99 protein-coding genes, 3 tRNA genes and 1 pseudogene (2 of these 103 cut by a window edge) are annotated in these 115,343 nt (G+C 70.2%); 62 read left to right on the top strand and 41 right to left on the bottom strand.

From position 1 onward, the window contains the following. On the top strand, nt 1-80 hold the 3' portion of the coding sequence (locus BLW82_RS21625) for a GNAT family N-acetyltransferase (RefSeq protein ID WP_093500884.1). Its footprint begins 373 nt before the window's first position; the window shows 80 of its 453 coding nt (coding positions 374-453); its start codon lies off the left edge, out of view; the stop codon is at nt 78-80. Between the two features lie 76 nt (nt 81-156). On the opposite strand, the gene BLW82_RS21620 is transcribed toward BLW82_RS21625, so the two are convergent. Both BLW82_RS21620 and dnaB read right to left on the bottom strand, forming a co-directional pair. Beyond that, on the bottom strand, nt 157-1,542 hold the full coding sequence (locus BLW82_RS21620) for a serine hydrolase domain-containing protein (RefSeq protein WP_093500882.1): 1,386 nt from the start codon (nt 1,540-1,542) through the stop codon (nt 157-159). Nucleotides 1,543-1,624: 82 nt separating this feature from the next. Continuing rightward, entirely contained in the window at nt 1,625-3,100 is a 1,476-nt protein-coding gene (gene dnaB, locus BLW82_RS21615; RefSeq protein ID WP_093500880.1) for a replicative DNA helicase, read from the bottom strand. Nucleotides 3,101-3,559: 459 nt separating this feature from the next. Here dnaB and BLW82_RS21610 point away from each other — a divergent pair, with 459 nt between their 5' ends. Continuing rightward, a complete protein-coding gene (locus BLW82_RS21610) occupies nt 3,560-4,897 on the top strand; it encodes an MATE family efflux transporter (RefSeq protein ID WP_093500878.1) in 1,338 nt (445 codons plus the stop codon). Nucleotides 4,898-5,067: 170 nt separating this feature from the next. On the opposite strand, the gene rplI is transcribed toward BLW82_RS21610, so the two are convergent. The 4 genes from rplI to rpsF all read right to left on the bottom strand — a co-directional run bounded on the left by rplI (nt 5,068) and on the right by rpsF (nt 6,771). Then, nucleotides 5,068-5,514 (bottom strand): 50S ribosomal protein L9, encoded by a 447-nt coding sequence (rplI, locus tag BLW82_RS21605; RefSeq protein ID WP_093500876.1) that lies wholly within the window; start codon nt 5,512-5,514, stop codon nt 5,068-5,070. Between the two features lie 18 nt (nt 5,515-5,532). After that, nucleotides 5,533-5,769 carry a 30S ribosomal protein S18 gene (rpsR, locus tag BLW82_RS21600; protein ID WP_003949403.1) on the bottom strand — a complete coding sequence of 79 codons (237 nt, stop codon included), beginning with the start codon at nt 5,767-5,769 and terminating at the stop codon, nt 5,533-5,535. Between the two features lie 48 nt (nt 5,770-5,817). Next, nucleotides 5,818-6,405, bottom strand: a complete 588-nt coding sequence (locus tag BLW82_RS21595) for a single-stranded DNA-binding protein (protein WP_093500874.1) — start codon at nt 6,403-6,405, stop codon at nt 5,818-5,820. A gap of 75 nt (nt 6,406-6,480) precedes the next feature. After that, entirely contained in the window at nt 6,481-6,771 is a 291-nt protein-coding gene (rpsF, locus tag BLW82_RS21590; RefSeq protein ID WP_093500872.1) for a 30S ribosomal protein S6, read from the bottom strand. Nucleotides 6,772-7,032: 261 nt separating this feature from the next. Between rpsF and BLW82_RS21585 the strand changes: the two genes are divergently transcribed. The 3 genes from BLW82_RS21585 (at nt 7,033) to BLW82_RS21575 (ending at nt 9,734) form a co-directional block, all read left to right on the top strand. Then, nucleotides 7,033-7,335: a hypothetical protein gene (locus BLW82_RS21585; RefSeq protein WP_093500870.1), complete on the top strand. Its 303-nt coding sequence runs from the start codon at nt 7,033-7,035 to the stop codon at nt 7,333-7,335. A 161-nt stretch (nt 7,336-7,496) separates the two neighbouring features. Continuing rightward, complete coding sequence (gene femX / locus BLW82_RS21580) at nt 7,497-8,618, top strand: peptidoglycan bridge formation glycyltransferase FemX (RefSeq protein WP_093500868.1); 1,122 nt, start codon at nt 7,497-7,499, stop codon at nt 8,616-8,618. 84 nt (nt 8,619-8,702) lie between these two features. Next, complete coding sequence (locus BLW82_RS21575; protein WP_093500866.1) at nt 8,703-9,734, top strand: alanine racemase; 1,032 nt, start codon at nt 8,703-8,705, stop codon at nt 9,732-9,734. Nucleotides 9,735-9,844: 110 nt separating this feature from the next. On the opposite strand, the gene BLW82_RS21570 is transcribed toward BLW82_RS21575, so the two are convergent. Both BLW82_RS21570 and BLW82_RS21565 read right to left on the bottom strand, forming a co-directional pair. Further along, nucleotides 9,845-11,344, bottom strand: a complete 1,500-nt coding sequence (locus BLW82_RS21570) for a glycosyltransferase family 87 protein (RefSeq protein ID WP_177233026.1) — start codon at nt 11,342-11,344, stop codon at nt 9,845-9,847. A 131-nt stretch (nt 11,345-11,475) separates the two neighbouring features. Next, nucleotides 11,476-14,121 (bottom strand): transglycosylase domain-containing protein, encoded by a 2,646-nt coding sequence (locus tag BLW82_RS21565; RefSeq protein ID WP_093500862.1) that lies wholly within the window; start codon nt 14,119-14,121, stop codon nt 11,476-11,478. Nucleotides 14,122-14,483: 362 nt separating this feature from the next. Between BLW82_RS21565 and BLW82_RS21560 the strand changes: the two genes are divergently transcribed. From BLW82_RS21560 to BLW82_RS21550, 3 genes are all read left to right on the top strand, one after another. Further along, nucleotides 14,484-15,167 carry a PadR family transcriptional regulator gene (locus tag BLW82_RS21560; RefSeq protein ID WP_093500860.1) on the top strand — a complete coding sequence of 228 codons (684 nt, stop codon included), beginning with the start codon at nt 14,484-14,486 and terminating at the stop codon, nt 15,165-15,167. A gap of 43 nt (nt 15,168-15,210) precedes the next feature. Continuing rightward, on the top strand, nt 15,211-16,293 hold the full coding sequence (locus BLW82_RS21555; protein ID WP_093500858.1) for an inositol-3-phosphate synthase: 1,083 nt from the start codon (nt 15,211-15,213) through the stop codon (nt 16,291-16,293). A gap of 139 nt (nt 16,294-16,432) precedes the next feature. Beyond that, on the top strand, nt 16,433-17,728 hold the full coding sequence (locus BLW82_RS21550) for an MFS transporter (RefSeq protein WP_093500856.1): 1,296 nt from the start codon (nt 16,433-16,435) through the stop codon (nt 17,726-17,728). A gap of 87 nt (nt 17,729-17,815) precedes the next feature. On the opposite strand, the gene BLW82_RS21545 is transcribed toward BLW82_RS21550, so the two are convergent. Continuing rightward, nucleotides 17,816-19,258 carry a CCA tRNA nucleotidyltransferase gene (locus BLW82_RS21545; RefSeq protein ID WP_093500854.1) on the bottom strand — a complete coding sequence of 481 codons (1,443 nt, stop codon included), beginning with the start codon at nt 19,256-19,258 and terminating at the stop codon, nt 17,816-17,818. Between the two features lie 288 nt (nt 19,259-19,546). Between BLW82_RS21545 and BLW82_RS21540 the strand changes: the two genes are divergently transcribed. From BLW82_RS21540 to trxA, 7 genes are all read left to right on the top strand, one after another. Further along, entirely contained in the window at nt 19,547-21,982 is a 2,436-nt protein-coding gene (locus BLW82_RS21540) for a DUF6049 family protein (protein WP_093500852.1), read from the top strand. Nucleotides 21,983-22,027: 45 nt separating this feature from the next. Next, the gene (gene murJ / locus BLW82_RS21535) at nt 22,028-24,352 is read left to right on the top strand and encodes a murein biosynthesis integral membrane protein MurJ (RefSeq protein WP_093500850.1); all 2,325 of its coding nucleotides are present in this window, start codon (nt 22,028-22,030) and stop codon (nt 24,350-24,352) included. Nucleotides 24,353-24,470: 118 nt separating this feature from the next. Next, complete coding sequence (locus BLW82_RS21530) at nt 24,471-26,192, top strand: protein kinase family protein (protein ID WP_093500849.1); 1,722 nt, start codon at nt 24,471-24,473, stop codon at nt 26,190-26,192. 35 nt (nt 26,193-26,227) lie between these two features. After that, nucleotides 26,228-26,953 carry an RNA polymerase sigma factor SigM gene (sigM, locus tag BLW82_RS21525; protein WP_093500847.1) on the top strand — a complete coding sequence of 242 codons (726 nt, stop codon included), beginning with the start codon at nt 26,228-26,230 and terminating at the stop codon, nt 26,951-26,953. Beyond that, on the top strand, nt 26,950-27,858 hold the full coding sequence (locus tag BLW82_RS21520) for an anti-sigma factor family protein (protein ID WP_093500845.1): 909 nt from the start codon (nt 26,950-26,952) through the stop codon (nt 27,856-27,858). Before sigM ends, BLW82_RS21520 begins: the two co-directional genes overlap by 4 nt. 191 nt (nt 27,859-28,049) lie before the next feature. Then, nucleotides 28,050-29,018, top strand: a complete 969-nt coding sequence (gene trxB, locus BLW82_RS21515) for a thioredoxin-disulfide reductase (protein ID WP_093500843.1) — start codon at nt 28,050-28,052, stop codon at nt 29,016-29,018. Nucleotides 29,019-29,065: 47 nt separating this feature from the next. After that, nucleotides 29,066-29,398: a thioredoxin gene (trxA, locus tag BLW82_RS21510; RefSeq protein WP_093500841.1), complete on the top strand. Its 333-nt coding sequence runs from the start codon at nt 29,066-29,068 to the stop codon at nt 29,396-29,398. 53 nt (nt 29,399-29,451) lie between these two features. Here the strand turns inward: trxA and BLW82_RS21505 are convergent, their stop codons facing one another. The 9 genes from BLW82_RS21505 to rpmH all read right to left on the bottom strand — a co-directional run bounded on the left by BLW82_RS21505 (nt 29,452) and on the right by rpmH (nt 36,485). Beyond that, the gene (locus BLW82_RS21505) at nt 29,452-30,069 is read right to left on the bottom strand and encodes a GNAT family N-acetyltransferase (RefSeq protein ID WP_093500839.1); all 618 of its coding nucleotides are present in this window, start codon (nt 30,067-30,069) and stop codon (nt 29,452-29,454) included. A gap of 334 nt (nt 30,070-30,403) precedes the next feature. Next, nucleotides 30,404-31,525: a ParB/RepB/Spo0J family partition protein gene (locus BLW82_RS21500; RefSeq protein WP_093500837.1), complete on the bottom strand. Its 1,122-nt coding sequence runs from the start codon at nt 31,523-31,525 to the stop codon at nt 30,404-30,406. After that, nucleotides 31,522-32,595, bottom strand: coding sequence for a ParA family protein (locus BLW82_RS21495; RefSeq protein ID WP_093508184.1), 1,074 nt, complete (start codon nt 32,593-32,595; stop codon nt 31,522-31,524). The genes BLW82_RS21500 and BLW82_RS21495 overlap by 4 nt, the downstream gene beginning before the upstream one ends. Nucleotides 32,596-32,893: 298 nt before the next feature. Next, nucleotides 32,894-33,610, bottom strand: coding sequence for a 16S rRNA (guanine(527)-N(7))-methyltransferase RsmG (gene rsmG, locus BLW82_RS21490; protein WP_093500835.1), 717 nt, complete (start codon nt 33,608-33,610; stop codon nt 32,894-32,896). Between the two features lie 116 nt (nt 33,611-33,726). Further along, the gene (locus BLW82_RS21485) at nt 33,727-34,242 is read right to left on the bottom strand and encodes a Jag family protein (RefSeq protein WP_093500832.1); all 516 of its coding nucleotides are present in this window, start codon (nt 34,240-34,242) and stop codon (nt 33,727-33,729) included. 15 nt (nt 34,243-34,257) lie between these two features. After that, on the bottom strand, nt 34,258-35,589 hold the full coding sequence (yidC, locus tag BLW82_RS21480; RefSeq protein ID WP_093500830.1) for a membrane protein insertase YidC: 1,332 nt from the start codon (nt 35,587-35,589) through the stop codon (nt 34,258-34,260). A gap of 3 nt (nt 35,590-35,592) precedes the next feature. Continuing rightward, on the bottom strand, nt 35,593-35,958 hold the full coding sequence (gene yidD, locus BLW82_RS21475) for a membrane protein insertion efficiency factor YidD (RefSeq protein ID WP_093500828.1): 366 nt from the start codon (nt 35,956-35,958) through the stop codon (nt 35,593-35,595). After that, on the bottom strand, nt 35,955-36,326 hold the full coding sequence (gene rnpA / locus BLW82_RS21470) for a ribonuclease P protein component (protein ID WP_093500826.1): 372 nt from the start codon (nt 36,324-36,326) through the stop codon (nt 35,955-35,957). The genes yidD and rnpA overlap by 4 nt, the downstream gene beginning before the upstream one ends. A 21-nt stretch (nt 36,327-36,347) precedes the next feature. Beyond that, the gene (gene rpmH / locus BLW82_RS21465; RefSeq protein ID WP_015659252.1) at nt 36,348-36,485 is read right to left on the bottom strand and encodes a 50S ribosomal protein L34; all 138 of its coding nucleotides are present in this window, start codon (nt 36,483-36,485) and stop codon (nt 36,348-36,350) included. A 373-nt stretch (nt 36,486-36,858) separates the two neighbouring features. Between rpmH and dnaA the strand changes: the two genes are divergently transcribed. The 9 genes from dnaA to BLW82_RS21415 all read left to right on the top strand — a co-directional run bounded on the left by dnaA (nt 36,859) and on the right by BLW82_RS21415 (nt 49,835). Then, entirely contained in the window at nt 36,859-38,859 is a 2,001-nt protein-coding gene (dnaA, locus tag BLW82_RS21460; RefSeq protein WP_093500824.1) for a chromosomal replication initiator protein DnaA, read from the top strand. 973 nt (nt 38,860-39,832) lie between these two features. Next, the gene (dnaN, locus tag BLW82_RS21450; RefSeq protein ID WP_093500822.1) at nt 39,833-40,963 is read left to right on the top strand and encodes a DNA polymerase III subunit beta; all 1,131 of its coding nucleotides are present in this window, start codon (nt 39,833-39,835) and stop codon (nt 40,961-40,963) included. Nucleotides 40,964-41,151: 188 nt separating this feature from the next. Then, nucleotides 41,152-42,027: a phosphogluconate dehydrogenase (NAD(+)-dependent, decarboxylating) gene (gnd, locus tag BLW82_RS21445; protein WP_093500821.1), complete on the top strand. Its 876-nt coding sequence runs from the start codon at nt 41,152-41,154 to the stop codon at nt 42,025-42,027. Nucleotides 42,028-42,118: 91 nt separating this feature from the next. Then, nucleotides 42,119-43,240 (top strand): DNA replication/repair protein RecF, encoded by a 1,122-nt coding sequence (gene recF / locus BLW82_RS21440; protein WP_093500819.1) that lies wholly within the window; start codon nt 42,119-42,121, stop codon nt 43,238-43,240. Continuing rightward, nucleotides 43,237-43,764: a DciA family protein gene (locus BLW82_RS21435; RefSeq protein WP_093500817.1), complete on the top strand. Its 528-nt coding sequence runs from the start codon at nt 43,237-43,239 to the stop codon at nt 43,762-43,764. Before recF ends, BLW82_RS21435 begins: the two co-directional genes overlap by 4 nt. 374 nt (nt 43,765-44,138) lie before the next feature. After that, nucleotides 44,139-46,220 carry a DNA topoisomerase (ATP-hydrolyzing) subunit B gene (gene gyrB / locus BLW82_RS21430; RefSeq protein WP_093500816.1) on the top strand — a complete coding sequence of 694 codons (2,082 nt, stop codon included), beginning with the start codon at nt 44,139-44,141 and terminating at the stop codon, nt 46,218-46,220. Between the two features lie 42 nt (nt 46,221-46,262). Then, the gene (gene gyrA, locus BLW82_RS21425) at nt 46,263-48,857 is read left to right on the top strand and encodes a DNA gyrase subunit A (protein ID WP_093500814.1); all 2,595 of its coding nucleotides are present in this window, start codon (nt 46,263-46,265) and stop codon (nt 48,855-48,857) included. 19 nt (nt 48,858-48,876) lie between these two features. Next, on the top strand, nt 48,877-49,647 hold the full coding sequence (locus BLW82_RS21420; RefSeq protein WP_093500812.1) for a DUF3566 domain-containing protein: 771 nt from the start codon (nt 48,877-48,879) through the stop codon (nt 49,645-49,647). A 111-nt stretch (nt 49,648-49,758) separates the two neighbouring features. Further along, nucleotides 49,759-49,835 (top strand) — tRNA-Ile (locus tag BLW82_RS21415). A gap of 253 nt (nt 49,836-50,088) precedes the next feature. Here BLW82_RS21415 and BLW82_RS21410 read toward each other — a convergent pair. The 3 genes from BLW82_RS21410 to BLW82_RS21400 all read right to left on the bottom strand — a co-directional run bounded on the left by BLW82_RS21410 (nt 50,089) and on the right by BLW82_RS21400 (nt 55,690). Then, entirely contained in the window at nt 50,089-54,297 is a 4,209-nt protein-coding gene (locus BLW82_RS21410; protein ID WP_093500811.1) for an nSTAND1 domain-containing NTPase, read from the bottom strand. Between the two features lie 343 nt (nt 54,298-54,640). Next, nucleotides 54,641-55,120, bottom strand: coding sequence for a hypothetical protein (locus tag BLW82_RS21405; protein WP_093500809.1), 480 nt, complete (start codon nt 55,118-55,120; stop codon nt 54,641-54,643). Nucleotides 55,121-55,240: 120 nt separating this feature from the next. Beyond that, a complete protein-coding gene (locus BLW82_RS21400) occupies nt 55,241-55,690 on the bottom strand; it encodes a DoxX family protein (protein ID WP_093500808.1) in 450 nt (149 codons plus the stop codon). Between the two features lie 261 nt (nt 55,691-55,951). Here BLW82_RS21400 and BLW82_RS21395 point away from each other — a divergent pair, with 261 nt between their 5' ends. From BLW82_RS21395 to BLW82_RS21385, 3 genes are read left to right on the top strand one after another with little or no spacing between them, the layout of a single operon-like run. Beyond that, entirely contained in the window at nt 55,952-57,163 is a 1,212-nt protein-coding gene (locus BLW82_RS21395; protein WP_093500806.1) for an amidohydrolase family protein, read from the top strand. Between the two features lie 49 nt (nt 57,164-57,212). Next, nucleotides 57,213-57,431: a ferredoxin gene (locus tag BLW82_RS21390; protein ID WP_093500804.1), complete on the top strand. Its 219-nt coding sequence runs from the start codon at nt 57,213-57,215 to the stop codon at nt 57,429-57,431. A gap of 3 nt (nt 57,432-57,434) precedes the next feature. Continuing rightward, nucleotides 57,435-58,424, top strand: coding sequence for an FkbM family methyltransferase (locus BLW82_RS21385; protein WP_093500802.1), 990 nt, complete (start codon nt 57,435-57,437; stop codon nt 58,422-58,424). A 40-nt stretch (nt 58,425-58,464) separates the two neighbouring features. Here the strand turns inward: BLW82_RS21385 and BLW82_RS21380 are convergent, their stop codons facing one another. The 3 genes from BLW82_RS21380 to BLW82_RS21370 all read right to left on the bottom strand — a co-directional run bounded on the left by BLW82_RS21380 (nt 58,465) and on the right by BLW82_RS21370 (nt 60,597). Further along, nucleotides 58,465-59,214, bottom strand: a complete 750-nt coding sequence (locus tag BLW82_RS21380) for a glycosyltransferase family 2 protein (protein ID WP_093500800.1) — start codon at nt 59,212-59,214, stop codon at nt 58,465-58,467. Between the two features lie 8 nt (nt 59,215-59,222). Further along, nucleotides 59,223-60,011 carry a GntR family transcriptional regulator gene (locus tag BLW82_RS21375; protein ID WP_093500798.1) on the bottom strand — a complete coding sequence of 263 codons (789 nt, stop codon included), beginning with the start codon at nt 60,009-60,011 and terminating at the stop codon, nt 59,223-59,225. A gap of 244 nt (nt 60,012-60,255) precedes the next feature. Next, entirely contained in the window at nt 60,256-60,597 is a 342-nt protein-coding gene (locus BLW82_RS21370) for a DUF6344 domain-containing protein (protein WP_093500796.1), read from the bottom strand. Nucleotides 60,598-60,947: 350 nt separating this feature from the next. On the opposite strand from BLW82_RS21370, the gene BLW82_RS44870 reads away from it, so the two are divergent. Both BLW82_RS44870 and BLW82_RS21360 read left to right on the top strand, forming a co-directional pair. Then, nucleotides 60,948-61,076 (top strand): DLW-39 family protein, encoded by a 129-nt coding sequence (locus tag BLW82_RS44870; RefSeq protein ID WP_003999697.1) that lies wholly within the window; start codon nt 60,948-60,950, stop codon nt 61,074-61,076. Between the two features lie 318 nt (nt 61,077-61,394). Continuing rightward, nucleotides 61,395-62,672 (top strand): hypothetical protein, encoded by a 1,278-nt coding sequence (locus tag BLW82_RS21360; RefSeq protein ID WP_256215901.1) that lies wholly within the window; start codon nt 61,395-61,397, stop codon nt 62,670-62,672. Here the strand turns inward: BLW82_RS21360 and BLW82_RS21355 are convergent. Beyond that, a complete protein-coding gene (locus BLW82_RS21355; protein WP_093500794.1) occupies nt 62,636-64,240 on the bottom strand; it encodes a serine/threonine-protein kinase in 1,605 nt (534 codons plus the stop codon). The two genes, BLW82_RS21360 and BLW82_RS21355, sit on opposite strands and share 37 nt — an antisense overlap. 163 nt (nt 64,241-64,403) lie before the next feature. Beyond that, nucleotides 64,404-64,952: a helix-turn-helix domain-containing protein gene (locus tag BLW82_RS21350; RefSeq protein WP_093500792.1), complete on the bottom strand. Its 549-nt coding sequence runs from the start codon at nt 64,950-64,952 to the stop codon at nt 64,404-64,406. A gap of 184 nt (nt 64,953-65,136) precedes the next feature. On the opposite strand from BLW82_RS21350, the gene BLW82_RS21345 reads away from it, so the two are divergent. After that, nucleotides 65,137-65,209, top strand: a tRNA-Ala gene (locus tag BLW82_RS21345). On the opposite strand, the pseudogene BLW82_RS46320 reads toward BLW82_RS21345, so the two are convergent. Both BLW82_RS46320 and BLW82_RS21335 read right to left on the bottom strand, forming a co-directional pair. Next, nucleotides 65,183-65,503, bottom strand: a pseudogene (locus tag BLW82_RS46320) (DUF6183 family protein); the annotation flags it as partial. The gene BLW82_RS21345 and the pseudogene BLW82_RS46320 overlap by 27 nt on opposite strands. A 134-nt stretch (nt 65,504-65,637) precedes the next feature. After that, entirely contained in the window at nt 65,638-66,339 is a 702-nt protein-coding gene (locus BLW82_RS21335; RefSeq protein ID WP_093500788.1) for a DUF5324 family protein, read from the bottom strand. 291 nt (nt 66,340-66,630) lie between these two features. Here BLW82_RS21335 and BLW82_RS21330 point away from each other — a divergent pair, with 291 nt between their 5' ends. After that, the gene (locus BLW82_RS21330; protein ID WP_093500786.1) at nt 66,631-67,164 is read left to right on the top strand and encodes a peptidylprolyl isomerase; all 534 of its coding nucleotides are present in this window, start codon (nt 66,631-66,633) and stop codon (nt 67,162-67,164) included. 99 nt (nt 67,165-67,263) lie between these two features. Beyond that, the gene (locus BLW82_RS21325) at nt 67,264-68,163 is read left to right on the top strand and encodes a rhomboid family intramembrane serine protease (RefSeq protein WP_093500784.1); all 900 of its coding nucleotides are present in this window, start codon (nt 67,264-67,266) and stop codon (nt 68,161-68,163) included. A 259-nt stretch (nt 68,164-68,422) separates the two neighbouring features. On the opposite strand, the gene crgA is transcribed toward BLW82_RS21325, so the two are convergent. Then, the gene (crgA, locus tag BLW82_RS21320) at nt 68,423-68,677 is read right to left on the bottom strand and encodes a cell division protein CrgA (protein WP_093500782.1); all 255 of its coding nucleotides are present in this window, start codon (nt 68,675-68,677) and stop codon (nt 68,423-68,425) included. Between the two features lie 152 nt (nt 68,678-68,829). Here crgA and BLW82_RS21315 point away from each other — a divergent pair, with 152 nt between their 5' ends. Genes BLW82_RS21315 through BLW82_RS21290 form a run of 6 tightly spaced genes read left to right on the top strand, consistent with a single transcriptional unit; the run spans nt 68,830 to nt 72,999 of the window. After that, nucleotides 68,830-69,642, top strand: a complete 813-nt coding sequence (locus tag BLW82_RS21315; RefSeq protein ID WP_093500780.1) for a DUF881 domain-containing protein — start codon at nt 68,830-68,832, stop codon at nt 69,640-69,642. Nucleotides 69,643-69,669: 27 nt separating this feature from the next. Next, nucleotides 69,670-70,353: a class E sortase gene (locus BLW82_RS21310; protein WP_093500778.1), complete on the top strand. Its 684-nt coding sequence runs from the start codon at nt 69,670-69,672 to the stop codon at nt 70,351-70,353. A gap of 52 nt (nt 70,354-70,405) precedes the next feature. After that, nucleotides 70,406-70,567: a hypothetical protein gene (locus tag BLW82_RS21305; RefSeq protein ID WP_177233025.1), complete on the top strand. Its 162-nt coding sequence runs from the start codon at nt 70,406-70,408 to the stop codon at nt 70,565-70,567. Continuing rightward, nucleotides 70,564-71,202 (top strand): aminodeoxychorismate/anthranilate synthase component II, encoded by a 639-nt coding sequence (locus BLW82_RS21300; RefSeq protein ID WP_093500774.1) that lies wholly within the window; start codon nt 70,564-70,566, stop codon nt 71,200-71,202. The genes BLW82_RS21305 and BLW82_RS21300 overlap by 4 nt, the downstream gene beginning before the upstream one ends. Further along, entirely contained in the window at nt 71,199-72,230 is a 1,032-nt protein-coding gene (locus BLW82_RS21295) for a class E sortase (RefSeq protein ID WP_093500772.1), read from the top strand. The genes BLW82_RS21300 and BLW82_RS21295 overlap by 4 nt, the downstream gene beginning before the upstream one ends. Nucleotides 72,231-72,249: 19 nt before the next feature. Then, on the top strand, nt 72,250-72,999 hold the full coding sequence (locus BLW82_RS21290; RefSeq protein WP_093500770.1) for a class E sortase: 750 nt from the start codon (nt 72,250-72,252) through the stop codon (nt 72,997-72,999). A gap of 74 nt (nt 73,000-73,073) precedes the next feature. Here the strand turns inward: BLW82_RS21290 and pknB are convergent, their stop codons facing one another. From pknB to BLW82_RS21255, 6 genes are all read right to left on the bottom strand, one after another. Then, complete coding sequence (gene pknB, locus BLW82_RS21285; RefSeq protein WP_093500768.1) at nt 73,074-75,062, bottom strand: Stk1 family PASTA domain-containing Ser/Thr kinase; 1,989 nt, start codon at nt 75,060-75,062, stop codon at nt 73,074-73,076. A gap of 169 nt (nt 75,063-75,231) precedes the next feature. Further along, complete coding sequence (locus BLW82_RS21275; protein WP_093500766.1) at nt 75,232-76,716, bottom strand: peptidoglycan D,D-transpeptidase FtsI family protein; 1,485 nt, start codon at nt 76,714-76,716, stop codon at nt 75,232-75,234. Beyond that, nucleotides 76,713-78,152: an FtsW/RodA/SpoVE family cell cycle protein gene (locus BLW82_RS21270; RefSeq protein WP_093500764.1), complete on the bottom strand. Its 1,440-nt coding sequence runs from the start codon at nt 78,150-78,152 to the stop codon at nt 76,713-76,715. Before BLW82_RS21270 ends, BLW82_RS21275 begins: the two co-directional genes overlap by 4 nt. Nucleotides 78,153-78,179: 27 nt before the next feature. Next, nucleotides 78,180-79,739, bottom strand: coding sequence for a Stp1/IreP family PP2C-type Ser/Thr phosphatase (locus BLW82_RS21265; RefSeq protein WP_177233304.1), 1,560 nt, complete (start codon nt 79,737-79,739; stop codon nt 78,180-78,182). Nucleotides 79,740-79,837: 98 nt separating this feature from the next. Next, nucleotides 79,838-80,362 carry an FHA domain-containing protein FhaB/FipA gene (locus tag BLW82_RS21260; RefSeq protein ID WP_093500760.1) on the bottom strand — a complete coding sequence of 175 codons (525 nt, stop codon included), beginning with the start codon at nt 80,360-80,362 and terminating at the stop codon, nt 79,838-79,840. Between the two features lie 10 nt (nt 80,363-80,372). Then, entirely contained in the window at nt 80,373-81,242 is an 870-nt protein-coding gene (locus BLW82_RS21255; protein WP_093500759.1) for an FhaA domain-containing protein, read from the bottom strand. Between the two features lie 419 nt (nt 81,243-81,661). Here BLW82_RS21255 and BLW82_RS21250 point away from each other — a divergent pair. The 6 genes from BLW82_RS21250 (at nt 81,662) to BLW82_RS21225 (ending at nt 86,631) form a co-directional block, all read left to right on the top strand. Next, nucleotides 81,662-81,745: transfer RNA gene (locus BLW82_RS21250), tRNA-Leu, on the top strand. A 254-nt stretch (nt 81,746-81,999) separates the two neighbouring features. Continuing rightward, entirely contained in the window at nt 82,000-82,929 is a 930-nt protein-coding gene (locus tag BLW82_RS21245; protein WP_093500757.1) for an NAD(P)H-binding protein, read from the top strand. A gap of 436 nt (nt 82,930-83,365) precedes the next feature. After that, nucleotides 83,366-84,829: a DUF2252 domain-containing protein gene (locus tag BLW82_RS21240; protein WP_093500755.1), complete on the top strand. Its 1,464-nt coding sequence runs from the start codon at nt 83,366-83,368 to the stop codon at nt 84,827-84,829. A gap of 121 nt (nt 84,830-84,950) precedes the next feature. Then, nucleotides 84,951-85,430, top strand: a complete 480-nt coding sequence (locus tag BLW82_RS21235; protein ID WP_093500753.1) for a hypothetical protein — start codon at nt 84,951-84,953, stop codon at nt 85,428-85,430. A 9-nt stretch (nt 85,431-85,439) separates the two neighbouring features. Further along, entirely contained in the window at nt 85,440-86,252 is an 813-nt protein-coding gene (locus BLW82_RS21230; protein ID WP_093500751.1) for a hypothetical protein, read from the top strand. Nucleotides 86,253-86,301: 49 nt separating this feature from the next. Then, nucleotides 86,302-86,631 carry a rhodanese-like domain-containing protein gene (locus BLW82_RS21225; protein ID WP_093508182.1) on the top strand — a complete coding sequence of 110 codons (330 nt, stop codon included), beginning with the start codon at nt 86,302-86,304 and terminating at the stop codon, nt 86,629-86,631. A 104-nt stretch (nt 86,632-86,735) separates the two neighbouring features. Here the strand turns inward: BLW82_RS21225 and BLW82_RS21220 are convergent, their stop codons facing one another. After that, a complete protein-coding gene (locus BLW82_RS21220; RefSeq protein WP_093500750.1) occupies nt 86,736-87,914 on the bottom strand; it encodes an acyl-CoA dehydrogenase family protein in 1,179 nt (392 codons plus the stop codon). 161 nt (nt 87,915-88,075) lie between these two features. Between BLW82_RS21220 and pepN the strand changes: the two genes are divergently transcribed. From pepN to BLW82_RS43410, 5 genes are all read left to right on the top strand, one after another. Beyond that, entirely contained in the window at nt 88,076-90,511 is a 2,436-nt protein-coding gene (gene pepN, locus BLW82_RS21215; protein ID WP_093500748.1) for an aminopeptidase N, read from the top strand. Between the two features lie 382 nt (nt 90,512-90,893). Further along, complete coding sequence (locus BLW82_RS21210) at nt 90,894-91,700, top strand: DUF5819 family protein (protein ID WP_093508181.1); 807 nt, start codon at nt 90,894-90,896, stop codon at nt 91,698-91,700. Beyond that, a complete protein-coding gene (locus BLW82_RS21205; RefSeq protein ID WP_093500746.1) occupies nt 91,697-92,908 on the top strand; it encodes an HTTM domain-containing protein in 1,212 nt (403 codons plus the stop codon). Before BLW82_RS21210 ends, BLW82_RS21205 begins: the two co-directional genes overlap by 4 nt. Beyond that, the gene (locus BLW82_RS21200) at nt 92,905-93,639 is read left to right on the top strand and encodes a TrmH family RNA methyltransferase (protein ID WP_093500744.1); all 735 of its coding nucleotides are present in this window, start codon (nt 92,905-92,907) and stop codon (nt 93,637-93,639) included. Before BLW82_RS21205 ends, BLW82_RS21200 begins: the two co-directional genes overlap by 4 nt. 138 nt (nt 93,640-93,777) lie before the next feature. Then, entirely contained in the window at nt 93,778-93,987 is a 210-nt protein-coding gene (locus BLW82_RS43410) for a hypothetical protein (protein WP_143063704.1), read from the top strand. 77 nt (nt 93,988-94,064) lie between these two features. Here the strand turns inward: BLW82_RS43410 and paaN are convergent, their stop codons facing one another. Then, entirely contained in the window at nt 94,065-95,756 is a 1,692-nt protein-coding gene (paaN, locus tag BLW82_RS21195) for a phenylacetic acid degradation protein PaaN (RefSeq protein ID WP_093500742.1), read from the bottom strand. A 149-nt stretch (nt 95,757-95,905) separates the two neighbouring features. On the opposite strand from paaN, the gene BLW82_RS21190 reads away from it, so the two are divergent. Both BLW82_RS21190 and BLW82_RS21185 read left to right on the top strand, forming a co-directional pair. Continuing rightward, nucleotides 95,906-97,420: a 3-hydroxyacyl-CoA dehydrogenase gene (locus BLW82_RS21190; protein WP_093500740.1), complete on the top strand. Its 1,515-nt coding sequence runs from the start codon at nt 95,906-95,908 to the stop codon at nt 97,418-97,420. After that, a complete protein-coding gene (locus BLW82_RS21185; RefSeq protein WP_093500738.1) occupies nt 97,417-98,004 on the top strand; it encodes a TetR/AcrR family transcriptional regulator in 588 nt (195 codons plus the stop codon). The genes BLW82_RS21190 and BLW82_RS21185 overlap by 4 nt, the downstream gene beginning before the upstream one ends. A 12-nt stretch (nt 98,005-98,016) precedes the next feature. On the opposite strand, the gene BLW82_RS21180 is transcribed toward BLW82_RS21185, so the two are convergent. After that, nucleotides 98,017-98,520: an Lrp/AsnC family transcriptional regulator gene (locus BLW82_RS21180; protein WP_371131369.1), complete on the bottom strand. Its 504-nt coding sequence runs from the start codon at nt 98,518-98,520 to the stop codon at nt 98,017-98,019. Between the two features lie 175 nt (nt 98,521-98,695). Between BLW82_RS21180 and pdhA (BLW82_RS21175) the strand changes: the two genes are divergently transcribed. From pdhA (BLW82_RS21175) to BLW82_RS21145, 7 genes are all read left to right on the top strand, one after another. Then, nucleotides 98,696-99,841, top strand: coding sequence for a pyruvate dehydrogenase (acetyl-transferring) E1 component subunit alpha (pdhA, locus tag BLW82_RS21175; RefSeq protein WP_093500734.1), 1,146 nt, complete (start codon nt 98,696-98,698; stop codon nt 99,839-99,841). Further along, the gene (locus tag BLW82_RS21170) at nt 99,838-100,842 is read left to right on the top strand and encodes an alpha-ketoacid dehydrogenase subunit beta (RefSeq protein ID WP_093500732.1); all 1,005 of its coding nucleotides are present in this window, start codon (nt 99,838-99,840) and stop codon (nt 100,840-100,842) included. Before pdhA (BLW82_RS21175) ends, BLW82_RS21170 begins: the two co-directional genes overlap by 4 nt. Continuing rightward, complete coding sequence (locus BLW82_RS21165; RefSeq protein WP_093500730.1) at nt 100,842-102,203, top strand: dihydrolipoamide acetyltransferase family protein; 1,362 nt, start codon at nt 100,842-100,844, stop codon at nt 102,201-102,203. Before BLW82_RS21170 ends, BLW82_RS21165 begins: the two co-directional genes overlap by 1 nt. Before the next feature lie 165 nt (nt 102,204-102,368). After that, nucleotides 102,369-103,268 (top strand): NTP transferase domain-containing protein, encoded by a 900-nt coding sequence (locus BLW82_RS21160; protein ID WP_093500728.1) that lies wholly within the window; start codon nt 102,369-102,371, stop codon nt 103,266-103,268. Continuing rightward, entirely contained in the window at nt 103,265-104,662 is a 1,398-nt protein-coding gene (locus tag BLW82_RS21155) for a molybdopterin molybdotransferase MoeA (protein ID WP_093500726.1), read from the top strand. The genes BLW82_RS21160 and BLW82_RS21155 overlap by 4 nt, the downstream gene beginning before the upstream one ends. After that, nucleotides 104,650-105,756, top strand: a complete 1,107-nt coding sequence (locus tag BLW82_RS21150) for a potassium channel family protein (protein WP_093508180.1) — start codon at nt 104,650-104,652, stop codon at nt 105,754-105,756. The genes BLW82_RS21155 and BLW82_RS21150 overlap by 13 nt, the downstream gene beginning before the upstream one ends. Nucleotides 105,757-105,819: 63 nt before the next feature. Then, on the top strand, nt 105,820-106,800 hold the full coding sequence (locus BLW82_RS21145; RefSeq protein ID WP_093500724.1) for an NAD(P)H-quinone oxidoreductase: 981 nt from the start codon (nt 105,820-105,822) through the stop codon (nt 106,798-106,800). A 28-nt stretch (nt 106,801-106,828) separates the two neighbouring features. Here the strand turns inward: BLW82_RS21145 and BLW82_RS21140 are convergent, their stop codons facing one another. Beyond that, entirely contained in the window at nt 106,829-107,425 is a 597-nt protein-coding gene (locus tag BLW82_RS21140) for a hypothetical protein (protein ID WP_143063703.1), read from the bottom strand. A 188-nt stretch (nt 107,426-107,613) separates the two neighbouring features. Here BLW82_RS21140 and BLW82_RS21135 point away from each other — a divergent pair, with 188 nt between their 5' ends. Continuing rightward, entirely contained in the window at nt 107,614-108,153 is a 540-nt protein-coding gene (locus BLW82_RS21135; protein ID WP_093500720.1) for a bacterial proteasome activator family protein, read from the top strand. Nucleotides 108,154-108,321: 168 nt separating this feature from the next. Here BLW82_RS21135 and BLW82_RS21130 read toward each other — a convergent pair whose 3' ends face one another. Beyond that, a complete protein-coding gene (locus BLW82_RS21130) occupies nt 108,322-109,965 on the bottom strand; it encodes a protein kinase domain-containing protein (RefSeq protein WP_093500718.1) in 1,644 nt (547 codons plus the stop codon). A 318-nt stretch (nt 109,966-110,283) separates the two neighbouring features. Between BLW82_RS21130 and BLW82_RS21125 the strand changes: the two genes are divergently transcribed. Beyond that, nucleotides 110,284-111,867, top strand: a complete 1,584-nt coding sequence (locus BLW82_RS21125) for a protein kinase domain-containing protein (protein ID WP_093500716.1) — start codon at nt 110,284-110,286, stop codon at nt 111,865-111,867. A 51-nt stretch (nt 111,868-111,918) separates the two neighbouring features. Here the strand turns inward: BLW82_RS21125 and BLW82_RS21120 are convergent, their stop codons facing one another. Next, entirely contained in the window at nt 111,919-112,935 is a 1,017-nt protein-coding gene (locus BLW82_RS21120; protein ID WP_177233023.1) for a phosphotransferase, read from the bottom strand. Between the two features lie 556 nt (nt 112,936-113,491). Between BLW82_RS21120 and pdhA (BLW82_RS21115) the strand changes: the two genes are divergently transcribed. Together pdhA (BLW82_RS21115) and BLW82_RS21110 are read left to right on the top strand one after the other, a co-directional pair. After that, nucleotides 113,492-114,694, top strand: coding sequence for a pyruvate dehydrogenase (acetyl-transferring) E1 component subunit alpha (gene pdhA / locus BLW82_RS21115; RefSeq protein ID WP_093500715.1), 1,203 nt, complete (start codon nt 113,492-113,494; stop codon nt 114,692-114,694). 2 nt (nt 114,695-114,696) lie between these two features. Further along, nucleotides 114,697-115,343: the 5' portion of an alpha-ketoacid dehydrogenase subunit beta gene (locus BLW82_RS21110; protein WP_093500713.1), read on the top strand. Its footprint extends 334 nt past the window's final position; only the first 647 of its 981 coding nucleotides appear in the window; it begins with the start codon at nt 114,697-114,699; the stop codon falls past the right edge of the window.

Genomic DNA, 115,343 nt, shown 5'->3' with positions numbered 1-115,343 from the left:
CGTCACGGGTCGACGCCCATCGCTTCTACGAGAGGCTCGGTTTCACCGCCTCCCACACAGGCTTCAAGCTCGAAATCTGAACCCACCGGCTCGCAGCCGAGCGGAAGGGCGGGGGCGGTGTTTCACGTGAAACACCGCCCCCGCCCTCTCGTCCCGCTAACCGATCCCCCGCCACCCCTCGGGGTCGACCCCGCCGGGCACGGGAGCCGTCTCGTCGTACGGCTGACGCGTGAACACGAACGATCCGAGGTCCAGATGGCTCACGGTGCCGTCCGGGCGCCGTACGGGCCGTAGCAGCTCTCCGGCGTAATAGCCCTCCAGGCCGGTCCAGGTTCCGTCGCCGTTGGAGCGGAAACGGGCCCGACGGCCAGCGCCGGTCAGCGGCCCCAGTGAGACGAGCCCGTCAGCCGCCACGCGGAGCACGAAGGCATGTGTGCCCCAATACCACGGCCCGGCCAACTCCAGGACGGACGGCTCCACCTGGGCCACCGGGCGCCAAGGCTCGGGGATGCGTGGCTCGGCCTCCGCGACGATACGGACGAGGTCGGCACCGGTGGCGGACAGGAGTGGGCCGGAGGTGCAGTTCGCCAGCACCACGGCCGCCACGTCGTCGTCCACGCTGATGGTGAGGTTGGCCAGGAAGCCCGGTAGCGAGCCGGAGTGCCCGACGAACAGCCTCCCGTCACGCCGCTGGATCTGCAGCCCGAGGCCGTAGGTGGCGCCGTCCAGCACATCGGCGGGTTCGGCGGGGGCCGCCGGGGTGCGCATCTCCCGCACCGACTCGGCGCTCAGCACCCGGTCGTCCCCGCCCGCCAGGAACGCCGCGAAGCGGGCCAGGTCGCCGGTCGTCGACCAGAGCTGCCCGGCCGGTGCCATCCGCCCGAGGTCCTCCAGCGGCTCCGGGAGCAGGGCGTCGGCCCAGGGATGCACCGCCCAGCCGCCCGCGTGCGGCGCCTGCGGCTGGGCGGTTGTGCGGTCGAGGCCCAGCGGTTCGAGTACCTCGCGCCGCAGTACCTGCTCCCAGGGGGCACCGCGGAGTTCCTCGACCAGCGCGCCGAGCAGGGTGTAGCCGGGGTTGGAGTAGTGGTGCCGGCGGCCGACGGGATGCAGGAGGGGCTGCTCACCGAGCACGTCGCTGAGCTCCGGGCGTAGTGAACCCGGGGTGCGTTCCCACCAAGGTGCCGGGGACTCGGCCGCCAAGCCGCCGGTGTGCGCGAGGAGTTCAGCGATGGTCGCCTCCCCCGCGCCGGTGCCCGGCAGATGTTTCTCGAACGGGTCGCCGAGGTCGAGCAGCCCTTCGTCACGCAGCCTGAGCACCAGAACGGCCGTGAACGTCTTGGTGATCGAGCCGATCCGGTACTGCACGTTCTCGTCCGGTCCATGCCCGTCCACCGAGGTCCGCGCCCCGTGCCAGACGGCCCGCCCACCTCGCACGACCGCCGCCACCAGTGACGGTGCCCTGCCCTCGGACTGGGCCACGGCGATCCGGTGCAGGAGCGCCCGCCGGGTGGCGGGGAGCAGCTCTTCCTGGAATGTCGTCATGCGCTCCAGTCCACCCGGTGGGCGGACCGGCGTCGAGTCCATTTCGCCGGCACGGACCAACTCGGCGCCCTCCCGGCTCGGATCAGGTCTGCGCCATGTCCACGAAGCGGGAGTAGTGGCCCTGGAAAGCCACGGTGATGGTCGCCGTCGGACCGTTTCGGTGCTTGCCGACGATGATGTCCGCCTCACCCGCGCGGGGTGACTCCTTCTCGTAGGCGTCCTCACGGTGGAGCAGGATGACCATGTCGGCGTCCTGCTCGATGGAGCCGGACTCACGCAGGTCGGACACCATCGGCTTCTTGTCCGTGCGCTGCTCGGGACCACGGTTGAGCTGCGAGAGCGCGATCACCGGAACCTCCAGCTCCTTGGCGAGCAGCTTCAGGTTTCGCGACATGTCCGACACCTCCTGCTGGCGGCTCTCGGAGCGCTTGCCGCCGGACTGCATCAGCTGGAGATAGTCGATGATCACGAGCTTGATGTCGTTGCGCTGCTTCAGGCGTCGGCACTTGGCGCGGATCTCCATCATCGACAGGTTCGGGGAGTCGTCGATGTAGAGCGGTGCGGCCGAGACGTCCGGCATCCGGCGGGCCAGCCGGGTCCAGTCCTCGTCGGTCATCGTGCCGGAACGCATGTGGTGCAGGGCGACCCGGGCCTCGGCGGACAGCAGACGCATCGCGATCTCGTTGCGGCCCATTTCGAGGGAGAAGATGACGCTGGGCAGGTTGTGCTTGATCGACGCGGCGCGCGCGAAGTCCAGCGCGAGCGTGGACTTGCCCATGGCGGGACGCGCGGCGATGACGATCATCTGGCCGGGGTGCAGGCCGTTGGTGAGCGAGTCCAGGTCGGTGAAGCCGGTCGGCACGCCGGTCATCTCACCGGTACGGGAGCCGATCGCCTCGATCTCGTCGAGGGCCCCCTCCATGATGTCGCCGAGCGGCAGGTAGTCCTCGCTGGTCCGCTGCTCGGTGACGGCGTAGATCTCGGCCTGGGCGCTGTTGACGATCTCGTCGATGTCGCCGTCGGCCGCGTATCCCATCTGTGTGATGCGGGTGCCCGCCTCGACCAGGCGCCGCAGCACCGCACGTTCGTGGACGATCTCCGCGTAGTACTCGGCGTTCGCCGCCGTCGGCACCGTCTGGACGAGAGTGTGCAGATAGGAGGCGCCGCCCACCTTGTTGATCTCACCGCGTTTGGTGAGTTCGGCGGCGATGGTGATCGGGTCGGCCGGCTCGCCCTTCGCGTAGACGTCGAGGATCGCCTGGTAGATCGTCTCGTGCGCGGGCTTGTAGAAGTCGTGACCCTTGAGAATCTCGACGACGTCGGCGATGGCGTCCTTGGAGAGCAGCATGCCGCCGAGCACGGACTGCTCGGCGTCCAGGTCCTGCGGGGGGACCCGCTCGAAGGTGGTGCCCCCGCCGTCCCACTCCCCGCTGTCCCGACCCCGGTCGTGGCGGTCGTCCCGGCCCCGGCCGCCCTCGTCCCGTCGGCGGGAGGCAGGCAGACGATCACCCGGACCGGCGTCGGCCCACGGATCGTCCAAGGGCTCGGAAATGCTCACCGAGCCACCTCCTCCCGTCCGCACCGCGGACCTCGCCATGCCCTCTTTTCTACGGCACGGCACTGACAACTAGGACGCCCGATTCCGGTTCTGGACGCGTCGGTTTTGTGAGGTTTCCGAGGCCGTGACAAGGAGCGGGTGCCGGACCACGGTAGGCCCGCGGGCACCGTCAGCCAATCTGGTTATCCACAGGCCATGTGGACGACCGCCCGTATGCTGTGGAGAACCCGCCAAAACCTGTGCACGACGCGGTGGACAGCCCTGTGAACAAGCCCTCGATCCCTGTCCACAACATGCTCTGAGCTGCGCTTTTCCCATCCACCGGCTGTGCAGAAGAAAAACTTTCCCAGTCGGACCAAGATCGCTTCGAACAACGCGCGACATCGCGGGCGGCGCAATCAGAGGTAAGGGTCACTCAGCATTTGCATCACTTACCTGTGGACGATTAGATTAGCGCCCATGTCACAGGCTCCCGCGACCTCCGAGGGCACCCGACGGGGGCACGACCGAGAGATCATCGCACTGGCCGTCCCGGCCTTCGGCGCGCTCGTCGCCGAGCCGCTTTTCGTCATGGCCGACAGCGCGATCGTCGGCCATCTCGGCACCGCTCAACTCGCCGGTCTCGGGATCGCCTCGGCCCTCCTCACCACCGCCGTGAGCGTCTTCGTCTTTCTCGCCTACGCCACCACCTCCGCCGTCGCCCGCCGGGTTGGCGCAGGCGATCTCCAGGCGGCCGTCCGTCAGGGCATGGACGGCGTCTGGCTGGCCCTGCTGCTCGGTGCCGCGGTCATCGCCGTCGTCCTGCCTTTCGCTCCCGGCATCGTGGACGTCTTCGGCGCCTCGGCCACCGCCGCCCCCTATGCGACCACCTACCTGAGGATCTCCTCCCTCGGCATCCCGGCCATGCTGGTCGTTCTCGCCGCCACCGGCGTCCTGCGCGGCCTCCAGGACACCCGGACACCGCTGTACGTCGCTGTAGCGGGGTTCATCGCCAACGCCGGGCTCAACGCAGCGCTCGTCTACGGCGCCGGACTGGGCATCGCCGGCTCCGCCTGGGGCACAGTGATCGCCCAGTGCGGGATGGCGGCGGTCTACCTGACCGTCGTCGTCCGTGGCGCACGCAAGCACGGGGCATCGCTACGCCCCGACATCGCCGGAATACGGGCCTCGGCACAGGCGGGCGTACCCCTGCTCGTCCGTACGATCTCACTGCGGGCCGTCCTGATGATCGCCACCGCCGTGGCGGCACGGCTGGGCGATGCCGACATCGCCGCCCACCAGATCGTGCTGTCGCTGTGGAGCCTGCTGGCGTTCGCCCTGGACGCGATAGCGATCGCCGGGCAGGCCGTCATCGGACGCTATCTCGGAGCGGATGACGCCGTCGGCGCCCGCGAGGCCTGTCGGCGGATGGTGCAGTGGGGCGTCGCCACTGGAGTGATCCTGGGCCTGCTCGTGATCGCCGCCCGGCCGCTCTTCCTCCCGTTGTTCACCGGCGACCCCGCCGTGCGAAACACCGCGGTGCCCTCGTTGCTCATCGTGGCTCTCTCCCAGCCGATCTCCGGCGTGGTCTTCGTCCTCGACGGTGTTCTGATGGGTGCCGGAGACGGGCCGTATCTCGCCGGGGCCATGGTTCTCACGCTGGCGGTTTTCACACCGGTGGCCCTGCTCGTCCCCGCCCTGGGCGGTGGGCTGACCGCGCTGTGGGGCGCCATGACGCTGATGATGACCGTACGGATGCTCACCCTCTGGCTGCGCGCCCGCTCGGGCCGGTGGATCGTGACCGGCGCGACGCGCTGACCGATGTGCGATGCCGACGGTTTCACGTGAAACATCGCGGGCTGTCACGTTTCACGTGAAACACCCACGGCTGCATACCATGGCCGCCCCAGAGAGCCGACGTAAAAACAGGGGCCGCACCCTTCACGGGTGCGGCCCCTGTTCAGCTACCGCTCAAGCCGAGCGCAGCGTCAGCCCGCGACGACCTCGATGTTGACCTTGGCGGCAACCTCGGGGTGCAGACGCACGGACGTCTCGTGGGCGCCCAGGGTCTTGATCGCAGAACCGACCTCGATGCGACGCTTGTCGACCTCGGGGCCACCGGCAGCCTTGATCGCCGAAGCGATGTCGGCCTGGGTGACGGAACCGAAGAGGCGACCGGCGTCACCGGCACGGACGGCCAGGCGGACCTTGACGCCCTCGAGCTGGGCCTTCACCTGGTTGGCCTGCTCGATGGTCTGGATCTCGTGGATCTTGCGAGCACGACGGATCTGCTCGACGTCCTTCTCGCCACCCTTGGTCCAGCGGATCGCGAACTTCCGCGGGATCAGGTAGTTGCGTGCGTAGCCGTCCTTGACGTCTACGACGTCGCCGGCGGCGCCGAGGCCAGAGACCTCGTGGGTCAGGATGATCTTCATGAGTCGGTCACCCTTTCCTTAGCGCGCGGTGGACGTGTAGGGCAGCAGCGCCATCTCACGGCTGTTCTTGACGGCCGTGGCGACGTCACGCTGGTGCTGCGTGCAGTTGCCGGTCACGCGGCGGGCACGGATCTTGCCGCGGTCGGAAATGAACTTCCGCAGCATATTCGTGTCCTTGTAGTCCACGTACGTGACCTTGTCCTTGCAGAAAGCGCAGACCTTCTTCTTAGGCTTGCGCACAGGCGGCTTCGCCATGGTGTTTCTCCTGTGTGATCAAGAAGTGGGGATACGAGCCCTGGCCCCTTAGAAGGGGGGCTCGTCCGAGTAGCCGCCACCGCCGCCGGAGCCGGAGCCGCCGCCCCAGCCGCCACCGCTCTGGTTGCCGCCACCAGCGGGAGCGCTGGAAGCCCAGGGGTCGTCGTTGGGGGCACCGCCCTGGCTGCCGCCACCGGAGCCACCGCCCCAGCCGCCGCCACCCTGGCCGCCACCGCCGCTGAAACCGCCCTGGCCACCGCGGCTGCCGCCACCGGCGGTCTTGGTGACCTTGGCCGTGGCGCTCCGCAGGCTGGCGCCGACTTCCTCGACGTCCAGCTCGTAGACCGTGCGCTTGACACCCTCACGGTCCTCGTAGGACCGCTGCTTCAGCCGGCCCTGCACGATGACGCGCATGCCTCGCTGGAGCGACTCCGCGACGTTCTCCGCCGCCTGACGCCAGACCGAGCAGGTCAGGAACAGGCTCTCGCCGTCCTTCCACTCGTTGGTCTGACGGTCGAAGGTGCGGGGGGTGGACGCGACGCGGAACTTCGCGACCGCCGCACCGGAGGGGGTGAAGCGCAGCTCGGGGTCATCGACAAGATTGCCGACGACCGTGATGACGGTCTCGCCTGCCATAGGGGAACCTCTCGGCGGGTTTGCTGCTGGCTGCTTGTGCTGCTACTCGAAATCCCGAGATCGGCTGAGCGGAGCTCAGTGAGTCTCGGGGCGGAGGACCTTGGTCCGGAGGACCGACTCGTTCAGGTTCATCTGGCGGTCGAGCTCCTTGACGACCACAGGCTCGGCCTGCAGGTCGATGACCGAGTAGATGCCCTCGGGCTTCTTCTTGATCTCGTACGAGAGACGACGACGGCCCCAGGTGTCGACCTTCTCGACCTTTCCGTTGCCCTCACGGACGACGGAGAGGAAGTTCTCGATCAGGGGGGCGACAGCGCGCTCCTCCAGATCGGGGTCGAGGATGACCATCACCTCGTAGTGACGCATGTGGAACCCACCTCCTTTGGACTCAGCGGCCACGGTCGTTCCGTGGCAGGAGGGTTGTGATGCGTACGCAACGGTATCGGCAGCCACTGACATCCGGGGGTCCCGTCGGGATCCCGGGCAGGCATGGGCAGACACCGGTGCAGACGCTACAGACTACCCGCACACCCGCTTCCGGTTGAAATCCGGCGGCCTGGGCCCTCAATCTGTACACATCGGGTGTGTACGGCGCTACGATGCGCCGCCTTCCGCAGGAGGTGCCCTATGGCACAGGCATTGCGACCCAACACCGCCGGATCCCTGTTCGCCACCGACGGCAAGACCCATCCGCTCCAGGACTCGCTGATGGCGGTGACGCTGGCGCTCGGACTGATCGCCTTCATCACGTCGTTCTTCCACAGCCTGCACCTGCTCAGCTCGTGGACCGGCCTGCTCGGCCTCTTCACCGGTCTGTACGGGCAGTGGGTCTCGATCACCACGCGGGAGCGTTTCGGCCTGATCCTGGGTCTCGGTGCCTCGGGCATCGGCTTCTTCATCGGTATGGCGCACGGCGGCCTGTTCGGCTGAGTCCGGCACCCCGCACCACCGTCGAACGCCCCGGCCGGACAGCGGCCGGGGCGCAGGTGCCGTACGGCCAGTCGGGCCGCGGGCAAGGCGCAGTAGGCTTCGGCGCGAGAGCCGGAGCCCCTGTACCCATGGGGACACACCAGCCCGAGGAGCGCCCCGACATGAGCCTGACCCTGAGGACCATCAGCCGCGAACAGCATCTGGCGTACATCCAGAGTCTGCCGGCGGCTAGCCACATGCAGGTCCCGGCCTGGGCCGATGTCAAGGCGGAGTGGCGTTCGGAGAACCTCGGCTGGTTCGACGAGCGCACCGGCGAGATGGTCGGCGCCGGCCTGGTGCTGTACCGCCAGCTGCCCAAGATCAAGCGCTACCTCGCCTATCTCCCCGAGGGCCCGGTCATCAACTGGTTCGCGCCGAACCTCGACGAGTGGCTCCAGCCGATGCTGGCGCACCTGAAGCAGCAGGGCGCGTTCTCGGTGAAGATGGGCCCGCCGGTGATCATCCGGCGCTGGGAGTCCAACTCCATCAAGCAGGGCATCCAGAACCCGGACGTGAAGCGGCTGCGCGACATCGAGGCCGACTTCATCGAGCCGCGCGCCTTCGAGGTGGCCGACAAGCTGCGCCGGATGGGCTGGCAACAGGGCGAGGACGGCGGCGCCGGCTTCGGTGACGTGCAGCCGCGCTACGTCTTCCAGGTGCCGCTGGCGAACCGTTCCCTGGAAGAGGTCCACAGGAACTTCAACCAGCTGTGGCGACGCAACATCAAGAAGGCCGAGAAGGCCGGCGTCGAGGTCGTCCAGGGCGGCTACCAGGACCTGGCGGAGTGGCAGCGGCTCTACGAGATCACGGCCGTGCGCGACCACTTCCGCCCGCGCCCGCTGTCGTACTTCCAGCGCATGTGGACGGCGCTCAACAGCGAGGACCCCAACCGGATGCGGCTGTACTTCGCCCGCCACAACGGGGTGAACCTGTCCGCGGCGACCATGCTGATCGTCGGCGGGCACGTCTGGTACTCCTACGGCGCGTCCGACAACATCGGCCGTGAGGTGCGCCCCTCGAACGCCATGCAGTGGCGGATGCTGCGCGACGCCTACGCGCTCGGCGCCACCGTCTACGACCTGCGCGGCATCTCCGACTCGCTGGACGAGACGGACCACCTCTTCGGCCTGATCCAGTTCAAGGTGGGTACCGGTGGCCAGGCCGCCGAGTACCTCGGCGAGTGGGACTTCCCCCTGAACAAGCTGCTCCACAAGGCGCTCGACATCTACATGTCGCGCCGCTGACGTCACGCTCCGTGCTTCTATAACCCTGACACACCGCAGTCCTCTGGCAGTCGCCAGCCACGCAGAAAGGTTCCAGGTCCGGCCATGGCGCTCACGCTCTACGTCGACACCGCGCGCTGGCGGGCGCACCACAAGCACGTGCAGGAGCAGTTCCCGGGTCTGGTCCCGGTCTGCAAGGGCAACGGCTACGGCTTCGGGCACGAGCGGCTGGCGGAAGAGGCCACGCGGCTCGGCTCGGACATCCTCGCCGTCGGCACGACGTACGAGGCCGCGCGCATCAAGGACTGGTTCGGCGGCGACCTGCTGGTACTGACCCCGTACCGGCGGGGCGAGGAACCGGTGCCGCTGCCGGACCGGGTCATCCGCTCGGTGTCGTCCATCGACGGCGTGTACGGCCTGGTCGGTGCCCGCGTGGTCATCGAGGTGATGTCCACGATGAAGCGGCACGGCATCAGCGAGCAGGATCTGCCGCAGCTGCACTCCGCCATCGAGAACGTCCGGCTGGAGGGCTTCGCCATCCACCTGCCGCTGGACCGCACCGACGGCTCGGACGCCGTCGAGGAGGTCATCGGCTGGATGGACCGGCTGCGTGCTGCCCGGCTGCCGCTGCACACGATGTTCGTCAGCCACCTCAAGGCCGACGAACTCGCCCGGCTGCAGCAGCAGTTCCCGCAGACCCGGTTCCGGGCCCGGATCGGCACCCGGCTGTGGCTGGGGGACCACGACGCCACCGAGTACCGCGGGGCGGTCCTGGACGTCACCCGCGTCGCCAAGGGCGACCGGTTCGGCTACCGGCAACAGAAGTCGGCCTCGGACGGCTTCCTGGTGGTCGTGGCGGGCGGTACGTCGCACGGGGTGGGCCTGGAGGCCCCGAAGGCCCTGCACGGCGTCATGCCGCGCGCCAAGGGCGTCGCACGGGCCGGCCTGGCCACGGTGAACCGGAACCTTTCCCCGTTCGTCTGGGGCGGCAAGCAGCGCTGGTTCGCGGAGCCGCCGCACATGCAGGTGTCGATCCTCTTCGTGCCCTCGGACGCCCCGGAGCCCAAGGTCGGCGAGGAGCTGGTGGCCCATCTGCGGCACACCACGACCCAGTTCGACCGGATCGTGGACCGCTGAGCGTGCGCAGCACGGAGAAGCACGCCACCTGACCTTTCGCAGGACAGGCAAATGGGCCGCACACGGAGTCCGTGTGCGGCCCATCTCCGTTCAGGGCACGGAGTGTTCGCTCAGGGCGAACCGTCCTCGGAGGATCGGCTTCCCCATTCCACCTGCGGCCCCTCGAAGTGGGCCGCGTGCCGCGGGGGACGGGCCGCCGCGCCGAGCACGAAGACGTCCTGCGCACCGTCCAGCACCCCGCCGGAGGGATCGTCCTCCCCGTTGCGGCGCACTACGTCCCGCTCGGGCATCAGGATGTCTCGCACGACCATGCCGCACAGATAGAGCGTGCCCAGCAGGTGCACGGCGATGGCCCAGTGGTAGCCGTCGGTCGGCAGGCCCTTGTGGGCGTCTCCGCTGGTCGTGTACGCGAGGTACATCCAGATCCCCAGGAAGTACGCCACCTCGCAGGCCTGCCAGATCAGGAAGTCCCGCCACTTGGGCCGGGCGAGGACCGCCAGCGGCACCAGCCACAGCACGTACTGCGGGGAGTAGACCTTGTTGGTGAGGATGAAGGCCGCCACCACCAGGAAGGCCAGCTGGGCGAAGCGCGGCCGGCGCGGGGCGGTGAGGGCCAGTGCGGCGATGCCCAGGAAACAGAGCAGCACCAGGACCGTGGCCGCGGTGTTCACGAAGTCGGTACTGGGCGGGGTGGTCGTGTTCTGCGCCCAGATCAGCCAGAAGGAACCGAAGTCGACGCCCCGCTCCTGGCTGAACGTGTAGAACTTCGACCAGCCGTCGAACGCGAAGATCATCACCGGCAGGTTCACGACGAGCCAGGCGGCCACCGCACCGCCCGTGGCAACGAAGAACTCCCGCCATTTGCCCGCCCGCCAGCACAGCAGGAACAGCGGTCCCAGCAGAAACACGGGGTACAGCTTGGCGGCCGTGGCAAGCCCCAGGAGAACGCCGAAGGCGAGCGGACGGCTCCGGGACCACATCAGCATCGCCGCGGCCGTCAGAGCGACCGCCAGGAGGTCCCAGTTGATGGTGGCGGTCAGGGCGAAGGCAGGGGCCAGAGCGACCAGCAGCCCGTCCCAGGGACGTCGGCGGTGGGTACGGACCACGCACACCGCGATGATCGCGGCGCACAGCATCAGCATCCCGGCGTTGACGAACCAGTACACCTGCTCCTGGAGCATGATGCTGCCGCTGCCGGGGGTGAGCCATGCGGCCACCTCCATGAACACACCGGTCAGCACCGGGTATTCGAGGTAGTCCATGTCGCCGGGGAGCTTGTCGAAGTACGGCACGAGACCGTCGGCGAAACCGCGCCCCTGGTAGAGGTGCGGAATGTCCGAGTAGCAGGCGTGGGTGTACTGGGAACTCGCGCCGAAGAACCAGCCGCTGTCGTAGCAGGGCACCTTCTGCACCATGCCGAGGGCGAACATCCCGACCGCCACGATGACGACCACCCGTAGCGGCGTCCACCAGGACGTGCCGAGCAGGGCACGTCGCCCGATGGGGCCGCCGATCAGCTCACTTCCGGCCGCGGCGACCTCGTCTTCCCTGGTCGGCCGCACCGGCTCCGGCTCGCGCACGCCCGCGGGCGTCGTCTCTGCACTGGGCATGGGGCCCATCCTGCCGCACCTCTCTAGGAATACGCCGAGGGCCGCCGCACCTCGTCGGGTGCGGCGGCCCATGTTTCACGTGAAACAGACTTCGGCGGGCGAAACGGTCACCAGCCGGTCAGACCGCGCGGCTAGCCGGTTGATCCGCCGAAGAAGTTCCCTCCGCCGTTGGCATTGCCTCCGTTGTTGCCCACGCCGGTCGTATCCGTAGCTGAGGGCGAGGACGTCGTACCCGACGTGCTGCCGCCAGTGTTACCACCGTTGGTCGAGCAGTTCCAGGCGAACCGGCAGGTCTCCGTCACCGTGGGCGACGGGGGGGCGATCGTCTCGCTCGGAGTGGCGCTCGGCGTCTCGGTGGGCGTCTCGCTCGGCGTGATGCTGGGAGACGGCGTCGGGGAAGGAGCCCCGGCCTCGTCGGCGATCTGACCGATCTTGGTCGCCTCGGGGAAGCCCAGGTCGTTCTTGCCCTTCAGCGCGGCCTTCATGTACTCGGTCCACACCGAGGTCGGGATGTCACCACCGTGGATGGACGCCACGCCGGCGGTGCCGTTCATGGAGAGCAGCTCGGCGTCCTTCGGGTTCTCACGGAACATCGCCACCGAGGTCGACAGCTGCTGGGTGTAGCCGACGAACCAGGCCGACTTGTTGCTGTCAGTGGTACCGGTCTTGCCCGCCGCCGTGCGGCCCAGGGCCTTGGCGTTGGTGCCCGTACCGTTCTGGATGACGTTCTGCAGGACGTCCGTGACGTTGTTCGCCACGTTCTCGTCCAGGGCCCTGGTCACCTTGGGCTTGTCGAAGCCGGTCAGCGGCTGCCCGTCCTGCTTGACCGCGGTCACGGAGTACGGGTCCACGTGTTGGCCGGACGCCGCGAAGGTCGCGTAGGCGTCGGCCATGCGGATCGCGCTCGGGGTGGACGTACCGATGGCGAACGACGGGTTCAGGTCCTGCGACATGCTGTTGGGCAGGATTCCGGAGGCCTGAGCCACGTCCCGCACCTTCGTCATACCGACGTCCACGCCGAGTTGCACGAACGGCGTGTTGATCGACTGCTCCATCGCCTTGCGGAGGGTGATGTAGCCCCAGGGGTACCCGCTCTCGTTCCGCTGCCGGAAGATCGAGTTGTCCTTGTTCAGGTAGAACGTACCGTCGGGCCTGCGCACCTTGAGGTTGTCGTCGCCGTTGTACTTGCTCAGCGGCGACACCCCGACTCCGTCGGTCTTGTACGTCCCGTACTTCATCGCCGCCGCCAGTACGAACGGCTTCCACGTCGAACCGACCGGGACACCGGAGGTGTCGGCGTTGTTGGTGAAGTGGTTGTTCTCGTAGCCGGCACCGCCGTACAGCGCGACGATCGCGCCGTCGTTGGGCACCACCGACGCGGCACCGAACTGGACGTACTTGTCCTTCTCACGGTTCTTCGGGTCCAGACGGGCCTTCTGGACCTTCTGCACGGCCGCGCTCAGCGCGTTGACCTTGTCTTTCTGGAAGGTCGTGTAGATCTGGAAGCCGCCCTGGTCGAACTGCGTCTCCGTGATGTTGGAGTGCGCGAGGACGTACTTCTTGGCCGTGTCGGCGAGATAGCTGATCTGGCCGGTCATGCCCTTGATGGCCTTGCGGCCCTGGGGCGTCGGGTACTGCTTGATGGCCGTCTGGTACTCGGCATCGGTGAGGTGCTGGTCCTTGTGCATCTCTTCGAGGATCCAGGCCCAGCGGTCGTGCGAACGCTTGTAGTTGGCTTCCTTGGTGGCCGCCGGATCGATGTCCGGGTTGCCCGCGGGATCGTAGTACGTCGCACCCTTCAGCAGGGCCGCGAGGACCGCGCACTGGCTCGGCTGGAGGTCCTTCGCGTCCACACCGTAGTAGGTCTGCGCGGCGGCCTGGATGCCGTAGGCACCACGGCCGAAGTACGACGTGTTCAGGTAGCCCTGGAGGATCTGCTGCTTGGTGAGCTTGGTGCCCACCTTGATGGAGATGAACATCTCCTTGAACTTCCGGGAGACCGTCTGGTCCTGGCTCAGGTAGGTGTTCTTGACGAACTGCTGGGTGATCGTCGAACCACCCTGCGTCTGACCGCCCCGGGCCATGTTGACCAGGGCGCGGGCGATACCCATGGGGTCGACGCCCGAGTCCGAGTAGAAGCTCTTGTTCTCCGCCGAGATCACCGCGTTCTGCATGGCCTCGGGGATCTGGTCGATCGTCACGTTCTGCCGGTTCGCACCGGTGCCCGTGGCCACCATCTGATCGCCGTTGGACCAGTAGTAGACGTTGTTCTGGGACCTGGCCGCGTCGTTCTCGCTGGGGATGGACACCATGGCGTAGCTCACGCCGACCAGCGCGACCAGGCTGCCGAAGAAGGTGACGCACACCCCGGAGACGAGCTTCCAGGAGGGGACCCAACGGCGCCAGCCGAATCTGTTCGCCCTGGGGTAGTCGATCAGACGCTTCTTGCCGGGCGCCGTCGACGCCCGGCCTCTGCCACGCCCCGGCCCGGCGGGACCGCCAGGACCGCGGCCTCCGCTGTCGGGCGCTCTACGGCGACTGTTTCCCGTGCTTCTCTGCGCCGCCCGGCGTGCCTCGGCACGGCCGCCGTACTGGCGCTCCTCACCTCCCGAGCCCGCGTCCGACCCATAGGAACTGGACCCATAGGAGTCGGAAGGAGACCCGGTGGCGCCTCGCGGTGTCGCACGGCGGCCGGAGGACGGTCCGGACTGGCCGCGTCGGGCCGCGGCACGTCCGCCTCCCTGCGGCGGCGGCGGTTTGCGACGGTGCTCGCTCATCGAACGATTACTCCTCGGGCAGGCGCACCCGTGGGCGCCTGGAACGGCGGCTGATTTCCGGTCCCCCCGACATACGGATGTGGTCGGTCCTGCATTCACCCGTACGGCACCGAGGACGTCGACGCCCCCCAGGCGTCTCTTGGTTCCCGGTGGTGTGCATGCCGCACAGACTACGCACCACCAAAACCCGCCGGGGCCCGAAGTTCACCCCAAATCAGGCAAGTTGCCTCCAACGAATCGGTGATGTGATCCCGTTCACCGCCGTTCCTCTTGTCGCACGGGGAAAGCCGATCTATCGTCGGGATGTATCGAGTCGATACATCAGAGCGAGATAAGCAAGCCGCGGACGAGAGGAGGCGATCATGAGCCGGCGCTCCGGCATCCTTGAGTTCGCCGTCCTCGGCCTGCTCCGCGAGTCCCCGATGCACGGTTATGAGCTGCGGAAACGGCTCAACACATCACTCGGCGTGTTCCGTGCCTTCAGCTACGGAACGCTCTACCCCTGCCTCAAGACGCTGGTCGCCAGCGGCTGGTTGATCGAGGAACCGGGGAGTACGGCCGAGGATGCTCTCGCCGCGCCGCTCGCCGGCCGCCGCGCGAAGATCGTCTACCGGTTGACGGCCGAAGGTAAGGAGCACTTCGAGGAGCTCCTGTCCCAGACAGGCCCCGACGCGTACGAGGACGAGCACTTCGCGGCACGGTTCGCCTTCTTCGGGCAGACCTCGCGAGATGTGCGGATGCGCGTGCTGGAGGGCCGCCGCAGCCGGCTGGAGGAGCGCCTGGAGAAGATGCGCGCCTCGCTGGCGCGGACCCGGGAGCGCCTCGACGACTACACGCTTGAGCTCCAGCGCCACGGGATGGAGTCCGTGGAGCGCGAAGTGCGCTGGCTGAACGAGCTCATCGAGAGCGAGCGGGCCGGGCGGGACCTGAAGGGGTCCGCCTCCGAGGGGTCCGCTCAGCAGAACACCAACAATGGAGCGCCGGGCGCCCTGCCCCGGTCCGGAGATTCCCTCCGGCCGGATGCGTCCGACGACACCGCCACGTGAGACCCGGTCAGGGCCTCACTCGTACACACAGGGAGCAACCGGAATGGGTTCGGTTCGCGTAGCCGTCGTCGGCGTGGGCAACTGCGCCGCATCGCTGGTGCAGGGCGTCGAGTACTACAAGGACGCCGACCCGGCGTCCAAGGTCCCCGGCCTGATGCATGTGCAGTTCGGCGAGTACCACGTCAAGGACGTGGAGTTCGTCGCCGCGTTCGACGTGGACGCCAAGAAGGTCGGCCTCGACCTGGCGGACGCCATCGGCGCCTCCGAGAACAACACCATCAAGATCTGCGACGTGCCCAGCACCGGTGTCACCGTCCAGCGCGGCCACACCCTCGACGGTCTCGGCAAGTACTACCGCCAGACCATCGAGGAGTCCGAGGCCGAGCCGGTCGACGTCGTCCAGATCCTCAAGGACAAGCAGGTCGACGTCCTCGTCTGCTACCTGCCCGTCGGTTCCGAGGACGCGGCGAAGTTCTACGCCCAGTGCGCCATCGACGCCAAGGTCGCCTTCGTCAACGCGCTCCCGGTCTTCATCGCCGGCACCAAGGAGTGGGCGGACAAGTTCACCGAGGCCGGTGTGCCGATCGTCGGTGACGACATCAAGTCGCAGGTCGGCGCGACCATCACGCACCGCGTCATGGCGAAGCTGTTCGAGGACCGGGGCGTCATCCTGGACCGCACGATGCAGCTGAACGTCGGCGGCAACATGGACTTCAAGAACATGCTCGAGCGTGAGCGCCTGGAGTCCAAGAAGATCTCCAAGACGCAGGCCGTCACCTCCCAGATCCCCGACCGGGACCTCGGCGAGAAGAACGTCCACATCGGCCCGTCCGACTACGTCGCCTGGCTCGACGACCGCAAGTGGGCGTACGTCCGCCTCGAGGGTCGCGCCTTCGGTGACGTCCCGCTGAACCTGGAGTACAAGCTCGAGGTCTGGGACTCCCCGAACTCGGCCGGTGTCATCATCGACGCTCTCCGCGCCGCGAAGATCGCCAAGGACCGCGGCATCGGCGGTCCGATCCTCTCCGCGTCCAGCTACTTCATGAAGTCCCCGCCGGTCCAGTACTTCGACGACGAGGCCCGGGAGAACGTCGAGAAGTTCATCCGCGGCGACGTCGAGCGCTGACCCGGCACACCGCCGGGCACTGAAGCTCCACAGCTCAAGCTCGCAAAAAACGCTCCTGCCAGGGCTCGGAAGGGTCCCCGGGTCATCCGATCCGGGGACCCTTCTCCTGTGCACGGCCCCATATGTGAGGCTGTGCCCCATGCCCGTCGTCCGCGACCTGCGTGTCCTGCTGCGCCTGCGGAACTTCCGCCGTCTCCTCCTCATACGCCTGCTCTCCCAGGGGGCCGACGGCGTCTACCAGGTCGCCCTCGCCGCCTACGTCGTCTTCTCCCCGGAGAAGCAGACCTCACCGGCCGCGATCGCCTCGGCCATGGCCGTCCTGCTCCTCCCGTACTCCCTCGTGGGCCCCTTCGCCGGCGTCCTGCTGGACCGCTGGCGCCGCCGCCAGATCTTCCTCTACGGCAATCTGCTGCGCGCCCTGCTGGCCGCGGCCACCGCCGTCCTCATGGTCAGCCAAGTCCCCGACTGGCTCTTCTACGCCTCCGCCCTGTGTGTCACGGCCGTCAACCGCTTCGTCCTCTCCGGCCTGTCCGCCGCGCTGCCACGGGTGGTCGACACCGACCGGCTGGTGCTCGCCAACGCCCTCTCCCCGACCGCCGGCACCCTGGCAGCGACCGCCGGCGGCGGCCTCGCCTTCGCCGTACGTCTGGTGGCCTCCGATTCCGATGCCGTGGTGATCCTGCTGGGCGCCACGCTGTACCTGGGCGCGGCGCTCGCCTCCTTGGCCATGGCTCCCGACCTCCTCGGTCCGGGCCGGCATCCGACCCGGCCGAGCCTGGGCGCGGCCGTGATCACCACGGCACGCGACCTTCGGGAGGCGATCCGGCATCTCGCCGCACCGCGCCGCCGTGAGGCGGCCTGGGCTCTGATCAGCATGACGGCGATGCGCTTCTGCTACGGCGCGTTGCTCGTCCTGGTGCTGATGCTCTGCCGGTACGCCCTCTCCTCCGACCCGGACGACGGACTCGGGTTGCTGGGACTGGCTCTGGGCATCTCCGGCGCGGGCTTCTTCGCCGCCGCAGTGGTGACACCATGGACCGCGGGGCGGCTCGGCCCCGGCCGCTGGATCGTCGTGTGCGCCGCCTCCGCCGCCGTGCTGGAGCCCGCGCTGGGCCTCCCGTTCACGACCGTCCCCATGCTCGTCGCCGCCTTCGTCCTGGGGCTCATTACCCAAGGCGCGAAGATCGCCACGGACACCCTCGTCCAGTCGTCCGTCGACGACGGCTTCCGCGGCCGGATCTTCTCCGTCTACGACGTGCTCTTCAACGTCGCCTTTGTCGGGGCAGCCGCGGTAGCCGCACTGATGCTTCCGCCGGACGGCCGCTCCGCGACCCTCGTCATCATGGTCACCCTCGTCTACGCAGCGGTTGCCGCGGTCATGACCCGCTTCGAGGGTGACCGCCGGCCGCAGCAGGAACACACGGCTCCACAGTGAAGAGGGGCGATGTTTCACGTGAAACATCGCCCCTCGGCGTCACAGCGGGGTCATGTTTCACGTGAAACATGACCCCGCTGTGACCCTTCAGCCTTGCGCGGCCCACCACTCCTTGAGCGCGGTCACCGCTGCGTCGTGCCCCATCGGCCCGTTCTCCAGCCGAAGCTCCAGCATGTGCTTGTACGCCTTGCCGACCTCGGGGCCGGGGCGGATACCCAGGATCTCCATGATCTGGTTGCCGTCGAGGTCCGGGCGGATCGCGTCGAGCTCCTCTTTCTCCTGGAGTTCGGCGATCCGCTGTTCCAGGCCGTCATACGCGCGGGAGAGTGCCGCGGCCCTCCGCTTGTTTCGGGTGGTGCAGTCGGACCGGGTGAGCTTGTGCAGGCGGTCCAGCAGCGGGCCCGCGTCACGGACGTAGCGGCGGACCGCCGAGTCCGTCCACTCCCCGGTGCCGTAGCCGTGGAAGCGCAGATGGAGCTCGACCAGCTGCGAGACGTCCTTCACCAGTTCGTTGGAGTACTTCAGGGCCGTCATGCGCTTCTTGGCCATCTTCGCTCCGACCACCTCGTGGTGGTGGAACGAGACCCTGCCGTCGCTCTCGAAGCGACGCGTGCGCGGCTTGCCGATGTCGTGCATCAGGGCAGCGAGCCGGAGGGTGAGGTCGGGGCCGTTCTCCTCCAGCGCCATGGCCTGTTCCAGGACGATCAGCGTGTGGTCGTAGACGTCCTTGTGCCGGTGGTGCTCGTCGCTCTCCAGGCGCAGGGCGGGCAGCTCGGGCAGGACGTGGTCGGCGAGACCAGTGTCGACGAGCAGGGTCAGCCCCTTGCGGGGGTGGGCCGAGAGGATCAGCTTGTTCAGCTCGTCCCGGACCCGCTCGGCCGAGACGATCTCCAGACGGCCGGCCATGTCCTTCATCGCCGCGACGACCTCGGGGGCCACCTCGAAGTCGAGCTGCGCGGCGAAGCGGGCAGCTCGCATCATCCGCAGCGGGTCGTCCGAGAAGGACTCCTCGGGCGTCCCCGGGGTACGCAGCACGCGCAGTGCGAGATCCTCCAGACCGCCATGGGGGTCGATGAAGTCCTTCTGCGGCAGCGCCACCGCCATCGCGTTGACCGTGAAGTCACGGCGGACGAGGTCCTCCTCGATGGAGTCCCCGTACGACACCTCGGGCTTGCGCGAGGTGCGGTCGTAGGCCTCGGAGCGGTAGGTGGTGACCTCGATCTGGTAACCCTGCTTCTGCGCGCCAACCGTGCCGAAGGCGATCCCGACCTCCCAGACGGCGTCGGCCCAGGGCCGGACGATCTTCAGTACGTCCTCGGGACGAGCGTCGGTCGTGAAGTCCAGGTCGTTGCCGAGCCTGCCCAGCAACGCGTCCCGAACCGAGCCACCGACCAGGGCGAGGGAGAACCCGGCCTCCTCGAATCGGCGGGCGAGGTCGTCGGCGACCGGCGCCACCCGCAGCAGTTCGCTCACCGCGCGCTGCTGCGCCTGGCTCAGGACAGTGGGAGTGTCTTCATTGGCGTTCGGCACAACAGAACAGGGTACGTGCCCCGGACGGTCCGAAGCGCCGCCATATTCCGGCAGCGCCCCGCGTAAAGCCTCCCCGTGCGGAGAGTGGGACACCTCACTTCGTACCCGCACAAGCCCAGCTTTCGCCGCTTAAACGAGTCTCCCGACGATACTGGATATAGGGGACGGTCCGCTCTGCTCTTCTGATCTTGTGAGGCGGACCGCGGCACTTCCGTTCAGCGCACCTCGTTACCATGCGTGGACGCACATTCCGACGACCACTGACGACGACGAGGGACGGACGAGCGCGTGGCCGAGGCGGCAGACTTCCAGGGGACGCCCTCACCTGCCCGCCGCTGGCTGCGGCGCACCGGGGCACTGCTCGCGGGTGCGCCCCTGCTGGCCGGACTGATGCAGTTGTCCGCGGCGGTACCGGCGCACGCGGCCGGCTCGGACACCGTGTCCGTCGCACTGGACTCACTGAGCCCCAGCGCCCCCACCGACGGGGACACGCTGACGGTCTCCGGCACTGTGACCAACAACGGCAAGCAGGCCGTCACGGACGCCCATGTGGACTTGCGGACGGGCGCCCTGCTCAGCGCGCGCTCGGAGATCGACACGGCCGCCCGGCACTCCGACGACCTCCAGGCGCCCCTGGGCACCGAGGTCGGCGGCAAATACACCGAGGACTTCACCTCGCTCCCCCCGGGGGTGGCCGAGCACTTCAGCATCTCCGTGCCGGTCGACAAGCTGGACCTCGGCCAGGACGGCGTGTACCAGTTCGGCGTGTCGCTGTCCGGCAAGACCTCCGCGCAGCAGTGGGACCAGGTCCTCGGTATCCAGCGGACGTTCCTGCCGTGGCAGTCCTCCGAGGCCGACACGAAGACCAAGACGACGTATCTCTGGCCGCTGATCTCCACCGTCCACGTGACGGCGAAGACGGGCGCCGGCGAACTGCAGACCCCCGTCTTCCAGAACGACGACCTCGCCAAGGAGATCGCGCCCGGCGGCCGGCTGGCCCAGATGCTGGCGCTCGGCAAGGATCTCGAGGTCACCTGGGTGATCGACCCGGATTTGCTGGCCTCTGTGGACGCGATGACGCGCAACTACCGGATCCAGGGCGCAGGCGACACCACCGCGGCCGGCACCCATCAGGCGGTGGCCAAGCAGTTCCTGTCCGACCTGCAGGACGCGGTGGCGGACAAGGAGGTGGTGGCCCTCCCCTTCGCCGACCCGGACCTGGCCTCGCTCGCCCACAACGGCACCAGCGTGACCGGCTCGCTGAGCCATCTCAAGGACGCCACCGACGTCGCCGCCACCACCGTGAAGACCGTGCTCCATGTCACACCGAGCACCGACTTCGCGTGGCCCGTGGGCGGCGCGGTCGACCCCTCGATCATCAAGGTCGCCACCTCAGCGGGAGCCGACAAGGTGATCGCCCGCAGCGACAGCCTCCAGGAGACCGGCGGGCTGACCTACACGCCCTCGGCGGCGCGTCCGATCGGCGGCGGCACGACTGCCGTGGTCGCCGACGCGCGGCTGTCCACGGCGTTCCAGGGCGATCTGACGGACGCCGACTCGTCGACGCTGGCCGTTCAGCAGTTCCTCGCCCAGAGCCTGGCGCTGAACACCCAGACCGGAAAGCAGCGCAGTATCGTCGTCGCTCCACAGCGGATGCCGTCGATCAGCCAGGCCGGGGCAATGGCGACGGCGATCACGGCGCTGCAGGACAGTAACTGGTCGCAGTCCCAGGACCTGGAGGCGGCCGCCAAGGCCAAGCCCGATCCCGCCGCGACCACGAAGATCCCCTCGTCGTCCGCGTACCCCTCCGCACTGCGCAAGCGGGAGCTGCCCCGGACGGCCTTCGAGCAGATCGCCCGCACCCAGGACAAGCTCGACAACTTCCAGGTGATCCTCACCGACGAGTCCCGAGTGGTGACCCCTTTCGGGCGGGCCATAAACCGCGAGATGTCCACGTCGTGGCGGGGCCGCGGCAGTGAGGCGGACAGCTTCCGTACGAGCGTGGAGTCCTGGCTCGACGACCTCACCGGCCAGGTCAAGCTGATCGACAAGTCCGAGACCAAGCTCTCCGGCCGCAGCGCCACCATCCCGGTGACCGTCCAGAACAACCTGGTCCAGGGCGTCGACCACCTCGTCCTGCGCCTCACCTCGACCATGCCGACCCGACTGGAGATCGGCGGCAAGCCCTACTACGAGCAGCCGGTCGAGGTCTCCGGCGGCCACAGCCAGTCCGTGAAGTTCTCCACCTCGGCCAACGCCAACGGCCGGGTCGAGGTCACCGCCCAGCTCTACACCGAGGACGGGCAGGAGTACGGCGCTCCCGTCCGCTTCGACGTGAAGGTCACCGAGGTCACCCCGACCGTGATGCTGGTCATCGGCGGAGGCGTGCTGCTGCTGGTGCTCGCCGGCTTCCGGATGTACACCCAGCGCAAGCGGGCGGCCGCCCGGCGGGCCGAAGAGGACGGCGGCCCCGACACGGAGGGCGAGGGCACTCCCGGCGCTCCCGGCGCCCCGGAGGCTCCCGGCACGGCGGAGGCCGAGAACCCGGGGGACACCGAGGACGCCGACGGGCCGGGGAACCCCGCCGCCCGTGAGGATCGTCTCCGGGAGGAATCCGTCGCCGGGGCCCGGGAAGACGACCCGGAGCAGCCGAGTGACCCGACACCGGACACCGCACCGGAAAGCGCCGACCCGTCCGAGACGGGTGAGAGAGTGGACCGTTGAGCGATGTCGTGGCCGGTGGGCCCGGGACGATGAGGTGGGGTAACCATGAGCGCGCCGTACAACGGTGAAAGCGGCCAGGGCGCGGCCGGTTCGGGCTACCCCGAGCCGCCGCCGGAGCCCGGCCAGGTTCCGCCGCAGCACGCGGCTGACATGTACCTCCAGGACGCCTACGACCAGGACCCCTACCGGGCACGCGACCTCTCCGCCCAGGACCCGGTCGCGGAGGCGCTCTACGACCGTGCCGCGCACCCCCCGCCGGCTCCGGGCAGCTACCCGCAGCAGCCCCTGTACGGTCAGCCCGCCCAGTCGCCGTACGCCCCCGACCCTCAGGTGTGGGCCCAGACCCCGGCGCCGGAGCCGGACGGTGCGAGCCAGTACCTGCCGTACGGCGACAACCCGCGCACGACCCAGTTCGTGGGCGTGGACGACCTGGTCTCGCACTCCGGTGAGGAACGTCACGAGCCGGACGCCTTCGCGCACCTCTTCCGCGACCAGCAGCAGAGCGGCTACCGGAACCAGCAGCAGAACGGCTACCGGGACCCGCAGCAGGGCGGCGGTCAGCGCCCGCCGGAGTCCCCGGCGGTGCCGGGGCCGACGGCCGCCCCGGGCGGGCCCGCCCAGGTGCCGCCGTACCAGGCAGCGCCGACGCCACCGGCTGCCCCGACGGCCGCGATCGACCAGACCCTGAACCTCGGTGCCGTACCCGCCGCGGCCCCGCCGCCCGCCCCCGCGAAGAAGGGCGGAAAGGCCGCGGGCCTGCTCAAGTCGAGCGCCGTGATGGCGGCGGGCACGATGGTCTCCCGCCTCACCGGCTTCGTCCGCTCCGCGCTGATCGTCTCCGCACTGGGCGTCGGCCTGCTCGGCGACACCTTCCAGGTCGCCTACCAGCTGCCGACGATGATCTACATCCTGACCGTCGGCGGCGGCCTCAACTCCGTCTTCGTGCCGCAGCTGGTGCGGGCCATGAAGGAGGACGACGACGGCGGTGAGGCCTTCGCCAACCGCCTGCTGACCCTCGTCATGGTGGCGCTGGGCCTGCTCACCGCGGCCACCATCGCGGCCGCGCCCTTCCTCATCCGCCTGCTGTCCGACTCGGTCGCCAGCGACCCGGCGGCCAACCAGGTCGGCATCACCTTCGTCCGCTACTTCCTGCCCTCGATCTTCTTCATGGGCATCCACGTGGTGATGGGTCAGATCCTCAACGCGCGCGGCAAGTTCGGCGCGATGATGTGGACTCCCGTCCTCAACAACATCGTCATCATCGTCACCCTCGGCCTGTTCATCTGGGTCTACGGCACCGCCGCGCACTCCGGGATGAAGGTCACGAACATTCCGCCGGAGGGCCAGCGGCTGCTCGGCCTCGGCGTGCTGCTCGGCCTGGTGGTCCAGGCCCTGGCGATGATCCCCTACCTGCGCGAGACCGGGTTCCGGCTGCGGCTGCGCTTCGACTGGCGGGGCCACGGCCTCGGCAAGGCCGCGACCCTCGCCAAGTGGACCGTGCTGTTCGTCCTCGCCAACCAGGCGGGTGCGCTCGTCGTCTCCCAGCTGTCGACCTCGGCCGGCAAACATTCCCCGGTCGACGGCACCGGCTTCGCCGCCTACGCCAACGCACAGCTGATCTGGGGCCTGCCGCAGGCCATCATCACCGTCTCCCTGATGGCCGCCCTGCTGCCGCGGATCTCCCGCTCGGCCGCCGAGAACGACACGGGCGCCGTCCGCGACGACATCTCCCAGGGCCTCAGGACGACCGCCGTCGCGATCGTCCCCATCTCCTTCGGCTTCCTGGCCCTCGGCGTGCCGATGTGCACCCTGATCTTCGGCTCCTCGGGCATCAGCGAGGCCACCAACATGGGATTCATGCTGATGGCCTTCGCCCTCGGCCTGATCCCCTACTCGGTGCAGTACGTCGTCCTGCGCGCCTTCTACGCCTACGAAGACACCCGCACCCCCTTCTACAACACGGTCATCGTCGCGGCGGTCAACGCGGGTGCCTCGGTCGCCTGTTACGTGCTGCTCCCGGCCCGCTGGGCGGTGGCCGGCATGGCGGCCTCCTACGGCCTGGCCTACGCGATCGGCGTCGGAGTGGCCTGGCGGCGGCTGCGCAAGCGGCTCGGCGGCGACCTGGACGGCTCCCGCGTCACCCGCACCTATGCCAGGCTCTGCATCGCGTCCGTACCGGCCGCGCTGCTCAGTGGTGCGGCCTGCTACGGCATCGGCCACACTCTGGGGCAGGGCGTCATCGGTTCCTTCGCCTCGCTGCTGGCCGGCGGGGCGGTCCTGCTCGGCGTCTTCTACGTCGCCGCGCGCCGCATGCGCATCGAGGAGCTCAACTCCCTCGTGGGTATGGTGCGCGGGCGTCTGGGTCGCTGAGACGGGGGTAAGCGCACAACCATCGTTCGCCGCCGCGTGTCGTGCATAGCGGGGGACTGTGGGCACAATTGGTTTCGGCGTCGGACAGCGTGCAACGGATGGGGAGGCAGGAACGACGGTGGCGGAACGGAGCACGGCTGCCGTCGACGTGGCAGACAACAGCGGTGACAAGCCGCTGACCGCCAAGGCGGACCAGTCCACGGCCGACGGGGTGGCCAAGAACCCGGAGCGGGACACGGACAGCGACGAAGCACAGGGAAACGGCATGGCCGCGGGTGCTGAGAAGCAGGCCGCACCCCCTGAACTGCACAGCGGGCACAAGCTCGCCAGACGCTACCGTCTTGAGGAGTGCGTCACCCGTCTGGACGGATTCAGCAGTTGGCGTGCGGTCGACGAGAAACTTCGTCGCGCCGTCGGCGTCCACATCCTGCCCTCCGACCATCTGCGGACCCGTGCGGTGCTGGCCGCCGCCCGGTCCGCCGCGCTACTCGGGGATCCGCGTTTCGTACAGGTCCTGGACGCCGTCGAGGAGAACGACCTCGTCTACGTCGTCCACGAGTGGCTGCCGGACGCCACGGAGCTGACCGCGCTGCTCGCGGTCGGACCGCTGGAACCGCACGACGCCTACCAGATGGTCAGTCAGATCGCCTCCGCCATGGCGGCCGCGCACCGCGAGGGGCTGGCCCATCTCCGCCTGAACCCGAACGCCGTGCTGCGCACCTCCACCGGCCAGTGGCGCATCCGCGGCCTCGCGGTGAACGCGGCGCTGCGCGGGATCAGTTCCGACACCCCACAGCGCACCGACACCGAGGCGATCGGCGCCCTGCTGTACGCGACGCTGACCCAGCGCTGGCCGTACGAGAACGACGCCTACGGCCTGGCCGGGCTCCCCAAGGACGTCGGTCTGATCGCACCCGACCAGGTGCGTGCCGGCGTCCACCGCGGCCTGTCCGAGCTCGCCATGCGGGCCCTCGTCAACGACGGCGCCACCGCCTCCCGCCACGAGTCCGCCTGCACCACGCCGGAGGAGCTGGTGAAGGCGATCGGCGAGATGCCCCGCATCCGCCCGCCGGAGCCCGCGTTCACCGCGCCGCCCGAGTACCAGCGCACCACGTACCAGCAGGGCACCTACGGCCGCCCCACGCCGCCCGGCGTGACGCAGCCCATGCAGGCCCCGCCACCTCCGCTCCAGAGCCGCACCGGCAAGGCGCTGAAATGGGGCGTCTCGGCCCTCCTCATCGCCGCCCTGGGCCTGGGCAGCTGGCAGCTGGCGGACGCCCTGATGCACCAGGGCGACAAGTCCGACGACACCACCCACACCCAGACGACGGACGGCGGCGACAAGAACGGCGCCAGCTCGGCGCCGGCCGCAGCGATAAAGATCCAGAACGCACAGGAGTACGTCGCCACGGGCGAGGCCCAGCATCCGAACGACGTCAACAAGACGTACGACGGCAGCACCTCGACCTACTGGAGGACGAATACCTTCCTGAGCGGGCCGGAGCTGGCTCCGTACAAGCCGGGCGTGGGCATCGTCTACGACCTGGGCTCCGCCAGGGAACTCGCCACGGGAACCATCTCCCTTCGCTACTCTGGCGATCACACAACGGTCGCGCTGTACGCCGCCGACTCGCTGACCCCGGGCTCGATCAGCTCGATGACGAAGATCGGCAGCGTCACCACCACCGGGAACACCGCCACGGTGAAGGTCAGCAAGAAGGTGAAGAGCCAGTTCGTGCTCATGTGGATCACCGCCGTGCCGAATTCCGGAGCGGATCCCGACGCGTACGCACAGGCCGGCTACAAGCAGGCCGTCACCGAGGTGAAGTTCACCGGCTGACGTCTCACCGGCGGCACCGAAGGCGGAGGGGGCAGATGACGGAAGGCGCCGGAAACGGCGGAGTGAGCGATCAGGATCTGCTCGCCCGCCATGTGGAAGGCGACCCCGATGCCTTCGGTGAGATCGTGCGGCGACACCGGGACCGGCTCTGGGCGGTCGCCCTACGGACCCTGGGGGACCGTGAGGAGGCCGCTGACGCCGTCCAGGACGCCCTCGTATCCGCCTACCGGGCCGCCCACACCTTCCGCGGCCAGTCGGCCGTCACAACGTGGCTGCACCGGATCACGGTCAACGCCTGCCTCGACCGCGCCCGCAAGGCTGCCTCCCGCAAGACCGCCCCCGTCGACGACACCGAGCGGCTGGAGCAACTGCTGGAGCCGCATGAATCGGCCTCCGCTCCGGCCGAGCGGAACGATCTGCATCGTCAGCTCCTGGAAGCCCTCGGCACCCTGCCCCACGATCAGCGCGCCGCCCTTGTCCTGGTCGACATGCAGGGCTATCCGGTCGCCGAGGCGGCCCGGATCCTCGATGTCCCCACCGGGACGGTGAAGAGCCGCTGCGCTCGCGGCAGAGCCAGACTCCTGCCGCTGCTCACCCATCTACGGCCGGAAAACACCGCCGACGAGAACGACCCGGCGCCGGCACGGAACCGGACGGAGGGGACATCCGTCCCACCCGCAGCGGGGCCTCAGAACGAGGACCCCCAGGACACCGGGCCGAGTGATTCAGCCGCAGTGAAGGGCGGAGGTGGGCGACCGTGACGTCGACGACAGACACGGCCGGGCACCCGGACGTCGCCGAGATCTCCGACCTCGCCGAAGGTCTGCTACCACCCGCCCGGACGGAGGAAGTACGACAGCACCTGGACGGGTGCGAGCTCTGCACCGACGTCCAGACCTCGCTGGAGGAGATCCGGGGTCTGCTGGGCGCACTGCCGGATCCCCCGCAGATGCCGGTCGACGTCGCGGGCAGGATCGACGCCGCCCTCGCGGCCGAGGCTCTGCTCGACCTAACGGCATCCGTGGCACATGTTTCACGTGAAACATCGCCCCCAGAAACATCGCCTCGCGAGATGTCGCCCCCCGGAGTCCGTCCCGCTGGGCGCCCGAACGCCTCCGCCGGCCCCGGCCGCAAGGACCGCGGACGCGACCGTGGCCGACGCCGCCGCACCATCGCCCTCGGCACTGTGCTGACCGCAGCCGTCCTGGGCGCCGGTTCGTTCTTCCTCCATTCGCTCGGAGACAACGGAACGACGACCGCGCAGGGCAAGCCGACCAGCTCCGCCGGGAGCTTCTCCAAGGGCACCCTCCAGAGCCAGGTGCAGGATCTCCTCGGCACGAAGGCGAACACCCGGCGCGGCTCTCAGAAGCCCTTCGGTATCGAGTCTCAGCCCTCGGGAGCCGGCTCCACGGAAACCCCGTACACCACCCGGATCCAGCCCTCGGTACCTGTTCCGACGTGTGTCCGGTCAGGTATCAGCCAGACCGGCGATGTCATCGGCGCGAAGCAGGGGACGTACGAAGGGAAGGACGCCTTCCTCGTCGTTCTCCCCGATGCCTCCGACACCTCCCGGGTGACGGCCTTCATCGTCGACGCAACCTGTGACGGCAAGGCCTCCGCGTCTCCCGGCAAGGTCCTGCTGACGGAGTCCCTGGCGCGTCCCTGAGCCTCCGCCGGCAAGGCTCTCAGGCAGAGAACGCATCTCTTGGTCCGGCGCGGAAATCCGTACGGTAGGGGATCCCCGTGTGCCCGGGCACACCGGGAATGCGCGCCCCTTAGGATCCGTTGGGTGGGGTGAGAGCTTCTGAGGAGTTCCCACCGGTCGAATGACGTAGACCAGAGACGAGGAATCAAGCCGTGAGCGACGTCCGAAACGTGATCATCATCGGCTCCGGGCCCGCCGGCTACACGGCGGCGCTCTACACCGCGCGCGCGTCGCTGAAGCCCCTGGTGTTCGAGGGGGCCGTCACCGCAGGCGGTGCCCTCATGAACACCACCGACGTGGAGAACTTCCCGGGCTTCCGCGACGGCATCATGGGCCCCGAGCTCATGGACAACATGCGGGCGCAGGCCGAGCGCTTCGGTGCCGAACTGATTCCGGACGATGTCGTCTCTGTCGACCTGACCGGTGAGATCAAGACCGTCACCGACACTGCCGGCACGGTCCACAAGGCGAAGGCCGTCATCGTCGCTACCGGCTCCCAGCACCGCAAGCTCGGTCTGCCGAACGAGGACGCCCTCTCCGGACGCGGCGTCTCGTGGTGCGCCACGTGTGACGGGTTCTTCTTCAAGGACCAGGAGATCGCCGTGATCGGCGGTGGTGACACCGCGATGGAGGAGGCCACCTTCCTCTCCCGGTTCGCCAAGTCCGTGACGATCGTCCACCGCCGGGACACCCTGCGCGCCTCCAAGGCGATGCAGGAGCGTGCCTTCGGCGACCCGAAGATCAAGTTCGCCTGGGACAGCGAGATCGCCGAGGTGCAGGGCGACCAGAAGCTGGCCGGTCTGAAGCTGCGCAACGTCAAGACCGGCGAGCTCTCCGACCTGCCCGTGACCGGTCTGTTCATCGCGATCGGCCACGACCCGCGCACCGAGCTCTTCAAGGGCCAGCTGGACCTCGACGAGGAGGGCTACCTCAAGGTCGCCTCCCCGTCGACGCACACCAACGTGACGGGTGTCTTCGCCGCGGGTGACGTAGTGGACCACACCTACCGACAGGCGATCACCGCGGCCGGTACCGGATGTTCTGCCGCACTCGACGCTGAGCGTTACCTCGCCGCCCTCGCGGACGAGGAGAAGGCCGAGCCCGAGAAGACCTCCGTCTGATCTTTCCCCCTTCCGCCCCACCGCACGATCAAGTAAAGGAGCCCGCCGTGGCCGGCACCCTGAAGGCAGTAACCGACGCGACGTTCGACGAGGACGTCCTCAAGAGTGACAAGCCCGTCCTGGTGGACTTCTGGGCCGAGTGGTGCGGCCCGTGCCGCCAGATCGCCCCGTCGCTTGAGGCGATCGCCGCCGAGCACGGCGAGAAGATCGAGATCGTCAAGCTGAACATCGACGAGAACCCGGACACGGCGGCCAAGTACGGTGTCATGTCGATCCCGACCCTGAACGTCTACCAGGGTGGCGAGGTCGCCAAGACCATCGTCGGTGCCAAGCCGAAGGCAGCGCTTCTGCGCGACCTTGAGGACTTCATCGCTGAGTGATGTTTCACGTGAAACACGAATGGGCCAACCCCCCCGGGGTTGGCCCATTCGCTTTAGAGCGGTCGCAGCGCCGGTTCCTTCTGTACGGCCCCCAGAAGCCTGTCGAGCGCCAGCTCCACGTCTTCTTTCCAGGACAGCGTCGTCCGCAGCTCCAGCCGCAGCCGAGGATGCGAGGGGTGCTGCCGAACCGTCTTGAAGCCCACCGCCAGCAGATGATCGGCGGGGAGTAGGCAGGCCGGCTCCTTGTAGCGAGCGTCGCCGAATGCCTCGATCGCCTTGAAGCTCCGCCGCAGCAGATCCTTGGCGACCGTCTGCACCATCACGCGTCCGAGCCCCTGCCCCTGATAGCCGGGCATGATGAAGCCGGTCATGAGCTGCACGGCATCCGATGACACCGGGCTCGTCGGGAACGCTGTGGAGCGCGGGACGTAGGCGGGCGGAGCATAGAGCACAAAGCCCACCGGCACGTCGTCGACGTAGGCCACTCGGCCGCACGACCCCCAGTCGAGCAGAACGGCGGAGATCCAGGATTCCTTCTCCAGCGCGGCTGTACCCGATCTCACCGCTGCTTCGCTGCTGACGGGGTCCAGTTCCCAGAAGACACACGAGCGACAGCGCTGGGGAAGGTCCTGAAGGTTGTCCAGCGTGAGCGGTACGAGCCGACGCCCCATGAAGGCTGTTCCTCGCTTCCTTCGCCCGCAGCGTCGCGAGCGGCTGTCAGAGCGCTGCGTTCCCTGAGCAGACTGCCGAAGAAACCGACGGTCGCGCCCAGTCCCAGACCCGCGCTCACCAGTCCGGTGCGGCTCATCGATCGCATGGCCCCCGCCTCTCTCAGAGGTGCTGCCAGCTGCCAGGTGGATGCGCCATACCGAACGCATCGTATCCACACAGCGTTTCCATCGATACCGCCAGAAAGCAAAGAGCGGGCCGTGTTCCGGTACACATCGGACACGATCCGCTCTCTGGGCGCCGGGACGCCGACCGGGTGGGAGACACCCGGGGCGACTAGTCCTCGGGCTCCTCGGAGGCCGAGGAGTCGCCGTCATGGAGGCCTTGGTGCAGAGCCGGTCCCTCACCCGGGGCGAGGGTGCCGAGGATCCGCTCAAGGTCTTCCATGGAAGCGAACTCGACGGTGATCTTGCCCTTCTTCTGGCCCAGATCGACCTTCACCCGCGTCTCGAAGCGGTCCGAGAGCCGCGTGGCGAGGTCGGTCAGGGCCGGGGAGACCCGGGCACCGGCCCGCGGTCCCTTGGCACGTGTCGCCGTCTGGGGTCGCGAGCCCATGAGGGTCACGATCTCCTCGACGGCCCGCACCGAGAGGCCCTCGGCGACGATCCGGTGGGCCAGCCGGTCCTGCTCCTCCGAGTCGTCGACGGACAGCAGCGCCCGCGCGTGCCCGGCCGAGAGGACTCCGGCGGCCACCCGGCGCTGAACCGCCGGGGAGAGCTTCAGCAAGCGCAGGGTGTTGGAGACCTGCGGGCGAGAGCGGCCGATACGGTCGGCCAGCTGGTCATGCGTGCAGTTGAAGTCCTTCAGCAGCTGGTCGTAGGCGGCGGCCTCTTCCAGCGGGTTGAGCTGAGCGCGGTGCAGGTTCTCCAGCAACGCGTCCAGAAGGAGCTTCTCGTCGTCCGTCGCCCGGACGATCGCGGGGATCGCCTCCAGGCCGGCCTCACGGCAGGCCCGCCAGCGCCGCTCGCCCATGATGAGTTCGTAGCGGGAGGGACCCAGCTGCCGTACGACGACGGGCTGGAGAAGACCGACCTCCTGGATAGAGGTGACCAGCTCCTGCAGCGCGTCCTCGTCGAAGACCTCACGCGGCTGACGTGGGTTCGGCGTGATGTCGTCGAGAGGGATCTCCGCGAAGTGGGCGCCCATCGGAGGAGCAGGCGTCTCCGCATTTCCTCCCCCGACGCCGAACACCGAGGGTTCCTCGGTCTCATGTGAAACAGCCGGCAGCGTCGTCACCTTGGCCGCGGCAACGCCACGGTCGGTCGTCAGCACCGGAGCCGCGGCGGGGGACGGAACTGCCGCTCCCCCTACGGCCGTCTGGGCCGGGGTCATCTCGGTCGGGGCAGCTGGGATCAGTGCACCCAGACCACGACCCAGCCCCCTCCGTCGCTCACTCACTGGATCCCTTCCACCATGCTCGGGTTGGTCTGAGCGCCGATATGGGCCTGTGTCGGGTCGTAGCTGACCCCGACGCCCTTCAGCGCGATTTCTCGGGCCGCCTCAAGGTACGAGAGGGCACCGCTCGATCCAGGATCGTAGGTCAGTACCGTCTGCCCGTAGCTCGGCGCCTCGGAGATACGGACCGAGCGGGGAATGCTCGTCCGCAGCACCTCGTCGCCGAAGTGGCTGCGCACCTCGTCCGCGACCTGGGAGGCGAGACGCGTCCGGCCGTCGTACATGGTGAGCAGGATGGTCGACACGTGCAGGTTGGGGTTGAGGTGCCCCCGTACCAGGTCGACGTTGCGCAGCAGCTGGCCCAGGCCCTCCAGCGCGTAGTACTCGCACTGGATCGGGATGAGCACCTCTGCGCCCGCGACGAGCGCATTGACCGTCAGCAGGCCGAGCGAGGGCGGGCAGTCGATGAGGATGTAGTCCAGCGGCTGCTCGTACGCCTGGATCGCCCGCTGCAGCCGGCTCTCCCGCGCCACCAGGGACACCAGCTCGATCTCCGCACCGGCGAGATCGATCGTGGCGGGGGCACAGAAGAGACCCTCGACGTCCACCACCGGCTGGACGACCTCGGCCAGCGGCTTGCTCTCGACCAACACGTCATAGATGGACGGGACTTCGGCGTGATGGTCGATCCCCAGCGCAGTGGACGCATTGCCCTGTGGGTCGAGGTCGATCACCAGCACGCGGCCGCCGTGCAGAGCCAGGGACGCGGCAAGGTTGACGGTGGTCGTCGTCTTACCCACGCCACCCTTCTGGTTGGCGACCACGATGACTCTGGTCTGCTCCGGACGCGGCAGGCCTTCGCCGGCGCGGCCCAGAGCCTCCACCGCGAGTTGGGCAGCACGACCGATGGGAGTGTCGTCCATCGGAGGCGGTGTTTCACGTGAAACATCCGCCCCCATCGACTCGGTACGGGGACCGGGGACCGGATCGGTCATCGGTCCCGCGATGTTGGCGTCGGACCGCAAGGATTCACTCTCCTCGACTTCAGGCTCGCAATGAACAGAGCCTCCCATGTCTTCGGGGTCGTGAACCAGTGAGGCCTGGTGTTCTGTGGAGAAATCCACCTCTGTGGACAACTCCGTGCCCCGCAGGGAGGACGGAGCGTCACCAGAGGCCCCCTCTCTGAGGGATCCGAGGGGCTTTCGGTCGCGCGGTTCGGCCGCGGCGCGGCCCCGGCCGATGATGCCGTGTAGCAGTGAGCGACGTTTCACGTGAAACACGATGCACAGCGAGCGCTTCCGAAAAGCCGCGACACTCCGTCATGCGTAGGTTTGGCAGCTTGTGTGGAGTACGTCTGGTCGTCAGGACGGATCAGCGGCGCCTACGCGCCCTCCCCGTCCGGGCTGCCTTAGCCCGCTTGGCCGCGAAGCGCACACCGCCGGGGCTCTCCCCGACTTCCACACGGACGACCGTGGACAGCGGATCCACCACGCCCTCACCCACATGCAGGATGGACGTGGACACCGCACCGAGCTTGCTGAGCGCGGTGGCCGCGGCCTTCAGCTCCTCCTCCGCCGTGTCCCCCTTCAGGGCGAGCATCTCGCCGTAGGGACGCAGCAGCGGGACACCCCAGGTGGCCAGCCGGTCCAGCGGGGCCACGGCACGGGCCGTCACCACGTGGACCGGGGGCAGCTTGCCCATGACTTCCTCGGCGCGACCCCGCACCACGGTCACATGGTCCAGGCCGAGCAGCTCGACGACCTCGGTCAGGAAGTTGGTCCGTCGCAGCAGCGGTTCCAACAGGGTGATGTTGAGGTCCTCCCGGACCAGCGCGAGCGGAATGCCCGGCAGACCGGCTCCGGACCCCACGTCGCACACCGTCACCCCCTCGGGGACGGCCTCCGAGAGCACCGCGCAGTTCAGCAAGTGCCGCTCCCACAGACGGGGCACTTCCCGTGGGCCGATCAGACCACGCTGCACGCCTGCCTCGGCGAGCAGCTCCGCGTAGCGGACCGCATCGCCGAAGCGCTCGCCGAACACTTCCCGCGCCTGTTCGGGCGCCGGGGGGAGCTCCGCAGCCTCCGTCACGGGGACCGTCCTTCCGTACCGCGCCGGCGCTCCGCGCACCGGCCATCAGAACTACCAGGCTGACAAAGTTCGGCCCCGCCTGCTCAACAGACGGGGCCGGTCATGCGGGGGACCGCTCAGGCGGGCAGCACGACGACGAACCGCTGTGGCTCCTCGCCTTCCGACTCGCTGCGCAGCCCTGCGGACTTGACCGCGTCGTGCACGACCTTGCGCTCGAACGGGGTCATCGGCTTGAGCTTCACGGGCTCGCCGGTGCTCTTCACCTCGGCGGCGGCCTTGGCACCCAGCTCGGAGAGCTCGGCGCGCTTCTTGGCGCGGTAGCCCGCGATGTCGAGCATCAGCCGGCTGCGGTCACCGGTCTCCCGGTGCACGGCCAGGCGGGTCAGCTCCTGGAGCGCCTCCAGCACCTCGCCGTCGCGGCCGACCAGCTTCTGCAGGTCGCGGCCGCCCAAGTCGCTGATGATCGACACGGACGCGCGGTCTGCCTCGACATCCATGTCGATGTCGCCGTCCAGGTCGGCGATGTCCAGCAGGCCTTCGAGGTAGTCCGCCGCGATCTCGCCCTCCTGCTCCAGGCGGGTCAGGGTGTCTGCACCCTCGGCAGCGGCGGAGGTGGTGGTGCCTTCCGTCACGGGATGGACTCCTTCTTACTTCTTGGACGGGGACTTGGGGCGCTGCGGACCGCCCTTGCGCTGACCGGACTGGGCCCTGCTGCGGCCGTTGGAACCGCCCTTCGGGGCCTGCTTCGCGGTCGGCTTGGCGTCCTGAGGCTCGTCGGACTTCTCCAGCGAGGTCGTCTTGCTCTCCGAAGCCGACTGGTCCGAGGAGGCCGATGCGTCCGAGGCAGCCGACGGATCCGAGGTGGAGTCGCCGCCCGCCTTCGCTGCGCCGGACTGCCGCTGGGCCTTGGTCTGGCGCTTGGGCTGCTGGCGCCGTGCGGCACCGGAGGTCGTGGTGACGCCGTCCTCGGTCTGCCCGACGGCCTGGGCCTCGCCCTTCGCCACGGTGCCGTCGGCCTGGGCCACGAGGCCGGCCTTGGTCAGCGCGTTGATGAACGAGCGCTCGAACTCATTGCGGTCCCGGCCCTTGGCGACGATCGCCTTGACGATGGTCTTCTCGCTGCGCCGACGGGTCTTTCCGTGGTGCGTGACGTGCTTGGTGAGGCGCTCCAGGTAGGCGGCCTGGGCCTTGGAACCGGGGGTCGGGTTGTTGCGGATGACGTACATCTGCTGGCCCATGGTCCACACGTTGGTGGTCAGCCAGTAGACGAGGACGCCGACCGGGAAGTTGATACCGAAGACGGCGAACATGACCGGGAAGACGTACATCAGCATCTTCTGCTGCTGCATGAACGGCGTCTTCACCGTGGTGTCGACGTTCTTCGTCATCAGCTGGCGCTGCGTGTAGAACTGCGACGCCGACATCAGGACGATCATGACCGCGGTGACGACCCGGACGTCCGTGAGGGAGGCGCCGAGCGCCTCCACCTTCGAGGATCCGTCCGTGAACTTCGCGGCGAGCGGTGCCCCGAAGATGTGGGCCTTACGAGCGCTGGCCAGCAGCGACTCGTTGATGACGCCGATCGTTGAGCCCGTGGCGATGCCGTTGAGCACGTGGTACAGGGCGAAGAAGAACGGCGACTGCGCCAGGATGGGAAGGCACGAGGAGAGCGGGTTGGTACCCGACTCCTTGTACAGCTTCATCATCTCTTCGGACTGGCGCTGCTTGTCGTTCTTGTAGCGCTCCTGGATCTTCTTCATCTCGGGCTGGAGCGTCTGCATGGCCCGGGTCGCCTTGATCTGCTTCACGAAGAGCGGGATCAGGCAGATGCGGATCAGGATCACCAGGGACACGATGGACAGGCCCCAGGCCCAGCCCGTGTCAGGACCGAAGATCTTCCCGTACACCGAGTGGAACTGGACGATGACCCATGAGACGGGTGTCGTGATGAAGCTGAACAGGCTGGCAATCGTGTCCACTAATCATGCTCCTTGGGCATGGGACGAAGTCTCTGCGGCCGGGCTCGAAGGAAGCTCGGAGGGAGGCTTCTCCTCGGTGGCCGGTTCGGCGGCGGAGGGCCCGCCCCTGCGTGCACGCCAGGCGTCACGCAGCATTTCGTGCCACCGCGGGCGCTTGCGCGGCGGAACATGGTCCACACCGCCGAGCGACCACGGATTGCACCGCAGGATGCGCCAGGCCGTGAGTGCCGTGCCCTTGATCGCACCGTGCCGGTCGATGGCCGTGTAGCCGTAGTGGGAGCACGACGGGTAGTACTTGCACACCGGCCCCAGCAGCGGACTGATCGTCCACTGGTACAGCTTGATCAGAGCCAGCAGCGGGTACTTCATCGCGCGCCCCCTCCCAGCAGCCGCTCGATGGCGGCATCCAGGTCTCGGGCCAGCTGTGCATGGTCGGCGTCGCCCGCTCCGGGCAGCGCTCGTACGACTACCAGGCTACCGGGGGGGAACAGGGCGACTCGCTCACGCATCAGATGGCGCAGTCTGCGCTTCACTGTGTTGCGCACAACGGCACCACCCACGGTCTTGCTCACGACGAAACCCGCACGCGTCGGGGGAGCGCTCTCCCCAGGCGCGTGCGGGTCCGTGGCACCGCTACGAAGGTGGACGACGAGGGACGGGCGGCCTGCCCGGCGACCCCGTCGTACCGCGGTCGCGAAGTCCTCGCGCCGCCTCAGCCGATGCTCGGTAGGCAGCACGACGTCATGACCTGATCGGGATCAGGCGGACAGGCTGGCGCGACCCTTGGCACGACGGTTCGCGAGAATCGCGCGGCCGGCACGGGTGCGCATCCGCAGGCGGAAGCCGTGGGTCTTCGCGCGACGACGGTTGTTCGGCTGGAAGGTGCGCTTGCTCACTCGGGGGCTCCAGAAATCAATCGGTGGTGGCGGGTGCCGTCCTGGCTGTCACCGTGCGCCCACGAGTAGCTCGCATCACGCCCGAGTGCACCGCTTCCCGATCACCTTCAGCGATCTGTGCCCATCGGAGGCAGGCGGCAGCAGCCATCGACAACTCGACCTGGTTACGGTACGCGGGGCTACGCCATTCGGTCAAACCAGCAGTGACCGAGAGACACTATCCACAGGCTGGGGACAACAACTTGAACCGCACCCGCCACGCTGACTACCGTGGCTGAACTCCGATTCGTTCCTTTATCCCCGCCCGACCCGATATTCATCCCGACCCGTCCTCGAACCACACGTTCGTGGGACCTGTGAGAGAGCGTGCCCTGTGGCTGACGTACCTGCCGATCTTGCCGCAGTGTGGCCACGAGTACTGGAGCAGCTCCTGGGCGAGGGCCGCGGTCAGGGTGTGGAGGCGAAGGACGAGCACTGGATCAGGCGCTGTCAGCCGCTCGCGCTGGTGGCGGACACCGCCCTCCTCGCCGTACCGAACGAATTCGCGAAGAACGTACTGGAGGGCCGTCTCGCACCGATCGTCAGCGAGACCCTGAGCCGCGAGTGCGGGCGCCCGATCCGGATCGCGATCACCGTGGACGAGTCCGCGGGCGAGCCCCCGGCCCCGCCGGCGCCCCCTGTGCAGAAACAGCGCTACGACGAGCCGGAGTCCCCGTCTTCGCAGTACGACGGCGGCGGGTACGGCCGCCACCGCGCCGAGCAGCTGCCGGACCGGGACGGCCGCGACCAGCTCCCCACCGCCCGCCCCGCCTACCCCTCCGAGTACCAGCGCCCCGAGCCCGGCGCCTGGCCGCGCCCCGGCCAGGACGAGTACAGCTGGCAGCAGCCGCGGCTGGGCTTCCCGGAGCGCGACCCGTATGCCTCGCCGTCCCAGGACACGTACCGCTCGGACGGCTACGGCGGCCAGGACTCGTACGCCCAGGAGTACCGCCCGCAGCAGCCGCTGGACCGGCCCCCGTACGAGCAGCAGCGCGCGGAGTACGAACCGCCGCGCCCTGATTACGAGCGGCCCGACTACGAGCGCTCCGAGTACGAGCGGCCTGTCCACGACCGCTCCGAGTACGAGCGGCCTGCCCACGACCGCTCCGAGTACGAGCGGCCCGCCCACGACCGCTCCGACTACGACCGGGACTCCGGGCGCCGTGAGCTGGGCGACCCCTCGGGTGGCCCGGGCCAGGGCCAGGGCCACCGCGGCGGTACCGGACGGCCGGACCTGCCGAGTGCCGGCGGCCCCGGGCCGCTGGGCGCGAAGCCCGCGCCGGCCGGCGGCCCCGGTGAGCCGACCGCCCGCCTGAACCCGAAGTACCTCTTCGACACGTTCGTCATCGGCGCGTCCAACCGCTTCGCGCACGCCGCCGCGGTCGCCGTCGCCGAGGCGCCCGCGAAGGCGTACAACCCCCTCTTCATCTACGGGGAGTCGGGACTCGGCAAGACGCACCTGCTGCACGCGATCGGGCACTACGCGCGGAGCCTCTACCCCGGCACGCGCGTGCGGTACGTGAGCTCGGAGGAGTTCACCAACGAGTTCATCAACTCCATCCGCGACGGCAAGGGCGACAGCTTCCGCAAGCGCTACCGCGAGATGGACATCCTGCTCGTCGACGACATCCAGTTCCTCGCGGACAAGGAGTCGACGCAGGAGGAGTTCTTCCACACCTTCAACACGCTCCACAACGCGAACAAGCAGATCGTGCTCTCCAGCGACCGGCCGCCCAAGCAGCTGGTCACGCTGGAGGACCGGCTGCGGAACCGGTTCGAGTGGGGCCTGATCACCGACGTCCAGCCGCCTGAACTGGAGACGCGGATCGCGATCCTCCGCAAGAAGGCGGTGCAGGAGCAGCTGAACGCCCCGCCGGAGGTGCTGGAGTTCATCGCCTCCCGCATCTCGCGCAACATCCGTGAGCTGGAGGGCGCGCTGATCCGGGTGACGGCGTTCGCGTCGCTCAACCGGCAGCCGGTCGATCTCGGGCTGACCGAGATCGTGCTGAAGGACCTGATCCCCGGCGGGCAGGACTCCACTCCGGAGATCAGCGCGACGGCGATCATGGCGGCGACCGCGGACTACTTCGGGCTCACGGTCGAGGACCTGTGCGGGAGCTCGCGCGGGCGGCAGCTGGTCACGGCGCGGCAGATCGCCATGTACCTGTGCCGGGAGCTGACGGATCTGTCGCTGCCGAAGATCGGGGCGCAGTTCGGGAACCGGGACCACACGACCGTGATGCACGCCGACCGGAAGATCCGGGCGCTGATGGCGGAGCGGCGGTCGATCTACAACCAGGTCACCGAGCTGACCAACCGCATCAAGAACGGGTAGCGGCGGCGGCACGTCCGACGCTTCCACGGCGTGCAGGGCGCCCTTGGGAGAGATCCCGGGGCGCCTTTTCGCGTTCTGGGGTGGCCCAGGATGTGGCCTGCCGCGGGCCCGGCGGGGGCTTGGCACGCAGTTCCCCGCACCCCTGACGGGGGCGCGTGCCCTGAACGAGGTCGCGAGCGGACGCCCCCGCTGTTCGATTACCAGGCTGGTTACGGCCGTCCTCCACAGATTTGCCGGCTTTCTTGCGTCCACACCCTGGGGACTGTGAAGTTGTCCCGAACGCCGTCCACAGGCTGGGGGCTCAAACCGCATCAGGGCAGCTCAGGTGGCTGTGGAATCGTGGACAACGGATCTCCACAGACTGTGGACGAAGAAAAGATCCACAGGCTGTGCACGAAGTTGTCCACCGGTCGCCCACAGGGTGAGGGTCGGTTGTCCCCAACGATCCCCGGCTTCTCCACACCGCTGTCCACTGTTCGGCAACGTGACGCGCCCGCTCACCGGGTCGAGTGAAAGGCGTCACACAAAGGTGCCGGGTTGGCCTGTGGGAAAGGTGGGTAAAGCTGGGGACGGCCTTGGGGAGAAGTCCCCCCGGGCTGTGCATGGCGTGTGCAGAACTTTCTGTTCTCCACAGCGGCACCCAGTTGTCCACCGGGTCCACCCACAGGGGCAGTGGACAAAATCTCGGCCCTGAGCTGGGCAAACGAGGTTATCCACGGTATCCACAGCCCCTACTACTACTGACAACTAGAGAGAGCTGGGAATCCGTTTCGAAGAGGGCCCTGTGCACAACTCGCTCTCCGGCCTCCGACCGCGCCTCGTCACGACTTGACCCCGAGAGGCACCAGCTGTCAGTGCGGTGCGTCAGACTGGTCCCCGGTGTTCTTCCCCTCCCGGGGCCGACGACACCGGGACAGACGACGAAGACGCAGCAGGGCGAGAAGCCCCGGCGACAGCAGGAGGCGGGCTTACGGTGAAGATCCGGGTGGAACGCGACGTACTCGCGGAGGCAGTGGCGTGGGCGGCACGCAGCCTCCCGGCCCGTCCGCCGGCGCCGGTCCTCGCCGGCCTGCTGCTGAAGGCCGAGGACGGCCAGCTGAGCCTGTCCAGCTTCGACTACGAGGTCTCCGCACGGGTCAGCGTCGAGACCGAGGTCGAGGAGGAGGGCACGGTCCTCGTCTCCGGCCGCCTGCTCGCCGACATCTGCCGCGCGCTCCCCAACCGGCCGGTGGAGATTTCCACAGACGGTGTACGGGCCACGGTGGTCTGTGGATCGTCCCGGTTCACGCTGCACACCCTGCCGGTGGAGGAGTACCCGTCCCTGCCGCAGATGCCGAACGCGACGGGCACGGTCCCCGGCGAGGTCTTCGCCTCCGCGGTCTCCCAGGTGGCCATCGCCGCCGGACGTGACGACACGCTGCCGGTGCTCACCGGTGTGCGCATCGAGATCGAGGGCGACACGGTCACCCTGGCCTCCACCGACCGCTACCGCTTCGCGGTCCGCGAGTTCCTGTGGAAGCCGGAGAACCCGGAGGCCTCCGCGGTCGCCCTGGTGCCCGCCAAGACCCTCCTGGACACCGCCAAGGCCCTCACGAGCGGCGACAGCGTCATCCTGGCGCTCTCCGGCTCGGGCGCGGGCGAGGGGCTCATCGGTTTCGAGGGCGCCGGCCGCCGCACGACCACGCGGCTGCTCGAGGGCGACCTGCCGAAGTACCGCACGCTGTTCCCGACCGAGTTCAACTCCGTCGCCGTGATCGAGACCGCCCCCTTCGTGGAGGCCGTCAAGCGCGTCGCCCTGGTCGCCGAGCGGAACACCCCGGTGCGGCTCAGCTTCGAGCAGGGTGTGCTGATCCTGGAGGCCGGTTCCAGCGACGACGCACAGGCTGTGGAAAGGGTCGACGCCCAGCTGGACGGCGACGACATCTCGATCGCCTTCAACCCGACGTTCCTGCTGGACGGCCTGAGCGCGATCGACTCCCCGGTGGCCCAGCTGTCGTTCACGACGTCCACGAAGCCGGCGCTGCTCAGCGGCAAGCCCGCGGTGGACGCCGAGGCGGACGAGGCGTACAAGTACCTGATCATGCCGGTGCGGCTCAGCGGCTGATCATCGGCCGAGTTGTCCACAGCTGTGCACGGTGCCGGGTGTCCCTTGTGGGTATCCGGCATCGACGTCCGGTGGGTTTCCCCAGGTGAGCGGCTATGCCCACAACTGTGCGCAAAGGGCCGGGATTAGGCTCGGACGCGGGCACGAACGTGCCTCCCCTGCCACACCGCAACCTAAGGAACCAACTGATGGAGCTCGGTCTCGTCGGCCTCGGCAAGATGGGCGGCAACATGCGCGAGCGGATCCGCCGCGCGGGCCACACCGTCGTCGGATACGACCGCAACCCGGACCTCGCCGATGTCCACAGCCTGGAAGAGCTTGTGGGCAAGCTCAGCGGGCCGCGCGTGGTGTGGGTGATGGTCCCGGCCGGGGCACCGACGCAGTCCACGATCGACGAGCTGGCCGAGCTCCTGGAGCCCGGTGACGTGGTCGTCGACGGCGGCAACTCCCGCTGGACGGACGACGAGAGGCACGCCGAGGAGCTGGCGGCCAAGGGCATCGGGTTCGTCGACTGCGGCGTCTCCGGCGGTGTCTGGGGCCTGGAGAACGGCTACGCCCTGATGTACGGCGGCGACGCCGAGCACGTCGAGAAGGTCCGGCCGGTCTTCGACGCGCTCAAGCCCGAGGGCGACTTCGGTTCGGTGCACGCCGGCAAGGTCGGTGCGGGCCACTTCGCGAAGATGGTCCACAACGGCATCGAGTACGCGATGATGCAGGCCTACGCCGAGGGCTGGGAGCTCCTGGAGAAGGTCGACTCCGTCACGGACGTGCGCGAGGTCTTCCGCTCCTGGCAGGAGGGGACGGTCATCCGTTCCTGGCTGCTCGACCTCGCGGTGAACGCCCTCGACGAGGACGAGCACCTGGACAGGCTGAAGGGTTTTGCACAGGACTCCGGCGAGGGCCGGTGGACTGTGGAAGCCGCGATAGACAACGCGGTGCCGCTGCCCGCGATCACCGCCTCGCTGTTCGCGCGGTTCGCCTCCCGGCAGGACGACTCGCCGCAGATGAAGATGATCGCCGCGCTGCGCAACCAGTTCGGCGGCCACGCCGTAGAGGCGAAGTAGCACCGAAGCAGAACCGGAAGAACCAGCAGTACCGAGAAGCAGTACCAGGCAGAGACGAAGCAGCAGGTCACGGGGAGGTCGGCGAGAACCCATGCACGTCACGCATCTGTCGCTGGCCGACTTCCGCTCCTACGCCCGGGTCGAGGTCCCGCTCGACCCGGGCGTCACCGCCTTCGTCGGCCCCAACGGCCAGGGCAAGACCAACCTCGTCGAGGCCGTCGGCTACCTCGCCACCCTCGGCAGCCACCGGGTCGCCTCCGACGCGCCGCTGGTCCGCATGGGCGCCGACCGGGCGATCATCCGGGCGCAGATCCGGCAGGGCGACCGGCAGCAGCTGGTCGAGCTGGAGCTGAACCCCGGCAAGTCCAACCGCGCCCGCATCAACAGGTCCTCGCAGGTCAGGCCGCGTGACGTGCTGGGGATCGTACGGACCGTGCTGTTCGCGCCCGAGGACCTCGCGCTGGTGAAGGGTGATCCCGGGGAGCGGCGCCGCTTCCTGGACGAGCTGGTCACGGCGCGCTCTCCGCGGATGGCGGGCGTGCGGTCCGACTACGAGCGGGTGCTCAAGCAGCGGAACACGCTGTTGAAATCGGCCGCCCTCGCCCGGCGGCACGGCGGCCGTTCCATGGACCTGTCCACGCTCGACGTGTGGGACCAGCACCTCGCGCGGGCCGGCGCCGAGCTGCTCGCCCAGCGGCTCGACCTGGTCGCCGCCATCCAGCCCCTGGCGGACAAGGCTTACGAGCAGCTGGCGCCGGGCGGTGGTCCCGTCGCGCTGGAGTACCGGCCGTCGGCGCCCGGCGAGGCGCACACGCGCGAGGATCTGTACGGCCAGCTGACGGCGGCGCTGGCGGACGTCCGCAAGCAGGAGATCGAGCGGGGCGTGACCCTGGTCGGCCCGCACCGCGACGACCTGGTCCTCAAGCTGGGGCAGCTGCCCGCCAAGGGCTACGCCTCGCACGGCGAGTCCTGGTCGTACGCGCTGGCGCTGCGCCTCGCCTCGTACGACCTGCTGCGTGCCGAGGGGAACGAGCCGGTGCTGGTGCTCGACGACGTGTTCGCCGAACTGGACGCCCGGCGCCGGGAGCGGCTGGCGGAGCTGGTCGCGCCCGGCGAGCAGGTGCTGGTCACCGCCGCCGTGGACGACGACGTACCGCACATCCTCGCCGGTACGCGGTACGCGGTGGCCGACGGGACGGTGGAGCGGGCATGAGCACCGAAGGACCCGCGCCCCGGGAGGAGCCCTCCGGTGTCGACCTCGCGCGCGTGGCGCTCAGGGCGGCCAAGGAGGCGGCACGCGCGCGTGGCGACGCAGCGCAGCAGAAGAAGCAGGCGCGACGCGGTGGCCTGCGCTCCGGCGCGCGCGCCGACGGCCGCGACCCGATGGCGCTGGGTTCCGCGATCAACCGGCTGATCACCGAGCGCGGCTGGGAGACTCCGGCCGCGGTGGGCGGGGTGATGGGCCGCTGGCCGGAGATCGTCGGCGAGGATCTGGCCAAGCACTGTGTGCCGCAGCGCTACGACGAGGACGAGCGGGTGCTGGTCGTCCAGTGCGACTCCACGGCCTGGGCGACCCAGCTGCGCCACCTCGCGCCCGCGCTGGTCGCCCGTCTGAACGAGGACCTGGGGCACGGCACCGTACGGCTGATCAAGGTGCTCAATCCGGGCGGTCCGGCCCGGCGCTACGGCCCGCTGCGGGCCCCTGGGAGCACGGGTCCCGGGGATACCTACGGGTGACTTACGTCACGATCCCGGCCGGGTGCGGTGCCGTTCCACGGCCGCCCCGGCTGATCGTCGTACGACCGCACGCGGTTGCGAATCGCGACCTGACGCCGGAGTAGCCAAGGGTTGACAGCCGGAAGCGCTGAGTGCCTCCGTGAGCCTCTTGGAGCCCCCATCCGTATATCGGGAGTCGGCACAGGCCGGTTCAGGGCGGCACATGCGGACTCAGGTACCGGCAAACCCCCATCACTGTCGGCGCTACCGGTAGACTGGAAGACAATCCCGCCCCGAACGTGGGGACCGTCCGGGAAAAGCTGAGCAACGCTGATCAAGGCTTACCAACGCAACATGCCGCAGCCGCTCCGGCAACCCGCCGACGAGCCTGGCTCGTGCTGTGCCAGAAAGGGCGCTTCGTGGCCGATTCCGGCAACCCCAACGAGAACATCCCGTCCACCGACGCCGGCGCGCACGGTGACGCCGCTGGTTCTGGCGCCGTCGCCGGTTCGTACGACGCCAGTGCCATCACCGTGCTCGAAGGGCTGGACGCGGTCCGCAAGCGGCCCGGTATGTACATCGGCTCGACCGGCGAGCGCGGCCTGCACCACCTGGTGTACGAGGTTGTGGACAACTCCGTCGACGAGGCCCTCGCCGGCTACGCGGACACCATCGACGTGACGGTCCTGGCCGACGGCGGCGTGCGCGTCGTGGACAACGGCCGTGGCATCCCGGTCGGCATCGTGGCGTCCGAGGGCAAGCCGGCCGTCGAGGTCGTGCTGACCGTGCTGCACGCGGGTGGCAAGTTCGGCGGTGGCGGTTACGCCGTCTCCGGCGGTCTGCACGGTGTGGGTGTGTCCGTCGTGAACGCGCTGTCGAGCCGGGTGTCCGTCGAGATCAAGACCGACGGTTACCGCTGGACGCAGGACTACAAGCTGGGCGTCCCCACGGCGCCGCTGGCCAGGCACGAGGAGACCGACGAGACCGGCACCTCGGTCACGTTCTGGGCCGACCCGGACATCTTCGAGACGACCGAGTACTCCTTCGAGACGCTGTCGCGGCGCTTCCAGGAGATGGCGTTCCTCAACAAGGGCCTGACGATCCGGCTCACCGACGAGCGTGAGTCGGCGAAGGCCGTGGCCGGCGCGGACGAGGCGGGTGCGGACGAGAAGGCCGAGGTCAAGACCGTCACGTACCACTACGAGGGCGGCATCGTCGACTTCGTGAAGTACCTCAACTCCCGCAAGGGAGACGTGGTCCACCCCACGATCATCGACCTGGAGGCCGAGGACAGGGACAAGAGCCTGTCCCTCGAGGTCGCCATGCAGTGGAACAGCGGCTACAGCGAGGGCGTGTACTCGTTCGCCAACATCATCCACACCCACGAGGGCGGCACCCACGAGGAGGGCTTCCGCGCGGCGCTCACCTCGCTGATCAACAAGTACGCGCGCGACAAGAAGCTGCTCCGGGAGAAGGACGACAACCTCACCGGTGACGACATCCGCGAGGGCCTGACGGCGATCATCTCGGTCAAGCTCAGCGAGCCGCAGTTCGAGGGTCAGACGAAGACCAAGCTGGGCAACACGGAGGCCAAGACCTTCGTGCAGAAGGCGGTCTACGAGCACCTGAACGACTGGCTGGACCGCAACCCGGTGGAGGCCGCGGACATCATCCGCAAGGGCATCCAGGCGGCCACCGCGCGCGTGGCGGCCCGCAAGGCCCGCGACCTCACCCGCCGCAAGGGCCTGCTGGAGAGCGCCTCGCTGCCGGGCAAGCTCTCGGACTGCCAGTCCAACGACCCCACCAAGTGCGAGATCTTCATCGTCGAGGGTGACTCCGCCGGCGGTTCGGCCAAGTCCGGCCGCAACCCGCAGTACCAGGCGATCCTCCCGATCCGCGGCAAGATCCTCAACGTCGAGAAGGCTCGGATCGACAAGATCCTGCAGAACCAGGAGATCCAGGCGCTGATCTCGGCCTTCGGCACGGGCGTGCACGAGGACTTCGACATCGAGAAGCTCCGCTATCACAAGATCATCCTGATGGCGGACGCCGACGTCGACGGCCAGCACATCAACACCCTGCTGCTGACCTTCCTGTTCCGCTTCATGCGGGACCTGGTGGAGCAGGGGCACGTGTACCTGTCCCGTCCCCCGCTCTACAAGATCAAGTGGGGCCGGGACGAGGTCGAGTACGCCTACTCCGACCGCGAGCGCGACGCCCTCCTGGAGCTGGGGCGGCAGCGTGGCAAGCGGGTCAAGGAGGACTCGATCCAGCGCTTCAAGGGCCTCGGCGAGATGAACGCCGAGGAACTGCGCGTGACCACCATGGACGTCGACCACCGCGTCCTCGGCCAGGTCACCCTCGACGACGCGGCCCAGGCCGACGACCTGTTCTCGGTCCTGATGGGCGAAGACGTAGAGGCCCGCCGCCAGTTCATCCAGCGCAACGCCAAGGACGTCCGCTTCCTCGACATCTGAGTCGGTCTCAGCTGACCGCACCAGGAAGGATCCTCACCAGCTATGGCCGACGAGAACACCCCCGTCACCCCTGAAGAGGGCGGCGACGTCGTGATGCGCATCGAGCCCGTCGGGCTCGAGACGGAGATGCAGCGCTCGTACCTCGACTACGCGATGTCCGTCATCGTGTCCCGTGCGCTGCCCGACGTCCGGGACGGTCTCAAGCCCGTCCACCGGCGCGTGCTGTACGCGATGTACGACGGCGGCTACCGCCCGGAGCGCGGCTTCTACAAGTGCGCCCGTGTCGTCGGCGACGTCATGGGCAACTACCACCCGCACGGCGACTCCTCGATCTACGACGCGCTCGTCCGCCTCGCCCAGCCCTGGTCGATGCGCATGCCGCTCGTCGACTCCAACGGCAACTTCGGCTCCCCGGGCAACGACCCGGCGGCCGCCATGCGGTACACCGAGTGCAAGATGGCGCCGCTGTCGATGGAGATGGTCCGCGACATCGACGAGGAGACCGTCGACTTCACGGACAACTACGACGGCCGCTCCCAGGAGCCGACCGTCCTGCCGGCCCGCTTCCCGAACCTGCTGATCAACGGCTCCGCCGGTATCGCGGTCGGCATGGCGACCAACATCCCGCCGCACAACCTGCGCGAGGTCGCCGCCGGTGCCCAGTGGTGCCTGGAGAACCCGGAGGCCTCGCACGAGGAGCTCCTGGACGCGCTGATCGAGCGCATCAAGGGCCCCGACTTCCCGACCGGCGCTCTGGTCGTCGGCCGCAAGGGCATCGAGGAGGCCTACCGCACGGGCCGCGGCTCGATCACCATGCGCGCGGTCGTCGAGGTCGAGGAGATCCAGAACCGCCAGTGCCTGGTGGTGACGGAGCTGCCGTACCAGGTGAACCCCGACAACCTCGCGCAGAAGATCGCCGACCTGGTGAAGGACGGCAAGGTCGGCGGCATCGCGGACGTCCGGGACGAGACCTCCTCGCGCACCGGTCAGCGCCTGGTCATCGTGCTGAAGCGGGACGCGGTCGCCAAGGTCGTCCTGAACAACCTGTACAAGCACACCGACCTGCAGACCAACTTCGGCGCCAACATGCTGGCCCTGGTGGACGGCGTGCCGCGCACTCTCTCGCTGGACGCGTTCATCCGGCACTGGGTGACGCACCAGATCGAGGTCATCGTCCGCCGGACCCGCTTCCGGCTGCGCAAGGCCGAGGAGCGGGCGCACATCCTGCGCGGTCTGCTCAAGGCGCTGGACGCGATCGACGAGGTCATCGCGCTGATCCGGGCCAGTGACACGGTCGAGATCGCGCGCACGGGCCTGATGGAGCTCCTGGAGATCGACGAGATCCAGGCCAACGCCATCCTCGAGATGCAGCTGCGGCGGCTGGCCGCCCTGGAGCGCCAGAAGATCATCCAGGAGCACGACGAACTCCAGACGAAGATCACCGAGTACAACGAGATCCTCGCCTCGCCGGTCCGCCAGCGCGGCATCGTCAGCGAGGAGCTGGCCGCGATCGTCGAGAAGTACGGCGACGACCGCAAGACCATGCTGGTGCCCTACGACGGTGACATGTCCATCGAGGACCTGATCGCCGAGGAGGACATCGTGGTCACCGTCTCGCGCGGTGGCTATGTGAAGCGGACCAAGACGGACGACTACCGGGCGCAGAAGCGCGGCGGCAAGGGCGTGCGCGGTACGAAGCTGAAGGAAGACGACATCGTCGACCACTTCTTCGTGTCCACCACGCACCACTGGCTGCTGTTCTTCACGAACAAGGGCCGGGTGTACCGGGCGAAGGCGTACGAGCTGCCGGACGCCGGCCGGGACGCGCGCGGTCAGCACGTGGCGAACCTGCTGGCCTTCCAGCCGGACGAGGCGATCGCCGAGATCCTCGCGATCCGGGACTACGACGCGGCGGACTACCTGGTGCTGGCCACCAAGGCCGGTCTGGTCAAGAAGACGCCTCTGAAGGATTACGATTCGCCCCGCTCCGGCGGTGTCATCGCGATCAACCTGCGGGAGCGCGAGGACGGTTCCGACGACGAACTGATCGGTGCCGAGCTGGTTTCGGCGGACGACGATCTGCTTCTGATCAGCAAGAAGGCGCAGTCGATCAGGTTCACCGCCTCCGACGAGACTCTGCGACCCATGGGCCGGGCCACCTCCGGTGTCAAGGGCATGAGTTTCCGTGAGGGGGATGAACTTCTGTCGATGAATGTTGTTCGACCCGGTACGTTCGTGTTCACTGCCACCGACGGGGGGTACGCGAAGCGGACCCGTGTCGACGAGTACCGCGTCCAGGGCCGCGGCGGCCTCGGTATCAAGGCCGCCAAGATCGTGGAGGACCGCGGTTCGCTGGTCGGCGCGCTGATCGTCGAGGAGAACGACGAGATCCTCGCCATCACCCTGTCCGGCGGTGTGATTCGTACGCGAGTCAGCGGAGTCAGGGAGACGGGCCGTGACACCATGGGCGTCCAACTGATCAACCTGGGCAAGCGCGATGCCGTCGTGGGTATCGCACGTAACGCCGAGGCCGGCAGCGAGGCGGAGGAAGTCGACGGCGAGGACGCCGTGGACGAGTCCGCCGAGGATGTCGCGACCAGCGGCACGGACGAGGGTGAGGCGCCCTCGGCCGAGTAGGCACGAGGAGTGAGTCATCGTGAGCGGAGCCACGGGCGCCGGATCGGCCGGTACCTCTACGGGTACGGATGCGGACGGCGGCGGCCGTGGCTCCGCCGCGTCCGACGGGAGCGGTGCGCCGCAGCAGGCGGACACGCACACGACCCAGCTGAAGGCGATCAAGGCGCCCGCGTCCGACGCACCGGGAGCGCAGGGGGGAACCGTGACCGACACCCGAGGACCGGCCGCGCCGGGCGACCGGCCGGCGCCCGCGCAGCCGTCGCAGCAGGGGGCTTCCCCGCTGCCCGGGGAACGGCATGCCGAGCAGCCCGCGGGGCCTTACCACCCCCCGCAGGCCTACCCGGGGGCCCAGGCCGCCCAGGCGCCCGCGGCGGGCGTACGACGGCCGCGTACGGGCGCCCCGGCCCGCACCGCCCCGCGCACCCGCAAGGCCCGGCTGCGGGTCGCCAAGGCCGATCCCTGGTCGGTGATGAAGGTCAGCTTCCTGCTCTCCATCGCGCTGGGCATCTGCTCGATCGTGGCGGCGGCGGTGCTGTGGATGGTCCTGGACGCGATGGGCGTGTTCTCGACGGTCGGCGGCACGATCTCGGAGGCGACCGGTTCGAACGAGTCGAACGGTTTCGACCTCCAGGCGTTCCTCTCCCTCCCGCACGTCCTGACGTTCACGGCGATCATCGCGGTCATCGACGTCGTCCTCGCGACGGCGCTGGCGACCCTCGGCGCGTTCATCTACAACCTCTCCGCGGGCTTCGTCGGCGGCGTCGAGCTGACCTTGGCCGAGGACGAGTGACGCCGGTCCAAACCTCTCCTGACGATCCCCCGACAACCGATTTTGGGACTGCCCCGGTCGTGCGCTAATCTTCAGGAGTCAGCGCGCGGGACATACACCGCAGAGCGCGGCGGGGCTATAGCTCAGTTGGTTAGAGCGCATCCCTGATAAGGATGAGGCCACAGGTTCAAATCCTGTTAGCCCCACCAGCACGAAGACCCCCGGTCCGGATGGATCGGGGGTCTTTTGCTTTGGTGTTCATCGTGCTCGTCGTGGTCATCGGTGTTCGAGGGGGAGGCGGACCCGGGCATGAAAAGGCCCGGTCGCTGGCGACGGGGGATGCACCAGCGACCGGGTTGTGGTCAGCCTAACAAGGTGGCCTGTGCGGCGGGAGTCAACTTCTCGGCCGTCATGAGCAGTTGTGATCGGGATCACTCAAGTGCGGTCAGGGGTGGGGGCGGATCAGGCGTCGCATGGCGGGTCGTAGGCGAGACGGGGGAGGTACTCGCGCCATTTGGCGGGTGTCAGGACATTGCGGGTGACCGCGCAGATGCGGTTGACCGCCTGGTCCACGTCGAGGCTCCACAGCCGGACCGTGTCGGAGCCGCTGGAGACGCCCAGCATGTTGCTCCGCGGGCTGAAGGAGAGGAAGTTGCCCGTCTTGGCGTTGGGGCTCATGGACTGGCCTATGGGGTGGGCCGAGGACGGGGACGACACGTTCCACAGGCGGACCGTGTTGTCGTTGCCGCCGCTGGCCAGGGTCTTGCCGTCGCGACTGAAGGTCAGGGAGACCACCGCCTCGGTGTGACCGGTGAGGGCGGAGCCGAGCAGAGCCGCGTGGGCCGGGTCGGAGACGTTCCACAGGCGGACCGTGTCGTCGTCGCTGCCGCTGGCCAGGGTGCGGCCGTCGGGGCTGTAGGCGAGGGTGTTGACGGGGCCCAGGTGGCCCTTCAGGGGGTTGCCCAGGGGCCTGGCGCGGGTCCGGTCCGAGACGTTCCAGAGGCGTACGGTGCCGTCCGCGCTGCCGCTGGCCAGGGACCTGCCGTCCGGGCTGAAGACGAGCGCGTTGACGTAGCCGGTGTGGCCCTTGAGGGGCTCCCCGAGCCGGGCGGGGTGGGCGGGGTCGCTGATGTCCAGGAGCTGGACCGTCCGGTCGTCGTAGTCGGCGGCCACCGTCCGGCCGTCGGGGCTCAGCGCCAGCGCCTCGGCCCCCGCGTACCGCGTGTCCAGCCGGACCGGCGCACCGTACTGGGCGGGGTGCGCGGGGTCGGAGATGTTCCACAGCTGCACCCAGCTGAGGTTGTCCTCGCTGGTCAGGATGATCAGCGTGCGGCCGTCCCGGGTGAACACCATCGACCGCAGGTCCCGCGACCCGGTCGTGAACGGCTTGCCGAGCATGGTGGGCCGGCCCGGATCCGTGATGTTCCACAGCCGCATCCTGCTGTCGCCGCCGCCGGTGGCCAGGACCCGGCCGTCCGGGCTGAACGCCCCCGCCGCGCCGGTCATGTCCGAACCCGGGACCGACCACAGCCGCACCTTGCCGTCGCCGCTGCCGGTCGCGAGGGTGTGACCGTCGGGGCTCCAGCCGACGGCGTACATCTCGCCGCTGCTGCCCGCGAGCGGCTCACCCACCTGGGAGGGGAAGGCCGGGTTGCCGACGTTCCACAGGCTGGCCGTGGAGTCCGCGCTGCCCGCGGCGAGCATGGAGCCGTCGGGGCTGAAGGCCACCGACCAGACGGGCCCGGTGTGCCCGGTGAGCGGCGCGCCGAGGGCCTTGGCGTGTGTCCGGTCGGCGACGTCCCACAGCCGTACGGTGTCGTCCTTGCTGCCGCTGGCGAGGGTCCGGCCGTCCGGGCTGAAGGCCACCGAGTGCACGGTCGCCGTGTGTCCGGTGAGCGGAGCGCCGACGCGCTCCGGGCGGCGGGGGTCGGAGACGTCGTACAGGAGGATCGAGTTGTCGTCGCTGCCGGCCGCGAGGGTGCGGCCGTCGGGGCTGAACGCGATGGAGCGCACGGCCTCGGTGTGGCCGGTCAGGGTACCCAGCGAGGCGGGATGGCGCGGGTCGTGCACGTCCCACAACCGGACGGTGTGGTCCTCGTCGGCGGCGGCCAGGGTCTTGCCGTCCGGGCTGAAGGCGACGAGGTAGACGGTGCCGTCGTGCCCGGCCGACGGTGCCCCCAGGGAGGCGGGGTGGCGCGGGTCGGAGACGTTCCAGAGGCGTACGGTGCCGTCGTCGCCGGCGCTGGCCAGGGTCCGGCCGTCCGGGCTGAAGACCGCGCTGGAGACCCAGCTCGTGTGGCCGAGCAGGGGCTTGCCCAGGGGCTTCGGCCGGGTCGGCTCGCTCACGTCCCAGAGCCGGACCGTACGGTCGTAGGCGGCGGTGGCCAGGACCTTGCCGTCGGGGCTGAAGGTGGTGAGGTAGACGGCGCCGGTGTGGCCGAGCAGCGGGGTGGCCAGCGGGGCGTTGACGATGGATATCAGGCGGTTGTTGGCGCCCTCGTCGTCCTGGCGCAGGTCGTGGGCCACCAGGTCGAGTTGGGCGGAGAGCGACGGGTCCGAGTACTGGAAGCGGTCGGCCTCCGCGACCACCCGCTCGAACACCGCGTCGTCCCGCTGTTGCCGGGCGATCACGGCCGAACCGGCCGCCAGTACCGCGAGCACCACCAGCGCGGACACGGCGGCCCGGCTGATCCACACCGTGCGCCGGCGCAGCCGTACCGAGGCGGCCAGGAACTCCACCGCGCTGCGGGTCAGGAAGGTGTCACCCGCCGACTTCGCCCAGGTGTGGGCCTGTTCCAGACGGGAGCCCCGGTAGAGCAGCGCGGAGTCCTGCGACGACTCGTCCCAGGCCCGGCCGTCCTCCTCCAGGCGCTGGCGCAGCAGATTGCCGTTGCGGTCCTCGTCGAGCCAGTCGCGCAGCCGGGGCCAGGCGTGCAGCAGCGCCTCGTGGGTGATCTCCACGGTGTCGGCGTCGAGGGTCACCAACCGGGCCCGGACCAGGGCTTCGAGCGACTCCTCCGTCTTGTCCGGGTCGGTGGATTCCGCGGCCAGTTGGCGTCGGGTGCCGCGCCTGCGGGTCGCCTGGGTGTCCTCGCCGAGCCGCACCAGGCGGAGCAGGAGGACCCGGGCGGCGCTGCGGGCGGCCGGGTCCAGGCTCGACCAGGCGCGTTCCGCGGTCGCCGCGACGGCGCCTTGGATACCGCCGGCCGCCCGGTAGCCGGCCAGTGTCAGCCGGCCCGCCTTGCGGCGCTGCCAGGTGGCCAGCAGGGCGTGGGAGAGGAGAGGGAGGACACCGGCGTCATGGGCCCCGCGTGGGCCGTCCGCGCTCACCTCGCGGACGATCAGTTCGGCGAGACCGGGTTCCAGTTCCAGGCCCACGGCCTTGGCCGGCGCGGTCACGGCCTCGCGCAGTTCGGCCGTGGTCAGCGGGCCGAGCACCATGTGCCGGTGCTGGAGCGCGTCGGCCAGCTCCGGGTAGCCGAGGCACTGCTCGTAGAAGTCCGCGCGGATACCCAGGACGACGAGGGCGGGCGCCGGTTCGCCGGGGGCGGCGGGGGTGCTGGCCGCGTGCAGGAGCTGTACGAAGGCGCGTCGGTCCGCCTCGTCGGCGCAGAGGGTGAAGGTCTCCTCGAACTGATCGACGATCAGGACCGGACGGGCTGGAAGGGTTGGGGCTGGAGGAGCTGGAGGGGTTGGGGTTGGAGGGGTCTGCGCGGGCGGTCGTGTTTCACGTGAAACGTCGATGGGTGATGCGGCCGTGGCTCGTGCGGTCGCCGTCTGCTCGGCTGAGGTTCGTCCGGTCGCCGACTGCTCGGCCGTGACCCGTCCGGTCGCCGTCCCCTCGGCAGCCGTAGGGCCGGCCGCTGTTTCCCGGCGGGCCCAGGCCGTGACGGCCTCGCGCACGGCGTCCGGATCGTGCAGGTCGACCGGTTCGGCCAGCTCGGGTATGCGGCGGGTCAGTTCCTTCACGGGGTCCGCACCCGGGACGAACTGAAGTATGCGGCGCGGGTGGGCGAGGTCCCCGTCGGCGGTCAGGGCGCCACCCTGGACCGCGGTGACCAGACCGGCGTTCAGCAGCGAGGACTTGCCCGCGCCCGAGGCGCCGACCAGCATCACCAGGCCGCCACCGCCTGCCTCCGCGGAACGCAGCTGGGCGACCAGCGCGTCGGTGCTGCGCTCTCGCCCGAAGAACCAGCGGGCGTCCTCACGGCGGTAGGAGGCCAGACCCCGGTACGGGCAGACGCTGTCGACCGGCGGGGGCTGTCCCGTCTCCTCGGCCGCTTCCGGTGCGGGCAGTTCGCCGACCGGGTCGGCCACGGCCCGCTCCCACAGCTTCTGCCACTGGAGCATGTCGTACAGTCCGCCGGAGACCGGTGTCGGCTGGGCACGACGGGCCTGTGGGATCAGGACCTGCAGGACGGCGGAGAGGGCCACGAACTGCGCGGGCACGTTCTTCGCCCGCCGCCAGTCGCTGATCCGCTGGGCGGAGACCCGCACGGGGCGGCCCCGCTCGTCGACGCGATGCAGTCGGTCGACCGCCTCGGCGACGCGCTTGAGCGGAGGATTACCGGCCTCCCTGTACAGCAACGCGAGGCGTTCCGCGAAGGCTGTGCGTGCCCCTGCGTCGGGACCCAAGGCTCTCCACTCCCTACTTCCTCCGTTGCGCGCCATCCGGACCGGAAAACCCACTTTATATGGCTGACCTGCGGCGAAGCCCTGGACCGGAGGTCATGCCCTCCTCATACGGGCCCCTCGGCTGGCAGGATTTCGCCGCAGCAACGCGGTGGTCGGGGGTCGCCCCGACCGGCCGACCAGCTCAGCATCCGCAGAGACAGCTCACGGCACCGCACGTTCTCGGTCACCTTCGGCCGGAGGCCTTCCGCCGGAGCGGCCGTAGGACGCGAGTTGCTCCCGTCCCTGAGTCGGCCTCCGGCCGCAGGGGCGGTCCCGCACCTCCCGCGCCGTTCGGCACCGGTCCCCACGTGGGGAGGGACCGGTGCCGAACGGCACGGGATCACATCCAGCCCGCGGTGCGTGCCGCCGCGACCGCCCCTTCCTCCGCGTCGTCGGCCTTCGCGTTCAGAGCCGGGTCCTGTCCGGCCGCGGTGCCGCCTGCCGCCGTCGCGGCCGCCTGGGACGCGGTGAGGGCCGCGCGCAGGGCCGCGGCCGTCTGCGGGCGGTCGTCCTGGGCGGCGGCCACCTGTGCGGCCAGCGCCGCGGTGGCGGCGGCGTTGCGGGCGCAGCGGGCGTCCGCCGCCGGGTCGGGTGCGGTGCCGGCCAGGGCGCTGAGCGACTGGGCCGACAGCCGGAGGGCGTTCGCGGCTCGGCCGACGGGACTGGTCGGTACGGTCTGGGCGGCGTCGGGAGCGATTTTCGCGTGGCGGCAGGCGGCCACCGCACGCTCGTAGGCGCTGTGGGCGCGGGCCACGTGCATCGTTCTCAGGGTTTCCGCCGAGGGGGTGCCGGAGGGGAACGTCGAGGGGTCGGTCGTCATCTGTGCCTCCTCGGTGGGCGTGCCGTGATGAGGGCGGTGGGTCGCTGCGGGTGAGTGGGGGTTGGGCGCGCAGTTCTCCGTGCCCTTTCCGAGGGCGCCCGCAGCGGAGGCTCCCGTCGGTCAGCCGAACAGTCCCAGTGCCGAGTCCACGGACCAGGTCTGCCAGTTCATCGCGAACAGGCCGGCCAGGGAGATCAGGGCCATCATCAGGTTCTGCCCCTGTTCCGCCCAGTCGTGGATCATGAGGACCAGGTAGATCAGGTTGAGCAGGAACCCGGCCACCAGCGCGATCGGGGTGAGGAAGCCGGCCGTCAGTCCGAGGCCGAGGGCGAGCTCCGCGTAGGCCACGACGTAGGCCATCAGCCGCGGGCGTGGCGCGACGACGGTGTCGAAGCCCCGCCGGACCACAGGCCAGCGGTGCTTCTCGGCGACACCGGCCGCCCACCGGATGCCTCCGCCGCCGAACCACTGCTTCTTGTCCTTGTGCCGCCAGCTCTCCAGCCACCACAGACCGAGCCCGATGCGGAGCACCGCGAACCATTCGGCACCGTTCAGCAAGGCTGATCGCATCCCGCACCCTCCCCGGAACCCCCTGGAACAACTATCTGACGGTTCGTCAGTTCAGCGGAAGGTGGCGTGCGTCGCAAGAGGGAGGGCGGAGCGAACTCCGGGCGAGGTGTGGGAGGCGAGGCGCGGCGGCCCTTGCTGGTGCGGGGAGCGGGGTGCGGCGGGCCTTGCTGGTGCGGGCTCCTGGGCCTAGCCTGAATGCCGACGGCTGATCTGATGGACCGTCAGATAATTTCGGAACTCCGCAGGCAGCAGGGGGTAGGCATGGCAGAGAACGCGACCGGCACCCAGGATCTGCCCAGGGTGATCAGCGTGGACGACCACGTGATCGAGCCCGCCCACCTCTTCGAGCGGTGGCTGCCGGGCAAGTACCGCGACAAGGGGCCCAAGCCCTTCACCGCTGGCATCGGTGAACTCGCCTACGTCGGCGGCAAGTACCGCTTCACCACCGACCCCGCGGGCCAGACCACCGACTGGTGGGAGTACGAGGGCCTGCTCTTCCCGTACAAGCGGATCATCGCGGCCGTCGGCTTCTCGCGGGACGAGATGACGCTCGACGGCATCACCCGGGAGCAGATGCGGCCCGGCTGCTGGGACCCGAAGGAACGCCTCAAGGACATGGACATGAACCATGTCGAGGCCTCCCTCTGCTTCCCCACCTTCCCCCGCTTCTGCGGGCAGACCTTCGCCGAGGCCGACGACAAGGAGGTCGCGCTGGCCTGTGTCCGCGCCTACAACGACTGGATGGTCGAGGAGTGGTGCGGGGACAGCGGCGGCCGGCTGATCCCGCTCTGCCTGATCCCGCTCTGGGACATCGACCTGGCCGTCGCCGAGATCCGGCGGAACGCCGAGCGGGGCGTCCGGGCGGTCACCTTCAGCGAGATCCCCACCTACCTGGGCCTGCCGTCCATCCACACCGGCTACTGGGACCCGTTCTTCGCGGCCTGCGAGGAGACCGGGACGGTCGTCAACATGCACATCGGCAGCAGTTCGCAGATGCCGGCCGCCTCGCCCGACGCGCCGCCCGCCGTCCAGGCCTCGCTCAGCTTCAACAACGCCATGGCGTCGATGATGGACTTCCTCTTCTCCGGGGTCCTGGTGAAGTTCCCCCGGCTGAAGCTCGCGTACAGCGAGGGTCAGATGGGCTGGATCCCGTACGCCCTGGAGCGCGCCGACGACGTCTGGGAGGAGCACCGGGCCTGGGGCGGGGTGAAGGACCTGATCCCCGAACCGCCCTCGACGTACTACTACCGGCAGATCTTCTGCTGCTTCTTCCGGGACCGGCACGGCATCGAGGCGATCGAGACGGTCGGCGTGGACAACGCGACCTTCGAGACGGATTACCCGCACGTCGACTCGACCTGGCCGGAGACCAAGCGGGTGGCCCAGGAGCACGTGGGCGGCCTGGACCCCGAGATCGCCTACAAGCTGCTGCGCGGCAACGCGATCCGGATGCTGGAGCTGCCGTTCACCTAGCAGGGGCGGCCCCGGTTCAGCGGGTCCCCGGCTGGGCAGGGGACCTCCCATGAAGGTCTCCGTCGACGCCGACGTCTGTTATGGGTCGGGTGAGTGTGCCTTCCGGGCACCCGCCGTGTTCGGTTTCCAGGACGGGTACGGTTTCGTCCTGCCCGGACGCGAGGAGTACGGGGAGGAACCCGGGGACGGCGACGAGCTGATCCGGGACATCGCCGAACGCTGCCCGTCGCAGGCGATCCGGATCAACGGCCGAAGGGTCACCGACTAGCGGATGAGCACCGCCCCCATCGAACCGAACCGACTCACCGAACCGAACCGATTCGCCGAACCGGGCCGATTCGCCGAAGCCGGCCCACTCACCGAACTCCTGGCGACCCTCGGCCGCCGCTACGTCCGCGACTTCCCGGGCCCCTGGGGCAAGACCCTCGCGACCCGCGCGCTCAACCCCTACCTGCGCGACCACCCCCGGCGGCGCGTCGTGGAGACGCTCGCCGGCGACCGGTTCGCGGTCGACACCCAGGACCTCATCCAGCGCTACCTGTACCTCTTCGGGGTGTGGGAACCGCACATGACCCGCTGGCTGCGCGGCCGGCTGGCGCCGGGGGACTGCTTCGTCGACGTCGGCGCCAACATCGGCGTCTTCAGCGTCCTCGCCTCCCGGCTGGTCGGGGAGCGGGGCCGGGTCGTGGCCGTCGAGGCCTCCCCCGCCTTCCACCGCCGCCTCGAACAGCAGAGCGCGCTCAACGGCTGCCGGAACATCCGCGCGGTCAACGCCGCCGTCTCCGACGCCCACCGCACCCTGACCTTCGTGCTCGCCAGCTCCCGCAACATGGGCGCCAACAGCATCGTCCCGTGGGACGGCCCGGCCGAGTCCAGCTTCGACATCGAGGCCGTGCCGCTGCCGGACCTCCTCCGGCCGGAGGAGGTCGAGACCGCACGGGTCGTCAAGATCGACGTGGAGGGCGCCGAGGGAGCGGTGGTGCGCGGGCTCGCCCCGCTGCTGGGGAAGCTCCGCCCGGACGCCGAGATCACCGTCGAGGTCACCCCCGAGCGGATGGCCCAGCTGGGCGACTCCGCGGACGACCTGCTGCGCACCATGACCGACGCCGGCTACCACGTCTACCGGCTCGCCAACAGCTACGCGGCCGACAGCTACCCGCGCGCCCTGTACGGCGAACCGGTGGTCCCGGTCCGCTGGGACCGCCCGGTGACCGAGGAGAGCGACCTGGTGTTCTCGCGGGTGGACGCGGCGACCCTGTGAGCGACCCGGCAGCACGGTCGTACCGCCGTACAGCCGTAGGTCACCCGTACCGCCACCCGAGCTCCGCCAGCGCCCGGGCCCGGGCCGCCACGACCGTCATGCGGGTCTCCCGCTCCACCGGGTCGGTGTGGGCGGGGCGGCCGGTGACCTGGCCCTCCCACTTGCGGTAGAGCAGCCCGACCTCCGCCGAGAACCAGCCCCGGCTGACGGCGTCGAGGGCGAGCAGCAGCCCGGTGTCCTCGGAGGCGGGCAGCGCCATCCAGCCGCCGAGGGCCAGCAGCAGCTCGCGGCGGACGAAGAGGGTGGCCGGGTGGACCTGGGCGCGGAAGCCGTTCGCCGTCCAGTGGCCGAGCACGGTCCCGCGCTCGATCGGTCCCTCCTCCGGGTCGCCCGGGAAACCGGTCGTGGAGCCGTCCGGCAGCAGGTCCAGAGCCCGTGAGGTGGCCCAGCCGAGGTCCGGGCGGGCCTCCAGTGCGGCCAGGTCACGGGCCAGCGCACCCGGAGGCAGCTGGTCGTCGGCGTCGAGGACCTTGACGTACGGCCCCTGCGCCCGGGCCAGCGCCATGGTGCGCGCGACCCCGGGACCGCCGGCGCGGCCCTGCCGGAACGACACCCGCGCGTCGTCGGGGACGTAGCCGTGTACCTCTTCGCCGTGTCCGTCCTCCTGGATCAGCCACTCCCACTCCCAGCCGTCCGGCAGCCGCTGCGCGCACAGCGAGGTGTGGGCCTCGGGCAGAAAGCGGGCCGACGGCGCGTGGACCGCGGTGACGACGGTGATGCGCCGGGTCACGGCAGCACTCACCACCTTTCCAGACGTGTGGTGAAGAGCAGTTCGGTGCGATCGCCGGGGAGCGTGACGGCGGTGATGTCGACGATGCGGTCGTGGGTGTCGTACGACGTCTTGCGCAGCAGGATCACCGAGGTGCCGGCCGGCAGGTCCAGCTCCCGGGCCTCCTCCGGCGTCGGCGGCCGGGCGGTGAAGCGTTCCTCGACGCGGTCGACCTCGATGCCGACGGTGTGCAGCTGGTTCTGGGTGCCGCCGGGCCAGGGTTCGTTGGCCTCGTCCAGGAGGTCCGGGTTGGCCGCGACCATCTCGCGGACGAGGTAGGAGGTCACCAGGCTGAAGGGGGCGGTCTCGGCGGCGTGCCTGGTCCGGTAGGTGCGCTCCAGGAGCACGGTGCCCTCCGGCACGCCGAACGCGCCGGCGAGGTCGCCGGGCGCGGCCAGCTCGCGGTAGCGGGCGTAGAAGACCAGGTCGTCGATGACCAGGCCGGTCTCGCGCTCGGTCGCACCCGTCTCGGCCCGGGTGGCCTCCGGCATCAGGGCGCGGTCCTTCTCCCACTGGTGCCGTTCGTTGTCGCGGACCGCGCGGGTGCGTGGCCGGCGTACGAACGTGCCGCGGCCGTGCCGCTTGTCGATCAGTCCCTCCGCGCTGAGCAGCCGCAGCGCGTTCTGGATCGTCGGGACGCTGCGCCGGTAGTACCGGGCCAGCTCCGCTTCGGAGGGCAGCTGGGCGCCGGGCTCGCGCTCGCCCTGCCTGATGGAGCGGCGGAGGTCGTCGGCGATCTCCTCGTACGCCTTGGGCACATGATCAGGCTACGACTCCTCAAGAGATGTTGATGAGTCGAGTCCCGGGCGTGCGGAGACCCGCGGCCGGGTCGATCCCGTCGCGGGTCTGTGTCGCAGTAGGCGCTGGTACGTACGCAAGTCGCCCTGCGCCGTTGCGTCCGAGCCGTCTGTTACTTCTGCTGCTTCTGTTACTTACATTGCTTCTGTTACGCCTGCTATGTCAGTTACGTCTGTTACTTCCGTGACTTCTGTTCCTGTGGGATCAGCAGTCGAGCGGTGCGGCGGGGGGTTCTGCCGTGGTCTCCGACTCGGTGGTGTCCAGGGGGCGGTGCCGGCAGCTGGGGGTCTTGCCGTGGGCCTCGGCCCGGATCCGCTGCTTCATCGTGGGCGGGAGGGACCTTGCCTGGGACCAGAGCCAGTGTGTCTGTGCCGGGATCGTCACCCGGTCCGTGTCGTGGTCTTCGCCGGTGCTGTTGCGCGGGGTCTCGGTCTGCGGTACCGCGGCGGCGGTGGTGGCGGAGACGAATCCGAGCGCCGTGCACAGCGCGAGGAAGGCGGTGACGATGGCGGTCCACAGCTTCATGACCTTGGAGTTCCTGGCCATGGCCCCTCACTTTCGGGTTGGGCGATTTGCGTACTTTCCTCATGATGTGTATGGGGCTCGCGAAGTGGGGGACGTCGGCCTGTGGCGCGTCGATGTTCCGATGAACACCACACGGATGGGTGCATGGCGTGGGAAAAATCCCAAGAAAGGCCCTGAAGGCGGGCGAGACGGAGCAAAGTAACCGTCCGTGGAGGTGTGATCACCCTCCGATCGGAGCGGTCCGACCTTGGGCAACGCCTTGCGGCGGACCGGAGTTGAGGGTCGGATGCCAGGTCACCGATCGATATCGGTCGGTGTGTATAGTCGGGCGCCAGAGGTCCCCTACGTCAAGGAAGAGACGAGGTCGCGCGGTGAAGAAGCTTCTCCTGGTCGCACTGGCCGCCATCGGCGGGCTCCTCGTGTACCGCCAGATCCAGGCGGATCGCGCCGAGCAGGATCTGTGGACGGAGGCGACTGACTCCGTGCCCACGGGTTCGTGAGTACCGACTACAGACGACACTGAGACCCCGGCCGCCGGTGCGGTCGGGGTTTTGCGTTTTCCGGCCAGCCTGCCGTTCGGGCGTTCGGTCGTTCGGCCGACGCGGTGCGGGGGGCCGCGGGGTTGCGGGAGTTGCGGGAGGGCCCTTCGGGCGGGGTGTTTCGGACGGTCGTGCGGATCGCCGGGTGGCGCGGCGGCGCGCGGGGCAGTATGGGGCCCGGCCGGGCCGTGACTTGTGCGGTCGGCGGACTCGGCGGACGACGACTGGGGGGCGCGTGTGATACGGCGGTGGCGTACGGCGGCACGGCGGGGCATCTGCGTGACGGCCGTCCTCGCACTGACGGCGCTGCTCCCGGCCCTTTCCGCCGGAGCCGACGACGGCAGCGGCGGCGGCAGCGCCGGCGGGTACGCCTTCGCCCCGGGCGCCCGCACCGTCACCGGAGCGGCGAGCACCACGGACGCCGTACCGCTGGAGCCCGGCACGACCTACCGCAGCACCCTCCCCGACAAGGGCGAGCTGTACTTCCGCCTCGAGCTCACCGCCGGCACCTCGGCCTACGTCCCCGTCACCGCGGTGCCGCCCTCCTCCGCCACCGTCTCCGCCAGCGACGGCATCGAGGTCTCGATCGAGGACGCCAACGGCTCCGCCTGCGACTACGACAGCGCCCGCTTCGGCGCCGGGCTCAGTCCGCGGCCGGTCACCGCGGTGGGGCGGCGGGACGCGGGCAAGGCGCTGTGCCGGGACGCCGGCACCTACTACGTGGTCGTCGAGCGGGCCGTGTCCGGCTCGACGACCACCACCCCGGGCAGCTGGGACCTGGAGATCGCCCCCGTCACCGAACCGGCCCTGGCCAAGGCCGGCGCCACCACCGCCCCCGGGACCTGGAACTCCGCGTCACCCGAGCCGCTCACCTCGGACCCCCGCGCCCGCACCGGGGGGGCCGGCTTCACCACGGCCCGCGCCCTGGACCAGGGCGTCTGGCGGACCGGCATCACGCCCGGCCAGACCCTCTACTACGCCGTTCCGGTCGACTGGGGCCAGCAGCTCCACGCCACCGTCGACCTCGGCAGCACCGGCGGCGACCCCCACGGCTACGTCAGCGCCGCGCTCAACCTCTCCCTGTACAACCCGGTCCGCGGCTACGTCGACGACGTCTCCCTCGGCTACGACGGCACCCAGAAGTCGTCCTCCCTCGCCCCCCTGCCGCCCGTCGCCTACGCCAACCGGTACGCCGTCTCCGGCACGGAGAACGCCGTCCGGTTCGCCGGTGCCTACTACCTCGTCGTCCACCTCACCGGACAGACCGCGGCCACCTTCGGGAAGGGGCCGTACGGCGTCACCCTCCGGGTCCGTGTCGACGGCACTCCGAACTCCGGTCCCGCGTACGCCGGTTCGCCGGTCCCGAAGGGCATCTTCGGCGTGTCCTGGGACCGAGGGGGTCTCCTGACCCCGGCCGGCGGCGACGACACGGCGCTGCGGGCGCTCGCGGCCGGCGGCATCGGCACGGGCACGGCCCTGCTGCTCGTCCTCGGCCTGTGGACCCTGACCGCCCGGCGCGCTCAGAGCCGGGCCAGCGCCCAGAAACCGACGGCGTAACAGACCAGCGCGAGGAGCAGGATGGGCACGGCCGCCCTGGCCGGCGGACCGGGCCGGGGCGCCCGCCGCCGACGCCGGCCATGGGTACGGACCGACGGCGGTGAGGTCTGCGGATCCCGCGCGGTGTACGTGGCCGTGGGGGTGCGGGTGTCGGCGTGCGGCTGCGCCGTGGGAAGTGGCTGGGCGGGGGACCAGGGCGTGTGGGACCGCCCGGCCGGGGTGGCCGGTGGCCCGGCGTACGGCGGGTACGGCGGTGTCGGCTCGGGCCGCACCGCGGCGGAGGCCGGGACGCCCGGTGTCCGGGGCGGGGGGAGCCGGAAGCTGCCGGTGTCGGACATGGAGGCGGGGGGCGAAGCGGCCTCGCCGCCGAGGGTGCCGTCGGCGCCGCCCGCCGGGGACCTTCCTCCGACAGTCCCGGTCCCGGTCTCGGTCCCGGTCTCGATACGGGGACCGTCCCCGGTTCCGGGCGTCGCGGGAGCCGGCCGCGCAGTCGCCGGGTCCGGGCCCGGCGGCGTCCCCGTCCCCGCCGCACCGGCCGGTTCCCCGGCCTTCTCCCGGCCCGGGGTTGTCCCGGTCGCCCAATGCCCCGTCGCGGTCGCCGCGTCGGGATGCGGCGCGGCCGCTCCCGGCGCCCGTGGCCCCGGCGAAGTCCCGGCAACCTGGGCCGTGTCCACCGCTGAGGCCGGCCGCACCGGCCCCACCGGTCCGAACCCAGGTGGCAGCGGCCCCAGTTGGTCGAAGATCTCGATCGACTCGTCGTCGGCGTCCGTCTCCGGGAGGAGTTCACGGGCCTCGGCGAGGGCCCTGCGGGCTCCGGTGGCCGTGCGGAAGCGGGCACGTGGGTCCGGCTGGAGAAGACTGGCGACGACCTGCCAGAGCGGGTCCGGGATGCCCTTGGGCGCTCCCGGGGTGCCGTGTTCGGCGAAGTACTGGACGAGCGCCTTGGCGTCGGGTTTGGCGCCCTCCAGGAGGTACAGGGCGACCAGGCCGACGGCGAACAGGTCGGCTGTGAAGTCGGGGTCGGCGCCCAGGAGTTGCTCGGGGGCGATGTAACCCGGCGTACCGACCACGAGGTTGGTCTCGGTCAGCCGGGCCTCGCCGAACCGCATGGCGATGCCGAAGTCGGACAGGCGCAGCCGGGGACGGGCGGTGCCGGTCGCCTCCAGCAGGATGTTCGCGGGCTTGACGTCCCGGTGGACCACACCCTCGGCGTGCACCGCGGCGAGGCCGGCGAGGAGCTGGTCGAGGAGGGTGCAGACGAACAGCGGGGGCAGGGGACCGTAGTCCCCGACGAGGTGGACCAGCGAGCCGCCGGCGACCAGGTCCATCGTGAACAGGACCTTGTCGTCGTCGGCGGCCCAGCTGGCGGGAGCCAGGACATGGGGATGGTCGATGCGCAGCGCCTGCTCCCGCACGAAGCGCAGGAGCGCGTGGGCGTCGCTCTGCTGGAGCACCTTGGCCGCCACGTAGCGCTTGCGCCGGTGGTCCCAGGCGCGCCAGACGGCGCCCACTCCGCCACGACCGATCGGGTCGGCCAGTTCGTACCGGCCCGCGAAGACCTCACCCATGACTGCCCGTACCCCTCCCCCTCGGGTTCCCCTGCCACCCCCCTTGCGTGTTACCCCCCTTGCTTCCCCCGGATGAGCGATACGACCCCTCTCGCGTGCCCCCGACGTCAGGGCCTGGCCCCGCCCGGTTCACCGGACCCCCTCCGGTGTGCCGGGCCGAGGCTCAGCTCTGGTGCGACTGGTAGTGCGTGACCGCGTCCGACGTGCGGCCGGCCCCGTACACCCGGAGGAACTCCGCGAGCTCCGGGTGGGACGGAGCGAGGGTGTCGGCCGCGTCGATGATGTCACCGGCGGCGGCGACCGAGCGCAGCAGCGACTGGATCTCGCGCACCACTCGCTTGACCGTCGGCGCCCCCGAACCGCTGGTCGTCTGCGTGGTGTTGCTGAGCACCGAACCCCCCTGGGACTTCTTGATCTCGTCCATGCGCTCGGTCGCCTCGGCCGCGCTCACGCTGCCGTCCGCGACCTGGGCCGAGAGGTCCTGGAGCAGCTGCACCCGCTGGACCACGGCCGGGTTGCCGATCTTCGCCCGCTGCCCGCTCATCAGCTGCGACAGCATGGGCGCGGACAGTCCGAGGACCGCCGCGAGACGTGCCTGGTTGAGCCCCAGGTCGTCGATGAGCTTACGGAAGAGCGCCCCCAGCGGCTCTCCGTACCAGTTCCGCTGCAGCTCCCGCGCTCTGGCGGTGGCTTCCTGCTGTGCGGCGTCCATTGCGTCTCCCCATCGCTTCCCCAAAAAAACCACGGTTCGCTACAGCGAACCCCGCCGAGCATCTTACGGAGAGTGGTCATCTGCGGGGACCCCCAATCTTTTTGCGAGGTACGGGGGGTGACCCGGTACTCTGGTCTGCGGCACCGACCTCGCGGACCTTCCGCCGGCCGGTCGCTTCCCGTACGGGGCCTTAGCTCAGTTGGTAGAGCGCCGTCTTTGCATGGCGGATGTCAGGGGTTCGACTCCCCTAGGCTCCACAGCAGACCCCTCTGAACTGCGGAAACGCAGGCAGGGGGGTCTTTTCGTGCCAGCCTGGCCGTGGGCCCGATCCGCGCGTCCGGAGCGGCGCCGCAGTACCCGCCGCACAGACGGAGGTGGCCGGACGCGGCAGGGCCCTCCTCTTCTCCCGCGGGCCACGCGGTGAGCGGCGGCCGCTCGAAGACGGCTGCGAGGTCGTCCGGTGAGACAGGGGGCGCGGACCAGAACTCCTGCGCGGCCACCATGCCGTTGGACTCCTCCATCCAGTGCCGCACCGCGGCGCTCATGGCCCCGGTCGACTGCTGGGCTCCACAGCAAACCCCCTGACCTGCGTAAACGCGGTCAGGGGGTTGCGGGTTCCGTCCGCGCGGTTCAGCCGTCCGGTTTCACGTGAAACGGCGTGCTGCCCGAGCGCGGCCGGCCGGGCTCAGCGGTTCTTGTCGTCACGGGACCGGGACCCATGCTCCTCGGCCTCCTTCGCCTGGACCTCGGGGTCGAGCGGGGAAGTGCCGTCCACCGAGCTGAGACGGCCCGTCTCCGGGACCTCTGTGGCGGCCGGGGGCTCGACCAGCCAGTCCGGGTTGGCTTGCTTGTCCCACCACTTCCAGGCGGCGAAGGCCGCACCGGCCAGCACGCCGAACACCGCGAACGCCTTGAAGGCACGGCCGCACGACGAGCGCCTCTGGTTCCGGCGGGCCAGCTTCTCGATCTCCTCGGCCGATACGTTGCCGCGCAGCGCGGCCAACGCGGCGGCACCGCGCGCGGTCGCCTCCTCACGGACCGGACCGGCCGCCGCCACGGCCTGCTCGATCCTCGGGCGCGAGTAGTCGGCGGCCTGCCGGGCCGCCTTTCGTGTCAGGTCGGCGGCGTCGTGTGCCGCCTGGTCCATCTTCGGCGGCACATGAGTGCGGGCCTGCTCCAGGCGCGGCACGAGACGGGCGTCGTACTGGACGCGGGCCTGCTCGGCGGCCTGCGACACCACGGGCGCGAGCCGTACGCGTGCCTCCTGTGCGTAGTACGCGGCACGCTCCTTTGCCGTGTCGGCGTAGGGCGCCACCGCTTCCGCGGCGTGCCGCACGCTGTCCTTCGCCGAACTGGTCGCGGCGCGCACGCTGTCTTTGCGGGTCACGGGTTTCCTCCTCCTCGGTGGCGTACGGTATTTCGACTTTCCACCCTTTTACGGATCATGCCTGTCCGCGGGCCGGGCGGCGCGCGAGGACGGGCATACGGGTGCAACCAGAGCTAAGAGGGGCTTGCCGACGACAATGCCACGGATCGACGCCGTGCGCCCCCGCATGACAGAAGGGGTTCCGCAAGTGATTCGTGAGGATCCGCGCCCGGAAGCTCCGGGCGGGCGTCGGACCCGCCGTACCGTGCGAGGATCGTGAGCACTGAATCCGAGCACAACGGAAGGCGGACCGTGGCAGAGCAGCTCTACGCCACCCTGAAGACCAGCCTCGGCGACATCGAGGTCCGGCTCTTCCCGAACCACGCGCCCAAGACGGTCAGGAACTTCGTCGAACTGGCGCAGGGTGAGCGTGAGTGGACCCACCCGGCCACCGGCGCCCTCTCCACCGACCCGCTCTACGACGGCACCGTCTTCCACCGGGTCATCAGCGGCTTCATGATCCAGGGCGGCGACCCCCTCGGCACCGGCATCGGGGGCCCCGGCTACAAGTTCGAGGACGAGTTCCACCCCGACCTGCGCTTCGACCGCCCCTACCTGCTCGCCATGGCCAACGCCGGCCCCCGCACCAACGGCTCCCAGTTCTTCATCACGGTCAACCCGGCGCCTCACCTCAACCGCAAGCACACCATCTTCGGCGAGGTCGTCGACCCGGCGGGCCAGAAGGTCGTGGACAGCATCGCCGCCGTTCCCGTCAGCGGACCCAACAAGCGGCCGGTGAACGACGTCGTCATCGAGTCGGTGGTCGTCGCGAAGCGCGCCGGCTGACCCGGTCCGAAAGGGAAGCACCCGAAGGGAACCAAACGCCCCGCTCGTCCGTAAGGATGGGCGGGGCGGAACACTGCCCACGACGAGCGAGGGGACCCCATGGAGGACCAGGCGGCAGGCAGCGCGCGCGACGCCCACAGCCTGCCCAAGTGCTACCGGCACCCGGACCGGGAGACCGGCGTGCGCTGCACCCGTTGCGAGCGCCCCATCTGCCCCGAGTGCATGGTCAGCGCCTCCGTGGGCTTCCAGTGCCCCGACTGCGTCCGCGGCACCACCGCCGGCCAGAGCGGCCCGCCCCCGGCCGCCTCCCAGCCCCGCACCCTCGCCGGCGGCACGATGACCGCCGACCCACGGCTGCTCACCAAGATCCTTATCGGCCTCAACATCGCCGTCTTCCTGGTGCAGAAGTCCGTCGGGGACAGTTTCACCAACCACTTCGAGATGATCGGCCAGGCTCAGTACTCCCAGTTCAGCCCGCTGGAGGGAGTGGCGCAGGGCCAGTACTACCGCATGCTGACCGCGATGTTCCTGCATGACCCGACGAACCCCATGCACATCGTGTTCAACATGCTCAGCCTCTGGTGGATCGGCGGCCCCCTGGAAGCCGCCCTCGGCCGCGCCCGCTACATCACGCTCTACATCGTCTCCGGCCTGGCCGGCAGCGCCCTCACCTATCTGCTCGCCGCCCAGAACCAGCCCTCGCTCGGCGCCTCCGGCGCGATCTTCGGCCTCTTCGGCGCCACCGCGGTGCTCATCCGCCGGCTCAACTACGACATGCGGCCGATCATCGCCCTGCTGGTGATCAACCTCATCTTCACGTTCAGCGGCGGCATCGCCTGGCAGGCCCACATCGGCGGCCTGGTCGCCGGTGTCGTCACCGGCTACGCGATGGTGCACGCCCCGCGCGAGCGGCGGAACCTGATCCAGTACGGCACCTGCGCCCTCGTGCTGGTGGTGGCGGTCGTCCTGACCCTCGTCAGAACCGCTCAGCTGACCTGATCACGGCGGCTCACCGCACCGATACCGAACCGTTGTCCACAGTCGGTCGCGGATCTTGTGCACAACGTGCACGCACAACTGTGCCCCCTGCCCATCGCTTGCGTTTCCGCAGGTCAGGATAGGGGGCGAACAGTCAGGCGAAGGGTGTTGTGGTAGTCGTACCGGTGTCAACACCCAACGGGTTATCCACAGATCGTCTTCTTTTCCCCAGGTCCATACACAGGCCTGTGGATAACTCAGCGGATAACCCTGGGCAGAGCTACTTCCACTGTGTGGAGACGCCGAAGCCGGCCGCGATGAAGCCGAAGCCCACGACGATGTTCCAGTTGTCGAGGCTGTCGATCGGCAGTGAACCGTCGGTCACGTAGAAGACGACGATCCAGGCCAGCCCGATGATGAACATGGCCAGCATCACCGGCGCGACCCAGGCGCGATTGTTGAGCTTGATGGCGGTCGCCTGCTTCGCCGGGGGCGGCGTGTAGTCGGCCTTCTTGCGGATACGTGACTTCGGCACGAGGGTCTCTCCTGTCGATGCGCTGCGTGGCCGCGCAGGTAACTGGGTCGGGCTCGGGGCAGCGTACAAGGGGACAGTAAGGGCAGACTGAGCGCTCCCCCGGGCGTCCGTTAGCGTAGTGCTTCCGTGGCGCTGAAGGAGATAAGGGTACGTTGAGCAATTCTGCCGACTCCAACGCGACCGGATCAACGGCTTCCGGCCCTGCAGACAAGGACGGTTTCCGGACCGGCCCCCGCTCCCGCCTCCGTCCGGTGCGGATCCTCACCGTGGGCGTCTTCGCCCTGGCCGGTCTGCTCTTCTTCACCAGCTTCAACACGGCCAAGGGCACCGACATCCGCTCGGACGACAATCTGCTCAAGCTCTCCGACCTGATCCAGGAGCACAGCCGCAAGAACAAGGAGCTGGACGAGTCCAACGCGAGCACCCGCGACCAGAACGAGAAGCTCGCCAAGCGCGACGACGGCTCCACCAAGGCCCAGGACGACCAGCTCGCCGGTCTGGAGAAGGACGCGGGCACCGAGAAGCTGACCGGCAAGGCGATCACCGTCACGCTCAACGACGCCCCGCCGAACGCCACCGCCAAGCTCCCGGGCTACCCCGAGCCGCAGCCCGACTACCTGGTCATCCACCAGCAGGACCTGCAGGCCGTGGTGAACGCCCTGTGGCAGGGCGGCGCCCAGGGCATCAAGGTCATGGACCAGCGGCTGATCTCCACCAGCGCCGTGCGCTGCGTCGGCAACACGCTGATCCTCCAGGGCCGGGTCTACTCACCGCCGTACAAGATCCAGGCGATCGGTGACCCGGCGAAGATGCAGAAGTCGCTCGCGGACTCCGAGGCGATCCAGAACTACATGGTGTACGTGAACGTGTACGGCCTCGGCTGGAAAGTGACCGAGGACGGGACGGTGACTCTTCCGGGCTACTCGGGCACAGTGGATCTGCACTACGCGAAACCCGTGGAGTAAGCAGCTCGTCACTTTCTGGAGCCGCCGGTGCGCGTGATCGTCAGGACCGTCAGCGAGCTCTGCATCACTGTCGGCACGCTCATCCTGCTCTTCGTCGCGTACGTGCTGTTCTGGACGGGTGTGAAGGCCGACAGCGAGATGCACGACCAGATCGACCAGTTACAGCGGCGGTGGTCGGCGACGGCCACGGTGCACCCCACGGCGAAGGCGAGCACCGCACCCGCGACCTCCGCCGCGTACCACTACGGCTCGCCCTTCGCGATCATGTACATCCCCCGGTTCGGTTTCACGTGGAACAAGCCGGTCCTGGAGGGCACCGGCACCGACGTGCTGAAGAAGGGCCTCGCCCACTACGCCCGGACCGCCCGGCTCGGCCAGGTGGGCAACTTCGCGGTCGCCGGCCATCGGCGCACGTACGGCGACCCGTTCCTCGACTTCCCCAAGCTGCGCGAGGGCGACGCGATCGTCCTGACGGACGGGACGACCTGGTTCACGTATCGGATCGACAAAGGCCCTTACAAAACAGTTCCGACGGACGTTGAAGTGATCGACCCTGTGCCACGTAAGTCGGGGTATACGCGTCCGGGGCGCTATCTCACGCTGACCACGTGCGATCCGGAGTGGGGGCACAGCCATCGGCTGATCGTCTGGGCGCACTTGGACTCCACACGGCCTGTGGAGTCAGGCAGACCGGGGGCGCTGCGCCGTTAGTCTGGTGCAGTACGGCGGGATTCTGGTGCCGTGGTGGAACGGAAGGGACGGCATGTACGGCTGGATCTGGCGGCATCTGCCGGGCAACGCGTGGGTGAAGGCGCTGATCTCACTCCTGCTCGCCCTGGCCGTGGTCTACGTCCTTTTCCAGTACGTCTTCCCCTGGGCCGAACCACTGCTGCCCTTCAACGATGTGACGGTGGACAACCAGTGAGCGCGCGGATTCTCGTCGTCGACAACTACGACAGCTTCGTCTTCAACCTGGTCCAGTACCTGTACCAGCTGGGTGCCGAGTGCGAGGTGCTGCGCAACGACGAGGTGTCGACGGCGCACGCCCAGGACGGGTTCGACGGGGTGCTGCTCTCGCCCGGTCCCGGGACGCCGGAGGAGGCGGGCGTCTGCGTGGACATGGTCCGGCACTGCGCCGCGACCGGAGTCCCGGTCTTCGGCGTCTGCCTGGGCATGCAGTCGATGCAGGTGGCGTACGGCGGTGTGGTGGACCGGGCGCCGGAGCTGCTGCACGGCAAGACCTCGCTGGTCGAGCACGGCGGCAAGGGCGTCTTCGCGGGCCTGCCCTCGCCCTTCACCGCGACCCGCTACCACTCGCTGGCCGCGGAGCCGGCGACGGTGCCGGCCGAACTGGAGGTGACCGCCCGCACCCACGACGGGATCATCATGGGCCTCAGACACCGTGAACTCCCGGTGGAGGGCGTGCAGTTCCACCCCGAGTCAGTGCTGACCGAACACGGGCACCGGATGCTGGCCAACTGGCTGGTGGAGTGCGGTGACCAGGGGGCCGTGGCCAGGTCGGCGGGGCTCGCCCCGGTGGTGGGCAGGGCCACGGCGTGACCGCGCTGCGCCCCGAGCGCGAGACCGGTGCCTCGTACGGGGATCAGCCGTACGAGGAGTCAGGCGCGCTTGGGGAGACGGCGTTTCTGCCGCCTCTTCCGCAGATCGACGAGGAGACGGTCGCGCTGCGGATCCCCGATCCGCCGCCCATATCGGCCTCTGCGGGCACAGCGGCCCTCGCCCGCACCGAAACCCCAGGGGGTGGCCGAGCGGCCCGCAGAAAGGCCGCCAAGCGGCGCGGCGGGCGCCGTGGCGGCGCACCTGAGACCGCGCCGCCGGAGAACGCCGCGCCGGGCGGCGCACCGGGGCGGCCGCTCTCCCGGGTCGAGGCCCGTCGGCAGCAGCGGCTGCGCAAGCCCAGCCCGGCCGTCGTGGCGAGCCGGGCGATAGGCGAGGTGTTCATCACCACCGGCGTGCTGATGCTGCTGTTCGTCACGTACCAGCTGTGGTGGACGAACGTCCGCGCCCACGCCCAGGCCGGCAGCGAGACCAGCAGCCTCCAGAAGGACTGGGCGAGCGGCAAGCGCGCCCCCGGTGTCTTCGCGCCCGGGCAGGGCTTCGCCATCCTGCACATCCCCAAGCTGGACGTGGTGGCGCCGATCGCCGAGGGCGTCAGCAACAAGAAGGTCCTCGACAAGGGCATGGTCGGGCACTACGGCGAGGGTGCGCTGAAGACCGCGATGCCGCAGGACAAGACCGGCAACTTCGGTCTGGCCGCGCACCGCAACACGCACGGTGAGCCGTTCCGGTACATCAACAAGCTGGCGGCCGGTGACGCGGTCGTCGTCGAGACGCAGGACGAGTACTACGTGTACAAGGTGACGTCGATGCTGCCGGTGACGTCCCCGAGCAACGTGAGCGTGCTCGACCCGGTGCCGAAGGGTTCGGGCTTCACCCAGCCGGGCCGGTACATCACACTCACCACCTGCACACCGGAGTTCACCAGCAAGTACCGGTTGATCGTGTGGGGCAAGATGATCGAGGAACGCCCGCGCAGCAAGGGCAAGCCGGACGCGCTCGTCGAGTAAGGGCAGAGGCAGAGGAACTGTGGCAGCGACCACCGACGACACCGAAGAGCAGACCGACGCGCCGGACGCGGCAGCCGCCGCGCGCCGCCGGCCGACCGGCCGGATCGCCATGGCGGTCAGCGTCTTCGGTGAACTCCTCATCACGGCGGGCCTGGTGCTCGGCCTGTTCGTCGTCTACTCGTTGTGGTGGACGAACGTGATAGCGGACCGCAAGGCCGACCGGGCGGCCGACAAGGTCCGGGAGACCTGGGCCCAGCAGGACACCGGTCCCGGCGCGCTGGACACGAAGAACGGCATCGGCTTCCTGCACGTGCCGTCGATGAGGAACGGCGAGGTCCTCGTCGAGAAGGGCACGTCGACGGACGTCCTGAACAACGGCGTGGCCGGCTACTACACGGACCCGGCCAAGGCCGTGCTCCCCTCCACCGGCAAGACCGGCAACTTCACCCTCGCCGCCCACCGCGACGGCCACGGCGCCAAGTTCCACAACATCGACAAGGTGAAGGTCGGCGACCCGGTCGTCTTCGAGACCCGCGACGACTGGTACGTCTACAAGGTCTACGACATCCTCCCCGAGACCTCGAAGTACAACGTCAAGGTCCTCTCCCAGATCCCGAAGGAATCCGGCAGGACCAAGCCGGGCCACTACATCACGCTGACGACCTGCACGCCGGTGTACACGAGCCGCTACCGGTACGTCGTGTGGGGCGAGCTCGTCCGCGTGCAGAAGGTCGACAGCAAGCGGACGCCGCCGAAGGAACTGCGCTGACGGACGAGAACCGAACATGAAACGTCCCGGCGTCCTCCACGAGGACGCCGGGACGTTTCTCATGCGCTGCCGTGTCAGCCGAAGGTACCGCCGAAGAAGTTGGTACCGCCGTTGTTGCCACCGTTGTTGCCGGTGCCCTGCGTGGTCAGGGTGACTGTCGTGCTGCCGGGGTCGCCTTCGGGGGTGTTGGCCTGCGGGTCCTGGCTGATGACGATCGCGTTGTCGCTGGAGTCGCCGTTGATCTGGACCTGGGTGAAGCCGGCCCCCTGCAGGGTCTGCCTGGCCTGCTTCACGGTCTGGCCGAACACGCTCGGCACGGCCGTCTGCTGCTGGGTCTTGCCGACGTTGATCGTCACCGGAGTGTTCTTCTGGACCTGCTGGCCGACCGCCGGGTTGGTCGAGACGACCTTGCCGTCCTGGGTGGGGTCGGTGACGGGTGTGTCGGCGCAGGTCGGGACCAGGCCCAGGGACTGCAGCTCGTTCTTCGCGTCGTCGCAGGACTTGCCGGTGATGTCAGAGGGGATGGTGACCTTGTCCGGGGCCTTGGCGACCGTCAGGGTGATGGTGGAGCCCTTCTGCACCTCCGCCCCGAGGCGTGGGTTCTGGTCCAGGACTGTGCCCGGGTCCTCACCGGAAGTCTGCTGCTTCGTCTTGACGACGAACTTGTAGCTGTCGCCCTCAAGCTTCGACTTGGCGTCGTCGATGTTCTGGCCGACGACGCTCGGTACGACCACCTTGGGCGCGCCCGTCGACACCACCAGGTTGATCTTGTCGCCCTTGTTGACGTCCGAACCCGCTGTCGGGTCCTGGGAGCAGACGCTTCCCTTGGGAGCGTTGTTGCAGGTCCTCCGGGTCGGCGTGCCCAGCTTCAGGCCCGAGTTGTCGGCCATCCTCTGCGCGTCCGCGTAGGTGTGGCCGACGAAGTCCGGGGCCGCGAAGGGTTTGTCCGCGCCGCCCCCGCTGACCACCCATTTCCCGATCAGGATCGAACCGACCAGCACCAGGATGCCCGCGACCACGAGCAGGATCGTGGACGTGTTGTTCTTCTTCTTCTGCTGGCGGCGGCGGTCCGGGCGTTCGTCGTAGCCGTAGCCGCCGTCGTCCGGGTTCATCGGGGGGAGCATGGTGGTGGCGCCGGCGTCGGAGCGCATGGCCGTGGTCGGCATGTCGTCCGGGTAGCCGCCGTAGCCGACGGAGCCCATGGCCGCGGTGGCCGCGACCGGCTGGCCGTCCAGGCACGCCTCGATGTCGGCGCGCATCTCGTCGGCCGACTGGTACCGGTAGTTCGGGTCCTTGACCAGGGCCTTCAGGACGATGGCGTCCATCTCGGGCGTGATCTCGGGGTCGAAGACCGACGGGGGCTGCGGCTCCTCGCGGACGTGCTGGTAGGCGACCGCGACGGGGCTGTCGCCCACGAAGGGCGGGCGTACCGTCAGCAGCTCGTAGAGGAGGCAACCCGTCGAGTAGAGGTCCGAGCGGGCGTCGACCTGCTCGCCCTTGGCCTGCTCCGGCGAGAGGTACTGGGCGGTGCCGATGACGGCCGCCGTCTGGGTCATGGTCATGCCGGCGTCGCCCATGGCGCGGGCGATGCCGAAGTCCATGACCTTGACCTGGCCGTTGCGCGTCAGCATGACGTTCGCCGGCTTGATGTCACGGTGGACGATGCCGCTGCGGTGCGCGTACTCCAGGCCCTGGAGGATGCCGATGGTCATCTCCATGGCGCGCTCGGGCAGCAGCTTGCGGCCGGAGTGCAGGAGCTCCCGCAGCGTCGAGCCGTCCACGTACTCCATGACGATGTACGGGATCGAGACCCCGTCGATGTAGTCCTCGCCCGTGTCGTAGACCGCGACGATCGCGGGATGGTTGAGCGAGGCGGCCGACTGGGCCTCCCGGCGGAACCGGGCCTGGAAGGACGGGTCGCGCGCGAGGTCCGCGCGCAGCGTCTTCACCGCCACCGTGCGGCCGAGCCGCGTGTCATGGGCGAGGTAGACCTCCGCCATGCCACCACGGCCGAGCACGTGGCCCAGCTCGTACCGGCCGCCGAGGCGACGCGGCTCTTCCATAGTTCCCTACCAGCCCTCTCCGTCGGTCCCGACCGGCACGGGTGTGCGGTCGGAGGCTGCCATCCGGGCCTACCGTACCCGGCTGTGTTTGTGTGACCTGGCCAAGCCCGTAACCCGATACAGGACCGGTATGTCAACGTGCACCGATGTGAAGGGGACGTGAGCGGGGTCACTTCTTGCTGTTGATGACCGCCTCCATCACGCTCTTCGCGATCGGGGCCGCCAGACCGCCGCCGGAGATGTCGTCACGGTTGGCCTGGTCGTCCTCGATCACCACGGCGACGGCGACGGGCTTGCTGCCGTCGGGGAGCTTTGCATAGGAGATGAACCAGGCGTAGGGGTTCTCGCTGTTCTCCACGCCGTGCTGGGCGGTACCGGTCTTGCCGCCCACGGTGATGCCGTTGATCTGGGCGTTCGTACCGGTGCCCTCCTTGACGACCGTCTCCATCATCGACTGGAGGATCTGGGCGTTGCCGGACGACAGCGGCTGGCTCATCTGCTCGGGCTCGGTCTGGGCGACGGTGTCGAGGTTCGACGACTGCAGCTTGTCGACCATGTACGGCTTCATCAGCTTGCCGTCGTTGGCGACCGCGGAGGCGACCATGGCCATCTGCAGCGGGGTCGCGGCGGTGTTGTACTGGCCGATCGAGGACAGCGCGGTCTGCGACTGGTTCATGCCGTCGGAGAAGACCGAGGCGCTGGAGCGGGTCGGGGTGAACTGCTCGGCGTCGAAGCCGAACTTCTTCGCCTCGGCGAGCATCTTGTCGTTGCCGAGGTCGGCACCGATCTTGCCGAAGACGGTGTTGCAGGAGAACTTGAGCGCGTTCCGCATGGTCGCGTTCTTGCAGGGGATGTTGCCCTCGTTCTTCAGCTCGGTGGTGGTGCCGGGCATGACGTAGGGCAGCGGGGAGTCGGTCTTCTCGTCGGCCGACTTGTAGAGCCCGTTCTCCAGGGCGGCGGCGGCCGTGACGACCTTGAACGTGGAGCCGGGCGGGTAGGTCTCGCGCAGCGCCCGGTTCAGCATGGGGTCGTTCGGGTTGTACTTCTTCTGCAGCTTCTTCCAGGCCTCGGCGTCGGCGTCCGAGGTGCCGGCGAAGCTGGAGGGGTCGTACGACGGGTAGGAGGCGAGGGCCAGGATCTTGCCCGTGGAGGGCTCGATCGCGACCACCGCGCCCTTGCCGCCCTGTGCCTTCAGACCGCTGTACGCGGCCTTCTGCGCGGCCGCGCTGAGGGTGGTGACGACGTTGCCGCCCTGCTTCTGCTTGCCCGTGATCATGTCGAGGGTGTTGCGGAAGAAGAGCCGGTCGTCGTTGCCGGTGAGGATGCCGTCCTCCACGGACTCCATCAGGTTGGCGCCGAAGGCCTGGGAGGCGAACCCGGTGACCGGCGACCACATGGGGCCGTCCTTGTACGTGCGCTTGTACTTCAGGTCGTTGAGACCGGAGGAGTTGGTCGCCGTGGAGCCGGTGATCGGGTTGCCGTCGACGATGATGTCGCCGCGCGGGGTGGAGTAGCGGGCGATGGTGACGCGGCGGTTGAGGGTGTCCTGGCGGAGGGTGTCGGCCTTGACGTACTGGAGCCAGTTGTCGCGCAGCAGCAGGGTGAGGACGAGGAGACCGCAGAAGATCGCGATTCGGCGCAGGGGCTTGTTCATGACGGGCGGACCACCTGGGTCATCTCGGCATCGGGGTTGCTGACGGGGGCGGGCGCCGGGCGCCGTGCGGTGTCGCTGATTCTGATGAGGATGCCGATGAGCGCCCAGTTGGCGATCACGGACGAACCGCCGTACGCCAGGAACGGCATCGTCATACCGGTCAGCGGGATCAGGCCCATCACACCGCCCGCGACGACGAAGACCTGGAGGGCCATCGCGCCGGAGAGGCCGACGGCCAGCAGCTTGCCGAAGGGGTCACGGGCGGCGAGGGCGGTGCGCACGCCGCGCTCCACGATCAGGCCGTAGATCAGCAGGATCGCCATGATGCCGGCCAGGCCCAGCTCCTCGCCGAAGGTGGCGAGCACGAAGTCGGAGTTGGCGGCGAACCGGATCAGGTCCGAGTGGCCCTGGCCCAGACCGGTGCCGAGGGTGCCGCCGGAGCCGAAGGCCCACAGGGCCTGCATCGACTGCTCGGAGTGGCCGGCCACGCCCTGCTGGCTGAGCTTGTACTCCTTCAGCGGGTTGAGCCAGGCCTGGACGCGCTGCTGGACGTGCGGTTCGAAGCTCGCGACACCGACGGCGCCGGCCGCGGACATCAGCAGACCGAAGACGATCCAGCTGGTCCGCTCGGTGGCGACGTACAGCATGATGACGAACATTCCGAAGAACAGCAGCGAGGTGCCGAGGTCGGTCTCGAAGACGAGGATCAGGATCGAGATGAACCAGACGACCAGGATCGGGCCGAGGTCGCGGCCGCGGGGCAGGTAGAGGCCGATGAAGCGGCGGCTCGCAAGGGCGAGCGCGTCGCGCTTCACCATCAGGTAGCCGGCGAAGAAGATCGCCAGGACGATCTTCGCGAACTCACCGGGCTGGATGGAGAACCCGGCGACCGAGATCCAGATCTTCGCGCCGTAGATGTTGGCGCCGAGGCCCGGCACGAGCGGCAGCAGCAGCAGGGTCAGCGCGCCGACCATGGAGATGTACGTGTAGCGCTGCAGGACGCGGTGGTCCTTGAGGAAGACCAGCACCACGATGAACAGGGCGATGCCCATCGCGGTGTACATCAGCTGGCGGGGTGCCGCCGTGCCCGCCTGCTTGATGGACTGCAGCAGCTTGGACTGGTCGAGCCTCCAGATGACGACGAGCCCGAGGCCGTTGAGGAGCGTGGCCAGCGGCAGCAGCAGCGGGTCGGCGTACGGCGCGAACCGGCGTACGGCGAGGTGGCCGACACCGGCCAGCAGCCCGAGGCCGAGACCGTAGCTGAGCAGGCCGGCCGGCACCTTGTCGTTGATGGCCAGGCCCACGTTGGCGTAGGCGAACACCGGGATGACGACGGCGAACACCAGGAGCGCCAGCTCGGTGTTGCGTCGGCTGGGTGCGCCGATGGCACCGATCGTGGACGTGTGATGGGTCGAGCTGTTGGTGGAACTACTCATCGTGTGACAGGGCCTCTCACGGCTTGCCTACTGCTTACCGCACAGCGAGACGACCTTCTGCTCATCCTCCGAGAGGGTGGGGCCGGGGCTGGGGGTCGCTGAGGGGGACGGGGACGGTGACGCCGTGGAGGACGCCGAGTTCGAAGGGCTTGGCGATGCCTTGGACGTGAGAGAGGTCTTGGTGGTTCCCGTGGTGCCGCCGGCCTCGCCCTGGCCGGTCTTGGCGCCGGCCTTGGACTCGGCGGTGGTGCGCTCCGACTCCTTCTTGCAGGCGGAGGCCTGTACGGCCAGCTCCTGGACCTTGGACCGGGCGTCCGTGAGGCCGCCCTCGGCGATGGTCGCCTTGACCTGCTTCTGCTGGTACGGCGGCAGGTACTTGAGTTCGATCTCGGGGTGGTCCGTCTCCACCTTCGACAGCGAGACCCAGGCCAGGTCCTGGCTGATGCCCTGGTAGAGCGCGACGTGCTCGCCGTTGGCGCCGACGTAGTACTGCGTCTGCGTCCAGCGGTAGCCGCCGTACAGCCCCCCGCCGATCACGGCGAGGGCGAGCACGCCGAAGAAGGATCTCTTCAGCCACTTGCGGCCCTTGCGGGGCTTGACGAAGTCGTCGTCGGTGTAGCCGCCGAAGCTGTCGGTGGGGACGTAGCCGGTGGTGTCGCCCGAGCCGGGCGGCCCGAACTCGCCGCCCCCGCCGTGGGCCTGCCGGCCGAGGTTGGCGGCGCGGCCGGCCGGGGTCTGCATGTAGCCGTTGTCGTGCAGGTGGTGCTGGTTCTCGGCGACCGCGCCGACCACGACCGGGGTGTCGGAGAGCTGGCCCGCGAGGGTGTCGCCGGTGTCCAGGTCGAGGACGTCCGCGATGATCACCGTGATGTTGTCGGGGCCGCCGCCGCGCAGCGCGAGCTGGATCAGCTCCTGCACGGTCTCCTGCGGGCCCTGGTAGCTGGCGAGTGTCTCCTCCAGGGTCTGGTGGGAGACGACGCCGGAGAGCCCGTCGGAGCAGATGAGGTAGCGGTCACCCGCGCGCACCTCGCGGATGGAGAGGTCCGGCTCGACGTGGTCGCCGCTGCCGAGCGCGCGCATCAGCAGTGAGCGCTGCGGGTGCGTGGTGGCCTCTTCCTCGGTGATCCGGCCCTCGTCGACGAGGCGCTGCACCCAGGTGTGGTCCTGGGTGATCTGCGTGAGCACGCCGTCACGGAGCAGGTACGCGCGGGAGTCGCCGACGTGCACGAGGCCGAGCCGCTGTCCGGTCCACAGCAGGGCGGTGAGGGTGGTCCCCATGCCCTCCAGCTGCGGGTCCTCCTCGACCATGGCGCGCAGCTGGTCGTTGGCGCGCTGCACGGCGTGGCCGAGGGAGGTGAGGATGTCGGAGCCGGGCACGTCGTCGTCGAGCGTGACCAGGGTGGAGATCACCTCGGAGGAGGCGACCTCGCCGGCGGCCTGGCCGCCCATGCCGTCGGCGATGGCGAGCAGACGGGGACCGGCGTAACCGGAGTCCTCGTTGCCCTCCCGGATCATGCCTTTGTGCGATCCGGCGGCGAAGCGCAGTGACAGACTCATGCGCACCTCGCCCGTCGGCTCCGGGTACATCCGCACGGTGCCCACCCTCCGGTCGGGAGCGCACCGGGGACCGGCGTCCGGTCCGCCGCTGCGTGCTCGCTCCGCTCGCGCCTATCCATGATGTAGCACTACTTCCGCAGCTCGATGACGGTTTTGCCGATGCGGATCGGCGCGCCCAGCGGGATCGGCGTGGGAGTCGTCAGCCGGGACCGGTCCAGGTAGGTGCCGTTGGTCGAGCCGAGGTCCTCGACGATCCACTGGCCGTCGCGGTCCGGGTAGATCCTGGCATGCCGGCTGGAGGCGTAGTCGTCGTCCAGCACGATCGTCGAGTCGTGGGCGCGGCCGAGGGTGATGGTCTGGCCCTGGAGGGCGACCGTCGTACCGGTGAGGGTGCCCTCGGAGACGACCAGCTTGGTGGGGGCGTTGCGGCGCTGCCGGCCGCCGGCCGCGGGCTGCTGGCCGCGCTGCTGAGGGGGAGCGGCCTGCTGCCGGGCGGCGGGCTGCTGCCGGCGCCCTTCTTCCCTACGCGATCCGCGCTGGGTGACGCGCGTACCGAACAGGTCGCTGCGGATGACCTGCACGGCCACGATCACGAACAGCCACAGTACGGCCAGGAAACCCAGCCGCATGACCGTGAGGGTCAGCTCTGACATTGCCCCCGCTTCACCCTTCGGCTTGCCGGTAAATGATGGTGGTGCTGCCCACGACGATCCGCGAGCCGTCGCGGAGCGTAGCGCGGGTGGTGTGCTGCCCGTCCACCACGATGCCGTTGGTGGACCCGAGATCCTGGATCGTCGAGGGCGAACCGGTCCGGATCTCGCAGTGCCGGCGGGAGACGCCGGGGTCGTCGATCCGCACGTCGGCCTCGGTGCTGCGGCCCAGCACGAGCGTCGCGCGGGAGATCTGATGGCGGGTGCCGTTGATCTCGATCCAGTAGCGAGTGCGGGCGCCGGGTGCCGGGGCGCCGACGGGACCCGAGGGCGGCCGCTGGGCGGCCGGCTGGGTCGGCTGCGGGTATCCGTAGCCGCCGGGGCGGGCGCCGGGCGGCGGGGCGCTCGGCATCGGCGGGGCGGCGGCGCTCTGCTGCGGGTAGCCGTAGCCACCGGGGCGCTGCGGGGCACCGCCCGCGGGGGCGCGCTCGGGGGCCTGCTGGTTGCTGGAGGAGGCCAGCGTGCGGCTGCGCACCCGGTACAGGCCGGTGTCGAGGTCGTCGGCCTTCTCCAGGTTGACCTTGATCGGCCCCATGAAGGTGTAGCGCTGCTGCTTGGCGTAGTCGCGGACCATCCCGGCGAGCTCGTCGCCGAGCTGCCCGGAGTAGGGGCTGAGCCGCTCGAAGTCCGGCGCGCTCAGCTCCACGATGAAGTCGTTGGGTACGACGGTCCGGTCCCGGTTCCAGATGGTCGCGTTGTTGTCGCACTCGCGCTGCAGCGCGCCGGCGATCTCCACGGGCTGGACCTCGGACTTGAACACCTTCGCGAAGGTGCCGTTGACCAGACCTTCGAGACGCTGCTCGAACTTCTTCAGGACTCCCACAGGGCACCTCCTCTGTCGCCTTGCCCGTACTGCCTGCCGTTGCCGTTACCGCTCACTGATCGTATCTACGCGCCCGGCAATCAGCCGGTTCCCCCAGCGTCCCCTCTTCGAACTCCTCGGCGTGCTTCCCCGTGCGTCTGGTGCCCGGGATCGGCGCTCGTTCTGCCATGGATCGTAGAGGTGGCCCACGACCAGTGTCCCGCACCTGGCTGTGGACCCGATCCGTCTCCTGGGCAGATGGGCTGGACCGGTACGAGGTTGATACGTGGCCGCAGACCGCCCGGTACGTGATCACCAGGTGAGCGCTGCCCCAAGACAAGGGATGTGAACCCACCCTGCCCCACGTGCTAGTGTTCTCGATGTCGGAAGGGGCCAACCCGAAGGAAACAACGGGGCTGAAGCCGGAAGACACACCCAATGCGCGGGTGGCGGAATAGGCAGACGCGCTGGATTCAGGTTCCAGTGCCCGCAAGGGCGTGGGGGTTCAACTCCCCCCTCGCGCACAGAGAGATACCGATGGAACGGGTCTCCTCCGGTGACGGAAGTCACGGTGGGGGCCCGTTTCTCGTTGTCCTGTGCCCGCCGGTGGCGAACCGTCGGCTGTGAGGCATCGCACGGACCTGTCGCGGCACATGAGGGCCGCACCCGTGAGCTATCTCACGGGTGGGTCGCGAGGTAGACCCGGGGTGGCTCGGGGCCTGGGGGCGGATCTCACCCCCCGGTTGCGACCCGGTCGGGCCGACCGCAGGCTGCCCCCATGGACTACAGCGCGGAAGCAGGCGTGCGCCCCATCCTGGTCACCGGCGCGGCGGGCCGCGTCGGGGCCGTCGGCAGGACGGTCGTCCAGGGGCTGCGGCGCCGGGGCCTCGGGGTCCGTGCTCTGGTGCACCGGGACGACGACCGTGCCCAGGCGCTGCGCGCGACGGGTGCTGACGTCGTGGTCGGGGATCTGACGCGGCCCCGTGACGTCGCCGACGCCCTCGACGGCTGCGGGCGGATGTACTTCGGCATGGCCGTCTCCGCGGAGTACCTGCCGGCCGCGGTGACCACGGCCACGGTCGCGCGCGCCTACGGCGGGCTGGAGGCGTTCGTGAACATGTCGCAGCTGACCGTCTCCGAGATGGACGCCACCAGCGGCTCGGAGTCGCATCAGCATCGTCAGCAGTGGCTGGTCGAGCAGGTTCTCGGCTGGTCGGGACTGCCCGTGGTCGAGGTCAGGCCCACCGTCTTCTTGGAGAACCCGCTCTTCCAGGCCGTGTTTTCGTCGGTCGGCGAGAGCGGCACCCTCCGGTGGCCCTTCGGCAAGGCGAAGACCTCCCCGATCGCCGCCGGTGACGTCGCCGCGGTCGTCGAGGAGATCCTGGCCGATCCGGCCCGGCACATCGGCCGGACCTACGAGCTGACCGGTCCCCGGTCCCAGGACGCCGCCGCGCTGGCCGCGGAGATCTCCGATGCCCTGCACCGCACGGTCGGCTGCACCGAGGTCCCGCTGCAGGAGTGGCTCGACGGCGATCTCAAAGCGCTGGGACTGCCGGACCACGCCTTCCAGCACCTCTCCACCATGGCCCGCCTGCACGCGGCCGGCCGTTACGACCGCCAGGCGGACGGCATGAAGGAGGTCACCGGGCGCCCCGCCGCGGGAGTGGGCGATTTCGTCCGCAGCAACCCCGGGTTGTTCAGCCGCTGAGCCGGTGTACACCGGCGCGATGCCGAGGACCAGGTGGAAGCCGAGCCGGGTGGTCCGGTCGGTCTGCGGAGGGGGGCGGCGACCCACTGGTCCGCGGTGGGCACCCGTCCGCCGCCCGCCCGGCCCGCCTCCCGCAGCCTGGCGGCCGCACCGCCCCACCCCACCCCCGGTCCGCAGTACGGCCGCGACGCGCGTCGTCTTACGGGTGCCGTCGCCCAGTCGCACCCGAACCCGCTGCCCGGCGGTGTGCCGCTCCCACTCCTTGTCCACGATGATCGAGGTTCACGATGATCGAGCCGTCGTCGAGGCCCGTGGTCCGGCCGGAGACGAGCGGGCGGATATACGACGAAGGTGCGCCAACCTCCCTGAATCGCCGCGAAGTTATCCACAGGGTCTGACGGCTTTCGGGCCCCGCCTGTAGCTTCTCCACGAGTTGATGTTCGTGCGTGTGCGTGCGTGGAGTACGGGGGAGGCGGTCGACGTGACCGGAGTGGAAGAGCCGACGGCGGCCGGCGGGCGCAAACTGCCCGCGCCGAAGGGGTTCGCGCAGTGGCCTTCGCAGGGCTCTCCCAAGGAGGAGGGCAAGAAGCTGCGTTGGGCGGTGCCGCGCCGCAGCCACGACGCCCTGGACCTGGACGGCTCCCGCCCCGACGCGGTCCGCGCGGTCGAGGAGTCCAACCGCGACCGCATCCCGGAGCTGGTCCCGATAAGGGTCGGCAGGATGGCGGCGAGCCCGTTCGCCTTCCTGCGCGGCTCGGCCGGCCTGATGGCGCACGACCTGGCCCGCACCCCGACGACCAGGATCGCCACCCAGATCTGCGGCGACGCCCACGCGGCCAACTTCGGCCTGTACGGCGACCCGCGCGGCGACCTCGTCATCGACCTGAACGACTTCGACGAGACGGCGCTCGGTCCCTGGGAGTGGGACCTCAAGCGGCTCGCCGCCTCCCTGGTGCTGGCCGGCCGGGAGGCGGGCGCCGACGAGGACACGTGCCGCAAGGCGGCCGGCGACGCGGCCGGCGCCTACCGCCGCACCATGCGCCTGCTGGCCAAGCTCCCGGTCCTGGACGCGTGGAACGCGATCGCGGACGAGGAACTGGTCTCCCACTCCGACGCCCACGACATGATCGGCACCCTGCGCCGGGTCTCGGAGAAGGCCCGCGCCAACACCAGCGGCCGGTTCGCGGCCCGCTCCACCGAGCCCACCGAGGACGGCGGCCGCCGCTTCGTGGACGCCGTGCCGGTGCTGCGCCGGGTCCCGGACGCGGAGGCGGAGGCGGTCACCGCCGCCCTGGAGCACTACGTGACCACGCTCTCCGAGGACCGCCACCCGCTGCTCGCCCGGCACACCCCGCACGACGTCGCCTTCCGGATCGTCGGCACCGGCAGCGTCGGCACCCGCTCCTACGTCGTCCTCCTCCTCGACCACCGCGGCGAGCCGCTGATCCTCCAGGTCAAGGAGGCCCGCCCGTCCGCGCTCGTCCCCCATCTCGCGACGGCCGGTTTCGAGACGCCGGCCGTCGACCACGAGGGCCGCCGGGTGGTCCTCGGCCAGAAGCGGATGCAGGTGGTCAGCGACATCCTGCTCGGCTGGACCACGGTGGACGGCCGCCCGTTCCAGGTCCGCCAGTTCCGCAACCGCAAGGGCAGCGTCGACCCCGCCGCCCTGTCCGCCGACCAGATCGACGACTACGGCAGGATGACCGGCGCCCTGCTGGCCCGCGCCCACTCGCACAGCGCCGACCCGCGCCTGATCGCCGGCTACTGCGGCAAGAACGAGGAGCTGGACGAGGCGATCGCCGCCTTCGCGGTGACCTACGCCGACCGCACGGAGGCGGACCACGAGGAACTGGTGACCGCGGTGCGGGCGGGCCGGATAGCGGCGGAGCTCGGGGTGTGATCTGCGTGATCCACGGCTCGCGGCCTCCGGTGTTCCGGAGGGTGCGGATGTGCCGAGAGGTGCCGCTTTGCCCAGAGGTACTGATGTGCCGAGAGGCGCCGATGTGCCGAGAGGTGCCGATGTGAAGTACGTCGAAATAAGCGACGGTGCGAAAGGCGAGGGCGCGGCCGCGGTCTCCATCGACCCCGGCCCCTACCTGGCGCGGCTGCCGGAACTCGCCGACGGCCTGCCGCCCGGCGCCCGCGCCTTCGCCACCGACCCGCGCCACTACGAGTTCGACGGGCGCCGCTGCGTGAAGGACCTGCGCCCGGTGGACATGCGCCGCACGGCCCCCGCCGGCATGGAGATCCGCTTCCGTCACGACCGCCACAAGCACGACGAGGACCTGGTCGTCCGCTACACGGGCGTCTCCCGCTTCCAGACGGACATCCTGGGCGCCTGCGACCTCACCTCGCTCGGCGAGGTGATCCTCGACGAGATCCTCCCGCACCCCGGCGGCTGCACCCACGAGCTGGCCTGCCGCCCGGCCACCCTCGTCGTGGCCTGCACTGATCTGGTCGCCGAGTGGGTCCCGGCCACCGACGGCGACGACAGGCCCTAGGCTGGTCGGGTGACGACCCCGGAAGCTGAGCAGTCCCAGGCACCGCGGCCCGAGGAACGGCTGGAGCAGGCCGTACGGGCCGCCGAGCAGGCGTTGATCGAGTACGAGATCGCGGTCGAGACCTTCCGCGTCGAGGTGGAGAACTTCTCCCGCCTGCACGAACAGAAGCTCGGCCCCCTCTACCTCCGCATCGAGGAGCTGGACGCGCGGATCGCCGAGGCCAAGGCCGCCCGTACCGGCGACCCCGAGGACATCCGCGCCGCCGAGGAGGCCCGCGCCCGGGTCCTGCCCATCCCCGGTGTCGAGGAGCTGCTGCACGGCTGGATGGACAGCGACGGCCTGTTCCCGGAGGCCGTCGCGATGCTCACCGAGCAGGAGGTCCGGCCGCCGCAGCGGGTCCGCCCCAGCGAGGAGGCCCGTCGGCTCTACCGCGAGCTGGCTCGCAAGGCCCACCCCGACCTGGTGCAGGACGAGGCCGAGCAGGAGCGGCGCGAGGAGTTCCTCAGCCGGGTCAACGCGGCCTACGCCCGCGGCGACGAGGCCCTGCTGCGCGAGCTGGCCGAGGAGTGGGCGGCCGGCCCGGTCCCGCCGGAGCGCAGGCCGAGCCGGGCCGAGGAGCTGTACGCCCGCCTGGAATGGCTCTCGCAGCGCAAGGAGCTGCTCGGCCTGGTCGCCAAGGAGCTGGAGAACGGCCCCATCGCCGGCCTGCTCCGCCTGGCCCCCGACGACCCCGACGGTCTTCTCGACGAGATCGCCGAGCGGCTCCGCAAGGACGTGACCGAACGCGAGGCGGAACTGGCGGCCCTGCTGACCCAGGAGTAGCCCTTCACTCCGGTCGGGTAGCGTCGGGGACATGAACTTCGCAGCGCGTGTGCCCACGGTCGAGGTCGCGGACCTCAAGGACGGCGACTTCCTGCTGGACGTCCGCGAGGACGACGAGTGGCAGGCGGGCCACGCGGCCGGTGCCCTGCACATCCCGATCAGCGACTTCGTGGCCCGCTACGGCGAGCTCACCGAGGCGGCTCCCCAGGACGCCCGCGTCCACGTCATCTGCCGCTCCGGCGGCCGCTCGGCCCAGGTCACGATGTACCTGGTCCAGCAGGGCGTCGACGCCGTGAACGTCGACGGCGGCATGCAGGTGTGGCAGGCAGCGGGCCGCGAGGTAGTCACGGACAGTGGCGAACCGGGCTTCGTCATCTGAGAGGAACCCGCGGTGCAGCGCCCCGTAAGGGGCGCGGGGCACCGCGCGACCAGCCCTCACCTACCCGCGGATCACACGCGCCCGAACGCCCCCTTCTCCGTCCACTACCCCAGTGGATGCGCGGCGAGCAGATCCCCCAGCGCCTCCTCGTGAACCCCGGCCCCCCCGAGCGCCAGCTCGATCTGCTTCGCCCACGCGTGGTACCGGTGCAGCGCATACTCCGTGTCGGCCCCGAACCCCCCGTGCAGGTGCTGCGCGGTCTGCACCACCCGCCGCACCCCCTCGGCCGCCCAGATCTTCGCCACCGCCACGTCCCCGGCCGCCGGCAGCGCCCCGGCCGCCCCCGAGGCGATCCGCCACGCCGCCTGCCACAGCGTCGCCTCCATCGCCCGCAGGTCGATGTACCGGTCCGCGGCCTGCACGGCCACCGCCTGGAACGTGGCGATGGGATGCCCGAACTGCTCCCGCCTGCCGGCGTACTCGCCGGTCATCCGCAGCACCCGCTCACCCACCCCGAGCGCCAGCGCGCACGTTCCGGTCACCAGCAGCTGCCGCAGCCACTCCCAGGCCCCGTCCGCCATCACCACGTCCCGCGCCGCGACCCGCGCCGACTCCAGCCGCAGCTCCCCGAGCCGTTCCCCACTGGTCGACACCTGCCCGGCGACCGTCACCCCGGCCGAGCCCGAGCCCGCGCCTTCGGCAGCGGAGCCTTCGGCCCCTTCGCCGCCCGGTGCCACCAGCGCCAGCACGCTCCGGTCCGCCTCGGTGCGCGCCGGTACGACGACGAGACCGGAGTCGTACGCCCACGGCACCGCCGTCTGCACGCCGTCCAGCACCCACGTGTCGCCGTCCCGCCGTGCGGTCACCGCCAGCTCGGCCGGGTCGTGCCCGGTGCGTCCGCTCGCGGCGACGCTCAGCACCAGCTCGCCCCGCCCGGCCCGCGCCGCCAGCCGGTCCCGCAACTCCGCCGACCCGTACCTCTGCACGGTCGCCAGGGCCGCGCTGTGCTCCAGCAACGGCACCCTGGCCAGCACCTTCGCCGACTCCCGCAACACCAGGCACAGCGCGATGGCGTCCAGACCGGCGCCGCCGTACTCCTCGCCCAGCAGCAGACTCAGCAGATCGGCGGCCGCCAGCCGGTCCCACAGCTCCCGGTCGAAGTGCTCGGCCACGGCGCCGGTGGTCAGCGCGGGGCTCGGCACCGCGTCCGGCGCCACCCCCGCGAACACCCCACGCGCCGCCTCGGCCGCCGCCAACTGCTCCTCGGTGAAGGTGAAGTCCACGGTCCTGTCCTCCCGGCGGGTCCCCGCTGATCTGACGGTCCGTCAAGATAGAACAGGTTCTAGAAGAAGGGAACCCAAAATCCCTGCGATCACCGGCTCCTCCCGTCGTAGGCTGACGGCCGCTCTCCGCCGACGGGGGACGGACACACGAGGGAGGACACATGGGGATCCGAAGCCTGACCCGCACCGAGGCCGAGCACCGGGCCGCACTGATCACGGTCGAGCGGTACGACATCGACATCGACCTAACCGCTCTGCCCGCCGGGCCGGAGATCCGCTGCGTCTCCACGGTCACCTTCGGCTGTTCCGAGCCGGGTGCGGAGACCTTCGTCGACTGCGCGGCCGAGGTGCGCGCCGCCACCCTGAACGGCAGCCCCCTCACCCCCTCCGGCGACGGACGGATCCCGCTGCCCGGCCTGGCCGCGCACAACGTGCTGCGCGTCGAGAGCGTCCAGTCCGACACCGCCACCGGCGCGGGCGTGCACAAGGCCACCGACCCGGCCGACGGAGAGGTGTACGTGTGGACGAGCTTCGAGCCCGACGAGGCCCGGTTCGTCTGGGCCTGCTTCGACCAGCCCGACCTCAAGGCCCCGCACGCCTTCACCGTCACGGCCCCGGCCGCCTGGACCGTCCTCAGCAACTCCGGTGACCCGCGGATCGAGGAGCAGGGCGCGGCCCGCCGCTGGAGCTTCCCGGACACCCCGCCGCTGTCCGTGTACAACACCGTCGTCAACGCCGGCCCCTTCCACGGGATCCGCCGTGAGGCCGACGGCCACGACCTCGGCATCTACGCGCGCCGTTCGCTCGCCGAGGTCCTGGAACGCGACGCCGACGACATCCTCACCCTCACCCGGCAGGGCCTCGCCTTCTACGCGGAGGCCTTCGCGATGCCGTTCCCGCAGCGCAGGTACGACCAGGTGTTCATGCCCGAGTTCGGCGGCGCGATGGAGAACTACGGCTGCGTGACCTGGTCGGACGCCTTCCTGCGGAGGGCCGAGCCGACCCCCGCCGAGCGCGAGGTGCTCGCGGTGGTGCTGCTGCACGAGATGGCGCACATGTGGTTCGGCAACATCGTCACCATGCGCTGGTGGGACGACCTCTGGCTGAACGAGGCCTTCGCCGAGTTCGCCTGCCACTGGGCCGCCGAGGGCGCCACCCGCCACACCGACGCATGGGCGGGCCACCTGCTCAACGGCAAGGTCAAGGCGTACCTCTCCGACCAGGGCCCGGTCTCGCACCCGATCCACCAGCCCATCCACGACGTCGCCCAGGCCGCGTCGATCTTCGACAACATCACCTACCCCAAGGGCGCCTCCGTCCTCCTTCAGCTGATGACCTACGTCGGCGAGGACCGTTTCCGCACCGGCATGGCCGCCTACTTCGCCCGTCACGCCTGGGGCACCACCACCCTCCAGGACCTGATGGACGCCCTCGCCGAGGCCAGTGGCCGCGATCTGACCGGCTGGCGCAAGGCCTGGCTGGAGACCGCGGGCACCGACCGCTTCACCCTGGAGCGCGACGGCGACACCGTCACCCTGCTCGCGGACGGCAGCCCGCGCCCCCAGGTCCTCGCGGTCGGCGCGTACGACCGCGCCGGCGACGCCCTGGAACGGACCGCACTGGTCCGCGTCGAGGTCACCGAGGCCCGCACCCCGGTCACCGGCCTTCCCGCCACGTCCGACCTCCTCCTCGTCAACGACGACGACCTCACCTTCGCGACCACCCGCCCGGACCCCACCGCCCGGGAGACCCTCTTCCGCGCGGCGGGCCTGCTGCCCACCGCGATCTCGCGGGGCGTGGCCGCCGCCACCGTCTGGGACATGCTCACGGCTGGCGAGGCCACGGCGGCCGAGGCCGGCCGCTGCCTCACCGCGGTCCTCACGGCCGAGACGTCCGACGCCGTGATCGAGCCCTACCTCACGCTCGTCACCAACATCGCCGAACTCTGGGCACCGGCCGCCGAACGTCCCGCGCTGACCGAGGCCGTGGCCGCGGCCTGCCGACGGCTGGCCGCCGACCCGGGCCGCCGCCAGGTCGCCCTGCGCGGCCTCGCCCGCACCGCGACCGGCGCCGAGGACCTGGCCTGGCTCCGCGAGCAGGCCGGCGACGACGTCGACCTGCGCTGGCGCACCCTCGTCCGCGAGGCCGAACTCGGCGGCGACGTCACCGCCGAGTCCGCCGCCCTGCTCGAACGCGACACCGACCCCGACGCCTGGGTTCGCGCCCTCACCGTCCGGGCCGCCCTCCCCGGTCCGGCCGCGAAGGCCGAGGTCTGGCAGCGGCTGGCCGTGGACCGCGAGGTCCCGGTCGCGGCGGTCTCCGCGGTGGCGGCCGCCTTCTGGCGCCCCGGCCAGGACGCCTTGCTCGCCCCCTACGCCGAGCGCTACCTGGCGATGGTCCCGGACCTGCACCAGGGCGGCATGATCCCGGCGATGACCTACACCTCCCAACTCTTCCCGCCGTATGCCGTCGATGCCGAGTACATCGAGAGGGTCCGTCAGGCGGCCGGGGACGCCTCCCCCGTCGTCCGCAACACCCTTCTGGAACGCTCGGACGCGGTCCGGCGCATGCTCCGTGCCCGGGTCGCGAACGCCTGACCGCGGGCGGGGCAGCCCGGCCGGCGTCCCGTCCGATCGTTCGGTTCCCGCCCAACCCATGGTCGCCGGGCCCGTGTCGACGATCAACCCTTGTGGAAAACCTCCGGGGCGGCCTGTGGAAAACTCGCGGAGGCGCGGTCGCCGGACGGGCCCGGACGCCCTATGACCTGGGCTGATCGCGGGTCGGGTACCCCGGTGCCCCGGATCGGAAGGGCCGGCGGCCGTGCCCGGAGTGGTGATGGCCACGCCGTCGGCCTCCGCCCCGGGGCTGCGCCCGGTGGCCGGTGCTGAGTACCGTTCCGTGCGAGTGCCGGGCAGCGGCACACCGCGCGGCCGGATCGGGGCCGCCCGGACGGCCTGGGGAATCGGGGAACGGGGCGGTATGGACGACGCGTACGACGAGGGCGTGGACGCCCGGCACGGGCCGGACGCCCCGAGCGGGACGCGTGCCGAGCCGGAGCCCGCCCCAGCGGACCGTCCCGCCCCTCCGGAGCAGCCGCCCTCGGGTGCAGCCCTTCCGCCGGAGCCCGCCGCCGTCCCCCGTACCGGCGTCGCCGCCCTGTCGCCCCGCTACCAGATCGGCGCGGCTCTCGCCCTCGCCCTGGTCGCGGTCACCGCCTGCGTGCACCTCGGCATGGTGTTCCTGAGCGTGGCACCGGCGAACACGGTGAGCAAGCAGCACGGCACGGCGATCGAGGACTGGGTGTACCCGGAGTTCGAGCAGAACTGGAAGCTCTTCGCGCCGAACCCGCTGCAGCAGAACATCTCCGTGCAGGTGCGCGCCGATGTGCTGATGCCGGACGGCACCACGACCACCACCGGCTGGAACGACCTGTCCGCACAGGACGGCCGGGCCATCGACGGCAGCCTGGTGCCCAGCCACACCGTGCAGAACGAACTGCGCCGGGCCTGGGACTTCTTCACCTCCACGCACGGCACCGACAACCGCCCGATCGGCCTGCGCGGTTCCCTGTCCGAGCAGTACCTGCGCCGGATCGTCGTGATGCGCATGTACAAGGGGGACGCCACGAGCGAGAAGGGCACCATCGAGCGCGTGCAGGTACGGTCGAGCACCACCAACGTGACCCCGCCGCACTGGAGCGGCGAGAAGGTCTCCGACACACCCGTCTACCGGGAGCTGCCCTGGTGGACGGTCACCGCGGACGAAGCGAACGGCGGTGTGCGGTGAACCGTCTCGCCCTGTGCCTGTCCCGCGCCATCGCCCGGGTCACCGAGGCCGCGCTCGGCCCGTACCAGACGGCCGTGGTCCGCATCGGCTTCGCCGCCACCTGGCTGCTCTTCCTGCTGCGCGAGTACCCGCACCGCCAGGAGCTGTACGGCCCCCACGCCACCTGGAGCTTCGACCTCGCCCGGCAGCTGACCGCCGACAACCACGCCTTCACGGCGCTGCTGACCTCCGACAGCAACGCCTTCTTCGAGGTCTTCTACTTCCTCGCCGTCGTCGCCGGTGCGCTGCTGCTGGTGGGCTGGCGGACCCGGGCCACATCCCTGTTCTTCATGGTCGGCGTGCTGTCCCTGCAGAACCGCAGCGTCTTCGTGGGCGACGGCGGCGACAACGTGCTGCACCTGATGTCCTTCTACCTGGTGTTCACGCGCTGCGGCCAGGTGTGGTCCCTGGACGCGCGCCGGGCGGCACGAGCCGGCGCCGCACGCGCGCGTGGCGAGCGCGTGGCCCCCGACCTGGTGGGCCCCGTCCTGTGGGCGGTGTCGGGTCTCGTCCTGCTCGCCGCGGCCGTCACCGGCCGTACCGGAGGCGGCTGGCTGGTCCCGGCCGTGCTGTGGGCGACCTGGGCGGGCACCGCCCTGTGGTGGGCGGCCGACCGCCGGGGGCGCACGTCCGAGCCCCGCGTCCTGCTCGACGTCATCGCCAACATCCTGCACAACGGCGCCGTGTTCGTGATCATGGCCGAGGCCTGCCTGATCTACGCCACCGCCGGCTGGTACAAGATCCAGGGCTCCCGCTGGCAGGACGGCACCGCCGTCTACTACCCGCTCCACCTGGACTACTTCTCGCCCTGGCCGGCCCTCGCCGACCTGCTGTCCGCCAACGGCACGATGGTGATGCTGGTGACCTACGGGACGGTCATCGTGCAGGTCGCCTTCCCGTTCACCCTGTTCAACCGGCGGGTGAAGAACGTGCTGCTGGCCGCGATGATGACCGAGCACGCGGTGATCGCGGTCGTGCTCGGCCTGCCCTTCTTCTCGCTGGCCATGATCGCGGCGGACTCCGTCTTCCTGCCGACGTCCTTCCTGCACCGGGTCGGCGGCTGGGCGGCACGCGCACGTGACCGCGTCCTCCGTCGGACCGCCCCGGAACTGCCCGTCCAGCGCTCACCGGAGCCCGACGAACAGCCCCGCGTAGGCTTCGGGGCATGACCGACCCCCTGGACCACTGGGCGCGGCTGGCCGGCTCGGCCGTTCTCCTCGACGGCTTCCACGCCCTCAAGCACGCGCTGCGCTTCGGCGCGGAGGTGCCGGTGGCGGTCACGGCGGACCGGGGGGCGACGCTGGCCCTGGCGGGCGAGTTGGCGCCGGACGTACGGGAGGCACTGGCCGTGCTGCTGACGGAGGTGCCCGCGCGGACGTACGCGTCCCTCGTCCCGCGCCCGCACCCCACGGCCGTGGCCGCACTGGCGGTACGCCCGTCCCGCGAGGCCAACCTGCGCGAGCTGGCCCGGCTCCCGCGCGCGGCCCCGGTCGTGGTCCTCGACGAGCCGCGCAACCTCGGCAACGCGGGCGCGGTGATCCGCCTCGCGGCGGGCTTCGGGGCGACCGGCGTCATCACGACCGGCACCCTCGACCCCTGGCACCCGACGGTCGTTCGCGGCGGCGCGGGCCTCCACTTCGCCACGGCGGTGGAACGCCTGGCGGTGCCCGAGCTGCCTGAGGGCCCGCTGTACGCACTCGATCCGGAGGGCGAGGACATCAGGGGGCTGAAACTCCCCGACGACGCGATCCTCGCCTTCGGCTCGGAGCGGGCGGGGCTCTCGGCCGACCTCCGGGCGCGAGCCGACCACTTGCTGCGGCTGCCGATGCGCCCTCAGGTGAGCAGCTACAACCTGGCGACGAGCGTGGCGATGACCTTGTACCACTGGAGTGCCCTGTAAGAGGGCTGGCTGGGCGCAGGCGCCCCGTCAGGGGCGCGGGGAACCGCGCGACCAGCCCCGACGGGGCCGCACCGGCCCACAACCGCCCGCCTCAACGGCGGCACCGCCGGGCCCGACACCGCGCCGACCACCACCGTGGTGGCGGAGCACCGTGGTGGCGGCCGAAGAGATGGCGGCGACCGGCGAATCGACGCGGCCAGGACAGCAACCGATGCCCGCCGGAAACGTCGGCCGCTGCCGCTGCCGCTGCCGCTGCCGCTGCCGCTGCCGCTGCCGCTGCCGCTGCCGCTGCCGCTGCCGCGGGTGCGGGTGCTCCTGCGTCCGCTCCTGTCCGGCGCCCGCTGCTGATGTCGGCCGGTCGCGCCCCTGGTGCTCGCCCGCGCCGCTGCTGACGTCGGCCGATCGCGCGCTCCGGGCGGCCTCTCCTACGCCTCCCGGCGCACCTCGATCACCCGGAACCGGTTCGCCACGAACGCCCCGTCGCACAGGGCGGCGTTGGCCGCCGGGTTGCCGCCCGAGCCGTGGAAGTCGGAGAAGGCGGCGGTCTGGTTGACGTACACCCCGCCCACCAGGTTCAGCGACAGCTGGGCCGCCTCCTCCAGGCAGACCTCCTCCACCGCGCGCTCCACGTCGGCGTCGACCGTGTACGCGCCGACGGTCATCGCGCCCTTGTCGCGGACCGTGCGCCGCAGCAGTTCCACCGCGTCGGCGGCGGAGTCGACGGCGACGGCGAAGGAGACCGGGCCGAAGCACTCGCTCATGTAGGCGGCCTCGTCGTCCGGCTTGGCACCGTCCAGCTTCACGATCACCGGCGTGCGCACGACCGCGCCCGGGAACTCGGGGTTGGCGATCTCGCGGGAGGCGAGGGCGACCTCGCCGAGCCCGGCGGCGGCCTCCAGGCGGGCCTTGACGTCGGGGTTGACGATGGCACCGAGCAGCGCGTTGGCCCGGGTGTCGTCGCCGAGCAGACCGTCCACCGCGCGGGCGATGTCGGCGACCACCTCCTCGTAGGTCTTCGGGCCTTCGTCGGTGCGGATGCCGTCGCGGGGGATCAGCAGGTTCTGCGGGGTGGTGCACATCTGGCCGCTGTAGAGGGAGAGCGAGAAGGCCAGGTTGGCGAGCATGCCCTTGTAGTTGCCGGTGGACTCGATCAGGACCGTGTTGACACCGGCCTTTTCGGTGTACACCTGCGCCTGCCGGGCGTTGGCCTCCAGCCAGTCGCCGAAGGCCGTCGAACCGGTGTAGTCGATGATCTTGATCTCGGGGCGGGTCGCGAGCGTCTTGGCGATGCCCTCGCCGGGGTGCTCCGTCGCCAGCGCCACCAGGTTCGGGTCGAAGCCGGCCTCGGCGAGGACCTGGCGGGCGACCTGGACGGTGAGGGCGAGCGGCAGCACGGCGCGCGGGTGCGGCTTCACGAGGACCGCGTTGCCGGTGGCGAGGGAGGCGAACAGGCCCGGGTAGCCGTTCCACGTCGGGAACGTGTTGCAGCCGATGACCAGCGCGACGCCGCGCGGGACCGGCGTGAAGGTCTTCGTGAGCGCGAGCGGGTCGCGCTTGCCCTGCGGCTTGCTCCACTCGGCCGTGTCGGGGGTGCGGACCTGCTCCGCGTAGGAGTAGGCCACCGCCTCCAGGCCGCGGTCCTGGGCGTGCGGACCACCCGCCTGGAACGCCATCATGAACGCCTGGCCGCTGGTGTGCATGACCGCGTGTGCGAACTCGTGCGTCCGGTCGCTGATCCGCTTGAGGATCTCCAGACACACCACCGCGCGCGCCTCCGCGCCCGCGTCGCGCCACGCGCGCTGCCCCGCCCGCATCGCCGGCAGCAGTGTGTCGACGTCGGCATGCGGGTAGGTCACGCCCAGCTCGATGCCGTACGGGGAGACCTCGCCGCCGGTCCAGTCGTCGGTACCGGGCTGGCCGAGGTCGATACGGGTGCCGAGGAGGGCGTCGAAGGCGGCCTTGCCGACCGCCGCGTCCAGGCTGCCGTGCTCGCCGTAGGCCTTGGGGTGCTCGGGGTGGGGGGACCAGTACGCGCGCGTGCGGATCGCCTCCAGCGCCTGGTCAAGCGTGGGCCGGTGCTTGGCGATCAGCTCGTGCACGGTGAGTTCGGCGGTCATGCGGGACCAACTCCTCGTCTGATGAGCTTCCCCTTGAAGCTCATGACCTGGGCGGAAACGGCCGGACAGAGTTAGAGTAACCGAACGATCGGTCGGGACAAGGGGGCCTGCCGCATCTGTGGAGAACCCCGTGCGGGAGGATCGCGCACATGACAGCACTCGACCTCAGCAGCACCGTGGGAGTCGTCGGCACCGGCACCATGGGCCAGGGCATCGCCCAGGTCGCACTCGTCGCGGGCCATCCCGTCCGGCTGTATGACACCGTCCCCGGGCGGGCCGGGGAGGCGGCCGCGGCGATCGTCGCCCGCCTCGACCGACTCGTCGCGAAGGACCGGATGACGGCCGCCGCCCGGGACGCCGCCCGCGCCCGGCTGCTGCCGGCCGGCGAGCTCACCGAGTTCGCCGACTGCACGCTGGTCGTGGAGGCCGTCCTGGAGCGGCTGGAGGCCAAACAGGAGCTGTTCCGGGCCCTGGAGGACATCGTCGGCGAGGACTGTCTGCTCGCCACCAACACCTCCTCCCTCTCGGTGACGGCCATCGGCGGCGCGCTGCGCAACGCCTCCCGCCTGGTCGGCCTGCACTTCTTCAACCCGGCCCCGCTGCTGCCGCTGGTGGAGGTCGTCTCCGGGTTCGCGACCGACGTCACGTCGGCCACGCGCGCGTTCGAGACCGCCCGCTCCTGGGGCAAGACGCCGGTGGCCTGCGCGGACACCCCGGGCTTCATCGTCAACCGCATCGCACGGCCCTTCTACGCCGAGGCCTTCGCGGTCTACGAGGCGCAGGCCGCCGACCCGGCCACCATCGACGCGGTGCTGCGCGAGTGCGGCGGCTTCCGGATGGGCGCCTTCGAACTGACCGACCTGATCGGCCAGGACGTCAACGAATCCGTCACGCACTCCGTGTGGCAGGCGTTCTTCCAGGACGTCCGCTTCGCGCCCTCCCTGGCGCAGCGCCGGCTGGTCGAGTCCGGCAGGCTCGGCCGCAAGACCGGGCACGGCTGGTACGACTACGCGGACGACGCCGAGCCCGCCGAACCGCACACCGCCGAGCCCGCCGACCGGCCCGCCTACGTCGTCGCCGAGGGCGGCCTGGGCCCGGCGGGCGAACTGCTCGCGATGATCCGCGAGGCCGGCATCCAGGTCCGCGAGGAGGACGAGGACCACGGCACCCGCCTGGTCCTGCCCAGCGGCGGCCAGCTGGCCCTCGCCGACGGCCAGACCTCGGTGGAGTTCCGGGACGTCGTCTACTTCGACCTGGCCCTCGACTACCGCCGTGCCACCCGTATCGCCCTGTCCGCCGGCCACGACACCCTGCCCCAGACCCTCGGTGAGGCGATCGGCCTCTTCCAGGCGCTCGGCAAGCAGGTCAGCGTCATCGGCGACGTGCCCGGGATGATCGTCGCCCGCACGGTCGCCCGGATCGTCGACCTCGCGCACGACGCCGTCGCCAAGGGCGTCGCCACCGAGGAGGACATCGACACCGCGATGCGCCTGGGCGTCAACTACCCGCTCGGCCCGTTCGAATGGAGCCGCCGCCTCGGCCGCGACTTCGCCTACGACCTCCTCGACGACCTCCACCTGCGCGATCCGAGCGGCCGCTACGCGCCCTCCCTCGCGCTCTACCGGCACGCCTACGCCACCGAGAAGCGGGAGGGCGCCTCATGACCACCGCGAAGCGCGACACCTACACCCCCGAGACCCTGCTCTCGGTGGCCGTCCAGGTCTTCAACGAGCGCGGCTACGACGGCACCTCCATGGAGCACCTCTCCAAGGCGGCCGGCATCTCCAAGTCGTCGATCTACCACCACGTCGCCGGCAAGGAGGAGCTGCTGCGCCGCGCGGTCAGCCGGGCCCTGGACGGCCTGTTCGCGATCCTCGACGAGGAGCACGCGCGCGTGGGCCCGGCCGCCGACCGCCTGGAGCACGTCGTGCGGCGCATGGTCGAGGTGCTGATCACCGAACTGCCGTACGTGACGCTGCTGCTGCGGGTGCGCGGCAACACCGGCACCGAGCGGTGGGCGCTGGAGCGGCGCCGGGACTTCGACCACCGGGTGGCCGACCTGCTGAAGGCGGCCGCCGCCGAGGGCGACATACGCGGCGACGTCGAGGTGCGCCTGGCGACCCGGCTGGTCTTCGGCATGGTCAACTCGATCGTGGAGTGGTACCGACCGGACAGCCGCGGCGAGAGCGAGCGCGAGGTCTCCGACGCGGTCGTGCGGCTGGTCTTCTCCGGCCTGCGCGCGCACTGACGTCATCCGTCCTCAGCTGTCCTCCGGCTCCAGGTCCTCCTCCTCGAACACCAGCAGGGTGCGGGTGCTGAGCACCTCGGGGATGGCCTGGAGGCGGGTGAGCACGAGCTCGCGCAGAGCGCGGTTGTCGGGCGTGTGCACCAGGAGCAGGACGTCGAAGTCACCGCCCACCAGGGCGATGTGGGAGGCGCCGGGCAGCTGCCGCAGCTGCTCGCGCACGGTCCGCCAGCTGTTCTGGACGATCTTCAGCGTGATGTACGCCGAGGTGCCCTGGCCGGCCCGCTCATGGTCCACCCGGGCGCCGAAACCGCGGATCACCCCGTCCTCGACGAGCCGGTTGATACGCGCGTAGGCGTTGGCGCGCGAGACATGGACGCGTTCGGCGACCGAGCGTATCGACGCCCGGCCGTCCGCCTGCAGGATCTGCAGGATGTCCTGATCGATGGCGTCCAGCGGGCGCGCGGGTGGCAGCGCCGCCTGGTCCTGCGGGCCCTCGGCCATTTGTTCAGATGCCATGTCCCCCCACCTCCCTACCATGGACGTACTGCGTTCATTCCAGGTTGTGGAGAACCGTTTGTCCACAGCCTGAAGGTGCCTGTAGCCAAAATGTGCCGACGACCGAACAATCGGTAGGTGGGACGGGTCACAGGCGATCCGTCTCCCGTAGCCACCCCCACAAGGAGGTGCCGTCATGACGGTCATGGAGCAGCGCGGCGCGTACCGCCCGTCGCCGCCGCCCGCCTGGCAGCCCCGGACGGACCCCGCGCCGCTGCTGCCCGACGAGCGCCCGTACCGCGTTCTCGGAACGGAGGCGGCCGCCAAGGCCGACCCCGAGCTGCTGCGCCGGCTGTACACCCAGCTCGTGCGTGGCCGCAGGTACAACGCCCAGGCGACCGCCCTCACCAAGCAGGGCCGTCTCGCCGTCTACCCCTCCAGCACCGGCCAGGAGGCCTGCGAGGTCGCCGCCGCGCTCGCCCTCGAAGAACGCGACTGGCTCTTCCCCAGCTACCGGGACACCCTCGCGGTGGTCGCCCGCGGCGTGGACCCCGTCGAGGCGCTCACCCTGCTGCGCGGGGACTGGCACACCGGCTACGACCCCTACGCCCACCGCGTGGCCCCCCTCTCCACCCCCCTCGCCACCCAGCTCCCGCACGCCGTCGGCCTCGCCCACGCGGCCCGCCTCAAGGGCGACGACGTGGTCGCGCTCGCCATGGTCGGCGACGGCGGCACCAGCGAGGGCGACTTCCACGAGGCGCTGAACTTCGCCGCCGTCTGGCAGGCCCCGGTCGTCTTCCTGGTCCAGAACAACGGCTTCGCCATCTCCGTCCCGCTCGCCAAGCAGACCGCCGCGCCCTCCCTGGCCCACAAGGCCGTCGGATACGGCATGCCGGGCCGCTTGGTCGACGGCAACGACGCGGCCGCCGTGCACGAGGTCCTCGCCGACGCCGTACGGCACGCGCGCGAGGGCGGCGGCCCGACCCTGGTCGAGGCGATCACCTACCGGATCGACGCCCACACCAACGCCGACGACGCCACCCGCTACCGCGGCGACACCGAGGTCGACGCCTGGCGCGACCACGACCCGATCCTGCTCCTCGAGCGCGAGCTGACCGACCGCGGACTGCTCGACGAGGCCTTCGCGGGCCGCACCCGCGAGGACGCCGAGACCATGGCCGCCGACCTGCGCGAGCGCATGAACCGCGACCCCGTCCTCGACCCCATGCACCTCTTCGACCAGGTGTACGCCGAGACCACCACACAACTGCGCGAACAGCGTGCCCTGCTCCGCGCCGAGCTGGACGCCGAGCAGCAGGACCAGGAAGGCGGGCCGCGATGACGACCGTCGCCGTCAAGCCCGCCACCATGGCGCAGGCGCTCACCCGCGCGCTCCGGGACGCCATGGCCGCCGACCCCGCCGTGCACGTCATGGGCGAGGACGTCGGCACCCTCGGCGGGGTCTTCCGGGTCACCGACGGTCTCGCCAAGGAGTTCGGCGAGACCCGCTGCACCGACACCCCCCTCGCGGAGGCCGGCATCCTCGGCACCGCGGTCGGCATGGCCATGTACGGGCTGCGCCCGGTAGTGGAGATGCAGTTCGACGCCTTCGCCTACCCCGCCTTCGAACAGACCATCAGCCACGTCTCCCGGATGCGCAACCGCACCCGCGGCCGGATGCCCCTCCCGATCACCGTCCGCATCCCCTACGGCGGCGGCATCGGCGGCGTCGAGCACCACAGCGACTCCTCCGAGGCCTACTACATGGCCACCCCCGGCCTGCACGTCGTCACTCCGGCCACCGTCGCCGACGCCTACGGCCTGCTGCGCCGGTCCATCGCCTCCGACGACCCGGTCGTCTTCCTCGAACCCAAGCGCCTGTACTGGTCCAAGGACACCTGGAACCCCGAGCACCCGACGGACGTTGAACCCATCGGCCGCGCGGTGGTGCGCCGAACCGGGCGCAGCGCCACGCTCATCACCTACGGCCCGTCCGTACCGGTCTGCCTCGAAGCCGCCGAGGCCGCCCAGGCGGAGGGCTGGGACCTGGAAGTCGTCGACCTGCGCTCCCTGGTGCCGTTCGACGACGAGACGGTCTGCGCCTCCGTACGGCGCACCGGGCGAGCGGTCGTCGTACACGAGTCGGGCGGGTTCGGCGGACCGGGAGGGGAGATCGCGGCACGCGTGACCGAACGCTGCTTCCACCACCTGGAGGCGCCGGTGCTGCGCGTGGCCGGGTTCGACATTCCCTACCCGCCGCCGATGCTGGAGCGCCACCACCTGCCCGGCGTGGACCGCATCCTGGACGCGGTGGCGCGTCTGCAGTGGGAGGCCGAGGGCTGATGGCACAGGTGCTGGAGTTCAAACTGCCCGACCTCGGGGAGGGGCTCACCGAGGCGGTGATCGTGACCTGGCTGGTCCAGGTCGGTGAGGTCGTCGCGATCGACCAGCCGGTCGTCGAGGTCGAGACGGCCAAGGCGATGGTCGAGGTTCCCTGCCCCTACGGCGGTGTGGTCACCGCCCGTTTCGGTGAGGAGGGCACCGAACTGCCCGTCGGCTCCCCGCTCCTGACGGTCGCCGTCGGCGAGGCGACCACCCTCCCCGAGGCGGAGGGCTCCGGCAACGTCCTGGTGGGATACGGCACGGGGACGCCTCCGGCGCGCCGCCGCAGGGTCCGCAGCACCGCCCCGGAGCGGGCCAACGGCACGGCCGACCGGGGCGGCACCGGGGAACCGGCGCCCCACACCGCCCTCACCGAGGCGGGAACGGCCTCCCACACCCGGGTGCCCGCCCCGCCGGCCCCGTCCACTGCGCTCACCGAGGGCCCCGTCCCGGTGATCTCCCCCCTGGTCCGCCGCCTCGCCCGGGACAACGACCTGGACCTGCGCAGGCTGTCCGGCTCGGGCCCCGACGGCCTGATCCTGCGCGCCGACGTGGAGGACGCCCTGCGGGTCAGCGCGGCCCGGGCCGCCGCTCCCGCCCCCAAGGCCCCGGCCACGACCTCCAACGCCCCCGCGGGCACCCGTGTCCCCCTCAAGGGCATCCGGGGCGCGGTCGCCGACAAGCTCTCCCGCAGCCGCCGGGAGATCCCCGACGCGACCTGCTGGGTGGACGCCGACGCGACCGAGCTGATGCGTGCCCGCACCGCGATGAACGCGGCGGCGAGCCCGAGGATCTCCCTCCTCGCGCTCCTCGCCCGGATCTGCACCGCCGCCCTGGCCCGTCACCCCGAACTGAACTCCTACGTCGACGTCGAGGCCCGCGAGATCGTCCAACTCGACCACGTCCACCTGGGCTTCGCCGCCCAGACCGACCGTGGCCTCGTCGTCCCCGTCGTCCGCGACGCCCACACCCGCGACGCCGAGTCCCTGACCGCGGAGTTCGCCCGCCTGACCGAGTCGGCCCACGCCGGCACGCTCACCCCCACGGACCTCACCGGCGGCACCTTCACCCTCAACAACTACGGCGTCTTCGGCGTGGACGGCTCCACCCCGATCCTCAACCACCCCGAGGCAGCCATGCTGGGTGTGGGTCGCATCACCCCGAAACCCTGGGTCCACGAGGGCGAACTGGCGGTCCGCCAGGTCGTCCAGCTCTCCCTGACCTTCGACCACAGGGTCTGCGACGGCGGCACGGCGGGAGGGTTCCTGCGTTACGTGGCCGACTGCGTAGAACAGCCGACGGTCCTCCTCAGGACACTGTGAGCACCCCTGCCCAAAGGGGCGGAAGGAACTGCGCGACCAGCCACACACAACCCGCACCCGCGCACGGCCGCCGCACCCCGCCCCTCAGGCGCACAGCCTCACACCCTGTAGATCCCACCCCTCCCATCGGTTCCCCGTGATCAGAACGCCCCCCATACTCGAAAGGTGACCGCCACCGACCGACCCCCCTACGACGCGATCGTGCTGGCAGGCGGCGCCGCGAGACGCCTCGGCGGAGCCGACAAGCCCGCCGTCCGGGTGGGCGGCCGCCCCCTTCTCGACCGCGTCCTCGCGGCCTGCGCCGGCGCCCGCCGGACGGTCGTCGTGGCGGCCCCCCGCCCCACCTCCCGCGCGGTCCACTGGACCCGCGAGGAGCCGCCGGGCGGCGGCCCGGTCGCCGCCCTCGACGCCGGTCTGCGGCACATCACCGCCGACCGCGCGGTCGTACTCTCCGCAGACCTCCCGTTCCTCGAAGAGGCGGCCGTCGAGCGCCTGTTGGCGGCCCTGCACACGACCGCCGCGGACGGCGCCCTGCTCACCGACGCCGACGGCCGGGACCAGCCGCTCGTCGCGGCCTACCGCACCACCGCACTCCGCCACGCCCTCTCGGCCCTGGCCGGAGACGGCGGCAACGGCCTCACCGGCCTTCCCCTGCGGCGCCTGACCGCCGCACTGAACCTCACCCGCGTCCCGGACCCCCTCGCGTCCTTCGACTGCGACACCTGGGACGACATCGCCGACGCCAGGGCACGCATCAGGGAGCATGGGCACGTGTTGGATGAATGGATCTCCGCAGTCAAGGACGAACTGGGCATCGACCTGGACGTCGACATCCGCCTTCTGCTCGACCTGGCCAGGGACGCAGCGCACGGCGTGGACCGCCCTGCCGCCCCGCTGACCACCTTCCTCGTCGGCTACGCGGCCGCACAGGGCAAGGGCGGCCCCGAGGCGGTCGCCGAGGCGGCCCACAAGGCCGCCGCGCTGGCCCTGCGCTGGGCGGAAGAGGCCGATGCCGCCACCGACGGGCCGGGCCCCGGCGACCCGGCCCCCGGACCCGGCCGGTGACCGCCCGCGGCACCCGGTCCGGCACCCCCGCCGCCACGGACACCGACGACGATCTCTACGTCGAGGAGGCACTCGCCCTCGTGAGAGAGCCCCGAGACCCCAGGGAGCACGGCCCGGACGCGGCCGCGGCGCCCGGCGCGCACGGCGAGCACGGGCACGGCGGTCACTCGGCCCACCGCCACCGCGCCACCCCCTGGCCCCAGGCACGAGAGACCGCCGCCCGCGCCGCCCGGGCCGTGACCCGGTCCGGAGCCCGCCGCGCCCCCGTCCCGGTACCGCTGGCCGACGCCCTCGGCCTGACCCTCGCCGCCCCACTGGACGCGCTCACCGACCTGCCCTCCTTCGACACCTCCGCGATGGACGGCTGGGCGGTCGCCGGCCCCGGTCCCTGGGACGTACGTGAGGAAGGCGTGCTGGCCGGGCACGCGCAGCCCGAGCCGCTCACCGACGGCGAGGCGGTCCGCATCGCCACCGGCGCCCGGATTCCGGCGGACACCACCGCGGTGCTGCGCAGCGAGCACGGCCGTCTCGACGTTCAGGGCCGACTGCACCCCACCCGCGAGGTGGTGCACGGCCAGGACATCCGCCCACGCGGCCAGGAGTGCCGCAGCGGCGACCAGTTGCTGCCCGTCGGCACCCTGGTCACCCCGCCCGTCCTCGGCCTCGCCGCAGCCGCCGGATACGACACCGTCACCGTCGTCCCGCGCCCCCGCGCCGAAGTCCTGATCCTGGGCGACGAGTTGCTCACCGAAGGACTCCCGCACGACGGACTGATCAGGGACGCGCTCGGCCCGATGCTCCCGCCCTGGCTGCGCGCGCTCGGCGCCGAGGTCACCGCCGTCCGCCGGCTCGGCGACGACGCCAAGGCCCTGCGCAAGGCGATCACCTCGTCGACGGCCGACCTGGTGGTCACCACGGGCGGCACCGCGTCCGGCCCGGTCGACCACATCCACCCCACCCTGGAACGCATCGGCGCCGAACTCCTCGTCGACGGCGTCAGGGTGCGGCCGGGCCACCCCATGCTGCTGGCCCGCACCAAGGAGAACCAGCACCTCGTCGGTCTCCCCGGCAACCCCCTGGCGGCCGTCTCCGGCCTGCTCACCCTCGCCGAACCCCTGCTGCGCACCCTCGCCGCCCACCCGGCACCGGAGCCGTACACCGTGCCCCTGGCGGAGGCGGCGCACGGGCACCCGTACGACACCCGGCTCATCCCGGTCGTCCTGCGGGGCGACACCGCGGTCCCGCTGCACTACAACGGCCCGGCCATGCTCCGCGGCATCGCCGCCGCCGACGCGCTCGCGGTCGTGGCACCGGGCGGAGCACAACAGGGCGCGGAGACGGAACTCCTCGATCTGCCGTGGGCGACCGCGGGCATCGGAGTCTGTTTCACGTGAAACTTCCCGGCCACGACGTCATCGCCCGCCAGGCGGACGAACACCTGGTGACCCATCGGGTGAAACTCCCGACGAGGGTGGTGGAGCGCCCGATCCGCCAGGTCGCCAAGCGAGTCTTCATGGCCCTGCTGGTGCTGGTCGCCACCGCGGTGATCGTCTACGCCGACCGTGACGGCTACACCGACAACTCCGACCGCTCGGTGGACCTTCTCGACGCCTTCTACTACGCCACCGTCACCCTCTCCACCACGGGCTACGGCGACATCACCCCGGTCAGCGACAGTGCGCGGCTCACCAACATCTTCGTCATCACGCCCCTGCGTGTGCTGTTCCTGATCATCCTGGTCGGCACCACGCTCGAAGTCCTCACCGAACGCACCCGGGAGGAATGGCGGCTCAACCGCTGGAGGTCGGCCTTGCGGGACCACACCGTCGTCGTCGGGTTCGGGACGAAGGGGCGGTCGGCGATCCAGACCGTCTGTGCGACCGGGCTGAACAAGGAGCAGGTGGTGGTGGTCGACCCGAGCTCCAAGGTGATCGAGGCGGCCACCGCCGAGGGATACGCGGGGGTCATGGGCGACGCGACCCGCAGCGAGGTGCTGAGGCGGGCCGAGGTGCAGCGCGCACGGCAGATCATCATCGCGACCCAGCGTGACGACACGGCCGTGCTGGTGACCCTGACGGCCCGGCAGCTCAACAAGGCCGCGAAGATCGTGGCCGCGGTCCGCGAGGAGGAGAACGCGCCGCTGCTCAAGCAGTCCGGTGCCGACGCCGTCATCACCAGCGCGAGCGCGGCCGGACGGCTGCTCGGGCTGTCCGTGCTCAGCCCGGCCGCCGGCATGGTCATGGAGGACCTCATCCAGCAGGGCAGCGGCCTGGACCTCGTGGAACGCCCCGCGGTCAAGGCCGAGGTCGGCAGGACGCCACGGGAGACGGCCGACCTGGTGGTGAGCGTCGTACGCGGCCACCGGGTGCTCGGCTACGACGATCCGACCGTCGGCACCATCGAGGCGACGGACCGGCTGATCACGATCGTGCGGGCCTCGCCGGGCGGCCGGGTCGCCCCGGACGTACGGCCGCTGCCCCGCGCCTGACCGGGCGAGCCGTCGGTGACGTCACCGACGGGGGCCGGACGGGCGGGGAGTAGCGTCGGCCGCATGTATGCGATCACGATTCCCGAACCTGGTGGGCCCGAGGCGCTGGTGTGGAACGAGGTCCCCGATCCCGTGCCCGGCGAGGGCGAGGTGCTGGTCGAGGTGGTGGCGAGCGCCGTCAACCGCGCCGACATCATGCAGCGGCAGGGCTACTACGACCCGCCGCCGGGTGCCTCCCCGTACCCCGGTCTCGAGTGCTCCGGGCGGATCACCGCGCTCGGTTCCGGTGTCTCCGGCTGGTCGGTCGGCGACGAGGTGTGCGCGCTGCTCGCGGGCGGCGGCTACGCCCAGAAGGTCGCCGTGCCGGCCGGGCAGCTCATGCCGGTGCCCGAGGGCCTGGACCTGAAGCAGGCCGCGGCGCTGCCCGAGGTGGCCTGCACGGTCTGGTCGAACGTCTTCATGATCGCCCACCTGCGCCCCGGCGAGACCCTGCTCGTGCACGGCGGCTCCAGCGGCATCGGCACCATGGCGATCCAGCTGGGCAAGGCGGTCGGCGCCAAGGTCGCGGTCACCGCGGGCACGAAGGAGAAGCTGGACTTCTGCGCCGAGCTCGGCGCGGACATCCTCGTCAACTACCGCGAGCAGGACTTCGTCGCCGAGGTGAAGCAGGCCACCGACGGCGCGGGGGCCGACGTCATCCTGGACAACATGGGCGCCAAGTACCTGGACCGCAACGTCCAGGCGCTCGCGGTCAACGGGCGGCTCGCGATCATCGGCTTGCAGGGCGGTGTGAAGGGCGAGCTGAACATCGGCGCGCTGCTCGGCAAGCGGGCCGCGATCAGCGCGACCTCGCTGCGCGCCCGCCCGCTTCCCGAGAAGGCGGCCATCGCCGCGGCGGTGCGGGAGCACGTGTGGCCGTTGATCACCCAGGGCCATGTCCGCCCGGTCGTCGACCGGGAACTGCCGATGGCGGAGGCGGCGCAGGCTCATCGGGTGGTCGAGGCCAGCGAACACATCGGCAAGGTCCTGCTGGTAGCCCCGTAGCCCCGTGGCCCCGTAGATCTGTAGCCGCTCAGCCCCGCCGTACCCGGAGGCCGACGAAGGCGAGGCCGAGCCCGAGGCCGATCAGGACCAGGCCGCTGCCGAGCGGAAGGACCTGCAGCACGGGCTCGGTGGCGTCCTCCTGGCCCGGGCGCATCGCCTGGTCCGTCGTCGGGTGCGGCTGGGGCGAGGAGGCGGGCGCCAGGACGGCCTCCCGGGGCGGCTGGGCGGGGGTGGTAGCCGGGCTCCCGGTGCCGCTCCCGGCGGACTCCGTCGCCGTCCCCTCGCCGACACCGCCCTCGTCGTCCGGCCTGCCGGAGTCCTCCGGGTCGTCCAAGTCGCCGGGGTCGTCGGGGTCGTCCGGGTCCTGGTCCTCGACCTTCGTCCCCGGTCCCTGGGGCCGCCCCGGCCGCATCCGGCCCTCGCCCGCCACGGTGCCGGCGAGCGACGGCTCGGGGGTGGCCGAGGCGTGGGCGGAGTCCGAGGGCACCGGCCCTGGGCCGTACCCGACCGCCGTACCGCACGGCAGCAGGACCGCCGCGAGGGCGAGCAGCAGCCGGACGAGCGCGGGCCGTACCTGACCGAGCGGCCGGTCGTCGGCGCGGCGGAATCGCAGCCTTGGAGTCACGTCGGTGACCTCCTGGAGCACAGTCGTCGTCAGGGCCGACGGTCACCACACTCACATGTGATGACGACTCCGGCATTTCTGACGCGGCCGAAGGGAGTACGGGCTGTCCGGGGCTGTTCTGAGGGGTGGATCAGTCCTCATGGGGGGCACCACGGTGGTGAGGCGCACGGGTGCGAGAGAATGGCGGCATGGAGATGCCGAGGAACGAACGGTCGCCCGAGAATCCGCAGATCCTGGTCGTGGGCCAGGACGGGATGGCACTCGGCGGCGGCAACGGGGACGAGGACTCCCGCGAGGTCCCGGTGACGGAGATGGTGGAGCAGCCCGCCAAGGTCATGCGGATCGGCAGCATGATCAAGCAGCTCCTCGAGGAGGTGCGCGCCGCTCCCCTCGACGAGGCCAGCCGGGCCCGGCTCAAGGAGATCCACGCCAGCTCGGTGAAGGAGCTGGAGGACGGCCTGGCGCCGGAGCTGGTGGAGGAGCTGGAGCGCCTCTCGCTGCCGTTCAACGAGAACGCGACGCCTTCGGACGCGGAACTGCGGATCGCGCAGGCCCAGCTGGTGGGCTGGCTGGAGGGGCTGTTCCACGGGATCCAGACCACGTTGTTCGCCCAGCAGATGGCCGCCCGCGCCCAGCTGGAGTCGATGCGGCGCGCGCTGCCCCCGGGCGTCGGCCACGAGGGCGAGGAGCACGGGCCGGCCGGCCGCTCCGGCGGACCGTACCTCTAGAGCCCCGGCCCCCGGACACCCCGATACGGCGAAGGGCCCGGCGGACAGCCGCCGGGCCCTTTCTGTCGCCCCGTGTGTCAGAGCGCTCCGCGTCAGCAGGCACCGCGTCAGCAGGCACCGCGTGAGTGCGCCCCGCGCCAGGTGCGTCCCGCGCCGGTGCGTCCCGGGTCAGCCCGCCGCCGGGTTGCCCGTCGACACCCTGAGCTCGATGGTCGGCATGTCCTCCGGGGCGACGTCGGTGCCGGCGGACGGGAACTGCTCCATGACCGCGCCGTCGCCGTAGGTGTTCTCGTCCACGGAGACGATCTTCATCCGCCAGCCGGCGGCCTGGAAGCACTCCTTGACCGACTTGATGTACTTGAACTTGAAGTCCGGGACCTGGATCTTGTCCGGGTCGTTGTAGGACTCCTGCGGTTCGGTGCACTCGGTCGAGTCGACGGTCTTCGAGGTGTCGGGCCCGCGGTAGCCCGAGGCGTGCGAGGACGCGGCACTCGCGCCGCTGCCCCCGCCGCCACCACTGCCGCCGGTGCCGTCATCGCCGCCGGTGTTCAGCGCCAGTGCGACGACCAGGCCGATCACCGCGACGAGCGACACGGCGATCGACCCGATGACCACCGGCCGGTTGCTCTTCCCGCCGCCGCCACCCCCGCCGGACGGTCCCTGGGGCGTGATGTCGTACGGCGGCGGGGTCGACGGTGCCGGCTGGGCGTACCCGGCCGGGGTCTGGTAGCCCGCCTGCTGCGGATAGCCGTAGGCGGGTGCGGGGGCGCCCGCCCCGTAGGGATGCGGGGCCGGGGCCGGCTGGTACGGCGTCTGCACCGGGCCGGGAGGTGCCGGCGTCGCCTGGCCGACCGGCGGGAACACCGCGGAGCCGACCCCGGAGCCGCTCTGCGTCGGAGGGATGCCCGGGACGATGCTCGGCGCGGCCGGCTGCAGCGAGGCGGCGACCCGCAGGCACTCGTCGCGCATGGACTCGGCGGTCGGGAAGCGCTCGTTCGGGTTCTTCTTGAGCGCGCGCGCCACCAGTGCGTCCACGGCCGGCGGCAGGGCGCGGTTGACCGAGGAGGGAGCGACCGGCTCCTCCTGGACGTGCGCGTAGGCGATCGCCAGCGGGGAGTCGGCATCGAACGGCAGCCGCCCCGTGACCAGCTGGAACAGCATGATGCCGACCGAGTAGAGATCGGAGCGCGCGTCCACGCCCCGGCCGAGCGCCTGCTCCGGGGAGAGGTACTGCGGGGTGCCGACGACCATGCCGGTCTGGGTCATCGAGGTGACCCCGGACTGCATCGCGCGGGCGATGCCGAAGTCCATCACCTTGACGACGCCGCGCTTGGTCATCATCACGTTGCCGGGCTTGATGTCGCGGTGGACCAGCCCCATCTCGTGGCTGATCTCCAGCGCGGCCAGCACGTCGGCGGTGATCTTCAGCGCCTTGTCGGCGGGCATCGCGCCGTACTGCCGAACGTCCTCGTCCAGGACCGAGCCGAGCGGGCGGCCCTCGACGTACTCCATGACGATGTACGGCATCGTCGAGCCGTCGAGCGCGTCCTCGCCGGTGTCGAAGACGGAGACGATGTTGGTGTGCGTGAGCTTGGCCACTGCCTGGGCCTCGCGGCGGAAGCGCTCGCGGAAGGCCTGTTCCCGGCCGAGTTCGGTGTGCAGGGTCTTGATCGCGACCTGCCGGTCGAGGACCGAGTCGTAGGCCAGGTGCACGGAGGCCATGCCGCCCTCGCCGAGCAGGTCGCGCAGCTGGTAGCGGCCACCGGCCAGAGCCCGCCCCGCGTAACGGCCGTATGTGCCGTCCTGGCTCATTTTCCCCGTCCCCCGCCCGGCACTCGGGCACCCTTGTTGATCGAATGTCCCATTCCCGGCCAAGTCTGCCGGAGGGCACCGACACGTCAAGCGCGGTGCCCGTTCCGTGACCGTACGCGAATCAACGGCTGCGTGAGCGTTACAGGTGCCCTACGTCCGGTACACAGAATTTGCACGACGACGAGTGGTACGGGTTTGATGGCCGGTCCGTCCACGGGCCGGATCCCGGACCGACGGGTTGCGTGGAGGCTGTAGCGTGGCCGACGGAGACCGTGACAACACCGCGCGCACCGCGGGCAGAAACGACGGCGAGGACCGATGGCACAGACGCACAGCGCCCAGGGCCCGTCCGACCCCGAGGCGACTGGCGGCGGCATGTCAGACGCGCCGGAGATGTGGGGCAACCAGGGCCTGGTCGGCGACGGCCGGTACCGGCTGACCCACCGGCTCGGGCGGGGCGGCATGGCCGAGGTGTTCGCGGCCGAGGACGTACGGCTCGGCCGTACCGTGGCAGTGAAGCTGCTCCGGGCCGACCTCGCCGAGGACCCGGTCTCCAAGGCCCGCTTCACGCGCGAGGCGCAGTCGGTCGCCGGGCTCAACCACCACGCGATCGTGGCGGTGTACGACTCCGGCGAGGACGCGGTCGGCGGCCAGTCCGTGCCGTACATCGTGATGGAGCTGGTCGAGGGCCGCACCATCCGCGACCTGCTGATCGACGCCGAGGCCCCGGGCCCCGAGCAGGCCCTGATCATCGTCTCCGGTGTCCTCGACGCGCTGGCCTACTCGCACCAGCACGGCATCGTGCACCGCGACATCAAGCCCGCCAACGTGATCATCACGCACAACGGCGCCGTCAAGGTGATGGACTTCGGCATCGCCCGGGCGCTGCACGGCGCCTCCACGACGATGACGCAGACCGGCATGGTCATGGGCACGCCCCAGTACCTCTCCCCGGAGCAGGCGCTCGGCAAGGCCGTCGACCACCGCTCCGACCTGTACGCCACCGGCTGCCTGCTCTACGAACTCCTCGCCCTGCGGCCCCCGTTCATCGGCGAGACGCCGCTGTCGGTGGTGTACCAGCACGTCCAGGACATCCCGATGCCGCCCTCCCAGGCCTCCGAGGGCGCGGCCCCGCCGGAGCTGGACGGGCTGGTCATGCGCTCGCTCGCCAAAGAGCCCGACGACCGCTTCCAGACCGCCGAGGAGATGCGCGGCCTGGTCCAGTACGGCCTGCAGATGCTGTACGACCAGGGTGCCCACACCGGCACCTGGAACACCGGCCCGGTCACGGTGCACGACGGCCGGCAGACCCCGGCGGCCGGCTTCGCCGGTACGACCGCGATGCCGCACCCGGCGACCGCGGGGACCACGCAGATCCCGCAGCCGATCCTGCCGGGCGGTTACGGGGCCGGGGACGACGGCGGTTTCGAGGGGCACGGCAACAAGGGCAGCGGCCGCGGCAGGCTGTGGATCCTGGCCGTCCTCGCGGTGATCGCCATCGCGGCGGGTGTCGCCCTGGCGCTCAACAAGGGCGGTGGTGGCGACGGCGGCGGCAGCGGTGCGTCGCAGTCCCCGACCGCCTCGCAGACCACCAAGGACGAGACGCCCAGCTCCAGCCCGTCGGACGAGGCCAGCGACACGGCCACGGACACGGCGACCGACCACAGCGGTTCGGGCAACAGCGGCAACTCGGACTACACGCCGTCGCAGACCCCGTCGTACACCCAGTCCCAGACCCAGAGCAGCGAGCCGACCGACGAGCCGAGCGACACGGCGAGCGCCTCGCAGCCGACCGACACCGAGAGCTCGCCGGACACGCAGCCCTCCGACACGACAGGCGCGGGCGGCGACGGCGGCACCGACGCCGGCACGATCGCCGGCACCGGTGTCGGCGGCGGTTGAAGGACACCGACGCCGCTCGGCTGACCGGCCGCCACCGGCTGCCGGCGGCGGCTACCGCACGAACGCGTCGCACACCGCGTCGTACTCCCCGGTCCACCACACGGCGAGCGCCGAGGCGGCCGGGAACTGGGGGTCCGCGCGGGTGTCGCCGCGCTCGTAGTGCCAGCGCAGCATCCAGAAGTCGTTGAGCCGCTCCCACCACACGCGGTGCACGGCCGCCGCGAGCTCCGAGGGCGTGGCTCCGGCCGCGCGCCGGTACGCGCGCGCGTACGCCCGCACCTTACGCAGGTCGAGCGCCCCCGCCGGGCGCACGAAGAAGATCGCGGCGGCGCGGACGGCCTCCTCCGCGCGGGGCTGCACGCCGAGCCGGTCCCAGTCGACGATCGCGGCGGGCTCGTCGTCCTTGTAGAGCAGGTTGAACGGGTGGAAGTCGCCGTGCACCCAGCCCACCGAGGCGCCGCGCGGGGGGCGGCGGGCGGCGTGCTGCTCCAGGAGGGCGCGGCGTTCGAGCAGCCGGTGGCGGGCGAGTTCGTCGAAGGCGTCGGCGGGGCGGTGCCGGCTGACGTGGGCGAGCAGGTCGTCGATGAGCGCGTAGGTGTCGAAGGGGTCGGCGCTCTCGACGGGATGCGGGCTGGTGGCCGGGCGGGTGCGCCCCTTCGGCGGCATCACGCGCTCCAGGCAGGCGTGCACGGCGCCGAGGAGTGCGCCGAGTCGCGCGCATTCCCCGCGCGTGAGCTGTCCGCCGTGCCGGTGCCGGCCGTCGATCCAGGGGTGCAGCGCGTAGGCGTGGCCGCCGACGACGGCGACCGTTCGGCCGTCGCGGTCGGCGAGGGGCGGGGCGACCGGGACGCCGAGGGCGGCCAGCCGCAGGGTGGCCAGATGACGCCGCTCGATGGCGGCCGGGTCGGCGGTGTCGGGGTCGAAGTGGTGCTTCAGGAAGTAGCGGCCGCGGGTCGTGCAGAGGCGGTAGCCGCGGTTGAGCAGACCCTGTTCGACCGGTTCGCAGGCGAGCGCGGAACCGGCGGCGTACCGCCGGAGCAGGGCGCCCAGAGGGGGCGCGTGAGGCACGAGGGGTGGTACACATGAGCGCGGCACGCGCCAGATGCTAGGGCAAGCGGCAGAGCCGTGAGCTGGGCGTTGTCACAGGCAGTCGCCGACGGTCGCTTTCGGTCATGTGGTGGACCGCTGCGAATGCAAGTGCGAAAGGCGGCCTCCCGAGGCGTGGCGCGGGGCGTAGGGTCGCGGCGCCGCACCCGGCGCGCGCCCGGCCATCGGTGAGCAGACCAGACACCTCGACGTCTTCCCGCAGCCCCGGCCGGCGGGATAACGTGCCGTAGCTCCGGCCTCCTGCAAGGCTCTGACCAGCAACCTTCCGGCCCGCGTCGACCTCCTTGGGAACCCAAGCGGAAAATACTTGGATTTCCAAGCAAAAACGCAGGTCAGGAGGGGTTTCACAGAAATGTGGAGCACTGGGTAACGTGCATCTTGCAGGGCGCTCGCCGGGGCACCTGTCACGCCTGTTCCCGGCCGAGTGGCACACACCCCGTGCCACGGGTGTCGGAAGCAGGTGAGCCGCACTGGTTCACCCGGCAACCCCGGGGGCCGGACCGACGGAGGAGCACACGTGAGCGTGGACAGCAGTGCCGCGGGCACACCGCGACGCAGCGCCGCAGGCAAGGCCGGTACCACCGGCAGCAAGACCGGCACCAAGCGCACCACCAGCCGCACCACCACGAAGAAGAGCACCGAACCCGAGCTCGTGCAGCTGCTGACCCCCGAGGGCAAGCGGGTCAAGAACGCCGAGTACGACGCGTACGTCGCCGGGATCACCCCCGAGGAGCTGCGCGGTCTGTACCGCGACATGGTGCTCACCCGCCGCTTCGACGCCGAGGCCACCGCCCTGCAGCGACAGGGCGAACTGGGCCTGTGGGCGTCCCTGCTCGGCCAGGAGGCCGCCCAGATCGGCTCCGGGCGGGCCACCCGCGAGGACGACTACGTCTTCCCGACCTACCGCGAGCACGGCGTCGCCTGGTGCCGAGGGGTCGACCCGACCAACCTGCTGGGCATGTTCCGCGGCGTCAACCACGGCGGCTGGGACCCCAACAGCAACAACTTCCACCTCTACACGATCGTCATCGGCTCCCAGACGCTGCACGCCACCGGCTACGCGATGGGCGTCGCCAAGGACGGCGCGGACTCGGCGGTCATCGCCTACTTCGGCGACGGCGCCTCCAGCCAGGGCGACGTCGCCGAATCGTTCACCTTCGCCGCGGTCTACAACGCCCCGGTGGTGTTCTTCTGCCAGAACAACCAGTGGGCGATCTCCGAGCCCACCGAGAAGCAGACCCGCGTCCCGCTCTACCAGCGCGCCCAGGGCTTCGGCTTCCCCGGCGTCCGGGTCGACGGCAACGACGTGCTGGCCTGCCTCGCGGTCACCAAGTGGGCGCTGGAGCGGGCCCGCAGCGGCGAGGGCCCGACGCTCGTCGAGGCCTTCACCTACCGGATGGGCGCCCACACCACCTCCGACGACCCGACCAAGTACCGGGCCGACGAGGAGCGTGAGGCCTGGGAGGCCAAGGACCCGATCCTGCGCCTGCGCCGGTACCTGGAGGCCGCACACCACGCGGACGAGGGATTCTTCGCGGAACTCGAGGCCGAGTCCGAGGCGTTGGGCAGGCGAGTGCGCGAAGCGGTACGGGCCATGCCGGACCCGGACAACTTCGCCGTCTTCGAGAACGTGTACGCCGACGGGCACGCGCTCGTCGACGAGGAGCGAGCCCAGTTCGCCGCCTACCAGGCGTCGTTCGCGGACGTAGAGGGGGTCTGACCATGGCAGCGGAAAAGATGGCTCTGGCCAAGGCGATCAACGAGTCGCTGCGCCGCGCCCTGGAGTCGGACCCCAAGGTCCTCGTCATGGGCGAGGACGTCGGCAAGCTCGGCGGTGTCTTCCGGGTCACCGACGGCCTGCAGAAGGACTTCGGCGAGAGCCGCGTCATCGACACCCCCCTCGCCGAGTCCGGCATCGTCGGCACCGCGATCGGCCTCGCCCTGCGCGGCTACCGCCCGGTGGTGGAGATCCAGTTCGACGGCTTCGTCTTCCCGGCGTACGACCAGATCGTCACCCAGCTCGCGAAGATGCACGCCCGCTCGCTGGGCAAGGTCAAGATGCCGGTCGTCGTCCGCATCCCCTACGGCGGCGGCATCGGCGCGGTCGAGCACCACTCCGAGTCCCCCGAGGCGCTCTTCGCGCACGTGGCCGGACTCAAGATCGTCTCCCCGTCCAACTCCTCGGACGCCTACTGGATGATGCAGCAGGCCATCCAGAGCGACGACCCGGTGATCTTCTTCGAACCCAAGCGCCGCTACTGGGACAAGAGCGAGGTCAACACCGAGGCCATCCCCGGTCCGCTGCACAAGGCCCGCGTGGTCCGCGAGGGCACGGACCTGACCCTCGTCGCCTACGGCCCGATGGTGAA

This window comes from Streptomyces sp. Ag109_O5-10, assembly GCF_900105755.1.
Lineage (GTDB): Bacteria > Actinomycetota > Actinomycetes > Streptomycetales > Streptomycetaceae > Streptomyces.
Note: the sequence above shows the minus strand (reverse complement) of the source record. Positions and strands in the feature narration are given on the sequence as shown.

Coding starts and splice junctions, on each gene's coding strand:
- BLW82_RS21165 (WP_093500730.1), top strand. CDS start 100,842: ATGGCACAGGTGCTGGAGTTCAAACTGCCCGACCTCGGGGAGGGGCTC.
- BLW82_RS21565 (WP_093500862.1), bottom strand. CDS start 14,121: ATGAGCGAGCACCGTCGCAAACCGCCGCCGCCGCAGGGAGGCGGACGT.
- BLW82_RS21305 (WP_177233025.1), top strand. CDS start 70,406: ATGTACGGCTGGATCTGGCGGCATCTGCCGGGCAACGCGTGGGTGAAG.
- yidD (WP_093500828.1), bottom strand. CDS start 35,958: ATGAAGTACCCGCTGCTGGCTCTGATCAAGCTGTACCAGTGGACGATC.
- BLW82_RS21555 (WP_093500858.1), top strand. CDS start 15,211: ATGGGTTCGGTTCGCGTAGCCGTCGTCGGCGTGGGCAACTGCGCCGCA.
- BLW82_RS21395 (WP_093500806.1), top strand. CDS start 55,952: ATGGCAGAGAACGCGACCGGCACCCAGGATCTGCCCAGGGTGATCAGC.
- BLW82_RS21270 (WP_093500764.1), bottom strand. CDS start 78,152: ATGAGTAGTTCCACCAACAGCTCGACCCATCACACGTCCACGATCGGT.
- BLW82_RS21410 (WP_093500811.1), bottom strand. CDS start 54,297: ATGGCGCGCAACGGAGGAAGTAGGGAGTGGAGAGCCTTGGGTCCCGAC.
- BLW82_RS21265 (WP_177233304.1), bottom strand. CDS start 79,739: ATGTACCCGGAGCCGACGGGCGAGGTGCGCATGAGTCTGTCACTGCGC.
- BLW82_RS21275 (WP_093500766.1), bottom strand. CDS start 76,716: ATGAACAAGCCCCTGCGCCGAATCGCGATCTTCTGCGGTCTCCTCGTC.
- BLW82_RS21560 (WP_093500860.1), top strand. CDS start 14,484: ATGAGCCGGCGCTCCGGCATCCTTGAGTTCGCCGTCCTCGGCCTGCTC.
- femX (WP_093500868.1), top strand. CDS start 7,497: ATGAGCCTGACCCTGAGGACCATCAGCCGCGAACAGCATCTGGCGTAC.
- gnd (WP_093500821.1), top strand. CDS start 41,152: ATGGAGCTCGGTCTCGTCGGCCTCGGCAAGATGGGCGGCAACATGCGC.
- BLW82_RS21245 (WP_093500757.1), top strand. CDS start 82,000: ATGGACTACAGCGCGGAAGCAGGCGTGCGCCCCATCCTGGTCACCGGC.
- BLW82_RS21125 (WP_093500716.1), top strand. CDS start 110,284: ATGGCACAGACGCACAGCGCCCAGGGCCCGTCCGACCCCGAGGCGACT.
- BLW82_RS21570 (WP_177233026.1), bottom strand. CDS start 11,344: ATGCCCAGTGCAGAGACGACGCCCGCGGGCGTGCGCGAGCCGGAGCCG.
- BLW82_RS21355 (WP_093500794.1), bottom strand. CDS start 64,240: ATGGGTGAGGTCTTCGCGGGCCGGTACGAACTGGCCGACCCGATCGGT.
- BLW82_RS21350 (WP_093500792.1), bottom strand. CDS start 64,952: ATGGACGCCGCACAGCAGGAAGCCACCGCCAGAGCGCGGGAGCTGCAG.
- paaN (WP_093500742.1), bottom strand. CDS start 95,756: ATGACCGCCGAACTCACCGTGCACGAGCTGATCGCCAAGCACCGGCCC.
- BLW82_RS21190 (WP_093500740.1), top strand. CDS start 95,906: ATGACAGCACTCGACCTCAGCAGCACCGTGGGAGTCGTCGGCACCGGC.
- BLW82_RS21200 (WP_093500744.1), top strand. CDS start 92,905: ATGACCGACCCCCTGGACCACTGGGCGCGGCTGGCCGGCTCGGCCGTT.
- BLW82_RS21210 (WP_093508181.1), top strand. CDS start 90,894: ATGGACGACGCGTACGACGAGGGCGTGGACGCCCGGCACGGGCCGGAC.
- BLW82_RS21390 (WP_093500804.1), top strand. CDS start 57,213: ATGAAGGTCTCCGTCGACGCCGACGTCTGTTATGGGTCGGGTGAGTGT.
- BLW82_RS21505 (WP_093500839.1), bottom strand. CDS start 30,069: ATGGGGCGTCGGCTCGTACCGCTCACGCTGGACAACCTTCAGGACCTT.
- rplI (WP_093500876.1), bottom strand. CDS start 5,514: ATGAAGATCATCCTGACCCACGAGGTCTCTGGCCTCGGCGCCGCCGGC.
- gyrA (WP_093500814.1), top strand. CDS start 46,263: ATGGCCGACGAGAACACCCCCGTCACCCCTGAAGAGGGCGGCGACGTC.
- murJ (WP_093500850.1), top strand. CDS start 22,028: ATGAGCGCGCCGTACAACGGTGAAAGCGGCCAGGGCGCGGCCGGTTCG.
- BLW82_RS21495 (WP_093508184.1), bottom strand. CDS start 32,595: ATGGGAGGCTCTGTTCATTGCGAGCCTGAAGTCGAGGAGAGTGAATCC.
- BLW82_RS21550 (WP_093500856.1), top strand. CDS start 16,433: ATGCCCGTCGTCCGCGACCTGCGTGTCCTGCTGCGCCTGCGGAACTTC.
- BLW82_RS21260 (WP_093500760.1), bottom strand. CDS start 80,362: ATGTCAGAGCTGACCCTCACGGTCATGCGGCTGGGTTTCCTGGCCGTA.
- BLW82_RS21595 (WP_093500874.1), bottom strand. CDS start 6,405: ATGGCAGGCGAGACCGTCATCACGGTCGTCGGCAATCTTGTCGATGAC.
- BLW82_RS21325 (WP_093500784.1), top strand. CDS start 67,264: ATGGAGGACCAGGCGGCAGGCAGCGCGCGCGACGCCCACAGCCTGCCC.
- BLW82_RS21585 (WP_093500870.1), top strand. CDS start 7,033: ATGGCACAGGCATTGCGACCCAACACCGCCGGATCCCTGTTCGCCACC.
- BLW82_RS21435 (WP_093500817.1), top strand. CDS start 43,237: ATGAGCACCGAAGGACCCGCGCCCCGGGAGGAGCCCTCCGGTGTCGAC.
- BLW82_RS21240 (WP_093500755.1), top strand. CDS start 83,366: ATGTTCGTGCGTGTGCGTGCGTGGAGTACGGGGGAGGCGGTCGACGTG.
- BLW82_RS21145 (WP_093500724.1), top strand. CDS start 105,820: ATGTATGCGATCACGATTCCCGAACCTGGTGGGCCCGAGGCGCTGGTG.
- BLW82_RS21400 (WP_093500808.1), bottom strand. CDS start 55,690: ATGCGATCAGCCTTGCTGAACGGTGCCGAATGGTTCGCGGTGCTCCGC.
- BLW82_RS21610 (WP_093500878.1), top strand. CDS start 3,560: ATGTCACAGGCTCCCGCGACCTCCGAGGGCACCCGACGGGGGCACGAC.
- pknB (WP_093500768.1), bottom strand. CDS start 75,062: ATGGAAGAGCCGCGTCGCCTCGGCGGCCGGTACGAGCTGGGCCACGTG.
- BLW82_RS21370 (WP_093500796.1), bottom strand. CDS start 60,597: ATGGCCAGGAACTCCAAGGTCATGAAGCTGTGGACCGCCATCGTCACC.
- recF (WP_093500819.1), top strand. CDS start 42,119: ATGCACGTCACGCATCTGTCGCTGGCCGACTTCCGCTCCTACGCCCGG.
- sigM (WP_093500847.1), top strand. CDS start 26,228: ATGACGGAAGGCGCCGGAAACGGCGGAGTGAGCGATCAGGATCTGCTC.
- rpsF (WP_093500872.1), bottom strand. CDS start 6,771: ATGCGTCACTACGAGGTGATGGTCATCCTCGACCCCGATCTGGAGGAG.
- BLW82_RS21130 (WP_093500718.1), bottom strand. CDS start 109,965: ATGAGCCAGGACGGCACATACGGCCGTTACGCGGGGCGGGCTCTGGCC.
- BLW82_RS21385 (WP_093500802.1), top strand. CDS start 57,435: ATGAGCACCGCCCCCATCGAACCGAACCGACTCACCGAACCGAACCGA.
- BLW82_RS21135 (WP_093500720.1), top strand. CDS start 107,614: ATGGAGATGCCGAGGAACGAACGGTCGCCCGAGAATCCGCAGATCCTG.
- BLW82_RS21180 (WP_371131369.1), bottom strand. CDS start 98,520: ATGGCATCTGAACAAATGGCCGAGGGCCCGCAGGACCAGGCGGCGCTG.
- BLW82_RS21620 (WP_093500882.1), bottom strand. CDS start 1,542: ATGACGACATTCCAGGAAGAGCTGCTCCCCGCCACCCGGCGGGCGCTC.
- rpsR (WP_003949403.1), bottom strand. CDS start 5,769: ATGGCGAAGCCGCCTGTGCGCAAGCCTAAGAAGAAGGTCTGCGCTTTC.
- pepN (WP_093500748.1), top strand. CDS start 88,076: ATGGGGATCCGAAGCCTGACCCGCACCGAGGCCGAGCACCGGGCCGCA.
- BLW82_RS21575 (WP_093500866.1), top strand. CDS start 8,703: ATGGCGCTCACGCTCTACGTCGACACCGCGCGCTGGCGGGCGCACCAC.
- pdhA (WP_093500734.1), top strand. CDS start 98,696: ATGACGGTCATGGAGCAGCGCGGCGCGTACCGCCCGTCGCCGCCGCCC.
- BLW82_RS21170 (WP_093500732.1), top strand. CDS start 99,838: ATGACGACCGTCGCCGTCAAGCCCGCCACCATGGCGCAGGCGCTCACC.
- BLW82_RS21405 (WP_093500809.1), bottom strand. CDS start 55,120: ATGACGACCGACCCCTCGACGTTCCCCTCCGGCACCCCCTCGGCGGAA.
- BLW82_RS21185 (WP_093500738.1), top strand. CDS start 97,417: ATGACCACCGCGAAGCGCGACACCTACACCCCCGAGACCCTGCTCTCG.